Raw genomic sequence first — 115,343 nt, forward strand, 5'->3', positions numbered from 1 at the left:
TACGCCTTGAGGTCTTTCTTGTTGCCCCAGGCGGTGCCGTAGATGCGCTGCAACTGCTCGTTACCGGTGTCGCCACGCCAGTAAGCGCCGGCCACCTTGGTCAGCTTGAACGCCTTGAGCTTACCGGTGTTGGGCACGTGCGGGCCGCGGCACAGGTCGATGAAATCACCCTGCTGATAGAAAGACAGGTCTTCATCACCGGGAATGTCCTCGATGATGCGAACCTTGTACTCCTCACCCATCTCATCGAACAGCTTGACCGCTTCCTCGCGGGACAGAACCGAGCGGGAAACCTTGAAGTCCTGCTTGGACAGCTCTTCCATCCGCTTTTCGATGCGGGCGAGGTCTTCGTTGGTGAACGGGCGGTCGAACTTGAAGTCGTAATAGAAGCCGTTATCGATCACCGGGCCAATCGTCACCTGGGCGGACGGGAACAGGTCCTTGACGGCCATGGCCATCAGGTGCGCCGTGGAGTGGCGGATAATGTCGACGCCCTCTTCGTCGCGGTCGGTCACGATGGCCAGTTCGACGTCCTGGTCGATTTCATAGCTGGTGTCCACGAGCTTGCCATTGACCCGACCGGCAAGCGCGGCCTTGGCCAGGCCCGCACCGATATCGGCGGCGACGTCGTGCACGGAAACGGATTGGGAAAAACTACGGTGACTGCCGTCAGGCAGAGTGATAACAGGCATGGAAAACTCCCATCAGCGGTGATCCTTACGAGAGACCACATGGTTGAATTGAACCGCGTTACGAGTCGCGGTTCGTTATTGCGCCGCATTCTATCAGCCGCTTTTGCAACATGTCATGCAAAACGCGACGTTGCGGTGCACAATGGTGGCCATTTAGCGGATCAATCAACTGGCCACGGAGAGACCCTCTTGCGCATCATCGCCTTTCACAATCTCAAAGGCGGCGTCGGCAAAACCGCAGCTGCGGTCAACATTGCTTATCTGGCCGCCGGGCACGGTATCCCCACCCTGCTCTGGGACCTGGACGCGCAGGGCGCGGCCAGCTGGTATCTGGGCGAAACGCCCGATCTGGTGGGCGAAAAAGCCGCCAAGCTGGTCAAGGGCAAGACGCCGGTGGGCCGGATGATCCGCCCAACCGCCTACGACAAGCTGGACCTGATCCCGGCGCACCCGAGCTTCCGCAACCTGGACCTGCGCCTGGAGAAAGACGGCAACGACCATATGCTCAAGGACTGGCTCAAGCCGCTGTCGGAAGACTATGGCCTGGTGGTCCTCGACTGCCCGCCGTCCCTGTCGAAACTGGCCGAGCAGGTACTGGCGACCGCGGACCAGGTGTTCGTACCGATCATTCCCTCCTGGCTGTCGATGAACAGCTGGGAGCAACTCCTGCACTTCGCCCGGGAAAAGAAGATCAAGACAGCCAAACTGCATCCATTCCTGTCGCTGGTCGACCGCCGCAAGAAAGTGCACCTGGAGATGCTGAACGCTCCGCCCCAGGCACTCAAGAACCGAATGCGCTCGTTTATACCCTACGCCAGCGACGTCGAGAAGATGGGCGAAAACCGCTGCCCGGTGGCCCGTATTCGCAGTCGCTCACCGGCGGCACTGGCTTACGAAATGCTCTGGAAGGAAATTCGCAAGATCAGTCGTCTCTAGTGTTCCGTCTGGTTGATCCGTTAACCAGACCGGACTCGAGCCATCAATAAAAAAGCCCCGCATTCGCGGGGCTTTTTTATTGGCCGGTCGGGCGCGTCAGACCTCAACGCCTTCGCGGTTACGTCGCCGGATCTGGACCCAGGCGATGAAGGCCAGCACCAGAAGCGCCGGAATGAACATCAGCTCCTTCGGCGGACGCTCAAGGTGCGCCTGCACCGCATCGATGGTCCAGTCGAAGGACAGCCCTGCGTTCTCCGCCGCACTGCCGAAGGTGACGAAATCCACCACCATCCTGTCGCCATCGGGACGCAGCTCCAGGCCCGCTTCCATCAGGCGCTCCTCGGGGGTATCGCCCTCCGGCAAGTTCAGGTTGATGAACGTCGACTTTTCGGTGCCGTCGATGGTCATGCCCGACGCCTTGATCACCATGTTCTCACCCGGCGGAATCTCATCGACGTGGTCCATGATTTCCACACCCGGGCGCAGTTCGGTGGGCGGATAGACCATATCCCACCAGAACCCGGGCCGGAACAGGGTAAAGGTAATCAGCAGCAGCGCCAGGGTTTCCCAGATCCGGCTCTTGGTGAACCAGAAGCCCTGGGTGGCCGCCGAGAACACCAGCATCGCCGTTACCGCACTGGCAATGGTCACCAGCAGGCCAAACCAGCCGGTCAGCCCGATCAGCAGCAGCTGGGTATTGAAGATGAACATGAACGGCAGGATGGCCGTGCGGATATCGTAGGTGAAACCCTGGATACCGGTCTTGATCGGGTCGGCGCCGGATATGGCCGCCGCCGCGTAGGCCGCCAGCCCCACCGGCGGCGTGTCGTCCGCCAGGATGCCGAAATAGAACACGAACAGGTGCACCGCAATCAGCGGTACGATCAGCCCGTTCTGGGCCCCCAGAGTCACGATCACCGGCGCCATCAGCGTGGACACCACGATGTAGTTGGCGGTGGTGGGCAGGCCCATGCCCAGGATCAGGCTGATCAGCGCGGTGAAGATCAGCATCAGCAGCAGGTTGCCGCCTGAGATGAACTCCACGAACTCGGTCATCACCAGGCCGATCCCGGTCAGGGTCACCGTACCGACCACGATGCCCGCGGTCGCCGTGGCCACGCCGATGCCCACCATGTTGCGGCCGCCGGTCGCCAGGGAGTGCAGCAGGTCGCCGAAGCCCTCCTTGACTGATTCCACCAGACTACCCGCCTGATGGCGGAAGAAGTGCAACAGCGGGCGCTGGGTGATCACGATAAAGATCATGAACAGCGTCGCCCAGAACGCGGACAACTGCGGTGACAGACGCTCAACGGTCAGACACCAGACCAGCACCACCACCGGCAGCAGGAAGTAGAGACCGGTTTTTACGGTCGGCCCCACCGGCGGCAAGGTGTCCATGGCCGAGTTGCCGTCATCTTCTTCCAGCGACGGGAAGCGCGCCGAATAGGCCACCAGCAGGACATAGATCACCGCCAGCAGGACCGACAGCACCCAGCCGGCGTAGTCGCCCACATAGCCCTTGATCCAGCCCACACCGTAGTAGACCGCAAACGTCAGCACGCACAGGCCGATCAGCAGGACCACCCAGTTCAACATGCGCTGGGCCAGGGTCGGGCGATCGACGCGCTCAATGCCTTTCATCTTCAGCTTGCAGGCTTCCAGGTGCACGATGTAGATCAGGGCCACGTAGGAAATCAGCGCCGGCAGGATCGCGTGCTTGATCACTTCCAGATAGGAGATGCCCACATACTCCACCATCAGGAAGGCTGCGGCGCCCATGATCGGCGGCGTCAGCTGACCGTTGGTGGAGGCTGCCACTTCAACGGCACCGGACTTGCTGGCCGGGAAACCGACACGCTTCATCAGCGGAATGGTGAAGGTACCGGTGGTCACCACGTTGGCAATGGACGAGCCGGAAATCACCCCGCTCAGGCCACTGGAAACCACCGCTGCCTTCGCCGGACCGCCACGCATGTGGCCCAGCAGCGCATACGACACCTTGATGAAATAGTTACCCGCGCCAGCACGCTCGAGAAGCGCACCAAACAGCACGAACAGGAACACGAAACTCGTCGAAACACCCAGCGCGACACCGAAGACACCCTCGGTACCCAGCCACTGATGCGAAGCCAGCTTTTCGAGGCTCGCGCCCTTGTGAGAGATCACGTCCGGCATGTAGGGGCCGGCCAGGGAATAGACGATGAACACCGCGGCAACGATGGTCAGCGGCAGGCCCAGCGCGCGACGCGTGGCTTCCAGAAGCAGAACCAGGCCACCCAGGGCGACGATCATGTCCTGCAGATTGGGCGCACCGGGGCGCGACGCCAGCTGATCGTAGAACAGATAGATATAGGCGGCCGCAAACGCAGCCAGCGCGGCCAGGACCCAGTCATATACCGGGACATAATTGAGCGTCCGCCCCTTGATCATGGGGAAGGCCGCAAACGCGAGGAAAATGGCGAACGCCAGGTGTATAGAGCGGGCTTCGGTGGAGTTGAAAATGCCCGTTTCAAGGATAAAGGGCAGCGGCGAGGCGATCCATAACTGGAACAGCGCCCAGGCCACCGGCACCAGGAACAGAATGGCGCCTGACACGCCAGTGGCGGCGCGACCGCCGGTTTCAGTCTGCATAACCGCTTCGGTATCAGACAGCTGCATCGGGCTGTCCGTCGAGGACTTCTTCTCTTGATTCGCCATTAAAAACGACCTTTCAGGAGGGATGTACCAAAACGGCTGCCCCCTCAGTTGCTGACAAAAGGGGCAGCCGCAATCCAACCAGTAGGAATAATCGGGGGCAGGAACACGCCCTGCCCGACCGGTGTTACTCCATCAGGCCCGCTTCTTTGTAGTACTTGACCGCGCCCGGATGCAGAGGCGCACTCAGGGCGTCAGACACCATTTCTTCCTTCTTCAGGTTTTCGAAGGCCGGATGCAGGCGTTTGAAGCTGTCAAAGTTCTCGAAGACGGCCTTAACCACTTCGTAGACCACATCTTCCGGAACGTCCGCGGAGGTAACGAAAGTCGCCGCCACACCGAAGGTGGTGGTGTCTTCCGGGTTACCGCGGTACATGCCGCCCGGGATGTCGGCTACGCGGTAGTACGGGTTTTCTTCAACCAGCTTGGCGGTGGCGTCGTTGTCTACGTTGACCAGCACGCTGTCACAGGAAGTAGTGGCTTCCTTGATGGCGCCGGACGGGTGACCCACGGTGTAGAAGAAGGCATCGATCTTGTTGTCGCACAGCGCCTGGGACTGCTCGGCCGCTTTCAGCTCGGCGGCCAGGGAATAGGCGTCCATGTCCCAGCCCATCTCTTCCATCAGAACTTCCGCGGTGGCGCGCTGGCCGGAACCGGGGTTGCCTACGCTCACGCGCTTGCCCTTAAGGTCCGCGAAGTTCTCGATGCCGGCGTCCTTGCGAGCCACGACGGTGAACGGCTCAGGGTGCAGGGAGAAGACAGCGCGCAGCTTCTTGTTGGGGCCGTCTTTCTCGAATTCGCTGGTGCCGTTATAGGCGTGATACTGCCAATCGGATTGGGCGACGGCCAGGTCCAGCTCGCCCTGGCGAATGGCGTTGAGGTTGTAGATGGACCCGCCAGTACTCTCCACCGAACAACGGATGCCGTGTTCCTTGCGATCCTTGTTCACCAGTCGGCAGATCGCACCGCCGGCCGGGTAGTACACGCCGGTCACGCCACCGGTGCCGATGGTTACAAACTGCTGCTCTGCGGCGGAAACCTGTGCAGAGGCGGCGCCCAGCCCGACTGCGGTTGCCAGCGCAAAAGTGGATAGCTTGTGTCGAAGTGCCATTGTCATCGTTCCCTTCTTTTTTATGTCACTCGTTCCGGGACTGCGAACATTGCATGTCCCGCGTTTACTTACTCATTTTAGAACATAGACCAAGGTGCCTATGAAATAAAGCGAAGCATTCTAGCTAAATACATGACCCAAAAACAAAAAAAGCCCGCAAAGCGGGCTTTTGATCGGACACACCAGCCTACCTGGCGGCTTCTGCCCTGGCCCGCATCTTCTCCGGACGCAACAGGAAGCGCGCCAGCGCCGGCAGCAGCCAGATGGCGCCCACCATATTCCACAGGAACATGAAGAACAGCAGCAGGCCCATATCCGCCTGGAACTTGATGGGCGAGAAGATCCAGGTGACCACACCCAGGCCCAGGGTTACACCGGTGAAGATCACCGCCTTGCCGGTGGAGCGCAGGGTTTCGTAATAGGCCTCCTGCAGCGACTTGCCTTCAAGGATGAACTTCTCAAGCTTGGTGTAGATATAGATGCCGTAGTCCACACCAATCCCCACACCCAGCGCGATGACCGGCAGCGTGGCCACCTTGATACCGATGCCCGAGGCCGCCATGATCGCCTCGCACAGCACCGACGTCAGGCCCAGCGGCACAACGATACAGAGCACCGCGCGGATCGAGCGGAAGGTCAGGAAGCACAGCACGCTGACCACGCCGTAGACGAACAGCAGCATCAGATTCTTGGCCTTGGAGATCACCTCGTTGGTGGCCGCCTCGACACCGGCGTTCCCGGCGGCCAGCTTGAAGTTGTGCACCTCGTTGCTGTGTTCGGCGGCGAAGTCCTCCACCACGCTGACGGCCGTGCGCAGGGTCTCGGCCTTATGATCCTCCAGGAACACCAGCACCGGTGTCAGGCTGCAGTCGGTGTTGATCAGGCCGCTCGGCGCCTCACGAATCGACGCGTTGATGATGGTCTGGTTGCGGGAGATCTCGTACCACTTCCAGTTGCCTTCGTTGAGCGCCTTGGTGACCACCTTGGAGACGTCCGCCAGGGACACCGATGACTGCACGCCCGGCGTGTTCTGCAGCTCCCACTGCAGACGGTCCATGGCACTGAGCACTTCATACTGGGTGCACTGCTCCTTCTGGGTTTCAACCATCACCACCAGGATATCGGCGCTGGTGGAGTAGTTGTCGATGATGTACTTGTTGTCCAGGTTATAGCGGGAATCGGCCCGCAGCTCCGGCGCGCCCTGATCCAGGTCGCCGACTTTCAGGTCCTGCTTGAAGTAGAAACCCACGCCCAGGCCCAGCACCGCGATCAGCAGCGAGATGGGCGCCACGCCGGGATGGGAGAAGTACGACATCAGGCGCCACTTGCGGTCTTCCTTCTCGCCATGACGCTGGACGTGATTGACGCCCCCCTTGGTGATGCCGATGTAGGACATGATCAGCGGGTGCAGGACCAGGTTGGTAACGATGATGATCGCCACACCGATACCGGCCGCCACCGCCAGGTCGCGGATCACGTCCACCTGGATGAACAGCAGCGTCAGGAAGCCGAAGGCGTCGGACACCAACGCCAGCATGCCGGGGATGTACAGCGCCCGGAAAGCCAGGCGCGCCGAGGTCAGCGGATCGAAGCCCTTGGCCGCCTCGATGGCCATGGCGTTGACCACCTGCACCCCGTGACTGATGCCGATGGCGAACACCAGGAATGGCACCAGCACCGAGTAAGGATCCAGGCCGTAACCTAGCAGGCGCAACAGGCCCAACTGCCAGAACACCGCCACGATCGAGGCGAACACCGGAACCAGGGTGCCTGCGATGCAGCGCGAGTACCAGAACAGCAACAGCGTGGTCAGGGCAATGGTGATGCCGGCAAACCAGGCAATCGCACCGATACCCTCGATCAGGTCACCGACTTTCTTAGCGAAGCCGACAATGTGGATCTCGATGTTGGGGTTCTGCTCTTCGTATTTCTGCCGGATCTTCTCTTCCAGCTGACGGGAAAACGCCGCATAGTCCAGCGCCTCGCCGGTGTCCGGGTTGGTCTCGTAAAGCGGCGCGTACACGATGGTGGACTTGAAGTTATCGGAAATCAGGCGCCCTACTTCGTTGGAGCGCAGGATGTTCTGACGCAGCTGTTCCAGACTGGCGCGGGTGCCGTCGTAGTTGTCCGGGATCACCGTGCCACCCTGGAAGCCCTGCTCGGTCACCTCGACCCAGCGCACATTGGGCGTCCATACGGACTTGAGACCGGAACGGTCCACGCCCGGCAGGAAGAACACCTCGTCGGTGATCTGCTTGAGCGTGTCCATGTAGGATTCGGTAAAGATGTCGCCATCCTTCACCTCTACCGCAATCCGCACGAAGTTGCCCAGGTTTTCCAGGTCATCCCGGTGTTCGAGCATGTTGACGATGTAGGGATGCTCCAGGGGAATCATCCGCTCGAAGCTGGCGTCCGGCTCGATCTTGACGGCGTTGTAGCCCAGGAAGAGCGTCAGGAACAGGAAGGCAATCAGGATGATCGCCCGGTTATTGAAAATCAGCCGCTCCAGGAACGGTTCGGCGTTCGGCGAGGTGAAGTAGTGATCGCCTCGGTCGTGTTTGGGGTTGGACATTCAATGACCCTCTTGGAAATCTTGTCTTTCTTGTCGCGGCGGAATCAGCGGTTCAGGCCATTGATGTCGGTGTGCAGAACGCCACCTTCACCAAACAGCACCAGCGCATCGTCAGAAACGGGCAGGATGGACAGCAGTCCCTGACGGTCGGACCGGAACTGGGTCCGGAAGCTTTCCGCATTGTTGGCGCTGACCAGCACCGTGCCGCCGTTTCCGACCAGGGTGATCCGGCCGTCGTCGGCGACCGCGCCGCTATTGAGGGTGTTCGGGGAATCGTTGGGGACCGTGGTCCAGCTCCGACCCAGATCGGTGGAGAGAAACACGTTGCCGCGCAGCCCGAAAGCCAGGATTTCGTTGACGTCGCCGGTGCCCATGACGCCGAAGAAGGAGCCGGTGTAGGGACTCTCGATGCTTTCCCAGGTTTCGCCGCGATCCGTCGACAGGAAAAGCGTGCCCGCCTCACCGGCGATCACCAGCGCACCGCCAGTCACCTCGGCAATCCCGTTGAGGTGGAAGCGATCCGGATTGGGCACGTTGGCCGCCCAGTCCTGCCAGGTCTCACCGCCGTCATCCGTGCGGAAAATAAAACCGTAGGAACCCACCGCAAAGCCGGTGTTCTCATCGGCGAACCAGACATCCAGAAGCGGCTTCCAGGGGCCCACCTCCTTGTCCGCCTGGGCGTCCTCGAGGGCGAAAATCATCCCGTCGAGCGCCCACTCCAGATCCCCTTTCTCGTCTTCCGGCGCGTTCTCGACTTTTTCCTCCATGGCGGCGATCTGCTCCTCCATGGTGGCGATCACAAGGCCTGACGCGCTGGTACCGTCCAGCTGCTTCTCCCAGGTTTCGCCCCCGTCACTGGAATGCAGGATCACGGCACCGTGCCCGACCGCCCAGCCTTCGGTGGGCGTGGGGAAGGTCACGCCGGTCAGCGTCGTGGCCACGGGGACCTCGCCCTGCTGCCAGGTCTGGCCGCGGTCGTCGGAATAGATGATGTGCCCCCGTTCGCCCACCGCCACCATGCGGTCGCCGGCGAAGGTGCTGTCGGTCAGCAGGTTGTCGTCGGCCAGATCCGTCGGCCGGGCCGGCGTTTCGAGAACATCACTGACCGCCGATGCCCCGGGGCTGGCAAGCGCCAGCGACAGCCCGAGCAACGCCGCAAACGTCTTGCGCGAGAAAGGTGTAGCCATTCGATGTGCCTTTTATTCTGTGTTGTTTAGTGTCTGTGCTGTCCGGAACGCCCGCCGGCGGCCGGTTTTCCCGATCGTATCCATCTCCGTCCGACGCGACCGGACGCCGCTAGCTACAGCGTAGACCAGCTCGCGCCGGTTAGCGCACGCTGCGACGGCGCAGGGAGGCCGGCGAGAAGTAACGGCGGCTGGGAACGTCGTCGCTGAACACCCGGGTGTTGGGTTCTTCCGTGTCCAGCCCCTGGACGTGGTAGCGCCGCGCCTGGAGATCGTTGAATACCTCCAGCGTCGACCAGACCCCGGGCAATTCATAGAAGTTCTTCACCATCGCCATGGATACCCGCCAGAGCTGATCCCGACCGTCGTACTGGTCCAGCAGCAGCGTGTTCCAGCTGTCTTCATCGACGTAGAAGCGACGCTTAGCGTAGATATGGCGCTCGCCCTCTTTCAGCGTTGCCAGCACCACGTGCACCCGGTGCAGCTCCCAACGCGTCAGCTCGGGATTGATGTGGGACAGCCCCAGGATCTCGTCATACGACAGGCCTTCCTGGGCAATCCGGTAGTTGTTGTAGGGCACGTAAATCTCGCGCATGCCCTCGTAGGTCCAGTTATAGCGGTCCAGGGCACCGTTGAAGATGTCGGTATCGTCGGCGGTGCGCAGGTTGTCGGCAGCGGCGATGGGCGAGTCATACCCCAGGTTGGGCGCCCGGCGCACGCGCCGCTGTCCGGCGTTGTAGCCCCAGCCGTTACGCGGGTTCTTGATCTGGTTCAGCGTCTCGTGGACCAGGATCGCCCCACCGGCCAGGCGCGGCGGTGACTGAGTGAAGGACAGGTAGTAGAAGATCACGTTGTCCAGCGTGGACTCGTCGCCTTCCGGGTTGTAGTAGTTGAAGAAGGCTTCCTGCTGGCTGGTCACCAGGGTGTAATCGCCATTCTGCTGGACCGCCACTTCACTGGCCTTGCGGGTAATGTTGACGCCCCGCCAGCGGGTCAGGTGATTCCAGATGACCTGGTAGGCTTTCTGCTCGCTGTCGCCGCTGAGGATCGGGAACGGATAACCGCCGTAGGCCCCCTGGATACCGGCGCCCTCCCCCACGACCGTGGCACTGATCGCGTTTTCCTTTGTGTTCCGGGCCACCCAGTCCGGCACGGCGTGGGAACGACGGCTCTGGTAGACCGGGATCTGGAACGAGGCGGGATAGGTCTCGATCATGGCGATCACGCCGTCGCTCAGGTGCTCGCGATACTGATCAACGTTCCGGGCGTTGATGGTGAACAACACCGTGTCGTCCGGGAACGGGTCGGGATGGAAGTCACCGCTCTCCTGGTAATCCGCTCCCGCCGGAGGCTGGGAAATACCGCCGGTCCAGGCCGGGATGGTACCGGCCTCGTTGCCCGCTTTCTGCGAGCCGAAGGGTGTCAGATCCTGACCCAGCCGGCTCGCCTCGGCGGAGGAGACCGCAGCCAGTGCCTGGCCGGACATAACGGAGAACGCCAACATACTGCCCAGAAGCCATTTCTTGTTATGGATCATGGTTCGGACCTTCTTGAGTCTGGAAGCCTGAGGCTCTTGTTATTTTTTATCCGCCAACGACGTTAACGCCGCCAGCGCTTCGCACAGCGATCGGTCCGACGGACGCCCGCGCCCGGCCGGACCTGGCCGCAAAGGGGCAGGTTAGACCATCCCACCGGGTTCGCCATCGACCGAAAGTGCGATTTTGCGCAAATTTTTCATTTGCCCCCGTCACGCCGGGGGCGGATACAAAAACGCCCCGCAGCGTGGCGGGGCGTTGGTACGATCCCATGGATCCTTGCTGGACCCTTGCGGGGCTTAGCCCTTGAGGGACTTGTGGACCACCTCGTAAACGTCCTTGGACAGGTCCGGCTTCGCGTGGATCTGCTCCAGGGCCGCGCGCATGCCGTCGCGATAGGCCTGGCTGTAGTTGCGCCAGCGGGTCAGCGGTGACACCAGGCGTGCCGCAATCTGCGGATTGGAGCTGTCCAGCGACAGGATGTGCTGCGCCAGGAAACGGTAGCCGGAGCCATCGGTGGCGTGGAAGTTGGCCAGGTTCTGGCCGGCGAACGCACCGATCACCGAGCGGATCTTGTTCGGGTTCTTCCAGTCAAACGCCTCGTGAGTGAGAAGCGCCTCGACGGCCGGCAGGGTTCCGGCGCGCACGCTGCTGGCCTGGATGGCAAACCACTGCTCCACAACCTGCGGATCCTCGCGGAACCGGTCGTAAAAGCTGGCCAGCGCGGTGTCGCGGTCCTCCTCGAACTCGGAGTTGACCAGGGCCCGCAGGGCACCGGACTGATCGGTCATGTTGCCCGCATTTTCGAACTGCTGGCGGGCCAGCATGCGTCCTTCCTCGTCATTGATGTGCAGCAACCACGCCAGCGCCGTGTTCTTCAGCGAGCGGCGGGCAATCGCCTGGGGCGTCGGCTCGTAGGGGCCATCCTCACGATTGCGCAGGTAGCAGGCCACCAGTTCGTCGCGCAGCTCCAGCGCCAGCTGGTTGAGCACGCGGGTGCGCGCCTTGTGGATCGCCTGCACGTCGGCCTCGTCCGCCAGCTCGATCAGGTAGGCTTCGCTGGGCAGCTGCAGCATCTTGGCCACCAGGGCCTGGTCCAGGTCGGTGTCGGACAGCAATTGACGGAAGGCGGTCACCAGACGCGGGTCCACCGTGCGCTCCTGGGGCTCGTCCACCATCGACTGGATCACGTCCACCGCCAGACGCTGGCCGGCGTCCCAGCGGTTGAAACCGTCGCTGTCGTGGCTCATCAGGAACAGCAGCTGGTCGCGGGTCCAGGGATAGTGAACCTTCACCGGCGCGGAGAAACCACGCAGCAGGGACGGCACCGGCTGGGCCGCCACGTCGTGGAACACGAACGTCTGCTGTTCGTCGGTCAGGTCCAGGACACGCTGGGCCGGCGCGTCGTCCTCGCCCTGCAGCTTCAGCGGCAGATCCTCGCCGTGCTCGCCGACCAGGCCGAGAGCGAACGGGATGTGTTGCGGCTGCTTGGTCTCCTGCCCCGGTGTGGCGGGAATGCGCTGGCGCAGGGTCAGGGTATAGGTCTTCGCGTCCGGATCGTAGGCGTCGCTGACGTCGACGATAGGCGTACCGGCCTGCTGGTACCAGCGGCGGAACTGGGTCAGGTCGCGGCCGCTGGCGTCTTCCATCGCCTTGACGAAATCGTCGGTGGTCACCGCCTGGCCGTCGTGCCGTTCGAAGTAGAGATCACTGCCCTTGCGGAAGTCCTCTTCGCCCAGCAGCGTGTGGATCATGCGCACCACTTCCGCGCCCTTCTCGTACACGGTCAGGGTGTAGAAGTTGGAAATCTCGATGTAGGAATCCGGGCGCACCGGATGGGCCATGGGCCCCGAATCCTCGGCAAACTGGGCCGTACGCAGCAGGGTGGCGTCCTCGATGCGCTTGACCGTGGGCGAGCCCATGTCCGAGGAGAACTGGGAATCCCGGAAGACGGTGAAGCCTTCCTTCAGGCTCAGCTGGAACCAGTCGCGGCAGGTCACACGGTTGCCCGACCAGTTGTGGAAATACTCGTGGGCGACGATGGCTTCGATGCGCTGGAACGCCAGGTCCGTAGCGGTATCCGGCGTCGCCAGCACGCACGACGAGTTGAAGATGTTAAGCCCCTTGTTCTCCATGGCGCCCATGTTGAAATCATCCACGGCGACGATCATGAAGATGTCCAGATCGTACTCCCGGCCGTAGATCTGCTCGTCCCAGCGCATGGAACGTTTGAGGGAGTCCAGCGCATGATCGCACTTGGCGGCGTTGCGCGGCTCGACGTACATGCGCAGGTCGATCTCGCGGCCCGACTGGGTGGTGAAGGTGTCTTTCTTCTCGGCCAGGTCTCCGGCCACCAGCGCGAACAGATAGCAGGGCTTGGGGAACGGGTCTTCCCAGGTGACGAAGTGACGACCGTCTTCCAGGTCGCCCTTCTCCACATCGTTCCCGTTGGACAGCAGCACCGGATAGCGCGCCTTGTCCGCCTCAACGCGGGTGCGGAAACGGGCCATCACGTCCGGGCGATCTGGGAAATAGGTGATCCAGCGGAAGCCTTCCGCCTCGCACTGGGTACAGAACATACCGGAGGATTTGTACAGGCCTTCCAGACGGGTATTGTCCTGGGGCAGGATCCAGGTCACCACGCCCAGCGTGAACTTGTCGGAGACCTTGTCCACGCGCAGGCCGCCGGAGGTGACCTCGAAGTCGTCGTCGGCCAGCGGCAAACCATTGAGCGTCAGCCCTTCCAGTTCCAGCCCCTCGCCATCCAGCTCCAGGGACTGGCCGGACTCGGCGTCGGGGTTGCGTCGAATCTCCATGGAGTTGTAGACCCGGGCGCCCTCCTCGAACAGCTCGAATCGCAGATCGACATGGTCCACCAGGAACGGCGGCACCTTGTAGTCCTTGAGGTAGATGGTCTGTGGCTGACTGGTTCGCATTGCACTCTCTCCAGTTATTGCGTAGCGGCCCTTGTGAGGCCGGGCTTCGTGGCAGGCGTGATGAACCCGCCGCGAGCGATCAGTTTGAAAACAGGTCCGGTGCCTGTTGCGGGCTCGGCTCGAACACCTGAAGGCGAACGTGGTACGCGGTGAACTTGCGCACATTGATCACGCCGGTATCCAGCATCAGGTACTGCCCCTTGACGCCCTCCAGGCGACCGGTCACCTGCGGTGTCTTGTCGAGATTGTGGGTCTTCACCTTACTCGGCCAGACCTCCACCGGATAGGCCAGCTCGAGGCCCGACTCGTCCACAACCCTGATGGCGTCTTCGCCATGCTCGGCCCGCAGTGCGTCCAACCCGTCGGCAATGGTCTCCAGCATGCGCTCGCGCTCGGCCATCAGGTCCACCTCGGGCACATCGCCCTTGAGCATGGCGCGCCAGTTGGTGCGGTCGGCGACGTGCTGCTTGCAAAGCACTTCCACCAGACCGGACAGGCGACGCGTGTCCACTTCCAGCATGGGCACGGCGGCCACGGCCCCCTGGTCGATCCAGCGGGTCGGCACCTGGGTCTTGCGCGTGATCCCGACTTTCAGGCCGGACGAATTGGCCAGGTAGACGATGTGAGGCACCATGCAATGGGTTTCGCCCCACTCCGGCTCGCGGCACGTTCCCTCATGGTAATGGCATTTTTCCGGGCTGACGATGCAACTGTCGCAGGCGGCCAGTTTGCGGAAGCAGGGGTAGCAGAAGCCCTGGCTGAAGCTCTTTTTCGTGAGCCGGTCGCAGTGGATGCAGCGGATCTCACCTTCGAAATCGATCTGCAATTCACGACCGATCAGGTCATTCAGGGGAATCAGGGTATCCCCCACCTTCATCCGGTAATGCACCGGAGCTCCCGGCTCGGCCGGCATCTTGCGCAGCGGCCCCTGGACATCGATAACGGCTGACATCAAACCACCGTTACGAGTTCAGGATGCGGATCGTCGCGGTGCCGTCCGCGGCCATGTCGCGCTTGTCCTTGCGCTCCCGATCGATAAAGCCCACACGCTCACCCTCGGGAACGCCGTGCTCTTTCTCGTAATACAGAACCGCTTCCATGCAGATCGAACGCTGCTCGTCCGAAATGGCACGGCCATCCGGCCACTTGCCCAGCTCAACCGCCCGCCGCAGGCTCTTGTAAACCGTGGGGTCCAGGCGCTTGATCAGCTCGTCGTATGTCATTTCAACACCTTATCAATCATCGGGGGACCATCGCCGGAAACCGGGCGGCGTCCAATCCTGAAAGCTTAACACAGCGGCCAGGGCCGCCGCCGTAACGGCCATTGCAATTAGGCTATGACCCTTATCGCCATCGTCGAAAACAGCGCCTCGAAAAAAATCAGAAAAAAGTTGGGCGAAATCTTTGACAGGCGATAATGATAATGATTATCATTAATCCCGTACCAAGTGAGAACGGTCGTTTCATTTGGTCTCTCTCATCAGGAGCTATATTAGGCTCATTTATGCCCCGCACTGCGGGGCTTTTTTTTGCCTGCTCGATAGCCCTGACCGGACGAGCCTCCAGGTGACGGCGGACCCGACGCGCTCAGTCCCTCTTGCGCGCCGGCGGCGGCAATACGGCCAGCAGAAGCCCGGTCAACAGACCGCCCAGATGCGCCTCGTTCGCCATCTCCCCCAGCCCCAGCATGCGCGTGAATGGCGTGAAGCCAATCACGATCCACACCAGCGACACCACGATCAGCGCCGGCGGGAACTGGAACCGGGGCCGGCGCTGCTGACTCAGCCAGCAGTAACCGAGGATGCCGTAGACCACACCGGACAGACCGCCGAACAGCGGCCCGGTGACCAGGTACTGCAGGGTGTTGGCGGCCAGACTGATCACCAGCACCAGCAGGATCAGCCGGCGGCGGCCGTCGAACCATTCCACCTGGCTGCCCAGGAACCACATCATCACCGCGTTGAAAATCAGGTGCGGCCAGCTGAAATGGAGCAGGTCCGGCGTCAGCCAGCGCCACCATTGCCCCTGGGCCAGCGTGGCGGTAAGGGCGTCGAGCCGGTCGGCAAACGTGTCGAAGAAAAACGCGCGTGGGTCGGCATACATCAGGCCGGTGGCGAGCGGATCGCGCCCGAGACCGGTGAACAGGGTCACCAGGGCCGCAGCGATGATGATGCCCAGCACGACAGGCGCGTGACGCGGTGACGGCTGCCAGCGACCGTTGACGAACACCGGCGAGTGATTGGTTTCGTGGATCGCCTGGCGGACTTCCGGGCGGGTGATGAACTGTTCAAGGGCCTCCAGTACCGGTTCGGCGTGGTCCTGGTTCGCCAGCCACAGCACCTGCTGATCGCCCTCTTCCGTGATGCGGTGCTCCACGCCCTGCTCGCGCAGCCACTGGCTGAACTCGGCCAGGTTGGTGTCGGCCGATAGCTGTTTGATTCGGTACAAAGGGTTACCTCGTCACACTGTCTTCGGATTGCGGATCACTGGGCAGCTCGGGACGCTGCACTTCCACCCAGACAAATTTGTCGGCGGAAAGTTGCCGCTCGTCGTCCATGCGATAGGCGACCAGGCGCCCGTATTTCACCGCGGAATAGTCGATACAGGCGACGTTGGGCTTGAGCGGCGCCGGCCGTCCCTCGCGCCAGTAGTGGCCGACAAACACCGGCGGCTCCGACGGGGAATAGGTCAGGATATTCTTCTTTTCAGCCTCGGACAGCGGACGATTGGCAATGTGCTCGGGCAGCGGGTCAGGCTGGAACACCACGTCGTTGTAGGTCTGCGGATCCTCAGCCCAGAACTTGGTGCGGAAGAAGCGGCGCACGAACCCGTCCCGTCCTTCGATGGACAGGCCATCCGGCAGGCGCAGATCGGTGCCGCGCAGCAGGCGGTCCATCACCCGGCCGGCAAAGGAGTCCAGCGCCGAGGAGGCGTGCAGGAAATCCTCGTCGATGCAGTTGCCGCCCTGGATCTGCTTGAACTGGTCGATCAGGTGGTGGTCCCAGCAGGCGTGCACCACGCGGAAATGCGCCACTTCCAGAAACAGCGGCAGCGTATAGAACCATTCCAGGAACTCGTTCCACTCGTGGGGATGGTGCTCGAACTGCTCCAGGGTTTCCCGGATCAGCCGGTCATGCCGCGCGTTGTGTTCACGCAGGAACTTGCGCTCGCTGCCCGCCCGGGCGCGGGTGCAATAGCCCAGGGCGTTGTACTCGTGGTTGCCCATGGTGATCTGGGCCGAGCCGCGTTCGACCATATCCCGCACCAGATGCAGGGACTCGCGGATGCGCGGGCCGCGATCGATGATGTCGCCAATGAAGATGGCCTGCCGGCGCTTGTGTTCGTAGACGCCGTTCACCTTCCGGTACCCCATCTGTTCCAGCAGGCGCTGGAGTGTCAACGCGCAACCGTGGATATCGCCGATGATGTCATAGCCCCGGCTGCCTGACCGCATTACAGACATAGTTAACTCGCTGCGATGTTGCTGGCCCAGCCGAGTTTTTCCCGGCAGGTCGCATAGAAGTTGTGATCCGTCGGATGAATCAGGCGAATCTTGAAGGGTTTCTTGGTGATACGAATGATGTCGCCGGGCGCGCAGGAAATATCCATCTGCCCGTCGCAACTCATCTGCGGGTAGGTTTCGTTATCCTCGCCGATCACCAGTTTGATCTCACTCTTGCCGTCCACCACGATCGGCCGGCTGCTGAGGGTATGCGGGAACATGGGCACCAGCACCACCGCATCCAGCTTGGGATGCATGATGGGCCCCCCGGCGGACAGCGAATAGGCCGTGGAGCCAGTGGGGGTGGATACGATCAGTCCGTCCGAGCGCTGGCTGTAGACGAAGTGGCCGTCGATGTAGAGATCGAACCCGATCATGCGGGTCGACTTGCCCGGATGCAGCACCACATCGTTCAGTGCGGTGCCATAGCCCACCGGGTTCTCGTTGCGGGTCACGTGGGCGTCGAGCAGGAAGCGGTGCTCTTCGATGTACTCGCCCTGCAGCACCCGGCCCACGCGTTCTTCCAGGTCGTCCGGGGAAATGTCGGTAAGGAAGCCCAGACGACCGCGGTTGACCCCGAGGATGGGGATCTTGGACTTGGCCAGTTCCCGCGCCGCGCCCAGCAGGCTACCGTCACCGCCGACCACGATCACCAGGTCGCAGATTTCCCCCAGGAGCTTCTTGCTGGCCACCTGCAGGCCGTGCCCGGGCAACATGGTGGCGGTGTCGGATTCGAGGATGACCTGATAGTTCTCGTTCACCAGATAGGTTCGCAGGTGTCGCAGCGTCTCCACCACTTTCACGCTGTTCATCCGGCCAATCACGCCGATGTTTCTGAAATGCTCCATTCGATATCCTGTGCCAGCCCAGTGATGCGATGCGGTCACTCGGGGTATATAGTGAGCGGACGATCCGTCGGCGGCGCCCGGCCACGCGACCACGCCAATACTATCGAAACTCGCGACAATTCTGAAAATTTATAGGAGTACGCCGATTCCCGACCGCCCTCATGACACGTCCCGATTCTGGCAAACGCCGGCGGTCCGGCACCTGGCGTGGCTGTGTCGCGCCCCCACCCTCACCGATAACCGCCTGCGCTTTGCGCTTGAGAACGACCTGCCAGCGGACCTGGACCGGCGCCTGGCGATCCTGGACCACTCACCCGGCCGCTTGCTGGCCGCTCTCGACGGTGGCACCAACCGCCGCCTGGGTTTCTATTTCGAGCGGCTCTACCGCTTCCTGCTCAGCGACATCCTGGAGTGGCCGGTGCTGCTCAGTAATCACCCGGTTCGCGAGAACGGCCGCACCCTGGGCGAGCTGGACTTTGTCGTGCACAACCGGCGGGAAGACACCATCGAGCATCACGAGATCGCCGTAAAGTTCTATCTCGGCTATCCCCGCGACCACAACTCCACCCTCTGGCTGGGCCCCAACGCCCACGACCGCCTCGACCGCAAGCTGTCGCGACTGCTCGACCACCAGTGCCGCATGAGCCGCCATCCCATGGCCCTGGCCCACCTCTCGGAGCTCGGCATCCAGCATCCGCCGCGCCCACGACTGTTCATGCCAGGTTACCTGTTCTATCCATCGGAGCGCCTTTTGGAAGGTCCGGCCACGACGCCGCCGACGCACGAGCGTGGCCGCTGGTGCCGGGCGGAATCGCTGGACCCGGCCGAATGCAGCCACTGGCAGCGACTGAACAAACCTCATTGGCTGGGCCGCTTCCAGTCACGGGAAGCACCGGACCGGGAAGACCTGCTGGAAGCACTGGACGGGATTCGGGCAGGAGGACCACCCCGGCTGTTTGCAGAGATGGCACCGCGCCGGGACGGACAAGGCTGGGAAGAGCGGCATCGCGTGTTCGTGGTGCCACCGCAATGGCCGGGAGACGGGTTCGATCAGCCTTCCTGATGCGCCGGGCAGCGGTCGTCAACGCCGGGACGGAAGTCCGCCGGCTGACCGACCCGGATCAGCGGCTCGCCGCAGACATGACCGTCCACGTCCGCCTGACAGCTGGGGCTGTCATGATGCGCCAGCCACTGCCGATAGGCCGGTTCATTGAGGCCACACTTCTCGGCGACGTAGGCCGTGGGGTTCTCGAAATAGCGGGCAATGTCTTCGTAGGGGAGCGTGGTGTGCCCCAAGCCGGCGTGATAGGCCACCAGGAATACCGTCTGCTGCTTGAGCTCCGCCATCAGAGACTGCTCCGCCGGCTCCTGCCGTGACAGATCCTCGCATTCCTGTTCCAGGGCAATGATGCGCTCATTGCGCAGGGCCAGCTCCCGCTGCTTGCGGTCGAGCTGCTCCCGCAACAACACCACTTCGGCATCGCTGGCTTCGCTGCCGGCGCTTTCCTGCTCGCCCGCCTCGCTCAGCTCCTGCTGCAGGTTCAGGTATTGCTCGTTGCGCTCGGTCAGGCGCGCCTTGAGCTGCTCGTTGGCCAGACGCTGGCGCTCCAGCTTCTCTTCGAACGTCCGCAGCTCGTTGCGCAGGCCCTGGACTTCGTGGCGATGCTCGCGCTGCATGTCCGACATGGCATCCCGGTGCACGCTCTGCAGGGTCTTGATGCGCAGCCGCTGCTCGCGGATGGTGCGGGCCAGCCGGACACGCTGCTGGGCCGCTTTCCGCTCTTCGGCCGATTTACCCCCACGCTGCGCCGGCGTCAGGACCGGGATGTCTTCATCCGCAACCGCCGGCGCCCGCTTCTGAAACTTCAGGCGATTTTCCTGCACCGCCCGGCGAATGGCCTGGAAGTGGTTACTGCCCGGCGTCATATCCGGGTCCCAGAGCTCATCGGCATAGCGTGGCTCAGGACATCGGCTGCGGCACACCAGGTGAATCGGGCCGGCTCCCAGATCGGGCCCGTGCGGCCCCTGCACGGCAAAGCGCTCCACCGGAATGTTCCAGTGGCTGTCGGCCCGGCCTTCCTCGTCGAAATAGATACGGAAGAACACCAGCCCCAGAATGCCCAGGTCCGGTGCCAGATTGATGTAGACCGCGCGCACGTCCGTGTCGGCCAGGTCGGAAAGGCCCACATAACCGTCCAGGAAGGCACCGAACTCGGATCCGCGCATCTGACGTGACACCGCCGGCCCATCCATCAGGAATACCGCCGAGTAGCCCTCGTCCGCCGCAGCGGGTTTTGCCATGCCTAGCCTCCGGTTATGCCGTAATACGTCAGAAACCAACGAAATGGGTCCTTAATTCAACGCCTATTGTAGACGTCCGGATTCAGACGGTAAGTACAAAACTGCAAAGATTTGAAACGGGAAGGACAGCAAAGGCCGGCAGCGGCAGCCGGGACGGCGCGAAAGGTAACCACGACCACCGTCGGAAGCGGTGGTCGTGGCGCTGGCAGGCAGGGGCGATCAGATCTCGGCGGCCAGGCGGCTGCCCTGGTCGATGGCGCGCTTGGCGTCCAGTTCCGCGGCCACGTCGGCCCCGCCGATCAGGTGGACACGCTGGCCGGCGTCCAGCAACGACTGCTGCAGTTCGCGCAGCGGCTCCTGGCCGGCGCAGACAACGATGTTGTCCACTTCCAGGATGTGGTCCTGGCCCTGCTCCTCGCCTTTCTGGGTGACGGTGATGTGCAGGCCCTGGTCGTCGATCCTGCGGTACGCCACACCGGGGATCATCTGCACATTGCGCATCTTCAGGGACGAACGATGAATCCAGCCGGTGGTCTTGCCCAGGTTCTTGCCCACTTTGGACGCCTTGCGCTGCAGCAGGAACACTTGCCGCGCCGGTTCCGGCACATCGGCCTCGACGCCCTGGATACCGCCGCGGTGATTCACGCTCAGATCCACGCCCCATTCTTTCATGAAGTGCTCGGTGTTCAGTGAGGCGGATTCGCCCCGGTGCACCAGGAACTCGGACACGTCGAAGCCAATGCCGCCGGCGCCGATAACGGCCACCCGACGTCCCACCTCGCGGCGCTGCAGCAGCGCGTCGAGATAGCCCATCACCATCGGGTGATCGATGCCGTCGATGGCCGGCAGGCGCGGCTCGATGCCGGTGGCGAGCACGATGTCGTCGAACCCGTCCCGGGCCAGGTCGTCGGCGGTGACGCGGGTATTGAGCTTCACCTCAACGCCGTGCTTGTCCAGCATCACCCGGAAGTAGCGCAGGGTTTCGTAGAACTCTTCCTTGCCGGGAATGCGCTTGGCCACGTTGAACTGGCCGCCCACCTCGCTGCCGGCATCGAACAGGGTAACGTGATGGCCGCGTTCGGCCGCCACGGTGGCAAAGGCCAGACCCGCTGGGCCGGCACCGATCACCGCGATCTGCTTCGGCGCGGCGGTCTTCACGTAGGTCAGCTCGGTCTCGTGGCAGGCGCGTGGGTTGACCAGGCAGGACGTCAGTTTGCCGCCGAAGGTGTGATCCAGACAGGCCTGGTTACAGCCGATGCAGGTGTTGATCTCGTCGGCCCGACCTTCCTCGGCCTTGCGCACCAGGTCGGCATCCGCCAGGAACGGGCGCGCCATGGACACCATGTCGGCGTCGCCATCCGCCAGCACCTGCTCGGCCACATCCGGCATGTTGATGCGGTTGGTGGTCACCAGGGGAATGCTCACCTCGCCTTTCAGGCGCGCAGTGACCTTGGTGAAGGCGCCGCGCGGCACGGACGTGGCGATGGTGGGCACACGGGCCTCGTGCCAGCCGATGCCGGTATTGATGATGGTGGCCCCGGCCTTCTCGATTTCCCTGGCCAGATGCACCACTTCCTCCCAGGTACTGCCGTCCTCGATCAGATCGATCATCGACAGACGGTAGACGATGATGAAATCATCCCCCACCCGCTCGCGCACGCGGCGCACCACTTCGATAGGCAGCCGGATACGGTTTTCGTAGGCGCCACCCCAGCCATCGGTACGGTGATTGGTGTGGGCCACGATGAACTGGTTGATGAAGTAGCCTTCCGAGCCCATGATCTCGACGCCGTCGTAGCCGGCCTTGCGGGCCAGCTCGGCGCAGCGGGCGTAGTCCTCGATCTGCTTCTCGATGCCCGCCTCGTCCAGCGCTTTGGGCGACATGGGGTTGATCGGCGCCTGGATCGCCGACGGCGCCACCAGGTCGGGATGATAGGCGTAGCGGCCGGCGTGGAGGATCTGCATGCAGATCTTGCCCCCCGCTTCGTGGACCGCCCGCGTCACCACCTGGTGCTGGACCGCCTCTTCCTCGGTGTCCATCTTGGCGGCGTGCTGACGCACCGCACCTTCCGGATTGGGCGCGATGCCGCCGGTGACGATCAGGCCCACACCGCCGCGGGCCCGTTCGGCAAAGAAAGCCGCCATGCGCTCGAAGCCGTTGGGCATTTCTTCCAGGCCGGTGTGCATGGAGCCCATGAGGGTCCGGTTGCGCAGCGTGGTGAAACCGAGGTCCAGCGGTTCCAGGAGTCGGGGGTAAAGTGAATGGCCCGCAGCGGTGGTCTGGGCGGTCATGACGGTCTCCTCATCGGTTATTCGAGTCGGCTCTGTGGCCGTTGGCGCTTAAATTACTGGCCGCCGTTGCACCGGACAATATCCTCAAATAACATTTGATTATCTTCAGACAACATTTCAAAAATAACGGAAGCCGCCATGCCCGCTCGCCGCCGCCACGCCCTGGGTGATATCAGCGTGCTCTACCTTCACGTAATGGCGCGCGCCGTCGCCGACCTGGGACACGACATCGCTCCGGACTTCGAGCAGTTCGGCATCGGCGAGACGCTCCTGCAGACCCCCGAAGCCCGAATCAGCATCCCCCGCTTCATGCGGCTGGGCCACGCGGCCATCCGGCGCACCGGTCACCCCAACCTGGGGCTGTCCATGGGCGCACTGAACCGCCCGGTGGATGCCGGGCTGTCGGGCCTGGCCGGCATGAGCGCGGCAACCGCCGGCGAAGGCCTGGCGACGATCATCGCCTACTCCCTACTGAACAGCCGCAACAGCCGCGGGCACCCCCATTACGATGCAGTGCGGCACCGGGCGTGTTTCTATTCCATCCGCCCCTACAACCGCTACAACTTTTTCGTGGTGGATTCGGTGATGGCCGGCTGGACCCAGTTCCTGCGGCGCATGACGGCTCAGGACGCGGTATTGGAGCATGTCTGCATTGAATACCCGGACCAGGGCGAGCGGGCCGCATTCGAGGCATGGTTTCAATGCCCGGTCACTTTCGGGGCGAGGGAGAACCACCTGCAGATCCGCCCGGAGATCGCCGCCACGCCGTCGCTGGAGGCGCATCCGGCCATGCACCGGGCGCTGCGCCAACAATGCGAGGCGCAACTCAAACGGATTCGCGGTGGCTGGACGGTGATGGATCAGGTGCGGGAAAAACTGACACCCATGCTGGACGGGCAATCGCCCTCCCTGGAGGAGGTGGCGGCGGAACTGGGCATGGCGCCCTGGACCCTACAGCGCCAGCTGAACGCGGAACAGACGCGGTTTAAGGACCTGCTGGATGAAACCCGCCGGGACCTGGCGGCGGACTACGTGCTGGAAACGCGGCTTAACGTTGCCGAAATTGCCTGGCTGCTCGGATTCTCCGGCCCGCCGGCCTTCCACAAGGCTTACCGGCGCTGGTTCGGGATGAGTCCGGGTCAACACCGTCGGCCGGCACAGCCCTGACCTGTCGGCGTCGAGCGACCTCACATCTCAACGGCATCGTCGCCGTCGTCCTCATCCTCGAGCTCGTCAAAGTAGCGGTCGAGCAGCTCTTCTTCGTAATCAATCATGGCATTGTCTCCTGTACTGGCCGCCTAGAATGGAGGCGTGCGAAAACCAGAATACCGGGGAGAGTATGACCGGCGGATGACAACCAGATGACAGAACGGACTGGAACTGAAGAAGATCGTGAAAAAGAGAAAAGGGAAATCAGAGAAAAGCAGGGGAAGGAAAAATGGCGGAGCGGACGGGACTCGAACCCGCGACCCCCGGCGTGACAGGCCGGTATTCTAACCAGCTGAACTACCGCTCCGCGCTATTCGTTGACGCCGTTCAGTAGCGACAACGAGGGCGCATTATATAGAGGTCCTGTTTCATGTCAACGCTTTTGACCAAGGTTTCTGAAAATTTTTTGAAACGCCTTAAAAAAGACTGATTTTTAAACGATTTTTCGGGCATTGAGGGAAACGAACCGGCCCCACCCGACAGGCGGAGCCATACGGACTAGCCGGCCTGGGCGTCCAGGTAGACTTCCCGCCCCTGGGCGGTCTTGCGGTATTCGATCGGCGTCATCCCCGACCAGCGCTTGAATGCCCGGTAGAAGGTGGACGGTTCGGAAAAGCCGGTGAGGTAGACAATCTCATCGATGGACTCGTCGGTGGTGGCGAGCAACTGACGGGCCAGCCGGTAGCGGAAATCCGCCAGCACCTGGTTGAAGCTGGTTTCCGCCTCGGTAAGACGGGTGCGCAGCGTGCGCGGTTTGATATCCAGCCGTTCGGCCACCGAATCCAGGGTAACCTCGCCGCTGTCCAGCAGTTCGGCGATGATGCGCTCCACCTGCCCCACGATGTCCTTCTTCTCCAGACGCGCCACCTGCTCGCTGGCGAAACGTTCGTGCAACGCCAGCAGCTCGGGCTCGGCGTGGGGAGAGGCGTGTGCCAGCAGGCGCGCCGGAAAATACATCCGGTTCTCCTCGGCACCGAAGACCACCTCACAGCCAAGTACCTCGGCCACGTGATCCTCGCCGGCGTCACGCTGATGTTCGAATTCCACCCGGGAACACTCGAATCGGTCCTCGGTAATGGACTTGAAGAAGATGATCAGCCCCAGCACAAAGCATTCATTGAAGTGTTTGAGACGGCGCACCTCATCGGAGGCGGCGTCCAGAACCAGGCAGGCCTGCTCGCCGTCGATAAAGAACTCGTTGTTGGCGGCATCACTGAGCAGGCGCTGGTAGTTGAGAGCCCGGCGCAGGCCTTCGCCGAATGTAGGGCTGCTGAGGAAGAGATATTCCAGCACCTGGCCCTTGTAGGTGGGCAGGTTCTGGCCGAGGTGGAGACCGATATCCGGGTCGCCGGAGACCTCCTCGACGATCTGCCAGAAGAAGAGCTGTGCGTTGTGGGGCGTCCGGAGCTGGGCCGAATTCAGGTAGCTCTCATCGACCCCGAGGCGTCGGAGGATTTCGTCCGTGTCGACCCCTTTGCGTTTCATGGCCTGATAGATCAGACGCAACATCACACCCGCATCACGAAGTTCCTGCATGTTGATCCCGCTTATTGTTGTGGGAGCTCTTCATGGGCTCCTTTATTGTGGTACTGCGTTGGCCAGCTCGCCCCGGCGATTTGACGGGTGAGTCAATGTCCGCCGGGAACCGGTCTGAGACACTCAGCCACTCAGGGCGTGTCGCCTCCAGACCATCGCCGTCGCATCGACGGCCGGCCAACCCCCTCGAACTCTGGACAGTTGTACCAGATTTTAAGCCGAACCAGTAGCGCCGAACCGGGCGCCATGTGACGGGCGCCGGTCGGCCGGAGACGCCGGAAATTCCCCATCCTTTGGGGTCGGGATCAGACCGTCGCTCCGGACTGTGGCCCAATATGACTCATAATAGACCGAATACGCCCCACCACAAGGACGAACCAGCACACCGACGAGGTCGATCACCATGCCGGATGTCATTTCCTACACCCACCAGCCTCCCAACCTGTGGTCACTCTACGGCAAGGCGTTGCGCGCCGGTGGCTCTGGCGAGTCCGCGCCGGTCATTCCGCCGCTGCAGGCCGAACTGCTGGGGGTCACCAGCGACACCCACCGCCTCGAACGCTACGCCGCGGTGTGCGGTTTTCGCGGCGGCTCGCGCATGCCCCTGACCTGGCCGCACATACTGGCGTTCCCACTGCACCTGCGGTTGCTGACGGACCCGTCGTTTCCCCTGCCGCTGCTGGGACTGGTGCACCTGCGCAATCGCATCGAGCAGGTGCGCCCCATCGCTTGCGGTGAGCGCCTCGACATCCGCGTGCATCTCGACAACCAGGTGGCCACGGACAAGGGCATCGAGTTCGATCTGGTCACAGAAGCCAGCAGCGCGGGCCGCCGGATCTGGCGGGAAACCAGCACCAACCTGTACCGTCAGGCCAGGGGCGGGAACGAGGCAGCGGGCACCAAACCGAAACCGCCGGCGCCGGAAAGCTATCCCAACCATGCCACGATCACCGCCGGGGCGTCGCTGGGACGTCGCTATGGCCGGCTCTCCGGCGACCTCAACCCGATCCATATGCACGCGCTGTCCGCCAGGCTGTTCGGTTTCCCCAGGGCAATCGCCCATGGCATGTGGAGCAAGGCGCACTGCCTGGCGCTGCTGGAACGACAGCACGGCTGGCAGGACGGCCCTGTAACCGTCACAGCCAGCTTCAAGAAGCCGCTATTCCTGCCGGGCAAGGCGCAGCTCAACTGGGACGAAAAGAAGGATCACTGGGCCTACCAGCTATTGAACGAAAAAGGCGACGCGCCGCATCTGACGGGCGAGATTGTCTGGGGATAGAAAGAGAGGATCCGGGGGCGGACGATCTCATGCCGCAGAAGCTTGAGAAGGGGTTGCAAAACACCCGTATCCCCAAAGCACCGCGATAATCTCCCTCTCCCCTCGCGGGAGAGGGCCGGAGAAGACTACGCAGAGGGTCAGGCGCTCATGGTTGCCAGATGCCCCCTGGATCGGGGAAGGCCTCGGCCGTCCCATGGACGGCTCGGAAGCTGAAGCGTCCGCTACATGGCGAACGCCAGTACCCATGGGCTCAAAGCGGCCATTAGACCGCCGCCTTACTCAGACGCTTCTTCGACCGGCTGCTCCGCCGTCACCGGCGCCACCGGCAGCGTGAAGTAGAAGCGCGCACCGCCCTCTTCGGGACGCTCGAAGCCGATTTCGCCGCCCTGGGACTGGATCAGGCTGCGGCACAGCGCCAGTCCGATCCCCATGCCTTCCTGCTTGGTGGTGAAGAACGGGTGGAACAGCTTGTCCTCGGCGTCCTCCGGAAGCCCCACGCCACGGTCCAGCACTTCGATACGGACGTGCGACGCGTCGATCATCGACGCCCTGACATGAACCGGATCGGTGCTCCTGGCGCTGCGGGTGGCCTCCAACGCGTTGCGGATCAGGTTGAGCGCGACCTGCTGCACCTGGATGGGATCGGCCAGCACATCGGGAACATCGTCGTCGATGTCCAGCTCCACCGCCACCTGGTTGGTGCGGGCGTCGACCTCAGCGAACTGGCGGGTTTCCTCCAGCAGCGACGCCACGTTGATCACTTCCTTGCCGGTGGCCGGCTTCTTCACGAAGCTGCGAATACGCCGGATCACTTCGCTGGCGCGGTGCGCCTGGGCCTCGATTTTCTGCAGCGTCTGCTGGGCGAGATCCCGGTTGAGGTCGTCCGCAGCCAGAATACGGGCGGACACCCGCACGTAATTGGAAATCGCCGTCAGCGGCTGGTTCACCTCGTGGGCAAACCCCGCCGCCATCTCACCCATGGTGGACAGGCGCGAAGCATGGGCCAACTGGTCGCGCTGGGCGTCCACGGTTTCGCGGGCCTCGTCCAGGGCGCGCTCGTTTTCCAGCTCGGCGGAAATGTCGCGGAACACCACCACGGCACCCAGCACGTCGTCTTCCTCAAGCTTGGGGCTGGAGCGGTACTCCGCCGGGAAGGTATCGCCGTCGGGTCGATGCAGGGTGATGCCGCGCTGGTGTTCGGCCACACCCTCGCGGCAGGTGCCCATCACCGGCAGGGACCCGGCGTCGGCGACATCGCCGAAATGCAGTTCGAAGAAGTTGCGCCCCACCAGCTCCTGGGGCTCGACGCCCAACATGGCACCGGCGGCCGGGTTGGCAAAGATGATTTCGCCATCGCGGGTCAGGCCGTAGATGCCTTCGCTGATGGCATTGAGGATGCGGGCCTGGTCGCTTTCCAGCTGCCGGTTGCGTTCCTGCAGCTGGCGTTCGAGCTGGATGACACGGGCATGCGTGGCGACACGGGCAATGACTTCCTGAGCCTGGAAAGGTTTGGAGATGTAATCCGCACCGCCCAGGGAGAAACCCTTGACCTTGGCGTCAACGTCATCGAGCGCCGACAGGAAAACCACCGCACCATCGGCGGTGTCGGGATTGCCCTTGAGCCGCTGGCAGACTTCGTAGCCGTCCATACCGGGCATCATGATGTCCAGCAGGATCACTTCCGGCTGGTGGCGCTCGGCGAGGGCCAGGGCCTTTTCCCCCTCGTTGGCGATCAGCAGCCGATAACCGCGATCCTTCAGGGTCTCGTAGAGCACCTTGAGGTTCTGCGCATTGTCATCGACCAGCAGGATCGTGGCCTCGTCGCGCTCGCTCACAATGTCTGTCATATAGTCCGTGCCGACTCAGAATGAATGGCCATCTTGGCGTGGCTTTCAGGAAGCGTCGATACGGTCCTTTACGGACATGACCATACGTACCAGGTGCGCCAGGGAATGGGTGCCCATCTTGTGCATGACCCGGGAACGGTGGATCTCGACGGTGCGCTGGCTGATGTCCAGCTCGATGGCGATCACCTTGTTGGCCTGGCCGGCGATCATGCGATCCATGATCTCGGTCTCGCGCGGGGTGAGCATGTTGATGCGACGCATGATCTCCTGCTTCTGACCCAGGGTCTTGCGCTGTTCGCGGTCCTGTTCCAGGGCCTGTTCGATCTTCTTGAGCAGGTCCTCTTCACGGTACGGTTTCTGGATGAAATCCACCGCGCCCTGCTTCATGGCATCCACGGCCATGGGCACATCGCCGTGGCCGGTGACGAAGATGATGGGCAGGATCGAATTCTTTTCGTTGAGATGGCGCTGCAGTTCCATGCCGTCCATGCCGGGCATGCGGATATCCAGAACGATACAGCCGGCCATGTCCTCGTTGTAACTGCTGAGGAAGGCGTTGGCCGTGGCAAAGGTCTCCACTGCCTTGTCGGAGGACTTGAGCAACAGCTCAAGGGAGTCACGTACCGCTTCGTCGTCTTCGACTACAAAAACCGTCTCTGTATTCTCAGTCATGGATCCACCTTTGTCCCATCTCGTTGTTCTGCATCGTCCTCGTCGCGCTGGCTCAGAGCGGTCGCCGGCGGCGTGTGGCCGTCCACCAGGGGCGGCGCCACACTCACCGGGTCAACGCGAACATCGTACCAATTCATGCGCCAGTCGAGGTGTGGCCCGGTCGCCCGACCGGTGCGGCCCACCTCGCCGATTTTCTCGCCCTGCTCCACCGGCTGGCCCAGTCGGACCGACAGCCGGCTCATGTGCAGGAACGTCGAACTCACGCCGTAGCCGTGATCGATAATCACCGTGCCGCCGGAGAAAAACAGGTCCGGCTCGGCCAGGGTAACCGTGCCCGCCGCCGGTGCAAGGACCGGAGCGCCCTCGGGCGCCGCCACGTCCACCCCGAAATGCGGGCTCCGGGGCTTGCCGTTGTAGACGCGCTGGCTGCCGTAAACACCGGTGATCGGCCCCGATGCCGGCCAGATAAACGGCCCCAGGAAGTCCTGCCGATCGCTGTCCGCCTTGCGGGCACGGCGAACTTCCACCGCCTCGATGCGAATCCGCCCGGCCTTCAATGGCGACGGCGTCACCGTGCGCTGAGGGACACCGTCGACCCGCTGCACGCGATAGTCCCGACGGGTCAGGCTCAGGGCGCGCGAGCTTTGCGTGCCGGCTGGGCTCACGACTTTCAGCGCCTGCTCCAGCGCCGCGTCCCGGCCGAACCCGATCACAAAGTGGCCGTCGGCGGTGACACGCACAGGGCGCTCATTCAACCAGACCTGGCTGCCCGGTTCGACCTGGCCGTAAACCAGGCTGCCCTGGGTCAGCGGCCCGCTGAGGGTCACGGCTTCGTCTGCCCCGGCCAGAGCCGACCATGCAATGAGCGCCGCAACGAGCAACGTCATACTGTATCGTATAACCATAGCCTTTCCTGACCTGAATGTCCTCATAACGACAGGAATTTCGATGCGCTTGGCCCTTGAAAAAGAAGCTTTTTTCGACCTGCCCCCGTTCCAGGTCCGCCTCGTCCACGACGCCCTGCCCCGCGATCTGGCCCAGCGTCTGTGTCACGCCCTGCCCAAGACGCTGCCCTGGTACCAGGCGCGCCTGCAACTGTTTGGGCAGTGGCACTGGTCGCCACGGCTACAGGCCTGGATCGGTGACGATGACGCGCATTACCGCTATTCCGGTCACGACATGGCGCCGGAACCCTGGACGCCAGAGCTGGATCAGGTGCGTGAGCGTGTTGGCGACCTGGCCGGGCATCGCTTCAACAGCGTGCTGTGCAACTGGTACCGCGGTGGTCGCGACAGCATGGGCTGGCACAGCGACGACGAGCCGGAACTGGGGGCAGCGCCTGTGATCGCCTCGCTGTCGCTGGGTGAGGAGCGCCGCTTCCAGTTCCGCCGCAGCGGTGAACGCCGGCTGTTCACCAGCATCGACCTGCCCCACAATAGCTTGCTGATCATGCCGCCAGGCCTGCAATCGGCCTATCAGCACCAGATTCCCAAGACCCGGCGCGGCGGCGCCGACCGCTTCAACCTGACCTTCCGGCTGATTCAGCCCGCCTGATGCACGTGGGGGCCCGACTCGTGGCCCGCTTTCTTGTCGCCGCCTGACTCCTGGCGTTCGTGCTCGCGCATGTCGTCCAGCCGCTTCTGGATCACACCGAAGACCGACCTGGCCGGATAGCGCCCCTTGGCGTTGGCCTTGCCCGCGGGCATGCCCAGCAGCAGGCCAATCGCCTCTTCCGCACTACTAACAGCATAGATGGCAAATTCGCCGCGGCGTACCGCATCGAGGATTTCACTGTCGAGCATCAGGTTCTGGACGTTGGACGCCGGCAGGATCACGCCCTGGCTGCCGCTCAGCCCCTGGATCCGGCAGGTCTCGAAGAAGCCCTCGACTTTCTCGTTGGCGCCGCCAATGGGCTGAACCTCGCCAAACTGGTTCATCGAGCCGGTGATAGCCAGATCCTGGCGCACCGCCACGCCGGACAGGCTGGAGAGCAATGCGCAGAGTTCCGCCACCGAGGCGCTGTCGCCGTCCACTTCGCCGTAGTTCTGCTCGAAAGTCAGGCTGGCGGAGAGGTGCATCGGATCGTTCACGGCGAAGCGCGAAGCCAGCCATGAAGTGAGGATCATGACGCCCTTGGAGTGGATGTTGCCGCCCAGTTTGACGTCGCGCTCGATGTCGATGATGTCGCCGTCGCCGTAGTAGGAGGTCGCGGTGATCCGGTTGGGCATGCCGAACTCGAAACCACCGGTGGACAGCACCGACAGTGCGTTGACCTGCCCCACCCGGCTTCCGGCGGTCGACACCAGCGTGGTGCCGTCACGGATCGAGTCGAAATACTGATCGCGAATGCGGCTGCTGCGGTAACGCGCGCTGGCCAGGGCCTGCTCGATGTGAGTGGCGTGGATCATGCGGGCGCCGGCTTCCCGAGCCCAGTAGTCGGACTCGCGCAGCAGGTTGGCCACGTCCGCGGCGTGGAGGGACAGGCGCTGCTGATGATCGGCAATGCGCGAGCTGTATTCGATCACCCGCGCCACCGCCTTGTGGTCGCAGTGCAGCAGTTTTTTGTCCACCACCACGCTGGCGATGAACTTGGCGTACTGCAGTTCGGTCTCCGGCGTGCGGTGCATCTCGTTCTCGAAGTCCGCGGTGATGCGGAACAGCTCGGAGAACTCGGGATCGTACTCCTGCAGCAGCATCCAGGTTTCCCGGTCACCCAGCAGCACGATCTTCACGTCCAGGGGAATTGGCTCCGGTTCCAGGGAAATGGTGCCGGACAGGGTCAGTTCCCGCTCCAGGGAATTGATGTGCAGCGCCTTGGAGCGCAGCGCCCGCTTGAGGCCATCCCACACGAACGGCTGCTCCAGCACCTTGATGGCGTCCATCAGCAGATAGCCGCCGTTGGCCTTGTGCAGGCTGCCCGGGCGGATCAACGAGAAGTCGGTGAACACCGTTCCTTTATAGGTGACGTTCTCCACGTAGCCGAACAGGTTGTGGTAGGTGGGGTTGTCCTCTACCACCACCGGCGCCTCCTGGTCCTTGTGGTGAACCATCAGGTTGACCTGGTAGCGCCGGGGCATTTTCCGGTCGAGGGAGGCGTAGGCCATGGCCGCCTGGTCTTCGCTGTCCTCCAGGAAGATCTCCAGGTTGTCGGCCAGATCCTTACGCACACTCTCCAGGTAACTGACGATGTCCGGGTAGGTCTTGTACTTGGCCGCCAGCGCGTCGAGCTGGTGGCCGGTAATGCTTTCCAGGGTTTCCTCGTTCAGCGCCTGCTGCTTGTCCGTGTACTCCTGCTCCAGGTCCGCCACCTTGCGCAGGGCCGCCCGCAGCTTCTTCTCCAGCTTGTTGATGATGTCTTCGAATTCAGTGCGCTCGTCTTCAGTCAGCTCGGCGAAGCTTTCCTGGGTATGGGGTTCCTCACCGTTCATGGCGATCAGGCGATAGCCACCCGGCGTGCTGACCGTCAGGCTGACTTTCTTGCGCTTGGCCTGCTTGGCGACTTTTTCCAGCTCCTCTTCCTGGCGCTGGCCATAGTCGTTCTTCAGCTTTTCGGCGCGCTCCAGAAAGCTGTCTCCCTCGAAGGTCTGGGGAATCACCTGGGTCAGGCGCTGCATCAGGCGCTCCATGTCCTGCTTGAGCACCTGTCCTTCGCCCGCCGGCAAACGCAGTACCCGCGGCGAGCGGGGCTCCTCGAAGTTGGCCACGTAGCACCAGTCGTAGCTGTGGCCATCCTTGTCAGCGTGGTGCTGCAGATAGCGCAGCATCATGGTCAGCTTACCCAGACCGTTACGGCCCACCGCATAGACGTTATAGCCGCCATGGGGCATGGCCAGGGCAAAACGCACCGCTTCCTGGGCCCGGTTCTGGCCAACGATTTCCTCGAGGGGTTCAAGCTCGCGGGTGGTCCTGAAGGGGAAATGTTTGGAATCGCAGGTCTTGTACAGCTGTTTCAGAGGCAGTGACTTCAAGGCGCCGTCCTGTTCCGGGAAATAGAATCCTTTGCCGGGAACATGTTGCGACACATTCCCTGTTCGTTGTGGTTCCGAGCATTGTAGAAGGAGACCACCGCCCTGTCGCCACCTGCGGACGCAACTGTGAAATCTTGTTCAAGATTTACACAACCCGGCCGTTAAACCCTAAACTAGATGTATAGATGAAGTACTTCGCGAAGTGCTTGTCAGAGAGATTGGACGACATGGAAATCCACCGCAATTCACCGTACGGGCTCAGCACCCTCGACCGGGTGAAACGAACGAACCAGCAACGGACCGAAGCGTCCCATGAGGCGCCCACCGTACCGCTGAAAAAACCCGCCGACCGGCGCACGCAGCCGGACCGGCGGCGACAGCAGGAAGCCTTCGACGGCCCCGAGCGCCGACGACGGCGCAGTGGTCGACGGAGCCCATCGCTGCTCGACGCCAGGACCCGCCAGCCCGTCAACCCCGAAGACCGGCGCGGCGCACGGCTCGACACCAGCGTCTGAGGCCAGAACCAACAACAAGCAACGGATGTCAGGGCTATGCGCAGTACCACAACGAATCGCCGGATCAAGGCGCGCTTTGCGGCGCCCAGCCTGAGGGTGCACCTGATCGAGAAAGGGTTCCTGGGCCGCGAGAAAACCGCCCTGGACGTTCACTGCCTGGACATCAACCGCTACGGCCTGGCGGTGATTTCCGCACGCCCGTTGTCGCCCGGCACCCGCCTGTCCCTGGATTTTGCGGGCAAGTACATCAACGAATCCGGCGTCCCCGCGCAAATCACCAGCTGCCTGCCCTATCAGGCCGGCTACCGTCTCGGCATCCAGTTCCGCTACTGCTGCAGCCAGCAGGATTACACTCGCGCCATGGACAACGCCCTGTCCCGCATCGAGGGCTTCTATAACCGCCTGGCAGGCTGAATCAGATCAACCCGGCGTCCAGGCTGGCCGCGACGTACAGCCCCAACTCTTCACAGCGGGCCTCGAACGCCGCCTGGTATTCCCCCCGGCACAGCACCGGATCACAGACCTGGCGCCAGCGCAGGCCCGTGGTGATGGACTCGATAGCCCGATGCGTGCCGGTGCCGTCGTGCCCGGCGCGGATATAGAAGGCAAACGGGAGACCCTGGGTCTTTTCCAGGCAGGGGTAGTAGCTTCGGTCGAAGAAGTCCTTGAGCGCGCCGCTCATGTAGCCCAGGTTTTCGGTGGTGCCTAGAATAATGGCGTCACAGGCCAGCACATCGTCCGGCCCGGCTTCCAGCGGCGCCATCACGGTCACGGCCACGTTCTCGACATCCTCATGGCCGGCGCCCCGGGCAACGGCATCCCGCAGGGTGCGGGTGTTGGATGATGGCGCGTGGGCGACGATCAGCAGGCGTTTCATGAAGGCTCCCGGCATGGACGTAACTGGATTTCCGAGCCTGATACTGTGCCCCGGCACCGTTCTCGGTACAAGCCGGCCAAGACATCCTGTCGGTCGATGTTTGACCTTGTTTTACAGGCGATTCCCAGCGCCTGGGCTAGACTGATTCTTTTGCGCTGGGCGACCGCACAGTGCGGGGCAGACGATGGAAGCGTACCCCACGATGAACAATTCACCCCCTCTGGAAGAGCACGACCAACCCCATCGCCGCGCGGTTCTGGTGGCGCTGCTGTGGATCACGGCCGTCTCCGGCATTATTTTCGCCACCCTGAACGTCGGCGCCGGGAACGTCGCTGTGGCCGTCGCGGAAATCGTGATGGCGGTCTACTCCCTGTTCCTGCTGTGGGCCATCCGCGACACGGATCATCTGAACCGCTGGATGCTCGCCTACACCCTGCCCTTCTTCAGCACGATGATGTTCGCCCTGTTTGCCCCGCGCTCCACCGTCAGCGTCTTTGGCTGGGTGCTGCTGATCCCGATCCTGGCGCATCTGCTGCACGGCCGCCGTCTGGGGCTGGCGCTGTCGGTGATGTTTACCGCGATTGCCGGTGCGCTGTTCTTTCTCAAGTTCCGCCACTCGTCGGAGCTGATGCAGCCCATTCCGATCCTCAATATGGCGATCCTGACCCTCTGCGTCCTGACGTTTTCACACGTGTACGAGGTCAGCCGCGAGCGCTCGGAAAAACAGCTCCTGCGGCTGGCGCGCACCGATCCGCTGACCGGGCTGGCCAACCGTGCCATGTTCAGGGAGTACTTCGAACGGGAGAATCGACGCTCCCAACGCCGACTCACACCGCTGTCGCTGATTCTGTTCGACCTGGACTTCTTCAAGTCGGTCAACGATCGTTACGGCCATGAGGTGGGCGACCGCACCCTGGTGCAGATCGCCGCGCTGATCCGCAAACGGCTACGCCTGAGCGACCTGGCCTGCCGCCTGGGCGGGGAGGAATTCGGCATCCTGATGCCTGACACCACCGCGGCCCAGGCGCTGCAGGTGGCCGAGATGCTGCGCCAGACCCTGGCGGAGCGCCCGCTGGTGTTCGGCGACGTCACGCTGAGCCAGACGCTGAGTGCCGGTATCGCCGAAATCGGGCTGGACGGATCGACGGTGGAAGACCTGCTGGGCAAGGCCGACGAGCGGTTGTATGCGGCCAAAGGCCAGGGCCGCAACTGCGTGGTGGGGCCGGAATGGCTGGATGCGGAGCTGGCCTCCAGCACCGGTTGATGGCGACCGGCCGACACCCCAGGCGCTCGGCACCATACTTGGCCCGCGCAGGTAACCGCTACAGCGCAAGCGGCTCGCTTAGCATGGACGTCGCGCCATCGGGCGTTGTCGCGGTGGCGGTGACATTACGAACACCCTCCAACTGCTCCGCCGCCAGCGGGAAGCGGAACGTCGCCTTCCCATCATCGTTCAGTGCCACTCGGATAAAGCCCAGGTATGCCTCTGCCTCGGTCTCACCCGGCGTCCGGTTGGCAAACAGTTCCACGCGGTACAGGCTGTCAGACAGCCCAGCCAGTTCCCCCTCAATCTCTGCGGGTCCCTCATCGGGGACGTTCACCGCAAGCAATTCAGGCGCCTTCTGCCCCCGGTTTGGCGTTTCCTGGCAGCCTTCGGCCGGGCCATCCAGTGCGCAGATCCGATCGAGCTTGTCTGAATCGGTTTCGACACCTCCGCCGCGATTGCCCTCGAACTGGCCGTGCTCCAGCCCCGGGACGTTGAACACGATGGCCCCTTTCATCTGCGGCAGGCAGGAACCGCCAGCGTAGCAGCGCCGGATATCCTGCCCATTGTCGATCATGCGATTGGCACTGATGGTATTGATCGACGCGCCCAGCACGCGATGCGCGCCCATCTCACCCTCGGCCGGCGGCACTGGCTGGGGCCGAACCGCCACCGCCACCCGATTGCCGCGCAGGGTATTGCCGGCAACGATGTTTCCGGTACCGCTGAGGGTGACGCCCGACGACAACGCCGTGAAGGTGTTACCGGAGATGTAGTTGCGATTGCCCCAGTTAAGCTGCACACCATCGGACAGATGTTCGAAGTGGTTATTCACGACGATGTTGTCGTTGCCCCAGAGGATTTCCAGCCCCTGGGAAGGTTCGTTATTACGCTGATCCGAACTCGTCACCCGGTTGCCGGCAATCAGGTTGAACGCGGCTCCGCGAGTAGCTTCCATCGCATCGCCGTTATCGACGAAGGTGTTGTTGAGGATCTTGTTGTGAACGGTCGTGGTCGCGGTACTGTTGCCCTGGCCGTCGTCTCCGGTCAGCATCACCCCGGAACCGCCGATGTTATGGACAATGCGATTGTCGTGGATGAGGTTACCCGAGGCCCGGTTCACCAGCACGCCGATGCAGAAATTGCGAATCTCCAGCCCGTGTATTTCAACCGCGCGGGTATCCCGAAGGACGAGACCGGGCTTGCTGGTCGTGCGCACGTTCGTTCCGAACTGGCCGTCAACGGCCCCGGGGCAGTCCTGCGGATCGGTGCCTCCGATATAGTCGGCACCGTCAACCACGACATAGCGGCCGTCGCGATCATGGCTGACGTTATCGATAACAACCGGCCCCTTGATCGGCGGCAAGGCGGACTGCACCCGGATGACGTGGGGCCCGTCGCCAGTCACCGCCAACTCAATCCGGTACTGACCGGGATCGGCGTTGTTCTTCTGCAGGGCCCAGCGCAAGGTGCCCGGGCTTCCGTCGTCGGTGTAATTCGTTACCTTGAGAACCTCACCCGGCGCCGTTCCCGGCACAGCCACACCAGCCAGATCCGTCCCCGCCTGTGCCGGCAAGGCCAGTAAGGCCATCAGTGTCAGGCTGCCCAGCCGGGCGGCCCAATCCCGTGTCACACAACTCGCTGTCATCATCCAGTGAATCCTCCAATTCTTGCGGATACAGGGCCCGCCAGGCAGACCCCGCCGTTCACGACGTCACCAAACTACGGCAACCGTGTCGGGATTCCCATGAGACAGAGGTGGAAGCGCATCGATACAGCCCCGGCACGCCAGGAACGGACGGCGACTGGAATATCCGCCCTGAAACAAAAACACCCACCACAGCGTTGCCGCCATGGTGGGTGTTCCGGATTCCGCCAATCAGCTTGGGGAATTAAAGCAGTTCGCCGTTGGTGGTTTCGGCTTCGGCGCTTTCTTTTGCCGCTTTCTCTTTCTCTTCCTTGCTCTCCGGCTTGGGCATCAGCTTGTCGCGTACCTTGCCTTCGATCTCGGCGGCGATTTCAGCGTTCTCTTCCAGGAACTTGCAGGCGTTGGCCTTGCCCTGGCCAATCTTGTCGCCGTTGTAGCTGTACCAGGCGCCGGACTTGTCGACGAAGCCTTCCTTCACGCCCAGGTCCACGACCTCGGCCAGACGGTTGATGCCGCGACCGTACATGATCTGGAACTCGGCCTGCTTGAACGGCGGCGAGACCTTGTTCTTGACGACTTTGACGCGGGTCTCGTTGCCCACCACTTCGTCGCCTTCCTTGACCGAGCCGATACGGCGAATGTCCAGACGCACGGAAGAGTAGAACTTCAGCGCGTTGCCGCCGGTGGTGGTTTCCGGGCTGCCGAACATGACGCCGATCTTCATCCGGATCTGGTTGATGAAGACCATCATACAGTTGGCGTGCTTGACGTTGGCGGTCAGCTTGCGCAGAGCCTGGGACATCAGGCGCGCCTGCAGGCCAACGTGGGAGTCGCCCATTTCGCCTTCGATTTCCGCTTTCGGCGTCAGTGCGGCAACGGAGTCGACGATGATCACGTCGATGGCATTGGAGCGCACCAGCATGTCGGCGATTTCCAGCGCCTGCTCACCGGTGTCAGGCTGGGAGACCAGCAGCTCGTCCACGTCCACGCCCAGCTTCTCGGCGTAGACCGGGTCCAGCGCGTGCTCGGCATCGACGAAGGCGCAGGTCTTGCCCTGCTTCTGGGCCTCGGCGATGACCTGCAGGGTCAGCGTGGTTTTACCGGAGCTTTCCGGCCCGTAGATCTCGACAATCCGGCCATAAGGCAGACCGCCAATCCCCAGTGCCACATCCAGGCCCAGGGAGCCGGTGGAGACGGAGGGAATGGCTTCCCGGGGCTGGTCGCCCATTTTCATGACCGCGCCCTTGCCAAACTGGCGTTCAATCTGGCTCAGAGCCGCGCCCAACGCCTTCTTACGGTTATCTTCCATCGCTGCGAAAACCTCTATTTCCTGTGCCGCCTGACGGCGTGAACGAAATGATTCGGCCTGAGGCCCGCTGAGCCTCCGCTGTATATATGAACAGTATTAAAACACAACAGATAGACCGGGCCAAGTGTCGTATTTCCCGTAGTATCGGAGCGGTTCCGGAACTCAGGCCAAGTGCCCGTGAACCCGCTCCAGGGCGAACAGCACCGCCTGCCGGCGCACGGCGTCGCGGTCACCGTCGAAATGGCGGACCTCGCTGTGGGTGTCAGCGGCCGAACGCCCCCAGGCAAACCAGACCGTGCCCACCGGCTTGTCATCGGAACCGCCGCCCGGCCCGGCCACGCCGCTGATGGCGACCGCCACGCCGGCGCCGGTGGCCGCCAGGGCGCCGCTGACCATCTCCCGCACCACCGGATCACTGACCGCGCCATGCTCGGCCAGGGTGCTCTCGCGTACCCCCAGCAGCCCGGTCTTGGCAGCGTTGGAGTAGGTCACCAGCCCGCTGTCGACGTAGTCCGAGCTGCCGGCGCGGTCGGTCAGGCACTTGGCGACCCAGCCACCGGTGCAGCTCTCGGCCGTGGTCATCATCAAGCCCTGCGCGCGCAGGGTGTCCCCCAGCGCTGCGGCGGCAGTGGCCAGCGCATCGTCCGTTACGCTCATCGGGAAAACCTCCGGCGTGTGAAAGCCCTCATTCTTTCGATTGTGAGGGCCAACGTCTACCCCATCACGACGATCGATTTGGCATATCGAGGCGGATCAGGAGGTTGCACTGCGAGTCTCACGGCCGGCCAGGGGCATCACGTCCACTTCCACGTGGAGATCATGACGACCACCGCCACTCATCAGGCCCTTCAGCGGCACCACGTCGGCATAATCGCGGCCGTAGGCGACGGTGATGTGACGCTCGTCCGGCATCAGGTCGTTGGTCGGATCGAAATCCACCCAGCCCAGGGACGGGTCGAACACGCTGAACCAGGCGTGGGAGGCGTCCGCACCCACCAGACGCTGCTTCCCCGGCGGCGGCAGGGTTTCCAGATAGCCGCTAACGTAACCGGCCGGAATGCCCAGCGAGCGCAACGCGCTGATCGCCAGGTGGGCGAAGTCCTGGCAGACACCGCGACGCTCTTCCAGCACAGTCCGCACAGGCGTGGTCAGGGTGGTGAATTCCGGGTCGTAGGTGAACTCACTGAAGATCCGGTGGGTCAGCCGCCGCGCCCCTTCCAGCAACGGCAGGCCCCGCTCGAAGAGGTCCCGGGCAAAGGCCGCCAGCTCCGGATCGGTCGGCGCCATGCGCGTGCCCACCCGCAGCATCCGCGCCTGCAGCAGACGCGGGGAGTGGTCCTTTTCAAGCTGGTTCAGCGCGTCTTCCCAGGGCATCGAATGGCCCGGAGTGCCTTCCAGCCCGCGCGGCATCACCTCCACCTGACTGGTGACCTTCACGTCCATGCGATGGTGGATACTGTTGACGTGGAAGAAGGTATAGAGGTTGCCGAAATAATCCGGGTGACTGTAGAGGCTGCTGGGGGTGGGCGTGACCTCCAGAGAGCTGGACTCAACCTTCTGGTACAGCAGGCTGCGCGGCAGCAGACAGCCGCGATTGTAGCTGTTGGCGATGTCCTGCTCGTAGGTGTAGCGCGTCAGGTGCGTGATGCGGTATTTCATGGACTCGGCGCCTCAGACGTCATCGATGGGGCGCGGGATATCCGCGTGGTTGAAATAGGCCAGCGTGATCGCTTCCGACAGCTTGGTGAGCAGGTTGTTGATCCGCGTGAGCAGCTCATCCAGCTGTGACGAAGGCTCACCCTGCTCGCTGACCAGCGCTTCCAGATCCACCAGTTGCAGCAGCGACACCAGCTCCACCATGAGCCGCTGTTCGGCATTCAGCCCGGTCAGCGTGGAGTCCCGCTCGGGCAGCAGGCTGACCTGCCGTTTGAGCCGGGCGCACTGGTAACCCACCGAGCGCGGCGTACCCTCGTCCAGCAGCAACAGGTCGATGATCGCCACCGGGTGCAGCTCGGTGCGGTAGCGGCGGCGGTAGGTCATCAACGTATCCGCCATGCGCAGCACCGCTTCCATCAGGTTGCTGCCTGGCTGCGGGTATTTCACGAACACCTTGTGCAACAGCGCGGTGGTCTGCTGCGCGCGTTCGATGTGCTGGCCGATGTCCATGAAGCGCAGGGTCTGGGTGCGGCTCATGGTCTCGTTGTTGAGGCCATAGATGGCCGACTGCAGCAGGATGATCTCGTCCAGGGCGCGGTCCATGCGCGACACCGAGCCCCGCGCCGGGAACTGGTTGAGCGCATTTTGCAGCCGCTCCAGCACGTACCAGGTGTCCTCGCTGAAAAACTCCCGCACGGACTGGGCGTTCATGATCAGGGCCTGCAACACCGACAGTAACCCGTCCTTGCGCTCATACAGGAACAGGCTGGTGAGCTGGTGGGTCAGCTCGTCTTCCTGCTCGGTGGGCATGAACACGCCACCGTTGATGGTACAGGCGAACTCCACCAGAGGCGTCAGGGTGCGTACCTGCTCGTCCCGCGTCAGGGTCGAGATCAGCGGCAGCGCCGCGCGCATGGCGCGGCACGCTAGGTTAAGGCGTTCGCTGTAGCGGCCCAGCCAGAACAGGTGATCCGCCACCCGGCTGGGCAGCAGGCCGCTCTTGCGGGACAACCGCACCTTGGTCAGCGCGCTGTGCAGCAGACTCACCGAATCGCCGTCGGGACTCTGCAGCCAGACATCCTTGGCGGTGAAACGGGAGGTCAGTCCCAGTTGCAGTTGCAGCGCCTGTTCGTGACAGCGGGCCAGACCACCGGGCAGCACCTGGTCGTGCTTCGCCTGATGCAGAACAAAAGTCCGCAGAGACGCAAAACGACACTGCACCGACTGCTTCTGCCACACCGGCACGGTGCTCAGCGGCAGTATCCGGCGTGCCACGAAGCGCTGCGGATCGGCTTTGATGCGCTCTGCCAACGCGGCCCGCTCGCGCCGGCTGGCGTTGGCGAAACTGATGCGCTGGTCGGGCACCGCCAGGTCGTGGACGACCATGTCGATCAGCTCGTCGAGCACGATCTCGCAATGTTCCGGATCGCCGCACCAGTAGGCGGGCACCGACGGCAGCAACAGGTCTTCATCGAGTAAATGGCGGCAGAGCTTCTCCATAAAGGGCAGCAAGGCGCCGCTGTCCACCAGCCCGGCGCCGGGCGGATTGGCGCAGACCAGGTTGCCCTGGCGGATGGCCTGCAACAGACCGGGGCTACCGGCAATGTCGCTGTCCAGCTCCAGCGGGTCGCTGAGGTGGTCGGGCATATAGCGGATCAGGGCGTCGACGGGCTGCAAGCCGCTCAGGGTCTTGAGCCAGATGCGCCCCTCCCGGAACATCAGGTCGGCGCCGTGGACCAGCGCCAGGTCCAGGTAGTTGGCCAGGAACGCGTGTTCGAAATACTGGCTGTCGCGGTAGTTGCGGGTCAGCAGGCCAATCAGGGGTTCGCTGGCGTAGGGCGTCTGCGGCACCAGGGCGCGCTGAAAATCCTTGAAGAAGGCCGCCAGGTGGCGCTTGTCGAAATGCTGGGTCAGCTCCGGCACCACCTGGTTGATGGCCAGCCGGTTCTCCAGCACGTAGCCCATGCCGCCGGGAGATTGTGAACAGTCGCCGAACACGGTCATGCGGCCGTCCGCGTCCCGCCCCAGGTCGCAACCGAGGGTCACCAGCCAGTCCATGGCCTCCGGCAGCAGATCGTGACACGGCAGCAGGAAGCCGGCGTTGCGATAGATCAGCTCCGGCGGCAGGATGCCGTCGCGCAGCAATGTCTGCGGGCCGTACAGGTCCTTCAACACCCGCGACAGCAGCTCCCGGCGCTGGATCAGACCGGCTTCGATCGTGTGCCATTCCTGGAGATCGAACAGCCAGGGGAACAGGTCGAGCGTCCGGTTCTGCTGATGCTGGGGATCGAAGGTGGCGCCGTGTTCCCGCAGTTGATGCTGCAGGTCCGAGGACAACGCCCCCAATGCATCGCCGCCCTGCCCCATGAGCCACCCCAGCACGTCCGACCAGCCGGGCTGATCCCAGCGCGGCAGCCACTCGTCCCGCTCGGGCGAGGGACACGCATAGATTTGCCTCAGGGCGTCCAGAGACAGGGGCGCATCAAGTCGGGTCATGGTCGAACCTTGCAATGGTTAATGGCTCCGGCAACAACTGAGGCTGAACGCGCCTGCCATGGCCGGGGGCTCCCGCTGCGGTGGCCAACCGTCACGTCATCCCCGCGAATCAGGCGGCCGGAGCGTACAACGCCTCGTTGACCAGGGCCGCATGCAATGTGATCAGACCGGCCTGGACGTTGTCGATCAACTCGTGCATCTGCAGCGTCGAGAGCGTGTGCAGCGGTTCAGAGTCTAGCGCTTTGCGCAGACTTGCCAAGGCTTTCAGCACGGCATCGGCGTGCGGCAGCGTCTGCACCTCCCACTCGATCTTGTTCAGGCAGTAGGCCACCGAGCGGGGGAAAGCGCCGAACGTCAGCAGGAATTCGCTGACATCGGTCGTGCCCTCCTCCTCGGCATAGTAACGCCGGTAGGACTCGGAAGCCCCCAGCGCGTTGAGCAGCGAGCTCCACTGGAAATGCCGGCGCCCCTGGAGATCGTCGCTCGGCGTCAGTTGCTGCAGCACGAGGACGTCCATGATACGCGTCGTCATGTCCGCCCGCTCCAGGTGACGGCCGATATTGAACAGGCGGTAGGTGTCGTCCCGCAGCATGGTGCCGTCGGTCACCCCCACCACCGTCTGGCAACGCCGGATCACCTGCGCCATCATGCGGTAACGCTGGGCGCGGCTGGACGCCACCTTGCACTCGGATTGCACGAACAGGTGCAGGGAATTGATCTCCTCCCAGAAATCCCGGGGGATCACCTCCCGCACGCAGCGGGCGTTGGTGCGCATCTGGGCGCAGGAATGGCGCAGGGACGCGCTGCTGTCTTCCGCCGCGATCAGGTAGTGCATGACGCCCAGCTCGCTGGAGCTGCCCTCCTGGATAAAGCCCTTGGCGTCTTCTCCCAGCACGTCGATCAGCACCGGCCAACTGAAGCGGGTGTCCTCCGGCGAATCGATGAGCATGTGCGTGGTGGCGTTAAGCAGGCGCGCCGTATCGTCGATCCGCTCCAGGTAGCGCCCCATCCAGTATACGTTTTCGGCGACTCGTGCCAGCATGGTTCAGCTCCCGTGGTTGATGATCCAGGTGTCCTTGCTGCCGCCCCCCTGGGAGGAATTCACCACCAGGGAGCCCCGACGCAGCGCCACTCGGCTCAGGCCGCCATTGGTGCAGTAGACATCCTCGCCCTGCAAAATGAACGGGCGCAGATCCAGATGGCGCGGTTCCAGCCCCTCCTCGCACAGCGTGGGTGCCGTGGACAGGTTGAGCGTGGGCTGGGCGATGAAGTTGCGCGGGTTCTCGCGGATCAACGCGGCGCAACGGGCGCGTTCCTCCTCCGACGCGCGCGGGCCGATGAGAATGCCGTAGCCGCCGGACTCGTTGGCGGGTTTGACCACCAGCTTGTCGAGGTTGGCCAGCACGTGCTCGCGCTCCTTCTCGTCCATGCACAGATAGGTGGGCACGTTGTCGATCAGCGGCTCCTGCTTGAGGTAATAGCGGATGATCTCGGGCACGAAGGCGTAGACCACCTTGTCGTCCGCTACACCGGAACCGGGCGCGTTGGCGATGGCCACATTACCGGCACGCCAGGCCCCGATCAGACCGGGAATACCCAGTGCCGAGTCCTTGCGGAACACCTGCGGGTCGATGAAGGTGTCGTCGATGCGGCGGTAGATCACATCCACCCGCTGCGGCCCCCGCAAAGTGCGCAGGTAAACCACGTCGTTATCGACATAGAGATCGTTGTTCTGGGCCAGCGGGCAACCCATCTGCTGGGCCAGGTAGCTGTGTTCGAAATAGGCGGAATTATAGATACCCGGCGTCAGCACCACGATGCAGGGCGTCACGTCGTCCCGCGGCGAAAGCGACGCCAGCATGTTCCAGAGCTCCACCGGGTAGTCGTCCACCGGACCGATGGTGGATTCGGCAAACAGTTCCGGGAACACGCGCTTCATCACCGTGCGGTTCTCCAGCATGTACGAGACGCCGGACGGCACGCGCAGATTGTCCTCCAGTACCAGGAAGTTACCCTCGCCATCGCGCACCAGGTCGGTGCCACAGATGTTCGCCCAGACCTTGTAGGCCGGTTCGAAGCCCTGACATGGCGCAAGAAAGTTCTTGGATTTCAGCACCAGATCCGACGGCACCACCTTGTCTTTAAGAATCTTCTGCCCGTTATAGAGGTCGTTGATGAACAGGTTGAGCGCCTGCAACCGCTGTTTCAGGCCGTCGCTGGTGCGCTGCCAGTCGCTGGCGGAAATGGTGCGCGGCACCACGTCCAGGGGCCAGGCCCGGTCGATGTTCTCGCTGTCCGAATAGACGGTAAAGGAGATCCCCATGGCGGCAATGGTCCGGTCCAGCTCCGCCTGGCGGCGCACCAGCTCGTCCGGGCCGTTCTGCATGATGAACCGGGTGATGGCCAGTGCCTGGGGACGGGCGTAGCCGGAGGACTCCACCAGTTCGTCAAAACATTCCGGATAGGGCCGGTAAGGATCGAGTGCGATGGCTTCTGACATAACGGTCAGGCTCCCTGCTTGGGTCTGAGTGGTCTGGCATCGGGACAACGCTCCGTGCGTCTGTATCAACCCGAAAACCCAAGCAATCCAGCAAGGCCAGTGCCACTTCGCGACGCCGTTTACTTTTTGTCCGCTGACTTAAGATTAGCCCCGGATACAGATCCTGTGAACTAGCACCTGTCGCCCGGCCAGACAGAACCGCCGACAGGCACATTTCATCGCCTCCCGGTTTTTCTTACAATGGCCCGCTTCAGCTCACCGCCAGGAAATGGATGCCGAATGTCAGTCGCCCCCACTGAACTCACCAAGCACACCCCGATGATGCAGCAGTACCTCAAGATCAAGGTGGAACACCCCAACGAGCTGGTGTTCTATCGCATGGGGGACTTCTACGAGCTGTTCTATGAGGACGCCAAGAAGGCGGCGGAGTTTCTCGACATCACCCTCACGGCCCGCGGCCAGTCCGGCGGCCAGCCGATTCCCATGGCCGGCGTGCCCTATCATTCGGCAGAAGGTTACATCGCGCGCCTGGTCCGGGCGGGTCAGTCCATTGCCATCTGCGAGCAGATCGGCGATCCGGCCACCAGCAAGGGGCCGGTGGAACGCAAAGTGGTGCGCATCGTCACACCGGGGACGCTGAGTGACGAGGCCTTCCTGGAAGATCGCCGCGACAACCTGCTGGTGGCCCTGTTCAGTCACCGCGAGGAATTCGGCCTGGCGACGCTGGATATTTCCAGTGGCCGCTTCTCCGTGGCGGAATTCAGCGGCACTGAATCCCTGCAGGGCGAACTGCAGCGTCTGCGTCCGGCGGAAATCCTGATCAGCGAGGATTTCCCGTTCGAAGACCTGCTGGAGGGCTTCACCGGCATCCGCCGCCAGGGGCCCTGGCTGTTCGAGCGTGACACCGCCCACCGCCTGCTGACCCAGCAGCTGCAGGTGCGCGATCTCACCGGTTTCGGCTGCGACGACCTGTCCCTGGCCATTTCCGCCGCGGGCTGCCTGTTGCAATACGCCCGCGAGACCCAGCGCACGGCCCTGCCGCACATCCGCAAGCTGTCCCGGGAGCGGCGCGAGGATTCAATCATCCTGGACGCCGCCAGTCGCCGGAACCTGGAAATCGACACCAACCTCACCGGCGGCACCCAGTACACCCTGGCCTGGGTCATGGACCGCACCGCCACCGCCATGGGCGGGCGCCAGATCCGGCGCTGGCTCAACCGGCCGCTGCGCGACGTGGCCACCGTGCGCGAGCGCCAGGCCGCGGTGTCCGCCCTGCTCGACGGTTTCCATTACGAGCCGCTGCACGACCTGCTCAAATCGGTCGGTGACATTGAGCGCATCCTGTCCCGCGTCGCCCTGCGCTCGGCCCGACCACGCGACCTGGCGCGCCTGCGCGACGCCTTCAAGCTGCTGCCGGAACTGCAGGACGTGCTCGGGGACGTCGCCTCCGACCGCATCGCCAGCCTGCGCGAGACCGCCGGCACCTACCCGGAGCTGGCCGACCTGCTGACCCGCGCGGTCATCGACAATCCGCCGGTGGTGATCCGTGACGGCGGCGTGATCGCCGAAGGCTACGACGAGGAACTGGACGACCTGCGCAACATCAGCGAGAACGCCGGCCAGTTCCTGCTGGACGTGGAAACCCGCGAGAAGGAACGCACCGGCATCAGCACGCTCAAGGTGGGCTACAACCGGGTCCACGGCTACTACATCGAGATCAGCCGCGCCCAGTCCGACCAGGCGCCGGTGGATTACATCCGCCGCCAGACCCTGAAGAACGCCGAGCGTTTCATCACACCCGAGCTGAAGGAATTCGAGGACAAGGCGCTGAGCGCCAAGAGCCGCGCCCTGGCCCGGGAAAAAGGCCTCTACGACGAGCTGCTGGAAACCCTGGCCGAACAGCTGGCGCCGCTGCAGGACACCGCCCAGGCCCTGGCCGAGCTGGACGTGCTGAGCAACTTCGCCGAACGCGCCACCACGCTGCGTTTGAACCCGCCGGAATTCTCCGGCGAGCCGGGGCTGGACGTGCAGGCCGGGCGTCACCCGGTGGTGGAACAGCTGCTGGATGAGCCGTTCGTACCCAACGACCTGCTGATCGACAACGAGCGCCGCATGCTGGTCATCACCGGCCCCAACATGGGCGGTAAGTCCACCTACATGCGCCAGGCGGCACTGATCGCCCTGCTGGCCTACACCGGCAGCTTCGTCCCGGCGGATCGGGCAGTGGTCGGCCCGGTGGATCGCATCTTCACCCGCATGGGCTCCTCCGACGACATCGCCGGCGGCCGCTCCACCTTCATGGTGGAGATGACCGAGACCGCCAATATCCTGCACAACGCCACCGAAAGCAGCCTGGTGCTGATGGACGAGATCGGTCGCGGCACCAGCACCTTCGACGGTCTGTCCCTGGCCTGGGCCACTGCCGAACAGCTGGCCCAGAAGGTACGCTGCTACACCCTGTTCGCCACCCACTATTTCGAGCTCACGCAGCTGGCCGACCAGCTCAAGCACGCGGTGAACGTGCACCTGACGGCGACCGAGCACGACGACAGCATCGTCTTCCTGCACACCGTCCACGACGGTCCCGCCAGCCAGAGCTATGGTCTGCAGGTGGCCCAACTGGCCGGCGTGCCGGGCGACGTGATCAGCAACGCCAAGCAACAGCTGCAGCGACTCGAAGGCACCGCAACCCCCGCCGCGTCCAGCCCGGCGCCAGTCCAGCCCCGACCAGCGGCACGGGAGCCGGAGGCGGGCAGCTTCCAGGGCGACATGTTTTCCGGCTTTGCGCCCAGCGAAGTCGAGCAGGCGTTGGAGGAACTTGATCTGGATGATCTCACGCCGCGGGAAGCGCTCAATCGCCTTTATGAACTCAAGACCTTAATGCAACGCAACTGAGCAACATAAGGTTATAATAAATGAGCCTTTCGGGAGCCCGCCCACGCGCTTGCTACTTCGCGGGGCGCTCCCTACAATACCGCCCTCGCAAGATAAATAACGGTCAGCAGCCTGGTGTTCTGGACGCCGGAGCGAGAAACTGACCTATGGCGCGCGTCACGCTTCGCCAACTGATGAGATAGATCAAGAAACCAGGGATACCAACATGGCATTTGTCGTTACCGATAACTGCATCAAGTGCAAATACACCGACTGCGTGGAAGTCTGCCCGGTAGACTGCTTCTACGAAGGCCCGAACTTCCTGGTCATCGACCCGGACGAGTGCATCGACTGCGCCCTGTGTGAGCCCGAGTGCCCGGCGGAAGCGATTTTCTCGGAAGACGAGCTGCCGGCAGGCCAGGAAAAGTACATCGAAATCAATGCCGAGCTCGCCGGCAAGTGGGAAAATATCACGGAAAAGAAAGATCCCCTCCCCGATGCGGCCGAGTGGGATGGCAAGCCGGACAAGTTCCAGTACCTGGAAAAATAAGGCGCCTGCCGGGTTCGACCCGCGCTCGAACAAAAAAGGGAAGCTGTCTGGCAGCTTCCCTTTTTTGCGTCTGACGCCTTTGAAAATTGGGCGCTCAACGGGCCATTGTGACCAGTCTACGGATAAGGCGGCGGTCGCCCCTGGGGCGACTCGGAAACTGAAGTTTCCGCTACATCGACTCCCCGGAAACGAGAGTCGGATAGACAACGCTTGGCTCTCCCTTCGAGTACCGGCGAACGCCAGACCCTGTACCCGAAGCTTTTAGCTTCGGAGGGCCCTCCAGGGCCCCGGACAATGCCCCAATACGCCAAGATTCACATCAAGGCTGCGTCACCGCCAGCTTCGCCCCCAGCGCCACAAACACACCGCCCGTCAGCCCATGCAGCAACCGCTTGAGCCGGGGCTTCGCGCCCCAGCGGCGTGAACGCACAATCATCACCGCCACCAACGTCTGCCACACCATGGCAATCACGAAATGCACCGCCGCCAGCAGGATCGACTGGGTAAACGCGGCACCGGCCGGATCGATGAACTGCGGCAGGAAGGCCATGTAGAACAGGGCGGTCTTGGGGTTGAGCACGTTGGACAGCACGCCCTCGCGCAGCGAACGCATGGGCCGGTAGCCGCCCTCGCCCACGGATTCGACCCGCGGCATGGGCGATCCGGAACCGGAGGCCCGCCAGGCCTGGCGCAGGCTCATCAGCCCCAGCCAGACGAGATACAGGGCACCCAGCCATTTGAGCCCGGTAAACGCCCAGGCGGTCTGCAACAGGATCAGGGAGATGCCGACCGCCGACAGGGTGGCGTGTACGAACAGCCCGCTACAGATGCCCAGACTGCTCACCACGCCATCGCGCAGGCCGCCGCGGGCGGTGTTACGCATCACCACCAGGGTGTCGACCCCGGGTGTCACGGTCAGCAGGGAAATGGCCACCAGGTAGGCCCAGAAGAGATCGGCGCTTGGCATTGCAACATCCTCGGCAGCACGCCGGGACCCGGCGGCTTCAGCTTTCCAACAGTTTCTTCGCCGCCGCCGAGCGGTAGAACGGAGCCAGGCGGCGACGCAACAGCCCCTCAAGATAACCGGACTGGCGCAACAGATCGAGTGTCGGCTGGGCAAAGGCGTCCACTTCGGCCATGACCACCGCCGGCGTCACCCCCACGTCGCCCAGCAACGTCGCCAGGGGTTCGTCGCCGTACTTGGCGAACAGGTGCGCGACCACCGCCTGGTAACACCCTTCAAAATAAGTCGTCTTGCGGAAACTCAACCAGAATTCGTAGCCCAGCACCACGAATTCCTGCAGCTCCAGGTCGCCCAGGCCGTTCTGCAGCTCCGACAGGGAACGGTCTTCGACGCCGTTCCAGGCGGCCATGATGGTGTCGCGCAGCTCGTCGTCGGACAACGCCCGCAGCAGGAACTGCTCGGAGCGCTGCAACAGGCCCGGCAGGCTGTCGCTGAGCCAGGACTTGATGCGCTTCTCGAAGGTCTCGTCGATACCCGGCACGGCGCGGGTCGCCACGCGCTTGCCGAATTTCATCATCGAGCCCACGCCCGGCACATTGCGGGAAATCAGATTGTCTTCGTACAGGTAATTGACCAGGCCGTGATAGACGAGGTTCGACACCAGCTCCTGATACACCGGGTGCGCCATGATCTCGCCGATCAGCCGTTCGCGATGCTCGCGCAGCTGCAGGAACTCCTCGACGAAGGCGGCCGCCTGGTCGCGGCTCAGGATTTCGCGCAGTTCGGTCTCGGACTGGACCGGCGCCGACAGCACCTGGCTGGCCATTTCCCCCGCCAGTTCCGGGATACCGGCGTCCAGCTCCATGTTCACCACCAGCCGCTGGATCACGCCCAGGATCTGGTCCTCGCTGACGGCCTCGTTCAGCGTCACCGAGTCGGCCAGCTCGAACAGCCGGTCCACCTCGCCGGCGACGAACTTACGCAATTTCGCGCCTTTCAGGGCGGACAGTTCGTGTTTGATATGGGCTTCCAGCAGTTGGTCGGCCAGGCTGTTCGGTTGATCTGCCATGATGGTGTGCGTCCGCGGTCGGGAAATGGAGTCAGGCGAGCGTAACACGACGGAGGCCCCGGCGGGTTTGCCCCGCCGGCTCCGGGAAGCAGCCAATCCGGTCAGTCAGACGCCGGCCCGGGCGGGCGACTACTGGTGATCGAAGAAGTTGTGGTCCTCGGCCGCCAGCGACAGGCACAGGCTGCCCGGCCCGAGGTAAATGCTGCTGGTGATGCCCATCTGCGAGATGAGCAGCTCGACCTTGTGCTCGGCACAGGTCTCACGCAGGCGATCCAGTCCCGGCAGCGCCTCGATCTCTTCCCAGGAAAAACCGCAGGACAGCACCACGTATGGCGTCAGCAGGCCGGCCTTGACGCGGCTGTCGGCGTAGTTGATCACCTTCTCCGCGGCGCTGTTGAAGTTGAGCGTCTTGGCCACCGGCGCCGGTTCCGAATTGCGGCTCATCAGCACCGGGGTGACGTTCAACGCCTTGCCCAGGAAGGCCACCACCGCCGAGATGCTCTTATCACCGCGGCGACGGGCGCGTTCGCGGAGGTAATGCAGGTCACGGGGAATCGCGCAGGTGTAGATCCGGTCGGTGAAGGCTTCCACCTGCTGGCGCAGCTCGTTCTTGCCCAGTCCCTCCCGGATCAACCGCAGGGTGTGGGCGGCCAGCAGCCCCTGGCCAGAGAACAGCTGCTTGCTGTCGATCACGCGCATGGAGAACTTGCCGTCCCGCCCGGCCGCTTCGCGCACCGGCTGGTAGTGGGACATGACGCTGTTCATGGCCTCGGTGGCATTCTGGTAAACCAGACTGCGCGAACGGGTGACCGTCTCGCAGATGGCCACGTCGTACTCGGTCACGATGCGCTCGAGGAACAGATCGTGGATCTGTTGGGGGCTGTAGGCCTCGGTCTCGGCGTGATGCCCTTTCTGCAGCAGGCCGCTGTCGTAGAAACGGGCGGTGGTTTCCGGGCTGTGGTCATCGACGTAGGTTTGTCCGTCGATCTTCGCCGTGACCGGCAGGATGAAAATATCGTTGTTGCGGGAAAAGTCGTACGGCAGATCACAGGCCGAATCGACAATCAGACCAACTCGCATGTTGCTTCTCCACTTGCCCCCTGCGTCGACATCGCCGGCGGAGAGGGCTTGTTATGTTTTTTTGTGGGACACCCTGGCAGGCGTCTCAGGCGCCATGAATGGATCACGACGCTGCTATGAGACCTATATCACAGTTTGCCTCGGGCAACTGTAAACTCCTGCAAAGTCAGGCAGTTCGGCTGGTTTCCGGGGTGGCGGCGGCGTAGGACGCTTCCAGCTCCTGCAGGTTCTCCCGCAGCAGCGCCCGGTTGTCCTGCTGCCACGGCTGAAAACCGGTACGGAAATAGGCCAGAAAATCCGGCAGGCAGCGACGTATCACGCCGGGCCGCCCCCACAGGAAATTCAGGCCATCGAGCCAGGTGCGCAGGCTCCACAGCTTGCCTTCACTGCGCAGCATGCTGCAGGTGTTGAGGAAGGTGTACTTGAAGAAGTTGTAGGTGACGAACAGGAACACCACCTTGCGCAGCCGTTCGTTGCCGACGCAGTGGCGATACACGTCAAAGGCAACGGCCTTGTGCTCGGTTTCCTCAATGGCGTGCCAGCGCCACAGCGCGCGCATCGTCGGTGACGCGCCGGCCATCCACTGCGGATGCGCCAGGATCGCATTCGCCAGCACGGCGGTATAGTGCTCCGCACCGCAGGTACCGGCCAGTTGCCGGGAAGGCGATAGCTTCTTCACCCACGCCATGTGGCGGCGGAAGCGGGTATCGAGGCGGTCGATGTCGTAGCCGCGCACCTTGAGCCCTTCGTTATAGGCCCGATGCTCGCGGCCGTGCAGCGCTTCCTGGCCAATGAAACCGCGCACTTCGCGCTGGAGCTTGGGATCGTCGATGCGGTCCCGGTAGAGGCGCACCGAGTCGATGAACTGCTGCTCGCCGTCCGGAAACTGGAGCGACAGCGCATTGAAGAAAGCGGTGCGGAACAGGTTGTTGCCGTGCCAGAGTTGCCGGAGCTCACCGCTCACGTCGAAGCTGACGTGGCGCGGCGCGACATCGATATCGGCCGGGGTGGAGCTGGCTGACGTCGTGCTGACGGTCATGTGACCTCCTTCCGGCGCATCTTGTTGTTTTGGGCGCCTGGTTGATGAGGATGATCCGATTAAAGCAACTGCTTCAATACTGCTTAATAATACGGCAACGTCCGTCGGATTGCCCAGCATCACGGGCCCGATCACCGGTCCGATCGGGCCAATTCACTCGCCACCGCATCTTGCGGCGGCGATTGCCATTTACCAAATACCAGTACAAACTCAAGAACTTAATAAGCAACAACATGTTTTATCAGGTGGCCGACCAGCGCCACACCGGACAACGGAAGAGGCGTGACAATGGAGATTGACCAGTCGGTCATTGTGGTTACCGGCGGCTCATCGGGCCTGGGCGCGGCCACCGTCCGCCACCTGGCGTACCTCGGGGCGCGGGTGGCCATCCTGGCGCGAGGGGAAGAGCGCGCCCGGCAGCTGGCCAGCGACGTCGGCGGCATCGCCGTTCCCTGCGACGTGCGCGATCCCCGGCAGACCGAGAGGGCCTACCACCGGGTCCGGGACGAACTCGGGCCCATGGCGGCAGTCATCAACTGCGCCGGCGTCGGCACGGCGGAGAAAATCCTGCGCAAGGGCGAAGCGATGGCCCTGGAGCGTTTCAGCGGTGTCGTGGAAACCAACCTGATCGGCACCTTCAACAGCCTGCGCCTGGCGGCCGCCATCATGAAAGATCGCGAACACAACGCCGACAGCGAGCGCGGGGTGATCATCAATACCGCGTCCATCGCCGCCTTCGACGGCCAGTCCAGCCAGGCCGCCTACGCCGCATCCAAGGGCGGCATCGTGGCGCTGACCCTGCCCGCCGCCCGTGAGCTGGGCGCATACGGCATTCGCGTCAACACCATCGCCCCGGGCCTGTTCGCCACACCCATGACCGAACGCCTGCCCCAGACGGTGAAAGACGGAATTGCCGGGCAATCGGCGTTTCCGGCGCGTTTCGGCCGGCCACTGGAATTTGCCCGGCTGGTCCAGCAGGTCATCGAGAATCCCATGATCAATGGCGAGACCATCCGTCTGGATGGCGGCCTGCGCATGCCGAACTGAGGAGGCCGGTCCATGCACCCGCTGCTGACAATTCCACTGCTGCCCGTACTGCTGCTGGAAGGCCGTTACGTGCGGGCGCGAACGCCCCGGCTTCCGGAAGCGGACGGGCCCCGCCAGGGCGTCGCCGGCGAGGGACCGCCGCTGAACCTGCTGATCCTGGGCGACTCGGCCGCCGCCGGCGTGGGGGCGGACACCCAGGAGCAGGCGCTGGCCGGCCAGGTTGTCCACCGCCTGGCCCGTCGCTACCGGGTGACATGGCATCTGGAAGCGAGAAACGGCAGGCGGGTTCAAGACTATCTGGGTGACGACGCGCCGCTCCCGGACGTCCGGCCGGACGTTATTGTCACCTCCCTGGGGGTCAACGACGTGGTGTCGTCGATTCCACCGCGACGCTGGCTGGGGCAGGTGGAACGCCTGATCCGCGAACTGCATGAGCGCTACCAGCCGGCCCTGATCCTGTTTACCGACGTGCCGCCGATGGATTATTTCCCCGCCCTGCCCCAGCCACTACGCCGCTATCTCGGCGATCGGGCGCGGCGGTTCAATAACGGCCTGGGAAGGCGGCTGCCGACACTGGAGCGGACCGAGCAGATCAGCGTGCTGTTCGAGAACGATCCGGACCTGATGGCCGCCGACGGCTTTCATCCCGGACCGGCCGGCTATCGGGTATGGGCCAACGAAGTGGCGGCGCGGGTGTTCGCGCATTTTCCGGTCCAGGCCCCGGCGACCGAAGCCTGACAGCGACTGCCCTGTGGTCCGGCACTACCCGCCCCGCTGGGCCACCAGCGCTCCCAGGGTGCGAATGGCCTCGTCGATCCGCTCGCTCCAGGGGTTGGCGCCATTGAGGCGGATGCAATCCTCGTACTTGTCGGTGGTGGAGAACATACGCCCCGGGGCAATGTTGATGCCCCGCTCACGCGCCGCCTGGAAGACGGCCGTCCCGGACACCCGGTTGGGCAACTGCACCCAGAGCACAAAGCCGCCCATGGGCCGACTGACCGCCGTACCTTCGGGAAAGTCGCGGATGATCGCCGAACGCAGCCGCTCGGTGGCCTCCCGGTAGCGCTGTCGCGCGGAGCGCAGATAACGGTCGTAGCCGCCCTGCTCCAGGAAATGCGCCACCGCCATTTGCGGAATCGAGCCCGTCGCCAGGTTGTTGAAGTATTTCTGCTGGCTGAGCGCGGCGAAATGCTGACCCGGTACGATCCAGCCCAGGCGCAGTCCCGGAGAGATGGTTTTGGAGAAGGAGCTGCAGTAGATGACGTTGCCGGTCTCGTCGAACGACTTGGCCGGGCGCGGCCGCTCCCCTTCAAACGGCAGGTCGCCGTAGATGTCGTCTTCGATCAGCGGCACACCGGCGTCATCCAGCAACCGCACCAGGCGCCGTTTCTGCTCGTCCGGCATGCGCACACCCAACGGGTTGCTGTGATTGGGCACCACCACGCAGGCCTTGATCGGCCATTGGTCCAGGGCCAGTTCCAGCCCTTCCAGACTCAGCCCTTCCACCGGATGGGTGGGGATTTCCAGCGCCCGCAGGCCGACCACTTCCAGCGCCTGCAGGATGCCGGGGAACGAGGGCGATTCCACTGCGACAATGTCACCGGGCCTGGTGACCGCCCGCAGCGCCAGGATGATGGCTTCCTGGGCACCGTTGGTGGCGATGATGTCCTCATGGGTGGTGACCACGCCCAGATTGGTCATACGCTGGGCGATCTGACGGCGAAACGCGTCCTTGCCCGGGAAGGCGTAGTCGAGGGTTTCCAGCCCCTGGCGCGCCGCCCAGATGGTGGCGTGCTGGATCTGGCGCATGGGCAGGAAGTCGGCGTGGGGCACCGCCGCGCCCATGGCCACCATGTTCTTGCGTTCCACCGAGCACAGGTCCAGCGCCATGTCCCGGGCCGTCACCGGGGCGGGCCGGGTTCGCGGGCGCGGCATCACCGGGATGGGTGCCTCCTGGCGCGGGACCCGGGCGTAGTAACCGCTGCGTTCACGCGCTTCGAGATAACCGCGGCTTTCCAGGGTCTGGTGAGCCTGGAGCACGGTGGAGATGCTCACCCCGAACTGGCGGCTGAGCACCCGGACGCCGGGCAATCGATCGCCCGATCGGTAGACACCATCCTTGATCAGTTGCTGGATCTGATCCGCCAGCTGTGCATAGAGAACGGACATGGCTGTGCTCCTTCCTTTCCTGAACGCCTGCCCGGCGAGGCCGCCGTTGGGGCAGTTTCCCTAACATCTTCCCAGAAGAACGGGGTGCGGGGACGGTACAGATAAGCCTTCAAGCAACCGGAACAGTTTGCCTCGCCACTACCCTGTACCGGTTCAACTTCTCAATTCCTGGATCTGTTATGGTCTCTTGGGTCTGGGGAGAATGCAAGACGGGTTCATCGGAAGAGGACAACGTCATGCGCAACGACCTGTTAGGGCTTTATGTTCACTGGGCCAGGCCCCACACCATGACGGTGGCGAACGCCTGTGATCGCCTCACCGAAGCCGGCTACATCGGCTGCATGCCGGAGGCGAATCACCGGATCCTGTGCCGCAGCGGTCAACGCATCCACCTCTACGGCGATGCGGAGCTGCTATCGTTTGCCCAGCACCCGAACGTGCGACGTCCGCTCTCCGAACCACACGCCCGATCTTTCACCATGGAGCAGGAACTTCAGACATGATTTCACTACCGCTGTACCAGGTCGACGCCTTCGCCCACCAGCCGTTTAGCGGCAATCCGGCGGCCGTCATGCCGCTCGATCACTGGCTGCCGGACGCGCAGATGCAGGCGATCGCCGGTGAGAACAACCTGTCGGAAACCGCCTTCCTCGTGCGCGAGCCGGCCGGCAGCGAGGCCGACTTCCATATCCGCTGGTTCACCCCCGGCACCGAAGTGCCCCTGTGCGGCCACGCCACCCTGGCCTCCGCCTGGGTGCTGTTCCATCGGCTGGGCTGGACGGACGAGGTCGTCCGCTTTCGCTCTTTGAGCGGCCCTCTGGCCGTCCGCCAGCTCGACAACGACTGGCTGGAACTGGATTTCCCCAGCCTGCCGTTCGATGCGATGGCGACGCCCAACCTCATCCGCGAAGCCATCCCCGGTGCGCCGGACGAGGTCTACCGGGTCAATGTCGACGCCAACTATCTGGTGGTTCTGGAGAGCGAGGCGGCGGTACGCGCGCTGAATCCGGACCTGCGTCGGCTGAAGCAGCTTGAGCGCGGCGGCGTGATCGTTACCGCGCCCGGTGACGCCGAGTCACGCGATTTCATCAGCCGTTACTTTTGCCCCGCCGACGGCATCGACGAAGACCCAGTCACCGGCTCCATCCACAGCGTGCTGACGCCGTTCTGGGCCGAGCGCCTGGGAAAAACCGAGTTGCGGGCACAACAGGTGTCCACCCGGGGCGGCGAACTGCGCTGTCGGCTGGCCGGCGATCGCGTGCGAATCGCCGGCCAGGCGGTGCCTTTCCTGGAGGGGCAGGTGAATTTCTGAGCAGGATTTGAGCCAGAACAGGCGTCCTGCAGGATCAGGCAATGATCCTGCAGGATCGTCGGTGTTCGCCGTCGGGCACGACAGGCACAGTCGAGGGGTTTCTTATTCACTCCCGTCCAGGAGGACAACCCGTTATGGCGAATACCAAGGCTTATGCCGCCCAGTCCGAAACATCGGGCGTTGCCCCATTTGGCATTGATCGCCGCGAACCCCGCCCGGACGACGTGTCCATCGAAATCGATTATTGCGGCGTCTGCCACACCGATATCCACTTCGCCGAGAACGATTGGGGCATGACCCAGTACCCGGTGGTTCCGGGCCACGAGATCGTCGGCCGCGTGACCGCCGTTGGCAGCGACGTCACCGGATTCCAGGTAGGCGACGTGGTCGGTGTCGGCTGCATGGTGGATTCCTGCCGCCAGTGTTCCGCTTGCGAAGCCGGTCTGGAGCAGTACTGCCTGGAAGGCAACACCCCCACCTACAACGGCGAGGATCGTCACGATCATTCCGTCACTTACGGCGGTTACTCCGAGCAGGTCGTGGTGAGCGAGCGTTTTGTCGTCAAGGTGCCGGAAAAACTGGATCCGGCCGCAGCGGCACCGCTGCTGTGCGCGGGCATCACCACCTATTCACCGCTGCGTCACTACGGCGTGAAAGCCGGCGACCGGGTCGGCGTCATCGGCATGGGCGGTCTGGGCCATATGGGCGTGAAGTTCGCGAAGGCCCTGGGCGCGGAAGTAACCATCTTCACCCGCTCCGATAGCAAGGTGGCCGAAGCCAAGAAGCAGGGCGCGGACCACGTCATCATCTCCACCGACGAGGAGCAGATGGCCGCTGCCGCCGAGACGTTCGATGTCATGCTCGATACCGTACCGGTCCAGCACGACCTGAACCCATACCTGAACAGCCTCAAGTTCGATGGCAAGCACATCATCGTGGGCCTGCTCGAGCCGGTGGATCCCGCACTGGAAGCGGCAGCCCTGGTCATGAAGCGCCGTGTCCTGGCGGGCTCGCTGATCGGCGGCATGCCGGAAACCCAGGAGGTGCTGGATTTCTGCGCCGAGCACGACATCACCTGCGATATCGAAATGCTCGACATCCAGAACATCAACGCCGCCTACGAGCGCATGAAGAAGGGTGACGTGAAGTACCGTTTCGTCATCGACATGCAAACACTGAAGGCGGCCTGATTCCGCCTGTCTCCGGTCGGGCGCTGCCCGACCGGAAACCTTCGCCCCGCCGTTATCCCGGTATCTTCCAGGGAATCGGCGGCGGCATCAGTTTCTCGCCGTTGTATCCCGGCACCTCCCCGAAACGCTCGCTACCGGTTTCCCACTTCAACTGGGCCCGGGCGATCTCCTCTTTCGAATAGCCCACAAAATTCCACCACATAAGAATCTCGTCTTCGACGGGTTCGCCACCGAGAAAGATCGCGCGGCCGCCGGCCGGGGCCTCGATATCGATGCGGTTACGCCCTGTGCCCAGGTACGCCAGCTGGTCGGCGCCAAAGGTTTCGCCATCCACCCGGAAGTCGCCCTCAAGCGGTAGCAGTCCGTATTCGTAATCAGGCCGGAGCGGGAGGTGGAAGGCGCCGCCCGCCGGATGATGGATGTCCATGCCAAGCAACGGCGCAAACAGCAGCGTCGGCGCGTTGTGATCCCGGAAGTGGCCGGCCAGGAGGGTCATGTCAGCGCCCTGCTCTTCCCAGCGCGGCAGGTAGGGATAGTGATCGAAGCGCGGATCGGTTTCGCGGTCGGCGTAAGGCAGGGCGATCCAGAGCTGGACGGCATGCAGCGCGCCCGAGGCCTCCACCGATTCCTCGGTGTGGGCGATGCCCCGACCGGCGGTCATCAGGTTAACCTCACCCGGGCGGATCACCTGCCTTGAGCCCAGGCTGTCCCGGTGCAGGATCTCGCCCTCGATCATCCAGGTGAAGGTCTGCAGACCGATATGAGGATGCGGTCCTACACGCATGCCGGCCTCACCAGGCTGAAGCGTTACCGGGCCGATGTGATCCAGGAAACACCAGGCGCCGATCATTCGTCGCTCCCGGGTGGGCACGGATCGGGCCACGGGAATGCCGCCCACCTCGCTGGTTCGGGCAGCCACCCGCTGGATGTCGCGGCGCCCGTCGACAGTGGGGCAGTCCCTCGACGAGGACAGCGAAGGCGTCTTCTCGATGTTGCTCATCACCGCTCCTGGGCCACGCGGGCATTTTAGCTTTTGGGCATTGATCCTGTTTTTATTATAGCCAAAGGTGGCATCGCAAGACGGGCGCGGTCGAAAACCGTATAATCCCCGGCCAGTCATTCACCCGCCAGTGTCCCGATCATGCCCGCAAACTACGATGTCATCATTATCGGCGCCGGGGCCGCTGGCCTGATGTGCGCCGCCACGGCCGGCTATCGCGGACGCCGCGTGCTGGTCATCGACCACGCCAGCAAGGCGGGCAAGAAGATCCTCATGTCCGGAGGCGGACGCTGTAACTTCACCAACCTCAACAGCACGCCGTCCAACTTTCTCTCCGCCAACCCGCACTTCTGCATTTCGGCGCTCAAACGCTACACGCCACAGCATTTCCTCGACCTGGTGGAGCGCCACGGCATCGAACACGAAGAAAAGGCGGCGGGGCAGCTGTTCTGCCGGGATTCCAGCAAGGACATCGTCAACCTGCTGCTGACCGAGTGCGAGTGGGCTGGCGCCGAGGTGCGACTGAAGACGACGGTGAACAAGGTGGAACCTCTGGCGGAAGGCTTCCGACTGAGAACCGGCAGCGGCCCGCTGGAATGCGCGTCATTGGTGATTGCATGCGGCGGGCTGTCGATCCCGACCCTCGGCGCGACCGGCTTCGGCTACGACATCGCTCGCCAGTTCGGACTGGAAGTCCTGCCCACCCGCGCCGGCCTGGTGCCCTTCACCCTGCATCCGGAACTCAAGGAACAGCTGGCGCCGCTGTCCGGCATCAGTTGCCCGGTGGACGTGCACTGCAACGGCGAACACTTCCGCGAACCCATGCTGGTGACGCATCGTGGCCTCAGTGGCCCGTCCATGCTACAAATCTCCAGTTTCTGGGAGCCCGGCGATGCGCTGGCCGTCGACCTCCTGCCCGGCGAGAATGCCGCCGAAGCGTTGATGGCACAACGCAAGGCCAGGCCCCAATCGACAGTGGCCCACTACCTGAACCAGCACCTGCCCAAGCGCTTCGCCCAGGCGTTCAACGACCTGAACGGGTGGCAGGGCCCGTTGCAGGGCTACAAGAACAGCGGCATCGAGCAGGTGGCCCAGACGCTCAATCGCTGGCACATCAAACCCGCCGGCACGGAAGGCTACCGCACTGCCGAGGTGACCCTGGGCGGCGTGGACACGCGGCAGCTGTCATCGCGCACCATGGCGGTCAACGATCGCCCCGATCTCTTCTTTATCGGCGAAGTGGTCGACGTCACCGGCCACCTGGGCGGCCACAATTTCCAATGGGCCTGGGCCTCCGGCGTCGCGGCCGGGAACGAAGCCTGACGCTGAGTCAGACCGCCGCCGGCGCCAGGTTGTCGACCCGCCGTTCACGGATTCCGGCGTGCAAGGCGACCGCCACAAGGCTCAGGGCTACACCGGCCCACCAGACTGCGTCGTAGTTGCCTGTCCGCTCGTAGATCCAGCCGCCCAGCCATACGCCGGTAAAACTGCCCAACTGGTGGCCCAGGAACACCACGCCGTAGAGCGTCGCCATGTAGCGCGTGCCGAACATGGTCGCCACCAGGCCGGTGGTGGGCGGCACCGTCGCCAGCCACAGGAACCCGGTCAGACAGCTGAACGTCAGCACCGATGCCAGCGACAGCGGCAGTACCAGAAGGGCAACGGTCACGACGCCGCGAGTGATGTAGATGAACATCAACACCCGCTTCATGGAGACGCGACCGGAAATATAGCCGGACACCATGGCCCCCACCACGTTGCATAGCCCGATCAAACCGATGGACCAGGCCGCCACATCCGGATCGAAACCGTTGTCCGTCAGGTAGCCCGGAAAATGTACGGTGATGAAAGCAAGATGGAAACCGCACACGAAGAAGCCGAGGGTTAACAGCCAGTAGGACAGATGCCCGCGAGCCAACCCGATGGTCCGCGCCATGCTGTCTTCGCCCGTGGCGCTGACGCCGGCGGAGCCGGGCTTGACCCAACGCGCCAGGGGCATGGCCAGGGCGATCATTCCCAGCGCCATCAGACCCATGACGTGCAGCGCACCGGTCCAGCCCAGCCAGTCAATGAACTGCTGCGCCAGCGGCACGATCAGGAACTGTCCCATGGAGCCGGCCGCCGTACCCACGCCCAGCACCCACTGCCGGTCGTCTTCGCTGACCGCCTTGGCCATCAGCGGTAGCACGATCCCGAAACCGGTTCCGGCGATGCCAGCGCCTACCAGAAGCCCGGCGCCCATGTGCAGCCCCCAGGGCGTCTGCACGCCCCCGGTGACCCAGAGCCCGGCGGCGTAGAGCAAAGCGCCCACCACCAACACCCGCACGTTACCGAAACGATCCGCCAGACCGCCCGCCAGGACCGCGATGAGCCCCCAGGCCAGGTTCTGGATCGCCAGTGCCAGACCGATCAGGTCCCGCCCCCAGTCGTTGGCGGCCGACATGGGTTGCACGAACAGGCCGAAACTGGCGCGAAACCCGAACGCCAGCATCAGCAGGCAGGAGCCGGCGGCAATGATAAACCAGGCCGAAGCCGGCAGGCGGGGAAAGGTCATAGGATCATCCTGGTTGTCTGGTAGGGGCGCCGCTCATCCGCAGGTGGCCAAGCCCGTAACCGTTCTTTTTTGCGGCATTCACGCGATGATAAACCGAAACGGCGATGGCCGCCTCGCTACCGGACCGCTAACCGCCGAAGGCGGACGCCCGTTCCAGCTCCTCGCCCAGTCGCACCACCAGTTCGCCCGCCGGCAACGCGCGGGCCAGGGCCGCACCCTGCCCTGCCCAGCAAGCGTCGAAGCCGGACTCGCCGTTCGCCCGCGCGGCGGCCTTGAGCGCCTTGCCGGCGGTGTAGGTGATCGGATAGTCAGGCAGCTCCGGGCCGCCGGGGCCGTCCACCTCTTTCCACCAGCGATCGACGAAGCCCCGCGCCGGGCGACCGGATATGACCGACGTGATGGCGGTACGGATGGCGGCACCCGCCTGGAAGCGGGCGCGGTAGGCGTCGTCGGCGGCCGATTCCGGCGCCAGGATAAAGGCGGTGCCCATCTGCACGCCCACGGCGCCCAGGTCCAGGGCAGCGCGAATGCCGCGCCCGTCCATGATGCCACCGGCGGCGATCACGGGCAGGCGGCATTGGGCCGCAATCAGCCGCACCAGAGGCAAGGTACCCAGATCCGGATCGCCGCGCTGGGGATCGAACACGCCGCTGTGGCCGCCGGCTTCCCGCCCCTGGGCGATGATGCCATGCAGGCCAGCGCTATGGATTTCCTGGGCCTCGAACAGACTGGTGGCCGTCGCCAGCAGAGTGATGCCGGCATCCCGCAGGGCGTCGATCCAGTCCTGCCGCGGTAGGCCGAAGTGAAAGCTGACCACCGCCGGCTGGGTCTGCAGCAGCAGATCCAGCATGGCGCGGTTTTCCAGAAAGCTGGGGTAGGGTGTTTCGAGGGACTTCGGCGGCTCCGCGCCGACGGCGTTGAACCTGGGTGCCAGGTAATCGAGCCAGGCCGACTCGCGTTCCCCATCGGGTTTGGCCGGCGCATGGCAAAACACGTTCACGTTGAAGGGGCGGCGGGTCAGACCCTCGGTCTTTTCGATCATCGCCCGCGCCTGCTCCACCGAACTGCCGCCGATGCCAATCGAACCCAGGCCGCCGGCGTTGGACACCGCAGCGGCCAGATCCGGCGTCGACACACCGACCATGGGCGCCTGGATCACCGGTTGCGAGAGACGAATACGGCCCAGGGCCATGCTGAAATCAACCACGATCAAACCTCCTGTTATCCACCGTCGGCGTACTGAAGGTCTGAAAATAACACCTGTATGCCCCCATGCGGGAGTGCGCGGTGGTTATTACGAAAATCAACGGGGTGAATGCCAGGGTAGGCCGCGGTCCGGTCAGACACTGTGGCCGCTGCGGTGGGGAGAGCAACGCGGGGAAGCCAGCATCAGGCAGCCCGGCTGATCAGGCCGGGCTGCCTGGCGGAATTCAGACCTCGAATTCCATGATCCGCTGGTTGATGAAATCGAAGGTGAAACTCTTGGAACGCATGCGGCGCTCCAGAATGTCCGCCAGTTTGTCCAGACGCTTGGGCACGGCCATCATCTTGTCCTGGGCTTCGCGGCCCGCCGCGTCCACCGGCGTCAGGTCGGCGATGCCCCAGCTGTCCAGGCACTCCTGGACGACTTTGCGGTAATCGCGCGGGCCATAGATGTTGGCGCGGTGCACCACGTCGGCCATGTCGTCGTAGCCGGCGATGTTGTGACCCGGCATGGCCAGGCGCGGCATGACTTTCAGCGCCGACTGCATGGCCTTTGTGCTGTCCACTTCCAGCAGCCCGCGGAAGGCGTCGCGATAGAAACGGAAGTGGCGGGATTCGTCTGCGGCGATGTGGCCCAGCAGACGCTGGATCACCGGATCGTACTTGGCCGCGATCTTGGCGGTGTTGGCGTGGGCGGACTGGGTGGCGCGTTCCTGCAGGCTGGTGTAGGCCAGCAGCTGGTAAGGGTCGTCGTGCCAGTCCGGGTCGAAGCCCGCTTCCAGATAGAGGTACTGGAGCTTTTCAAAGGCTTCCATATTGAACACACGGGAGTCGCGCACGTAGTCGTGCAGAGCGCAGCCATGGCGGTCTTCCTCGGCGGTCCACAGGAAGTTCCAGCGCTCCCAGGCGTTGCCGGTACCCAGATGTACCGCAATCAGGCGATGGAAATGCGGCAGCCCTTCTTCGGTCAGCAGGTTCAGGGCCAGGGAAACACGCACCGAATCCGGCAGACCGCGGGCCCGCTCCTGCAGATCCTGGATGTACTTGATCTGTTCAGCGGTCATGCCCTCACTGGCGGGCAGGAATTCGCTGGGCATCCACAGGCGCCGCTCGTCGATATGGCGCTGCATCAGTTCCTCGACCAGAGGCTCCAGCGACGCCAGGACCTCTCTCTTTTCTTGCACTTCAATCGCCGTAGCCATGTAGCTCTCCTCTCATCGAACCTTTATGTGCACATCGAATCGTACCGTGCCGCCTGCGCTGCACCTTGGCGCGTCCATATGCCGCGCAAACCGTTCGGCGTACACATGTCAGCTAAACCCTAAAATAGCACTGTGGAATTGGCCCGAACAATCCCTTTATAGCATCTATTCATTATGGTAATCACCTTAATGCCCTGGCGGTTTAAAAGGCGCCGTCCAAGCGTACGCCTGTGTTCTTAAATTCGTGTGACACCCGCAACCCTGGCGGCTGATGCGCTCGCCGTGATTCTGATCATGACGGTTTCATTAAAATGTCACTCAAATGTCATCTTGCTGACATAGGATGCCGTGCTTTATCGATCTGGAGTGTCCTCTATGCAGACAGTATTCTCCGGCCCACTGGCCCGACTGATCGGCGGCGGGCTACTTGGCCTCCTGGCCGCGTGCGCCCACGCCAATGACCTGGAAATCCACGGCTCCAACACCATCGGCGCGGAGCTGGCTCCGGCCCTGGTCGCCGGCTACCTGAAAGAACGCAATGCCGCTTCGATCCGTATCCAGGAAACCCGTCGGGAGAACGAGAAAAGAGTGACCGCCAGCCTCTCGGGCAAGCCGTTCGAGGCCCGGATCGAGGCTCACGGTTCCAGCACCGGTTTCACGGGGCTCAACGGCGGTTCGGCGCAGATAGCCGCCGCCTCTCGCCCGGCCAAGGACAAAGAAGTGGCACTGCTCGCTTCCCGGGCGGATCTACGCAGCCCGCAGAGCGAGCATGTGGTGGCGATCGACGGCCTGGCGATCCTGGTCCATCCGGACAACGCCCTGTCGCAGCTCGACAAGACCACGCTGGCGCAGATCTTCGCCGGACAGATCAGCAACTGGCAGGTTCTGGGCGGCCCCGATCGGCCCATCCACGTCTATGCGCGGGACGACCGCTCAGGCACCTGGGACACGTTCCGCCATCTGGTACTGGGCAGTGATTACTCGCTGACCGACAGCGCGCGACGCTACGAATCCAACGACCAGCTGTCCGACGACGTCAGCCAGGACCCTGCCGGCATCGGGTTCGCCGGGCTGGCCTCGGTACGCGACAGCAAGGTCCTGGCGATTGCCGATGGCGGCTCGGCCGCCCTGCTCCCCTCACGGCTGAACGTGGCCACCGAGGATTACCCGCTGTCCCGCCGCCTGTTCATGTATTCCCTGGGCGCGGACGACACTCCGGTCACCGCCGACTTCCTCGACTTCGTGCAAAGCCGCAAGGGTCAGGAAATCGTGCAGCAGACCGGCTACATCTCCCAGAACATCCAGGCGGTCGAGGACGACCGGGGCGACAGCGTGCCGGCCACTCTCAACAGCCTCACCCGGGACTACCAGCGCCTGAGCGTCAACTTCCGCTTCGCCGAGGGGCGCACCAAGCTGGACAACAAGGCGCAACGGGACCTGGACCGGCTCAAGCGGTTCCTGCAGTCCCACCACGCCGACGGCCGCGACCTGATGCTGATCGGCTATGCCGACAAACAGTCCAACGAGCTGCGCGCCCAGATGATTTCCGAACTGCGGGCGCTGTCGGTCAAGAAAGCCTTGCGCAAGGAGCAGGACATCAACGTGGAGGCCTACACCGGCTACGGGCACTACGCGCCGGTCGGCAGCAGCGGCGGGGAAGCGGGTGCCAACCGCAACGGCCGCGTCGAGGTCTGGTTCCGCCAGCGCTGAAGCGGCCACGTGCCGGGTGCGGTTGCCGTCGCCGCCCCGGCCTTTTCGCCTGCCCATCAGGGCGCGTTCGAAAACAATCGCTTACAAAAATTCAAAAAGTTCCTATATGACCTGCCCGGGCCAGCCTCTAGACTCCGCGAAGGCGTTTTACATCTTTTCACGGAGTGCACGTCATTCGCTTTCTGTTTTCCCATATGTTCAGCTTGCGTTTGGTCGTGGTCGCGCTCGCTCTTTGGGTCGCCTTCAGCGCTGACCGGATGCCTCTGGTCCACACCATCGACCACGCCATTTTCAACGCCGTGTGGGACATTCCGGCCAACGCCGCCGAGACCGCCATTCCCGACAACGGCCCCGCCCTCACCGCCTTTATGGATCAGCACTCGTTGAACCGCCCTGCCTGGACGCCCTATCTGCAACTGGGGCTGACCGGAGGCGCGACCGCCCTGCTGGTCATGGGCATGCCGGGGCTGGGCACGGCGCTCACAACACTACTGGTCGCCCTGGCGGTGATCGCGCTGGCCGTCACCCAGGCGTCCCTGCTGCTGTACCGCCAGACGTGGCTGCCGCTGGGGGCGGTCAACGCCGTGCTTCTGCCCGGCTACCTGATCATGCTGTTCTGGATGCAGCCGTACCGCGAGATCCACACGCTCCAGCGCAACGTGCGGCAGGCGCGCCTGCAACTGGGCCGGCTGCTGCTTCAACAGGGAAAGCCGGAAGACGCCCTGGCCGCCCTGGCGCACTGTCCGCCCGGGCAGCGCACCCTGGCCCTGCAGTACGACATCGCCATCCAGCAGGAACGCAAGCGCCAGTATGAGGCTGCCGCGGCCACGTATCGCCAGATCATGGATCAGCGGCGCGGTTTCCGCGATGTCGCCAAGCGCCTGGAAACACTCGAGAAATTCAGCCAGACCACGACCGTCACCCCGACGGGAAGCGGCTATGACGTCACCAGCACCCTGGTGCTGCCCGACCAGGCCGTGAGCAAGCCCACGCTGGGCCGCTACGAAGTCGAACGGGAACTTGGCCGCGGCGCCATGGGCGTGGTGTACCTGGGTCAGGATCCCAAGATCGCCCGGCAGGTGGCAATCAAGACCTTCAGCTACGCACAGTTCGACGGCACCGAGCTGAAAGAGCTCAAGGACCGGTTCTTCCGCGAGGCCGAAGCCGCCGGACGCCTGAACCACCCGGCCATCGTCACGGTCTATGATGTAGGCGAGGAAGCGGACCTGGCATTTATCGCCATGGACTACGCCGAAGGCCGGCCGCTGAGCGTGTATGGCAAGGCCGGCCAACTGCTGCGCCTGCCGGTGGTACTGGAAGTACTGGCCCAGGTGGCCGAAGCGCTGGACTACGCCCACAGGCAGAAGATCGTCCATCGCGACATCAAGCCGGGCAACATCATCTACGACGCCAGGAGCGGAGACGTGAAAATCACCGACTTCGGCATCGCCAAGATTGCGGACGATTCCCGCACCAAGACGGGCAATGTCATGGGCAGCCCGCTCTATATGTCCCCCGAGCAGCTCAAGGGCCAGAAAGTCACCGGCCGATCGGACATCTACAGCCTGGGCGTGACCCTCTACCGGCTGGTCTCCGGCGCCACACCGTTCAACGCCGACACTCTGGCCAACCTGACCTACCAGATTCTCAACAAGCGCCCGCGCAGCGTGCGCGAATACAACGCGGATCTGCCCGACGGCGTGGTCCGGCTGATCAACAAAGCAATCCAGCGGGACCCGGCCAAGCGTTTCGCCAGTGCGGGCGCGATGGCCGATGCCCTGCGCCGGGCCGCTGTGCGTGAAGGCAGCAAGGAGGCTTCCTGATGACGCTCACCGCCACCGGAGTCACGGATATCGGCACCCGCCGCATCAGCAACCAGGACGCCATCGCCTGGCACGTCAGCCCCGACGGCAGCCGGGTGCTGGGCATCGTGGCGGACGGCATGGGCGGCTATAAAGGCGGTGAAATCGCCAGCCAGGTGGCGGTCAACGCCATCGTGCAGCGTCTCGCCCCGCTCGTCAGCCAGGGCCTGATCGGCGATGAGGCGCAGGTGGCGGCGGTACACGACGCCATTCGCGACGCCAACGAGCAGATCCAGGCCCTGCGTGAGGAGGACCCGGCGCTGGGCAACATGGGCACCACCGTCGTCGCCACCTGGGTCCAGGGAGACGACGCGCTGATCGCCCACATCGGCGACTCGCGCTGCTACCTGATCAGCAACGATACACTCAGCCGCCGCACCCGCGACGACACCGTGGTCCAGAACATGATTGACGACGGCAGCATCCGCGAGTCCGATGCGCCGAACATACCTTTTCGCAACGTCCTGACCCAGGCCCTGGGTTCTTCGGAGCAGCCTGCCCCCAGCCTGAGCCGGCTGAAGCTGGCCGCGGGCGAGCGCCTGCTGCTGTGCTCCGACGGTCTGCCCGAGGCGATTCCCGAAGCCGAATGGACCGGCCTGCTGGCGCGCCGGTCAACGGCCCGGGATCAGGTCCGCACCCTGATCGACACCAGCCTCGACAATGGGGCCAAGGACAATGTGTCCGTAGTAATGATTCTCAAGGAGTCCTGACATGGCAGCGCTTTCCCAATTGGTCGACAACCTGGTGGTGACGAACTTCGACCTGACCGGCTCCCGGGTGAACATCGGCCGGCACCCGAACAACGACATCCAGATCGACGAGATTTCCGTCAGCGGTCATCACGCGGTGGTCGATATCGAGTCCAACGCCTACCTGGAAGGCACCACCGACCACTACATCACCGACGCCAACAGCACCAACGGCACCTACGTTAACGACATCCGGATCGACAGCCGCCAGCGGCTCAACAACGGGGACGTGGTCCGCATCGGCTGGAACCTGTTCCGCTTTGTCGACGACGACGAAAACACGCTGGAAAAGACGGCCTTTATCCTGGAAGAGTGATGACGAGGGCGACAACCCGGCAGCGCTCAACGGGGCTTTAGCAGACCGGATACGGGCGGTTCGATTGCAACGCGCCACCGAAATCCGCCCGGGCTGACGACACTGGAAAGATTCCTGACGCCGATCGGCGCCCCCGCGGACACCCCATACGACCTAACCCTCTGATTGGAAAGACCCAGTAAAGCAAACAGAAATCGCTCTCAAGCGGCGCAGTCAGCTTGCTTTACAACCGCCGCGACGACGCCCGCCAACTCATTGATTTTGGCCATACCGATAATAGGCCCGCATTATGCACTGCATCCGATGGGACTACATCGAGGACCGATATCATGGCTAAGCTCTACGTTCTTGCGGTAACACTGCTGGCTTCAGGAAGTGCACTGGCAACCCGTTACGAGGATCCCGTGGTCAGCGTACCGGAGCCCAGCACACTGGGCCTGATGGCCACCGCCGGTGTTGCCATCTATCTGATCAACCGTTTCAAGAAGTGAAAGCGCTGAAATAATCGAAGGGATTTTCGTCGGACACCGGGCCGCCCGCCGGCTGCCAGGAAGCCATGCCGAAGCGACATCAGTCAATCGGTGTCCGACGAACAGATAACAAATTACCGGCTTGCCTCGCGGAATCGCTCCAGACGCTCGTCGGTGAGCGGGTGGGACGACACCAGCGCGCCCAGTTGGCCCAGCCACCCCTCGGATTCCTCCTCGTGGCTGCCCTGTTCACCCGTCTCGTCAGAGCCTGGCTCCCCGCCACCATGGGCGGATTCCATGCGCTGCATCACGATCACGAAATAGTTGGGATCCAGGCCCCGCGCCTGCATGGTGTCCAGGGCGAACTGGTCCGCTTCGCGCTCCATGTCCCGGGAATAGGCCAGGTTGAGCAACACGGCCGGGCCGGCCACCGTCGAATCCGCGAAGGACGACAGGTCACCGGTCATCATGACGATCAGCCAAGCCGTCAGCGACGAGTGCACCAGCCCCTCCATGCCGTGGTTGTGAGCCACGTGCCCCAGTTCATGGGCCAGCACGGCAACAAGCTCGCGATCGTCTTCGGCCAGGTTCACCAACTGATCCGTGAACACCACCGTGCCGTCGGGCAGCGCCATGGCGTTGGGACCGATGCCCTCGGCGTCACGGAACAGCACGGTGACCGGGCGTCCGGCCACATCGAGGTAGGGCGAGAACGTTGACTGCAACGCCGCCTGGCGTTCGGCCGACAGGGTGGACGGGGCCATCCAGGTGGCGTCGAGCGCCTGCAGCGTGCTGGTACTGGCCTGCTCCACCACCGACTCGGGCATCCAGCCGGCCACCACCCGGGAGGTCCAGGGCAGGCCGTAGAGGAAGGTTCCCAGCGTCACCAGGACCGTCACTACGGCGGCCACCAGGATCAGCCCCAGATGGTTCTCCAGGCGATGCACCCAGCGTGCGACCAGGCCTGAGCGGAACTGGCGCGACAGGGCATCGACGCCGTCGTTGTCGGACGTCTCGAACACGCCGTCTTCGGGCAGGTGCAGGTAACGCGGGGTGTTGCCGACCCGCGGCGACACCTGGACCGCGGCCCAGTCCAGGGACCGGGCCTCGTCATCCAGTTCGAGTGTGAGGGCGCCCTCCTCCAGGCGCAGGCGAGCGGATCGCCGGCGGGAGGTGGCACCACTGTAGAAATCGCCTTCGAGGATCATCAGAACGCGGCGATGCCCACGTCGAAGGCGTCACCCAGTTCCTGACCCAGGGCACTGGTGCGCTTGCCTTCGGCGGCCACGAAGCCATCCAGGTCACCGGCCACCACCATTTCCGTGCAGGCCGCGCGATAGCGGGCCATACGCACCTGCGCCCAGGGCGTGCCCAGGCCCAGGGTCAGCAGCACCAGCAGACTGTTGCTGAAGTAGATCCACACCAGCTGCTTGGGCTCCAGGGCGGAATGGAAACTGTGGGACTTGAGCGTCGAGCTGTTGAGGAAGAGGTTCGCCAGGCCCGCCTTGAAGTAGCCGAACACCGCCAGATAGCCCACCATCGCCACCAGCATCCCGAGCATCGGGTGGATCAGCGAACTGGCCACCATGGAGCCGACGCCGAAGCCGATACCGATCAGCAGCCCCTTGCCGAAGAAACCGTAGTATTCGCCGTTGGTGTTCTCGAAATCGAACGCACTGGTGCCGTAGCGCATGCCGGTGGCGATAAAGCGATGATTCTTGAGCGTCGCGAACGGGGTCAGCAACAGCAGGGTCAACAGGTTCAGGAAGGGCCACACCACCATCACCATCAAGGCATCGGCGTAGCTCGCCTGGAAGTCAAAGCGCACGTTGCGGTAAGCGCTGTTCACCGCGCGGAAGCGCAGGGAGCGGATAATGATCCAGGGCATGGCAAAGATAAAGCAGATACCCAGCACGATCCCGGCCAGCGGAAACATCTCCGACACGAAGCCGTACAGGACAAACGCGAAGAAGGCGATCAGCCGCCCCTTGAGGATGGTGATGGGCTCGGCCAAGTACTGGAAGCTGGCGTTATCCAGCCGGGTGTTGCCGTAAAAGTACTGATTATTGCGCACCGTCGCCCAGGCAGAGTAGATCCCCAGGGTGACGATGGTCAGCAGGATGTTGACGATCCAGATGCCAAAATATTCCTTGCCGTTGCCGACGAACTCGAAACGTGCCTCGCGGAAATCTTCCGGTTCCGGCTCCTTGCGGATGGGGCGCTTGATGGGCGTTGAGCCCACGGGCCTGGCCTCGAAACGGGCCGGACCGCCCGCCTCGGAGGCTTCCCCAGCCGTCGGTTGTTCGTCCGCCATGGACAGGGCGGCGGCCTGCGGCGCCTGAGCATCGCCTTCGCTTTCCGCAGATTCCGGGTCTTCGCCCTCGATGGGCACCATGGACAACTCCGCTGCCGAGGTGGCGTGGCGCGGCGGTTGCGCAGGCTTCGGTGTCGACGGCGCAACGGCGGCTTCGGCGTCCGGCATGGGCTCGATGAACACCAGGGCGCCGGCCTTTTTCAGTTGCTCGCGATAGTGTTCCGCCTGGGCCTCGGAGAGATCTTTCTTGAGGTAGCGTGCGGTGCCGTCGAACAGTCGCTCGATGCGCTCGTCCGGCGCCTTGAAGATAGCCTGCAGGTTCTTCCTGACCTGCGCGGACGAAACCCCTTCGACAACCTGACCGTCAAATCGGATGCGGTAGCGTGCGGATGGCATAAATCACCTTGATCCTGATCCCTGAAAACGTGCGCGAGGAGGTGCACACGACAACGTCGGCTTCCCTGCTTTCCAAACCTTTTTGCAACGACGCCTATCGCGGAAGTTAACAGAAATTCATCTGATATCTGTGACGTTTGGAAACAACGGTGTGAAATTATTTAAAATCTGAATCTTTTGTGATCAACTCCCGACAATTCCCGGTTCCAGGGCTGAAAACCTGTCGATTTATATGGCGCAAAATCGCAAAGCTGTGTATTTTTGCGCGCTTCACGGAAGACGCATCACAGGAATATCGACATGGATCAAGCAGTCAAAAGCCGGCTGTCGTCGGCCTCCGGTTCGCTGTTGGCGAACCTGAAAAAGTACTCCGCCGGTATTGCCGGCGGCATCGTGGCCATCGTTCTGGCCATGTCCTCGTTTTTCACCACCGAACTGGGCTATACCTACGTCGTGCAGGACACCCTGTTCGGCACCATCCGCGTGTTCAGCGAGCCGGGCGTGCACTTCAAGGTGCCCTTGTTTTCCAACGTCTACACCTACAACCAGGCGATGACGCTGAACTTCGGCAACCAGGAAAACGGCGAGGTCATCAAGGCCACGCGTCAGCTCAACGAGGTGGAAGTCCAGTTTGCCGACACCTACACCGCGCGCATCCCGGCCACCTTCCGCTTCAAGCTCTCGGCCGACCCGAAGCGGATCGTCGCCATGCACCGGGAATTCCGCAGCTACGACAACCTGATTGATTCCCTGCTGCTCAAGAACGCCAAGAACGTCACGGTGGTGACCGCCACCCAGTACACCGGCGAAGAGTTCTTCCAGGGCGGGCTGAACAAGTTCAAGGTGCAGTTGGAAGACCAGCTGCAGAACGGCCTCTACCAGACCGAACGCCGCCAGGTGGAAGTCGAGCAGACCGACCTGGCGGCGGTATCGTCGGAGAATTCGGACGCCGACCGGCTGGAGCACAAGAACCAGCTGGTCTGGAAGAACATCATCCTCCAGGACGATGCCGGGCAGGCGAAGCGACTGGCCAATCCGCTGGAGGCCTATGGCATCCAGGTGCGCCAGGTCACCATTGGCCGACCGATTCCGGAACACCGCCTGGACGAGCTGCTGGTCAAGAAGAAGGACCTGGTCGCCAAACGCATCACCGCCATCCAGGCCCAGGAAACTGCCCGCGCCGAAGCCAAGACCGCCCAGCTGGAGAAGGAAATCGTGAAGGCCCGGGCCATCCAGGACGCCCAGCGCGCCAAGGAGCTGGCCATCATTTCCAAGCAGAAGGAAGTGGAAATGGAGCGTCAGCAGGCGGAACTGGAGCGCGTGCGTAAGGAGAAGGAAAAGGCCGTCGCGCTGCTGCAGAAAGAGAAGGAACTGGACGTGGCCACAGCGGAACGCAACATCCAGAAAGCCAACGCCGAAGCCGCCAAATTCGCCGCCCAGGCCATCCGCGAGAAAGGCCTGGCCGAGGCGGAAGTGGCCAAGGCGAACCTGCTGGCCAAACAGGCCGCGCGCGACATCTACCTGGCGGAAATCCAGCGCGACATCGCCCAGGTGATGTACCCGGCGCTGAAAGACACCCAGATCAACATGCCCGAATACTACGTCGGAGACGGCAGTGCCACACCAGTCTCCAGTCTCGACGTGTTCACCAGCCTTGGTGCCATGGATCACCTGCGCAAGTCCATGGACCCGCCCCGCCAGAACTGATGCCCCTGCCCCGCCGCTGCGCGGGGCACTCTCCCGCCTCTCTTGTTACCGGCCTGATTGCCTGTGCCTGATTGCCCCTTTCTGATCGTCCCTTGCTGACGGCCTCTATCCGATCGCCAGCGCGCCTGTCTGTCCGGATCGTCACATCCGGGGCATTGAACCGGGCGTATGCTGTCCCCAGAGCGTTTATAGGCCAACGGCGATCCGGTTAAGCCCGTAAGCTATGCTGGTGTCTGGCCACCCGATTCAAGCCTCGCTCGATACCGGACGCTGTTTTCAAACACGACTTCCCATGAGAACACCGCAGCCTCAACCAAACACCACGCCTCAACAACAGGAGGAGCCATGAAAACCAGGACGTTAGGCAGTACCGACATCGAAGTCACTCCGATAGGTCTGGGCACCTGGGCCATCGGCGGCTGGATGTGGGGCGGCACCGATGAAAAGGCCTCCATCGACACGATTCATGCGGCCATCGACAAGGGCATCAACCTGATCGACACCGCACCGGTCTACGGCTTTGGCCGTTCCGAGGAAATCGTCGGCAAGGCGCTCGCCGGCGGTCGGCGCGACCAGGTGGTACTGGCGACCAAGGTGGCCCTGAACTGGGATGAGGACGCCGGCAAGATCTGGCGTGACGCCAGTGCCAAACGCATCCAGCAGGAAGTGGAAGACTCGCTGCGCCGCCTGCAGACCGATCACATCGATCTCTACCAGGTGCACTGGCCCGACCCGGCCACGCCGGTGGAGGAAACCGCCCAGGCCCTGGAAAAACTGCTGCGGGACGGCAAGATCCGCTCGATCGGGGTCAGTAACTTCTCGCCGGACCAGATGGACGCGTTCCGTGAGTTCGCCCCGCTGCACAGCGACCAGCCACCCTACAACCTGTTCGAGCGGGAGGTTGAATCCGACATCCTGCCCTACTGTCGCGACAACGACATCGCCACCGTCACCTATGGCGGCCTGTGTCGCGGCCTGCTGAGCGGCAAGATGAACCCGAATTCCGAGTTCGAGGGCGACGACCTGCGCAACAAGGATCCCAAGTTCCAGGGCGAGCGTTTTACCCAGTACCTCAACGCCGTCAGCGCGCTGGACGCCTACGCCCGCGATCACTTCGGCAAGGACGTGCTGGCCCTGGCGCTGCGCTGGCTGATTGATCAACCGGGCGTCACCACGGCCCTGTGGGGCGCACGGCGGCCGGATCAGCTGGACCCTGTGACCAATGTGGAAGGCTGGTCCCTGGCCAAGGAAGACATGCAGGCCATCGACGCCATCCTCAGCGAGCACATCACCGACCCGGTAGGTCCCGAGTTCATGGCACCGCCCAGTCGGGAGGGCTGACGGTCACACGTTGTCCGGTCACACGTTGTCGCCCGCTTCCGCCATGGCGGAGGCGGGTTATACTGGCCGCATCCCCAAGTCCCGGAGAACACCATCCCGTCCCGACGTCGCTCCATCCTGCGTATCGCTGCCGAATCAGCCGTACCGCTGGTCCTGGTGGCCGGACTGTCCTGGCTGATCGGTGGCTACCGGGTACTGGTGCCCTCGCCACCGACCAATCCGGACAACCTCTGCGACGTGTTCGAGCAGCACCCGCAATGGTACGACTACGCCGCCGCCTCAGAGGAACGCTGGGGCACGCCCATCGCCACCCAGATGGCCTTCGTGCGCCAGGAGTCCGCCTTCCAGAGCCACATCCGACCGCCCCGTACGCATCTTTTCGGGGTGATCCCCTGGGCCCGTCCATCGACGGCGTTCGGTTACGCGCAGGCCGTGGATCCCACCTGGGAGGAATACATGGCCGACGCCGGCAGCCTGTTCGCCGAGCGTTCGCAGATGAAGCACGCCCTGGATTTCATCGGTTGGTACAACGCCCGGGTCCGGCGCCAACTGGGCCTGTCCCTGGACAACACCCGCGACCTGTACCTGGCCTATCACGAAGGCCCCACCGGCTTTGCGCGCCAGAGTTACCGCCAGCGGCCCTGGGTGCAGCGGGTCGCCAACCGGGTAACGGCTCACGCGAACACCTACAGCGGCCAACTGCAGCACTGCGAAACGGCCTTGCGATGCCGTCATTTCTATTCGATCCGACCGTTCTGCGAGTAGCACGGGCGCGTGACAGGTCGCCGTGTGGATCGAGAAGAGAATGATTGATCGGCGGGAAGATCGGGGAGGCGGCGAGATGGGAAGGTGCGAGCTGAAAAGAGAATCGACGGGGTCCGTCCCGTCCGGAATCCGTTCAACGCGGATGCGCAAAAACCTGCGTCCAGTAATTGGCGTAATCGGTGCCATCGCCGGCTACTCGTGCGGTACCGAACTCGCTGAAGCTGTCCCGCATGATGTTGGCGCAGTGCCCGGGGCTGTCCAGCCAACCGGCCATGACGGCGGACGGCGAGCTGTACCCGGCCGCGATGTTCTCACCCACGATGCTCCACGGATAACCCGTGGCAGTGACCCGGTCGCCGACGGACAGGCCGTCCGACCCGGTATGACTGAAGAAGTTATAGGTGGCCATATCACTGCTGTGTGCCTGGGCCGCTTCCTCCAGGGTGCAACTGTAGGTCAGCGGTGCGGCTGCGGCGTAATGGGTATCACCGCACATGCGTGCCTCTGAGCGCGCCGCATTGACCAATTCCAGCAGATCCGCCTGGTACGTCTCCACTTCACAGCCGGACAGTGTCGTGGTGCTTCCCGTGGACGACGATGACCCCGCCGATGACTCGCTGGCCGAGACGGCCGTGCCGGAATCGCTGCCGCCGGAACCGCCCCCGCCGCACGCTGTCAGCGCGACCGCCCCAAACAAGACAAATGTTATTTTTGAGCCACGATTCATAGCCACCTCCTATTAGATTCAGGCGCTAACTATACCTGCAATTTCGGCGGCTGCACGTAGGTAATTCGCGAAATAACAACAAGTTACGAAACTTTACAGCGGAAAGAAAAGGCGAGATAAAACAAAGACCTGTTTATTTATCGAACACTTTTTTGTTGAAAACACGGCCGTGCGGACGTCGAACGGTCATCGTCGAATAGTCATAAATGCGGACATCGCATAGCCATAAAAAAAGTGCCGGACAGACAAACCATCCGGCACTTCTCCGACCGTCACTCACAAGCGCTATCCTGGCGTTGATGACTGAGTGCGGTCTTCCCTTCCTGAATCAGCTCACACGGTGCATCAGAACATGTAGCTCAAACCCACCCGGGCCGTATCGAACTCGGGCCCATCGTTGGTGACCTGACCGTTGAAATCGTCTTCATCCACTTCGACGTTATACCGGTCGTATTCAGCGAACGCGGTCAGACTCTGGGTGACACGGAAATCGACACCCGCACCCACGAAGGGACTGACCTCGTCATAGGTCTCGCTGTCGTCAAAGGCGTCCACATCGTAGGAGTAGACAAAGGCACCGGCCTTACCGTAAATGCCAAAGCTCTCGGTAAGCGGCAGGCGACCCTTGGCGGACAGGGCCAGACCTTTCAGGTCGCTGTTGACGTCATCGTCCTCGCCGAATTCACCGAAATCGAGGTAATCGCCTTCCAGGGCGAAGTACCGGTTGAACTGGTAGCCGACGGTACCGGCAAACAGGTCATTTTCGTCTTCGAACTCACCACCGTGGGATTTGAACCCGCCGTAACTACCGCCAATGTACAAACCAGATTCGTCACGCTTGTCCTGCGCCAAGACCGCCGGTGCGGTGAATACGGCAGCGCCCAGGAGCGTGATGCAAGCAAGATTTGTCTTGTAGTTCATAACGTAAGAGTCCCCGTTGGTTACTTCTTTTGGGTTACCCGGACGATGACGGGTCAGCGATCTCCCGTGGCGCCCGAAACACCCAATCACCCTAACGGAACTTTTCAGGAAACGGGGTTAACCTGGGAATACGTTTTATTAATCAATTAGTTATATTACGAGCTTTTCACCCGCGCAGACCCTGTGAGCCGGGCCTCCGGCCACTTTCACCGGGTCCGCCGAATTACGGCTAAACTGTGAGGGTCTGGACTGGAAAATAATGGAGAACGACATGCTCCGCCTGTTTGTCGGCCTGGAACTTCCGGACGCCATCAAGCACTCGCTGGTCGCAATCAGGAGCAACCTCAAGGGCGCACGCTGGCAGACCACGGATCAACTGCACCTGACCCTGTGTTTTATTGGCAACCTGGACGACGATCACCTGCCGGCGATCTACGATGCGCTGCACGGACTGACGGTGACGCCCTTCAACTTGACCGTCGAAGGCATCGGCCTGTTCGGGTCGAGTCAGCACCCCAAGAATCTGTGGGTCGGCGTACGCGAGGAGGCGGCGGTGGCGACACTCCATGACGAACTGCACCGGCGCCTGGCACCGCTGGACATTGAGCCGCAGGGCCGCGCCTACCACCCGCACATCACCCTGGCCCGTTTTCGGGGTCGGCGGACCCGTCAGTACGCTGCCCGACAGGACAAACGCGAACCGCCATCCGGCCTGCGCGAGTTACTGCAACAGCACCAAGGCCTGAGCCTGCCGCCGTTCGGGGTGGACCACGTCAGCCTGTTCAGCAGCACACGAAGACCGGAAGGCTCGCACTATCAGGTCATCGGGCGCTTTCCGGCGGACTGAGAGCGCTGACCCGGACGCTCCCTGAATAATGGACGTGCAGGAAGGACCTCAGAGCGTCCATGCCGGCGCCCGCCTGCCCGGCCTGCGGCCAGGTGCCGCGCCGGAATCCAGGCAGGACCGTATCCGCATCCTCGTCCAGAAACGGCTGCAGCAGCTCGGGCCGGCGACTGATCACATGCACCGGCACATCCCGGCTGGCGCCGTCGCCGGTCACCAGCGGCGCCGGCTGGTGGTCTCCCAGCAGGATCAGCAGATCGTTGTCCTGCAGATAGCGGGTGGCGTAGTCCGTGGCCACGGCCAGCGAGTAATCCAGAGCCCGCGCATAGTGCTGACGCACCCGCTCCGGGTCCTGCCACAGGCTTGACGGCGCCTCCCCGGCTCCCTGCCAGGGTTCGAACACGCGGCCGGCACCGATGGTCCGCCAGTCGTCCAGCACCGGCAGGATCGGTACCCAGGGCGCATGGCTGCTGATCAGCGCCAGCTCGGCAAACACCGGCGTCGCGCCGGGCTGCCGGACACGGCGTTCGAAGAACGACCAGGTGTACTGGTCCGGCATGGTGACCCAGTTCAGCGGCGGCCCCTCGTACCCCATACTGTCGGCGTCGTAGATTCGGTTGTAGCGCAGCCGTTCACCTTCCGGCCAGGCACGGGTAATCGCCGGCATCACCGCCACCGTGTCGTGGCCGGTGTGGCGAAAGTCGTCGATCAGGGTCGGGTAACCGCTGGCCAGCAGAATGTCGTAGTCCAGTTGGCTGTCCACCCACAGGCCGCTGAGCAAGGTGGCGTGGGCCAACCAGGACTCTCCGCCCTGCACCGGCGAGCGCAGGCGGCCGCTGACCACCGCCAGGCCGGCCTGCTCCAGCGCCTGCGCCATGCTATCCAGACGAGGCCCGATACGTTCCCGATAGCGGGGATCATTGAGCGCCGCCATACCGTAGGATTCGACGAAGCCGAGCATCACGTTGCTGGAAGCCAGGGCGCCCAGCGGCTTGGCACCATCCGTGCCCATCGGCGCCGACAGCCGCTGCTCGAACGCCCGGCTGGCCTGCCGGGTTTCCAGCGCCAACGACCACTGCTCCGCCAGCAGCCCAGCGCCACTAATAACGACCGGCGACTGACGCACAGGCACCAGCAGAACACTCAACAGGCCGACACCCAACAGCCCCCAGGCCAACGGCGGCGCTACCCGGGGTCGCTGCAGGCGCATTAACAGCGTCCTTACCAACCAGGTCACACCGACAAACCAGAGCAGCAGAACCAGGACCGCAACCAACGCCGCCGCCCCGCCCAGGTTCGCCGCCACCAGCTCCAGCCCCTTGCCGGCCAGCCCACCATCCAATATCAGGTTGAGCGACCGCCCCAGCGCCTGGTGGATCGCCAGGTCCGCCAGCGCCAGCAGGCTCATCAGGGCGTACCCGGCGCCCAGCAGCCAGGCCAACAGCAGGCTGAAGCGGGAGGCAGGCAGCAGGTTGAACAGCCCGGCCAGCAGCAGGGTCTCAACCGCCAGCCAGGGCAACACCGCAGCACCAGGCCACTGCAGTAACACGAAGCAGGCATTGAGTAGCAACAGAGGGATCAGGAGCGGGATCGGCGGCATGAATGACGTCCGTAATGTGGGTTTCTTCTGATTCCTACGTCCATGACACCCAAAAGGACGCCTCGCTCCGGTTGCATCAGCCCAGCATGGGTGCAATCCGGAACTCGATCACCGCCTCCGTGATTTCCAGGGTCTCGGCCAGACGGGCCGCGCTGCTGTCGTCGGTCGAGCACAGCACCATCTTGTGCCGGCGCACCTGGCGCTCGGCGTGGACCCGGTAGCTGAAGTGGGCGATGCTGAAGCCGTGGCGCTCGATCAGGTCACGCACGAACTGCTCGTTCATGTCCGCCGAGGGGGTGAGCTGCACATCGAAATGATAGAACCCCTGGGTGGGCACCTTACTCTCGACCCAGCGGAACAGGGCCAGCACCACCACGACGATCAGCAACGACACTGTCAGCGGCAGGTAGAAGCCAACGCCTGCGAGAATACCGATAGCCGCCGTCACCCAGATCGACGCCGCCGTAGTGAGACCGCGCACGGTCAGGCCTTCCTTGACGATCACCCCCGCCCCGAGGAAACCGATGCCGGTCATGATGCCCTGGGCCATCCGGGTCGGGTCCAGCCGGACGTTCGCCATGGTCTCCGGGATCCAGTGGGACTCGTAGACCGTGACCAGCATCAGCAGACTGGACGCCAGGCACACCAGCGAGTGGGTGCGAAAGCCCGCGGGACGACCGTGGAACGAACGCTCGTAGCCGATGATTGCCCCGGCGCCCAATGCGGCAAGCAGCCGCCATGTCATTTCCAGCTCGTCGCCGCTCAATCCGGATGCTCCCTGCTCACGCCTCTTATTGGGAGATTAGCAGAAGCACGGACAAACGCTGGTCCGCCCCGCCCGGCTAGCGTTAGGCTGAAGTCACAGAACCACGGCCAGAGGAGATTGAACCATGTATCTATCCGTGCAGATCAGCCACTACCCGCTGCAGGATGACTATAAACCCTGCATCAAGCAGGTCATCGAACGGTTGAAAAGCAGCGAGCTGGAAGTACACCCAAATCGCATGAGCACCCAGGTGTTCGGCGAGTTCGACGCCGTGATGCGGGTTCTGTCCGAGACCATGAAATGGTCGTTCGAGACCCACGGCAAGGCGGTGTTTACCGCCAATTTCCTGGAGGGAGACCGGCGGCCAGCAGACTGATCGCCTAGCGAAACAGCCAGGGCGCCACCAGCCGAACCACTCGGGGCATGACCAGGTACACCACCAGGGCCACGATGGTACCCGCAATCAACCCGTGCCGAATGCCCCAGGTGGAAAGCGTCGGGAGAGCTTCAAAAACGGGCTGCCAAAGAAGTGGGACAACCATAGTGAGCGGCCAGATCACCGCGGTGGTGACAAGCCACTGTTTCCAGCGCGTCGGCTGTTTGGCCCCGGATGCCGGCGGCGTGAACCAGAACTCAATGCCCGTTCGGATCTCCACCTGCTCATCCTGCTCCAGTGCGGGCAGGATGTCGGCGACCAGTTCCCGGCGGATATCGGAGTCCAGCCAGGCTTCCGCTTGCTGGGCGCCGGAGAACCGGACCGCGATCTCGAAAGCCTGACTTCCCTCGGGTGGTCGCAGCACATGAACGCCCTGATGCCCGGGAAACCGGGCCGCCGCCTCAATGATCTGCCTGAGCCAGGTTTCGTACCGTGCCCGTTCGCGCGGCCGTACCGTGTGGCGAATGAAAATGGTTCGCCCGGATTCATAGTGCGCCCCAGACTCACGGGGCGCTCCGGGTTCCGTTCTTTCTTGTGGGTCGTTCATGGCATCACTCATCGTCCGTCGCCGTGCCGATCAGGCCCACGTTCCGTGTGGGCCTGATGCCCAGAACCGTTACTTCTGCTGGGAAGCAAAGCTCTGCATCAGGTTGGAATAATGCGGCAGGTGGCTGGCCAGAATACCGCCAAAGCCTTCGATGTCGTTACGCCAGTCCCGGTGCAATTCGCCAGCCACGCTGAACCAGTTCATCAACTGGGCACCGGCCGCCTCCATGCGACGCCAGGCGGCATCCCGGGTGACGGCGTTAAAGGTACCCGAGGCATCGGTAACGACAAACACCTCATACCCTTCCTCTATGGCGGACAGAGTGGGGAAAGCCACGCAAACGTCCGTCACGACGCCCGCAATCAGCAGCTGTTTCTTGCCGGTCGCCTTCACCGCCTTTACGAAATCCTCGTTGTCCCAGGCATTGATCTGGCCCGGGCGCGGAAAATACGGCGCGTCGGGGAACGCGTCCTTGAGCTCCGGCACCATAGGCCCGTTGGGGCCATCCTCGAAGCTGGTGGTCAGAATGGTCGGAATATTGAAGAACTTGGCAATGTCCGCCAGAGCCAGCACGTTATTCTTGAAGTCGTCCGGGGAAAAATCCCGGACCAGGGACAACAACCCCGATTGATGGTCAACCAGCAGCAGCGCCACGTCGTCTTTGTCCAGTCGCTTGTATTGAAAAGCCATGAGCCATCTCCTTGTGTCTTTGATTTTGCGTCTTTGATTGCTTGGTTCTCCGGCCTGTCGACCGGACACTCACCTCACCAGACCGGATGGTCTAGCGCTCAAGCAGGCCGAAACGCCCCTCCCGGAAGTCGCTGATCGCCTGCTGAATCTCTTGACGGGTGTTCATGACGAAGGGCCCCTGCCCCACCACCGGCTCATCAATGGGTTCGCCGGTGAGGATCAGGAGACGGGCCCGGTTGTTAGCTTCCAGCTCAATCGTTGTGCCGCTGCGTTCCAGGGAAGCCAGGCCGGCGTCACGCAGGATGTCCGAGCCATTGAGCAGGACCGTTCCGCTCAGCACCACCACAAACGTCGTGTGCCCTTCGGGCAGGTCAAGGGCAATCCGACCGCCCGGTTCCGCCTGGATATCCCAGACGTTGATGGGCGTGAAGGTCCTGGCCGGGCCACGCCGCCCTCGATATTCGCCAGCAATAATGCGCAGCTCGCCACTCTGGTCACTCAACGGGATTGTGGGAATCCGGTTGCTGAGGAGGGTCTGGTAAGCGGCAGGCGCGCTTTTGTCCCGTGCTGGCAGGTTGATCCACAGCTGGACCATCTCCAGTACACCGCCCTGTTCCGTAAACGCCGGAGAGTGAAACTCCTCATGGACAATGCCGGCACCCGCCGTCATCCATTGCACATCGCCCGCCCCGATCACACCGCCGTTGCCGGCCGAGTCGCGATGCGCCAACTCGCCCTGGAAGACAAGCGTGACGGTTTCGAAGCCGCGATGGGGATGCGGGCCGACACCTCGCCGGCTCGTAGCCGGTGGAAAGGACGCGGGCCCGGCGTAGTCAATGAGCAGGAACGGCGACGTATTCCTCGCGCCCATTCGCTCATGGGACAGGAGTGTTCGAACCGGAAACCCATCGCCAACCCAGTGGCCACGGGGAGGGCTGTATGTCGTTGCTATCTTTTTCATCACGACCGTCTCCCGATGCATCGTTCGCTGTGCAATCATCTGGCACGTCATCACCCAGCGATCAACCATCACGATAGAGCAGCCCGGACGCCGCGAGTAGGCACCAATTTTCATACTCTGAGTTCCAGTAATAGGACGCCGACATATGCAGGACCTGAATGATCTCTACTACTTCGTCAAGGTGGTCGATCACGGTGGCTTCGCCCCCGCCGGCCGCGCCCTGGGACTGCCCAAATCCCGTCTGAGCCGCCGGATTGCAGAACTCGAGCATCGCCTGGATACGCGCCTGATCAATCGGTCCACGCGGGGATTCACCGTGACGGAACTGGGTAAGGAGTACTACCGGCACTGCCTGGCCATGCTGGTGGAAGCGGAGGCCGCGCAGGAAGTCATTGACCGGTCACAGTCCGAACCCAAGGGCTGCATCCGGTTGAGTTGCCCGCCGGGGCTGATCTACTTTCTGATCGCCCCTCTGGTGGTGCGTTTTATGGAACGCTATCCGGAAGTAAAGATTGAAATGAACGCGACGAGTCGCCGCGTCGACGTGGTCCGGGAAGGCTATGATCTCGCCCTGAGAGTCCGCTATCCACCGCTGGAGGACAGCGGCCTGACCATGAAGGTGCTTTCGAAAAGCCCACAGTGCCTGATGGCTGCGCCGGATCTGGTAGCGGCGCAAGCGTCCCCCGCCACGCCGGACGATCTGGCCCACTGGCCCAGCATCGATTTCGAACAGTGGGACGGCCAACACGTCTGGTGCCTGGATGGCCCTGAAGGTGCCTCCGTCCAGATCCACCACCAGCCGCGCCTGGTCACCGACGATGTGTTCACCTTGCGAGAGGCGGCGCTGGCCGGGCTGGGCGTCATAAAGATGCCCCTGATCGTGGGCGGGAGGGACCTGCTGGAAGGGCGGCTGGTCAGCGTGTTGCCGGAATGGCGACCGCGTGGCGGCATCTTCCACGCGGTCTTTCCTTCCCGGAGAGGCCTGTTACCGGCCGTCAGGGCTTTCCTGGATTTCGTTGCCGAGGCCCTGGACGAGGTGGATTTCCGGCTGCCGGGTGATGGATAACGCGGGATTCCTACGGTCAGGTGCCGGGCAACGGAATGAACTCGTCCTCGTCCCCGGGCACCTTCGGAAAACGGCCCGCCTGCCAATCCGCTTTTGCCTGGTCCAGTCGTTCCTGGCGGCTGGACACGAAATTCCACTCCATGAAACGGGGCGGAAACGCCTCGCCTCCAACCACGGCGATGCGCGCTTCTTCCGTGGCGACAATCTCGATACCGGCCTTGCGCTCAAAGACCGCCATGGCGTACTGCGGAATAATGGACTCTCGGGCCCGGATCGCTCCATCGGCCACATAGAGAGCCCTTTCGGGCGCATCCGGCAACACCAGAGACTGTCCTTGCTGGAGGTGGGCTTCGACGTACAGAGTCTCCGAATGGGTCTTGACCGGCGAGGTCACGCCGTAGGCCGTCCCCATGATGACCCGGGCGGGAACACCGTCCACGTCCAGGGCCGGAATATCGGCGCTGGGGTAATGATAAAAAGCCGGTTCGGTCTCTTCCTGGTCTTCCGGCAAGGCAAGCCACAGTTGGAGGCCGTGCAGGCGGTGATCGGTGGCCGTTACTACGGGCCGCTCCCGCTCGGAATGCACAATGCCCTTACCGGCCACCATCAGGTTGATATCGCCGGGCCGTATCGGCTGTACGCTCCCCAGGGAGTCCCGGTGCAGGATCTCGCCTTCAAAGAGGTAGGTGACCGTCGCCAGATTGACGTGAGGATGCGGGCGGACATTGATGCCCTCACCGGCCGGGAAATCCGCCGGCCCCATGTGGTCGAAGAAGATCCAGGGCCCCACCATCTGGCGCTCGCGGGTGGGCAGGACACGCCTCACGGAGAACCCACCCAGGTCCTTTTCGCGGGGCTGGATGATCATTTCAATGGCGCTGCAGGAGCAGTCAACATCACAGTCGCCCGCCAGCGCTTCACTCAGGTTGCTCATGATCCACCTCACAATGTCCGGCGGCCGGGGAATCCCGTGCCTGTTGCCTGCGTTTAAACATAGCGGACTGTCGACAGAATCAGTAGACAGGCAACTGGAACTCAGCGTTCCATGACAGCACCCGGAGCCATTGGACCCACGCGCGGCGATACACCTGCGTCACTCACCAGTCCACGTCGCGCGCCAGCGCCAGGAACGCCGACAGGTAATCCACCTCGAGTTCGGCTTCACGGACACCGAGGAAGATCTGCTTGGCGATGCCGGTCGGACCCAGACGAACCGGAACCAGCGGCATCCGATGCGCGTATTCCTCCACCAGCCAGCGGGGCAGCGCGGCGACGCCCCGGTTGGCTGCCACCATCTGCAGCAGGATGTCGGTGGTTTCCAGAGTCTTGTGTTTGCGCGGCATGGTCTGCGCCGGCAGCAGAAACTGGTTGAAGATGTCGAGCCGCTCCACTTCCACGGGATAGGTGATCAGCACCTCGTCTTCCAGGTCCGCCGGCTCCACCCACTCACGCCCCGCCAGGCGGTGGGAACGGCTGACCACCAGCACCTGCTCGTAATCATGGACGGGCGTGAAGATCAGCCCCGGGCGCTGGATCGGGTCGGGGGTGACCAGCATGTCGATGTCGTAGCCCAGCAAGGCGCCCAACCCGCCGAACTGGAACTTCTGCTTGACGTCCACATCCACCTGCTGCCAGCGTTCCAGGTAGGGTGCCACCACCTTCAACAACCACTGGTAGCAGGGATGACACTCCATGCCGATGCGCAGGGTCCCGCGCTGGCCCTGCGCCATCTGCCCCACCACAGTCTCCGCGTGTTCCAGTTGCGGCAACAGCCGGTTGGCCACCGACAGCAGGTAATAGCCGGCCTGCGTCAGGTGCATGCTGCGTCCCTCGCGCGTCCACAACGGCGTGCCCAACTGGTGCTCCAGCTTCTTCACGGTGTGGCTCAACGCCGATTGGGTCAGGAACAGCTTGTCCGCGGCGGCGGTCATCGACCCCTGGCGGTCGATCTCCCGCAGAATGGCAAGGTGATTGCGGTCCAGCACGGCCGGCCTCCATGAGCGTATCTAATCGGTTTGCGCAAACTTAGCATTTTTAGTCATCCAGATCCCGGTCCAGCCTGAACGGGAACCCCTTCAGGAAAGGCGGAAGCACAGTCGGCGGCCTGGCAGCCGTGCGTGCCGCCCGGCCCGAGCGCTTCATGGCCGTCAACGATGAGGTGGATGCGCGCAGGGCGCTTAGTGGGCCGGTGTCACAGACCGGTAACGCCGCTCCGGGCGTCCCACGGTGCCGTAGCTGACTTCCGCGGTCAGCTCGCCGGCGGTGACCAGGTACTCCAGATAGCGTCGCGCGGTGGTGCGTGAGGCCCCGATCTGCTGGCCCACGGCGTCGGCGCTCCAGTCGCCCGGTGCGCGCACCACGTCGCGGATCTTGTCCAGGGTGAGCGGATCGATGCCTTTGGGAAGTCGCGGGGCCGACGCGGCTGGTGCGTCCGTCTCCGGTGTGTTGCGCGGCAACAGGGCATCGACTTCGCGCTGGGCCAGGTCGCCGAGGCTGTCGAGGGTGTCCAAGTGCTGCTGATAGCGCTGCAGCGCCGCTTGCAGGCGCTCGAACACCAGCGGCTTGAGGATGTAGTCAAACACGCCGCCACGCAGGGCGCTGCGCAACGTCTCCACCTCCCGCGCCGCAGTGATCAGAATGACGTCCGACGGACTGTCGCCGGCACGCAGTTCACGCAGTAACTCCAGGCCGTTGCCGTCGGGGAAATAGACGTCCAGCAGCACCAGGTCAGGCTGCAGCACATCCAGTTGGTCGCGGGCGTCCGCCAGAGAATGGGCAATGCCGCACAACTCCACGAAATCAATGCGCTCGATGAAACGCCGCTGGATTTCCGCAATCTGCCGGTCGTCTTCCACAATCAGCAGTCGAATCGTCTTCACTCGCTGGTCTCTCTCGTTCTTGTTGGATGGTCCGTGTCGTTCAGGTTGTGCCCGAGCGCCGCATCCGGTATGCCCGCCATCACACCAGTCCCGCGCCACGGCCGCAACGCCGGCCGGTGCTCCCGCTCATTCAGTGGGCGGACGCTGCCTTGGCCTGATCCTGCCCTGTCGCCGCTGGCACTTTGGGCAGATAGAGCGTGAAACGGCTGCCCGAGGGCTGCAGGGTCTCTACCGTCACCGAACCGCCCCAGCGCTCGACGAACTGCCGCACCAGGAAAAGGCCGATGCCGTGATCGCCATCCGGCTTATTGGTCACGCCCCGCTCGAAGATGCGCTCGTGCTGGTCTTCGGGAACGCCTGGCCCCTGGTCTTCCACTTCAAAGATCAGGTCGTGTCCCAGATCGGTCATGCTCAGGTGGACCAGGCCGCCCTCCCCCGTCTGCTGCCGGGTGGCTTCCAGCGCGTTGTCGATCAGGTTGCCCAGAGCGCTGACCAGTTGGTCCTTGGGCAGGTTGTCCGGCAGGTCCGCCATCTGGCTGTCCGGATCGATCACCAGGCGCAGGCCCATTTCCCGCGCCCGGTTGTACTTGCCCAGCAGACAGCCGGCCAGTACAGAGTCCGGCACCGCTTCCAGCAGCAGGTGAATCAGCGCCTGGTGGTCGTCCACTTCGCTGCCGATCAGGCTCAGGGCTTCGTCGTTGGCGCCGATCTGGATCAGCCCGGCGATGGTGTGCAGCTTGTTGGAATACTCGTGGGTCTGGCTGCGCAGGGTGTCGGCGTACTGCTGGATGCGGGTCAACTGGCGGCTGACCTGGTCCAGCTCGTCGCGCAGCCGGAAACTGGCCACCACGCCGATGATGCGACCGCCTTGCCGCACCGGCAGGCGGTTGACGATCATCTGCCGGCCGCGCATCCAGACTTCCTGGTCGAAGGCGGATTCGCCGGTCTCGATCACTCGGGTCAGGTTGTTCTCGGGCAGCACCTCGTCGATGGGACGGCCCGCCAGACGGGTGTCCGCCTCCAGGTTCAGGGTATCCACGGCGGTGCGGTTGAACGTGGTGATCACGCCGTCCCGGTTGATCGCGATGATGCCCTCGCGCACGGACTGCAGGGTGGCATCTCGTTCCTGGAACATGGCGGCGATCTGCTCCGGCTCCAGGCCGAAGATGGCGCGCTTGAAGCGCCCAGCGATGACGATGGCCGCCAGCACGCTGCCCAGCAGCATCAGGCCCATAACCGTGTAGAGCACCATGTTGTAGCGGGCGATGGTTGAGAGCACCTGATCCAGCGAGTAGCCCACCGAGACGATGCCGATGATGGCGCCGGTCTCGGGCACCACGATGGGCGCCTTGCCGCGCATGGACAGCCCCAAACTGCCCTCTGCCCGCGCTACGTAGCCCTCGCCGTGGACCAGCGCGCGGGTGCCGTAGTCGCCGTCGTCGTCGGCCATGGAATGCCCCAGGCGCGACGGGTCGGGATGGGCCAGGCGGATGGCGTTGTGGTCACCGATGACGATGAACAGCGCCTGGTTGGTCTGCGCCACCCGCTCGCTCAGCGCCATCAGCTCGTCGGAGTCGCGCCGCTGCACGCCGTCGATCACTGCCGGCATGGCCGCCACGGTCTTGGCGACCATCAGCGCGCGCTGGCCGATCTCGTCGTACAGGGATTCGCTCAGGTAGTAGCCGGCAAACCCGCCGATCAGGCCGGTCTGCAGGGCGCTGACCAGGCCCAGTACGAGGATCATCCGGGTTTTGAGTTTGGGCTTTCGGTACGTCCAGCGCATGGTCGGGAACGGGCTTCAGTATTGGGAGCGTCTGCATCACGCCTTTGTTATAGCCCTTCAGGTTACTGCACTCGGTGGCGTTTTGCCTGTGAACTTTATGAACAAAACGCGCTTTAAATTCTTTAAAGGCTTTACGCCCACAAACTTCTGCTGTTCCTGTTCACTCCTTAACCTGCCCGTCATGTTCCGGGTAGGTCTTACTACTTACAAAACCGCAAGCGCCACCCGGGACCCGAACGATGTTTCCACACGCGAGCGCCGGCCTCCGACCGGTTCCGGCTTGCGCTGATAGCGAGACAACAACAAACCGAGGTGACAACGATGCTTATCAAACGATGCCTGTCCTTCGTGGCCATGGCCACGTTCAGTGTTTCCGCCCTGGCCTGGGAGCCTTCCGGAAAAGTCGAATGTATCGCCCCGTCCGATCCCGGCGGCGGCTGGGATTTCACCTGCCGCAGCGTCGGTAACGTGCTGCAGGATCTTGAGCTGGTTCCGGGCAGCGTCCAGACCACCAACATGGCCGGCGCCGGCGGTGGCGTGGCCTATGCCCACACCATCAGCAAGCGTAACGACGACGATACCCTGCTGGTGGCCGGCTCCACCGCCACCATCACCCGTCTGGCCCAGAACCAGTTCCCGGGCATGAACGCCGACATGGTGCAATGGGTCGGCGCGCTGGGCGCTGACTACGGAATCATTGCCGTGGGCAAGGATTCCAAGTACCAGAACCTGAACCAGTTGATGGACGCCATGAAGGCCAACCCGCGCTCGGTCAAGTTCGCCGGCGGCAGCGCCCGCGGCGGCTGGGATCACCTCAAGGTGCTGATGACGGCCAAGGAAGCCGGCGTCGATAAGCTGCCTTCCGTGCCCTACCTGTCCTACAACAACGGTGGCGAAGCCCTGACCCAGGTGGTCGGTGGCCAGGTGGACGCCTTCACCGGCGACGTCACCGAGACCACCGGCTTTATGGAATCCGGCGATATCCGCATCCTCGCGGTGCTGGCCGATGAGCGCCTGCCCGGCAAGCTGAGCGACATTCCCACCGCCAAGGAACAGGGCATCGACGCCGTCGGCCCGAACTGGCGCGGCTTCTACATGCCCAAGGGCGCTTCCGACGAGGCCAAGGCCTACTGGACCGACGCCATCAACACCGTCTACGCCAGCGACGAGTGGAAGAAGGTCATGAAGCGGAACGGCCTGATCCCGTTCCACCCGGACTCCGACCAGTTCGACAGCTTCATCCACAAGCAGGTGGACGACATCCAGCAACTGTCCCGTGAAATAGGGCTGCTGAAATGACAGCCCGCGGCGACCGTATCCTCGGTCTGGGGCTGTTCGTCCTCGCCGCCGCCTATGGCTGGGCCGCCCAACAGTGGCCCGAGCCTTTCGGCGGCACGGAGACCGTCGGCCCCGAGACCTTTCCCACGCTGCTGGCCATCGTCCTGGCCCTGTCCAGCGTCTACCTGATCGTCAAGCCGGACCCGGATGCCCAGTGGCCAATGGGCCGCACCGCCGCCGAGATCCTGCTGTCGATCGCCATCCTGGTGGCCTACGCCTTCCTGCTGGAGCCGCTGGGCTTTGTCATCGCCACCACCCTGGCGGTGGGCACCCTGTGCTGGCGCATGGGCGCGCGGCTGCGGTCGGCCTTCGTCATCGGCCTGATCGGCGCCGTCGTGGTGTTCGTGCTGTTTAACTACGGTCTGGAACTGAGTCTGCCCGGCGGACTCCTGGAGTTCGAATAATGGAGACGGTTCAGTTTCTGATGGACGGCTTTGCCGTCGCCCTGACCCCGACCAACCTGATGTTCGCGCTGTTCGGCGCCTTCATCGGCACCCTGATCGGCGCCCTGCCCGGCCTGGGGCCGGCCAACGGCGTGGCGATCCTGATTCCGCTGGCGTTCACCCTGGGGCTGCCGCCGGAAACGGCGATGATCCTGCTGACGTCCGTCTACGCGGGCGCCATGTACGGCGGCCGGATTTCCTCGATCCTGCTGAATATTCCCGGTGACGAACCGGCGATGATGACCTGCCTGGACGGCTATCCCATGGCCCAGAAAGGCAAGGCGGCCGAGGCCCTGGCCATGTCCGCCATCGCCTCGTTCGCTGGCAGCCTGGTGGGCACCATCGGCCTGATCCTGCTGGCCCCGGCCCTGGCCAAGTTCGCCCTGACCTTTGGCCCGGCGGAGTACTTCGCGCTGTTCATGCTGGCGTTCGCCACCCTCGGCGGCATCACCGGCAAGAACCCGATGAAAACCGTCGTCGCGGCCACCCTGGGCCTGATGATTTCCACCGTGGGCATCGACATCGCCACCGGCACCCAGCGCTACACCTTCGGCGTGCTGGAGCTGTTTGAGGGCATTGACTTCATCCTCGCCATCGTCGGCCTGTTCGCCATCTCCGAACTGCTGTTCTTCATCGAGCAGCGCGCCGGAGCCGGCCGCAAGCTGATCAAGGTGGGTAAGCTCATGCTGCGCCCGAAAGAGATCCTGCAGGCGGTGCCCACCATGTTCCGCGGCGGCATCCTCGGCTTCATCGCCGGCGTCCTGCCCGGCGCGGGGGCGTCCCTGGGCAGCTTCATCAGCTACACCCTGGAGAAGCAGTACCTGGGCAAACGCAGCCAGTTCGGCGAAGGGGATCCGCGCGGTGTGGCGGCGCCCGAGGCCGGTAACAACGGCGCGTCTTCCGGCGCGCTGGTGCCCATGCTGACGCTGGGGGTTCCGGGCAGCGGCACCACCGCCGTGCTGCTGGCGATGCTGATCTCCCTCAACATCACGCCGGGCCCGCTGATGTTCACCCAGAACGCGGACATCGTCTGGGGCGTGATCGCGGCACTGCTGATCGGCAACGTGATCCTGCTGCTGCTCAACATCCCGCTGGTCGGGTTCTTCGTGAAGCTGCTGTCGGTGCCGCCGATGTACCTGCTGCCCATCGTCACCATGGTGGCGTTCGTGGGCATCTACTCGATCAGCCACAGCACCTTCGATCTGTACTTCATGATCGCTTTCGGCATCGCCGGCTTCATCCTTCGCAAGCTGGAGATTCCCATGGTGCCGATCATTCTGGGTCTGCTGCTGGGGCCGGAAATGGAGAAGAACCTGGGCCACGCCCTGGTCATCTCCGACGGCGACTGGAGCATTCTGTGGGCCAGCCCGCTGGCACTGAGCCTGTGGATCGTGGCCGGCCTGGGACTGATCCTGCCGTACATCATCGGCCCCCTCCTGCGCCGTCGGATGAACGCGGCCATGAAAGAGGACCCGGTTTCCGACTGATTGCTCTTCAATCTGCTGATGATCTGTCATCGGTGCTTTGGGGCGTCCGGCCTGGCTGGACGCCCCCTTTTTTTGGGTTTATCGCTCTTTAACGGCCCGAACCGCCCGACTCCCCATCCAGAAAGCGACACTTCCCCTCGTCTCCTCGACGCTCACCAAATAACCCGATTGCATAAGAAAGACTCCTTTTCGACGATTATCCCGCCGTTTACTTACCGTTTTACGAGTTACCTATGTCATCGTGTAAAAAATTGTACAAATGTTCATTTTCATCTGTCGCTTGAGCGGCGCCACCGCTAGAGTCTCTCCAGGGATCGACACAATAAACGGAGGGGGCCCCGATGTTCGGGATCAAGTTGCTCGAGAAACATAACGACATGGAAGAGCGCCTCGGCTGGCAGGACAGCTACATTGAGGCCATAAAAAGCTGTAACGCCGTCATCGAATTCACCACCGACGGCATCATCGTAGACGCCAACGAGCGTTTCCTGGACGTGGTTGGCTACAGCCGGGAGGAAGTCCTGGGCCGGCACCACTCGATGTTCTGCGATGGTGATTACGTCAAGAGCCAGGAATACCGGAGCTTCTGGGACGAACTGCGCCGGGGCGTCCCGCAGAATGGCGAATTCTCGCGCCTGGGCAAGAACGGTCAGCGGATCTGGCTGCAGGCCAACTATTTCCCGGTCACCCAGCACGGGCAGACCGTCCGCGTGGTGAAATTTGCGTCGGACATCAGCGAATCGACCAACAAGTGACGCGCGGATGCCGCCGTGTTCGAAGCCCTCAACCGTTCCATGGCGGTGATCGAGTTCACCCCGGACGGACACATCCTGACCGCCAACGACAACTTCCTGGCCACGACCGGCTACGCCCTCGACGACATCCGGGGCCAGCATCACCGGATGTTCTGCGACGACCAGTTCTACCGGGACAATCCGGATTTCTGGGCCCGGCTGGCCGCCGGCAACTTCCGTTCGGGGCAGTTCCAGCGCAAGAACCGGGCCGGCCAGGATCTGTGGCTGGAAGCCACCTACAACCCGGTGTTCGATGCTGACGGCCGGGTCATCAAGGTGATCAAGTTCGCCAGCGACATTACCGAAAAAGTGCAGCAGACCGAATCCCTGCAGTCGATCACCGAGGCCGTCAATGTGGCGGCGGAACAAACCATCAGCCGCGCCGACAATGGCTCGGAGACCCTGCAGTCGGCGGTGGACGCCACGCATCGGATCTCGTCGGCGGTAGGGGAATCGTCACAACTGGCGGATCAACTGCTGGCCCAGTCACGCAAGATCACCGACATCGTCAGCAGCATCAGCGGCATTTCGGAGCAGACCAACCTCCTGGCGCTGAACGCAGCCATCGAAGCCGCCCGGGCCGGCGAGTACGGGCGCGGTTTTGCCGTGGTGGCCGATGAGGTGCGGCAACTGGCCGCACGGGCCCAGCAGGCGACGGTGGAAATTACGGCGCTGGTGGACACCAACCGTGACCTGACGGAGAAGATGAACCAGCAGATGGCGGCGGCCAATGACCACGCCGGCGCCGGTGCCGAACGGGTGCAGGAAGCCTCGCACGCTTTCGATGAGGTGCGCGAGGGCGCCCGCTCGCTGGCCCGGATCATCAACCACAGCCAGCACTGAGCCGGCCCGCCCACATCCCGCAGCGCTATCGGGGCTTCAGGGACGGGGCTGGCCGTATGGCGGCCGGCCTGTTAGCGGTTGCCTTCCAGCCACGCGGCCACCTCCGCAGCGTGCTCGCCGGGCGGGAAGACCGGGTAGAACACCTTGGTAATCACACCCTTCTCCACAACCAGCGTCAGCCGCTGGATATAGGTCTGCCCCTTGAACTCGAACGTGGGCAGTTCCAGCGCCGTGGCAAACGCCAGATCGCTGTCGTTGAGCAGATCAAAGGTCAGGCCCAGTCGCTCGTGCGCCTCGTGCTGCTCGGCCAGCGGCTGCGCGCTCAGCCCGAACACGCGAACACCGAGCGCACGCCATTCCAGATTATGGTCGCGGAATCCGCAAGCCTCCGGCGTGCAGCCCTTGGCTCCGGGAATGTCAGCCCACTCGGGCCCTGGTGGCTGGTCCGGATGACCAATGCGCGGGTAGACGTAGACCACCGAGGTGCCTTTCAGAGCCGACAGGTCGACCTTCTCTCCCGCGGTACTGGCCAGCGACATCGCCGGCACGCGCCGTCTACGCAGGTGATTGCAGGCGCCGTCGTCAATGGGCACCGGCAGTTCTTCCCCGCCCTTGTCTGCTTCCGCCATAAACCGTCTACCTCCACCTGTAAAACCTGTCATTCCCCACATAAAAGAAAACCCGGCCAGGGCCGGGTTTTCCATATGCCTGGGCGTTGCCACCCAGTGTAGGCGAATTTACCGCTTCAGTTTATACGCCACCACGTAATCGCCAATCGTGGTGCCGATCGAGCCGTGACCACCGGCCACCTGGACGACCATCTGCTCGCCCTGGCTGTTCAGGTAAGTCATCGGCGTGGCCTGGCCACCCGCCGGCAGACGGGATTCCCAGATCTGCTCGCCGGTCTTCAGGTTGTAGCCGCGGATGTAATCGTCCACGGACGCAGCCATGAACACCACGCCACTGTCGGTGATCACCGGACCACCGATACCCGGCACGCCCATCTTGAGCGGCAGCGGCAGCGCGGTCATGTCCTCAACGGTACCGTTCTTGTGCTTCCAGGTGATCTCACCGGTCTGCAGATCCGCGCCCGCGACATAGCCCCAGGGCGGCTGCTGGCAGGGAACACCCAGCGGTGACAGGAACGGCTTCATTTCAACGGCGTAGGGAGCGCCGGCGTTCTCGTTCAGGCCCTGCTCGCCCTGGTTGGTTTCACCCAGCTCGGCCCCGTCTTTGGGAACCAGCTTGGAGGTGAAGGCCAGGTAAAGCGGCATGCCGAACATGACCTGACGCTTGGGATCGACCGCAATGCTGCCCCAGTTGAAGACGCCGAAGTTGCCCGGGAACACGATGGTGCCCTGCTCGGACGGCGGCGTGTACTGGCCCTCGTAGTTGAGGGAGTTGAAGTCGATGCGACACAGCATCTGGTCGATCGGTGTCGCGCCCCACATATCCGACTCGGTCAGCGTGGGCGGACGGAACGTCAGGCCGGAGATCGGCTGGGTCGGCGACGCCTGATCACCCTCGATGGTGCCCTGGGGCGCCTCTTTCTCGGTGATCGGGAAGATCGGCTCGCCGGTCTCGCGGTTCAGCACATACACGTCGCCCTGCTTGGTCGGCACCGCCAGCGCCGGCTCGGTGCCGCCGTCTTCGGTCTTGCGATCAAACAGCACGGGCTGCGCCGGGGTATCCATGTCCCACAGATCGTGGTGCACGAACTGCTGGACCCACTGCACCTGGCCGGTTTCCAGACTCAGGGCGACGACGGACGTGGCGTACTTCTCTTCTTCCGGAGAGCGGTACATGCCCAGCTGGTCCGGCGTGCGGTTGCCCATCGGCAGATAGATCATGCCCAGCTCTTCATCGGCACTGGCCACGGACCACATATTCGGGGAGCTGGTGGTGTAGACCTCATCCTCACCCAGGGGCGCGGTGTCTTCCGGGTTGCCGGAATCCCAGTTCCACTGGAGTTCGCCGGTTTTCACGTCGTAGGCGCGAATCACGCCGGACGGTGACTTGACCGCGTAGTTGTCGTTGACGGAGCCGCCCACCACAACAACGCCGTTGGCCACCACGGGGGGCGACGTGGAGTAGTAGAAGCCGGACTGCTTGTACGGCATGTTGTGCATCAGGTCCAGCGAGCCATCGTCGGCAAAGTTGCTGCAACGGGCGCCGGTGGCCGGATCGATGGCCAGCAGGCGGGCGTCGGAGGTGGGCAGGAACAGCTGCGCGTCACACTGGACGCTGGCCAGTTCTTCCGCCGGGCGCTGGGCCGGTTGCACGTCGATGGCATCCGGGTCGCCACTGGCCGGAGGCAGGTAGGACACACCACGGCAGGTCTGGTGCTGGCGCATGCTTTCGGCCGGCACCTTGGCGTCGTAGACCCACTGCTCCTCGCCGGTATCGGCGTTCAGCGCGATCAACCAGTTGTGAGGGGTGCACACGTACAGGGTGTTGCCGACTTTCAGCGGCGTGACTTCGTAGGTGGTCTCGCCCACATCCTGGGGGCCCTTCTTGTCACCGGTCTGGTACTGCCAGGCGACTTCAAGCTGGTCGATGTTGTCCGGCGTGATCTGCTTGAGCGGTGAGAAGCGCTGGCCCATGTTGCTGCGGCCATAGGCGTGCCAGCTGCCTTCAGGGACGTTTCCGGTGTTGGCGTCGTCCACCACCACATCGGTGTTCAACTCACCGTCGATGCGATGCGGGTTAGAGGCCAGGCTGCCGACAGTCACCAGCCCTACGATGACCCAAACCGGCACCAGGACCATGGCACCGCTGGGTGCGCCTTTGCGGGCCGGGAACAACAGCGGGATAGCCAGCACCAGGAACAGCCCCAGACGGGTCGCCAGCGGCCACCAGTCGTATCCGGACTCAGACAGCGCCCAGATGGCGGTGCCGGCGAGAAACAGCGCGTAAAGCATCTGGGCCGTGCGCCGGCGCCCTTTCGTTGTCACCCCGACAACGATCAGGGCGAGGCCGGCAATGGCGTAATACCAGCTTCCTCCCAGCGCGATAAGCCAGATACCGCCTCCCAGCAGTACCAGCCCCAGCAGCAGGAATATCAATGAAAGAATCAGCATTCGTAGCGTCCCTATTCACAATAAGATTCACTTTTAGCGTAGGTCCATGACTCCAGAATGAAAGTCGGGCCCGATACAAAATCGGGGGCCGTCATCAGGATTGGAGTCCGGTTGCCAAAAGACATAAGGGATTTGACCAGGCCGCGATGGTGCATCGACGACTCGGTCGGCACGGACCGCATGGGCGGACGTGCGCGAGAGGTTGTTGCAAAGCGACGGTGCTTGATCGTGACGCTTTGCAGCACCCTCCTGGGTGTCGGTACGGGTCCTTCAGGAAGCCGCGCACCTTTCATAGCAAGCTAAACAATTATCCCGTAACGGAGGGATTTACGCCATTACGGCGACTACGGATTGCAGGGTAGTTTACACGATTCAGCAACGTAACGGGGCGATCAGGCCGGGAGCGACCGGCAGGGATTGAAATGCACCTGATTGCGCCCCTGATCCTTGGCCACGTAGAGGGCGGAGTCCGCCTGCATGAGCAACTCATTGAACGTGCGATGGTTGCCGCAGCGATGCACACCACCGAAGCTGGCTGACAGCTGGATCGGGTTGCCGGCGATCTCCGCGCCGCGCTCGAACACCTTCTCGCGCAGGCGTTCGGAGATCAGGCGGGCCTGGTCTTCAGTGGTGTCCGGCAGTGCCACCGCAAACTCCTCGCCGCCAATACGGCCGATGATGTCCGTCTCGCGCAGCTCTTCCCGCAACAACCGGGCAATGAAACAGAGCACCTCGTCTCCGACCGGATGCCCCCAACGATCGTTAATCGTCTTGAAGTGATCCAGATCAACCATCAGCACCGTCAGCGGACGCTGGCGGCGCACCGCGTCCGCAAACATCGCCTGCCCCCGCTTATGGAAGGACCGGCGATTGCAAAGGCCGGTCAGGTCATCGCTTTCGGCCAGGCTGCGCAGGTGCTGTTCGGAGCGCACGAAAGCCAGCAACGGAAACGTCAGTGCCGTGGCATTGGCCAACAGGATGTGGCTGATCAGGATCGAGTCCAGAACCGGGTCGGCATCGACTGAGGCACCCAGCTGCCAGGCGCGGGTCAAGGTCACGACCTGCAACAGCATCATCCCACAATGGATCAGGAAAAAGAGCTGGAGAGCCCGGACCGGCAGCGCGTTGCCCGGCCGAATCCGTCGGGTGAGATAAAAGGCGCAGACAAATATGGCCGCGGTGTAAGCCGCCGTGAACAGCCGCGGTGCATAGGGGCTTTCCCGGAATACAGCGATCAGCAGCAGACAGGCCGCCACGCCGTAGAACAGACCGCGCACGGTTCGTGTGTGGGTGCGCCCGTCAACAAAACGCACCAGGCCACAGAGTACGAAAAGCGGAGCCAGAACCAGCAGGCCGTACGCCATCACCACGGTCAGCCAGGGCGCCTCGACAAAGGCCCGGGCACCGGCGGCCACGCAGCCGGCGGCGAACAACAGACAGGACAACCCCCAGTACCAGAAACAGAGCTGCTCACGGCGCAACCGGTAAATCGCCCACATGAAACTGCCGATCAGCACGTTAATGCCAACGGTCAGTATCATCAGCGTTGCCAAGTCCAGTTTGACCACGGCCAGCCCTGCATCCGTTAGTGGGGATTGCAAAATCAGTTCAGTGGAGCGCGGCGAAAGATCACCGGCCAGCTTCCGCAACCGCCCCGTTAGCTATGGGGAAACCTTCCAATGTAGCCTAACACTACGCGCCGACAACGGTTTTGGGTTTTGTGGTGACTGGGTAAGGAAATGTTTCAGCGCAGGGCCAACTGACCCGCAGCGGTAATAGCCCGCTCGACTTGATCAATGTCATCCGCCTGGTGACGCTTCCAGGGGCGCGATTTCCGTTTCCATTTCAAATCTTTAAGCGTAAGTAAAAGCCCTGATACGTAGTACCACCTACCCCTGCCCCTATTGAAATCCATTGCCACGCATCGGAGTATGGCCAGCCTCTCAAAAGGACCGTCCGGCGTTCCCGTCGGCATCCGCCAACACCCGAGCTGACCGACCGCTCTTCGCCAGCGATTGTCGGATAACACCTTCAACAATTCAGGAACCTACGATGAGTGCCATCTTGCTGCTGGTCCTGGGTCTGGGGGGAATGGCCTTTGGCTATTTCGTCTATTCCCGGTTTATTGCCAAAGTCATCTACAAGGTCGACGAGAAATTCCGCACCCCGTCGGAAGAATATGAGGATGGTGTGGACTTCGTTCCCACCAACAAGTTCGTCCTCTGGGGCCACCACTTCACCTCCGTCGCGGGGGCGGCTCCCATCGTCGGACCGGCCATCGCCGTCATCTGGGGCTGGCTGCCGGCCTTCCTGTGGGTCACCATCGGCACCATCTTCTTTGCGGGCATCCATGATTTCGGGGCCATCTGGGCCAGTGTCCGCAACAAGGCCAAGTCCATCGGCACCCTGACCGGCGAAGTGGTCGGCACTCGCGCGCGCTCGATCTTCACCATCGTAATCTTCCTGGTGCTGCTGATGGTCAACGCCGTGTTCGGCGTGGTCATCGCCAAGCTGCTGATCAACAATCCCGGTTCGGTCGTGCCCGTCTGGGGTGCGATCGCCGTGGCGCTGGTCATCGGCCAGCTGATCTACCGCGCCAAGCTGAGCCTGCCACTGGTGTCCCTGCTGGGTGTGGGCGCACTCTACTTCCTGATCTACATCGGCCCGTCCGTCCCGGTGTCTCTGCCAGAAACCATCGGCCCGGTTTCCGACAACGCCGCCTGGATCCTGATCCTGTTCGGCTACGCCGCCATCGCCTCCCTGCTGCCGGTGTGGGTGCTGTTGCAGCCGCGTGACTACATCAACGGCCTGCAGCTGTTCGTCGGCCTGATCGCGCTCTACGCGGCCGTGCTGATCGGCAACCCGACGGTGGTGGCGCCGATGATCAACTTCGGGGTGCCGGAGGGCACGCCGTCGATGATTCCGCTGCTGTTCGTCACCATCGCCTGTGGCGCCATCTCCGGCTTCCACGGCCTGGTCGCCTCCGGCACCACTTCCAAGCAGCTGCGTCGTGAAACCGATGCCCGCTTCGTCGGCTACTTCGGCGCCACCGGTGAAGGCGCGCTGGCCCTGGCCGCGATTATCGCCGCCACCGCCGGCTTTGCGTCACTGTCCGACTGGCAGGCGGTCTACAGCTCCTTCGGCCAGGGCGGCGTGCTGGCGTTCGTTAACGGCGGCGCCGCCATCCTCAGCCAGGGCACCGGCCTGGACGCGGAAGTCGCCGGCACCATGCTGACCGTGATGGCGGCCCTGTTCGCCGGTACCACCATGGACACCGGCCTGCGCCTGCAGCGCTACATCTTCCAGGAATGGGGCGAGATCTACAGCGTCAAATGGATGGCCAAGCCGGCTCCGGCGACTCTGCTGTCGGTCGGCACCTGCCTGCTGCTGGCCTTTGGCGCCGGCGGTGCGGACGGTTCCGGCGGCCTGCTGATCTGGCCGCTATTCGGCACCACCAACCAGCTGCTGGCCGGCCTGACCCTGCTGGTCGTCACGGTGATGCTGGTGCGTCGCGGTTCACCGACCCGCTACACCCTGATCCCGCTGGTGTTCCTGCTGGCCATGACGCTGTTTGCCCTGCTGCTCCAGCTCAAGGGCTTCTACGAGACCGGTGACTGGTTCCTGCTGGGCCTCGACCTGGTGGTGCTGGTGGCCGCCATACTGGTTACACTGGAATGCGTGTCGTCCCTGCGTCGCGTGAAACAGGAGCAGGCGCAGACCGACGCCGCCTGACTCTGACCGTCCCCGCCCGTCACGGTGCGGGGACGGATTCTCCCGCCCCTTCCAACCCCCGGAGGGTTCCATGAAAGAGACCCTGTCCCGTCTGAAATACTGGTACCAGCGCGCCAGCGCCGCCGGCGCCGAATACTACAACGCTCCCTACCGGGCCGCCATCGCCCGCGCCCAGCGTGACGAAGACGACCTGTTCATGCTGCTGGTGTTTGGCGAGATGATGGGCCTGCCCAACCCGGCAAGCTGGTACACCCTGGAGCTGCAGCCCCTGCTGCTGGAACGGTTCCACGACTGGCACACACGCATGGGCATGGAACGTTCGCCCCTCGATGGCGTGCGCTGCTGCTGAGGTTTCGATGCTGAATATTCCCGAATTGATTGAAAACCGGCGCCTGCTGATGGTGGGCGGTAAAGGCGGCGTGGGTAAAACCACGGTGTCTGCCGCCCTCGCCGTGGCGGCCGCCGACGCCGGCAAGCGGGTCCTGCTGATTTCCACGGACCCGGCCCACAGCCTGGCCGATGCCTTCGATCGCCCCATCGGCGACCGTCCGGTCATGCTGCAGCCCAACCTGAGCGCGCTGGAGATCGACCCGGACAGCGAGGTTGACGCCTATCTGGAGCGGGTCTTCGCCCAGATGCGCCGCTACGTCGGACCGGACCAGGTCAACGAGCTGCAGCGCCAGCTGCGCCTGAGCAGTCAGTCTCCCGGCGCCCAGGAAGCGGCCCTGCTGGAGCGGATTGCCCGGCTGATCGAAGACAGCCAGAAAGACTACGACCTGCTGATCTTCGACACCGCGCCGACCGGCCACACCCTGCGTCTGCTGAGCCTGCCGGAAGTGATGGCGGCCTGGACCGACGGCCTGCTCAAGCACAACAAGCGCTCCGAGAAACTGGGCAAGGCCCTGGCGCACCTGACACCCGGACGCAGCGTCGACAACCCGCTGAAAGACCCCAGCGAGAACGCCACCGAAGGCATGGACAACCGCAGTCGCGAGCTGACCGAAACCCTGCTGGCCCGCCAGCGGCTGTTCCAGCGCACCCGGCGCGTACTGCACGACGCGGAACAGACCGCGTTCCTGTTCGTGCTGACGCCGGAGCGCCTGCCTATCCTGGAAACCGAGCGCGCCGTGCGGTCGCTGACCGAAGCCTCCGTCCCCGTAGCCGGCCTGGTGGTCAACCGGCTGCTACCAGACCTCGCCGACAACGGCTTCTGGGCCACCCGCCGTGCACGACAGCAGCGTCACCTGGAGGAAATCGACCAGCGGCTGGCCGGCCTGGCGCAGCATCGCGTTCCGCTGTTCGATGACGATATCCAGGGCGCCGACAACCTGCGCCAGCTCGCCGACACGCTGCAACGGCAGGGCTAGTGCCCCTCTACCAGGAGGCACCGGCCTGAATGTAGACGGCGGTGTCCTCCGGCCCACGGGCCACGTCCAGCCCCATGCGCAGGCCGTAGCGGCGGGCGATCAGGTAGCGAAAGCCGCCCCCCACGCTGTTGCCGGACTCGGCGTCGTCGTGCAGGTCACCGAAGCTGCTGGCGGCCCGGCCGCCGCCGGTAAAGCCGTTGACGCTCCAGCGCGGCGTCATCTTCCACGTCAGTTCCAACTCCCCCACCAGCACGGCCCGGCCCTGATAGCGATTCTTGGCGATACCGCGCAGGTCGATGAACGGCTCAACGTAGGTCGGCAGACGCTCCGAGTCGGACGCCTGAATGCCGTCGTACTGCACCCGGAATCCCAGGTTGAAACGGTCGGATAACTGCCAGTAATTGAGCCCTTCCAACTGATAGCTGGCGTAGTCCGCATCGCTGCCGATGGCATCGTCGAACACGAGGTAGTTTGCCGAATACTGGACACCGCTTTCCGGGTACAGCGGGTTGTCGCGACTGTCGTATTCCAGCAACAGACCCAGGCCGGACGTGGTCTGCCGGTCACCCAGGGTCTGATCCAGGAAGTCGTTCACCCGTTCCTCCAGCGCCGGATTCGGCAATGCAATCTCACTCTCGAGGTTCGTTTTCACTACTCGGTAAAGCTGGCGCGCGCCCACCAGCCAGTGGCTGTCCCCGACCCGGAACTTAAGATCCTGGAGCACCACTGGGCCTTTCAGATTGAGTTTGACCGGCCGCTCAAGGTTGCGCTGCGCCAGCGAGTAGAAATCGAGATTCAGGTCGCCATAGAGCAGGAACCCGCGGTAGCGGATGCTGTCCTGCTTCCAGAATCCCAGATGCCCTAGCCCAAGGCCGCGCGTGCCGTTTTCGGTAGCGCCAAGCCCGACAATCGAGATGTTCTCCGGCAGCAGCGGGCGCGTGCTGGCGTCCTGCTTCTTCTGGGCCTCGGATTCGTGGAAGAAGACGCCGGCGACGGCGAGGCCCGTTCCCACCGCCGGCTCAGTGATGATGGTTGGCACGGGCAGGAAGCCCGAACGGAGGGTGGACAGGTAGCGGCTGACGTCAAACATGCCGTCCTCCTCATCCACCATGTAGGTTTCAAAAAAAGAGGCGTGGGCAAACAGAGGAAACAGCAGGGCAAGGCCGGTGCCGATGAACCGGACTCGTCCCCTGGACCGGCATCGTCCGTCGGTCATGATCAGCGCGCTCCGTGCAGCAAATGGGCAATACGGGCCCGAACAGACCCTGGGTGCATCGTCTAAGCCTAGCTCAAACCCGCCCAGGCAGGGCCGAAATCACTCGGGCGCACCCAGCATGCGCAGGTACTGACGCAGAACCACGGCGTTGTTGCGCTCGGCATGAGACGCGCTGTAGACCAGTGTGATGGTTTGCTGGCGGGATCGTTCAGCCAGCGGGCGGAGGGTCTCGCGGTGCGCTGTCAGTTCCGACAGATAAGCACGCCGGAAGGCCGCCCAGTCGAGATCGCCCTGGTGGAAGGCTTTGCGCAGATCGTCGCTGGGCGCGACCGATTTGAGCCAGTCATCCAGTTGCAGCCGGTCCTTGCTCACACCGCGCGGCCAGAGCCGATCCACCAGGATGCGTACCCCGTCCTCCAGGGCCGGGGCATCGTAGGCGCGCTTCAGGTGAATCGGCATATGGCCATCTCGCTACTCGGGAAGGTGGACCACCTTCCGTTCGGCGGAGGATCGCTGGGCGGCGGCGATGATTTCCAGGCCGTCCGCGGCATCGGCGGCGTTGACCGGCGGACGCGTGCCATTCTGGACCGCAACGGCAACCGCCTCATAATAGCGGCGATAGGCACCGGGATCGTTGTGGACCGGCCGTTCCTCGGAGCCGGCGGTCAAATAGCCCTGCCCGTCTTCCACCACTTCGCGCCAATCCGGCTGGTCGGGCCGGGCGCCGGCCTTGAGCGCATTTTCCTGTCCGTCCATGCCGAAGCTGGTATACGCCGCGCGGCTGCCCAGGACCCGGAAGCGCGGTCCGGACTGGGCCGCAACGCTGCTCATCCAAAGGTGCGAGCGCACACCGTTGCGGTGAGTCAGCGCCACGAAGGTGTCGTCATCCACCTCGGCGTCCGGATAGCGGTGTTCCAGCTCCGCATACACCGAGGCCACCGGCCCGAACAGCACCAGCGCCTGGTCGATCAGGTGTGCGCCCAGATCGTAAAGCACGCCACCGGCCTCGCCCGGTGCGCCGGACTGGCGCCAGCCCCCCTTGGGCTCCGGCCGCCAACGCTCGAAGCGGGATTCGAAGCGACGGATGTCACCCAGTTCGCCCTCTTCACGCAGGCGCTCGATGGTCATGAAGTCGCCGTCCCAGCGGCGGTTCTGGAACACGCTGAGGAACTGGCCGCGCTTTTCGGCTTCGGCAATCACTTCCCGGGCGTCTTCCGCGGAGGCCGCCAGCGGCTTGTCCACCACCACCCCCAGGCCAGCCTGCAAGGCCGCCATGGCAAGATGCTTGTGGGTCCGGTTCGGAGAGGCGACCACCACCAGATCAAACTGATCGGCGTTTTGCCAGAGCTGGGCCGGGGTGGCATGGACGGTAACACCTGGGTAGGCCCGGCGGGCCTCCTCTGCCCGTTCCTCGTTGGAGGTAACCACGGCGTGCAGGGCCATACCCCGGGCCGCGTCGATCAGAGGCGCGTGGAATACGGAACCCGCCATGCCATAGCCGATCAGGGCAACCCGGACGTCAGGTGATTCGGACATCAATCGCTTTCCTTGTTGGTCAGTATTCTGGTAACGGTTCAGCCGGGATCAGAGACCGGCGACGGCCTCTGCCACGGGGATCTCGCCGGACAGCACATCGAACGTCCGGTTCTCGGTGTTGGCCGCGTCGAGGGTCGCGAGCAGAACGGCGGCAACATCCTCGCGCGGGATCTTCCCGGTACGTTCGAGCTTGTCACCAACCTCAATACGTCCAGTAGCCGGATCTTCAGTCAGCGGGCCCGGCCGCACGACGGTGTAATCCATACCGCTGGCGCGAAGGTGGTCATCCGCCTTCTGTTTGGCGAGCAGGTAGTGGCGGATCTTTTCCGGCCCCTTGTCGGGCTCGTCCGCCCGCATCGCGCTGACCATGACAAAACGGCGGATACCGGCCGCGGCCGCGGCGTCCACGATTCGCATGGCACCGTTCTGGTCCACGTCAACGGTCTTGTCCGGACCGGTGTGAGGGCCGGACCCGGCGGTGAAGACGACCGCGTCGCAACTGCGCAGCGCCTCGCCGCAATCCCCTTCCAGGTCAGCCACGACCGCTTCGGTGGCGCCGAGCTTTTCCATCAGGGGAATCTGGTCCGCATCCCGCACCATGGCCCGGGCCTCGTGCGGGCTTTCCGCCATCAACTCTAACAGGTGGCGCCCGATTTTGCCGTTGGCACCGACGATCAATACGCGCATGGCCGCTCTCCTTACCGGTCCTGAGTGAGTCCTATAGAACTGCGCCCGCATGCTCCCGGATTCAACCCCTGACGATAGTTACACGGTTTTACACAGTTTTTAGATTGTCAGTGAGCGCTCGCCCCACTCCACACGTATGATCAGCTTTGACTCAATTGATCATTTTCCCACCACCGGTATTCAGCCCCATGATCTTCAACCGCCACAAGCAGTCCGTTGAACGACTTACCGCCGAGAAACAGAATCTGGCCGCCACCCTCGACGCCATCGACGACGCCGTTGCGGTTATCGAATTCACGCCTGAAGGCATTATCCAGCGGGCCAACGATCATTTCCTGGGCACTGTCGGCTACAGCCGGGCGGAAGTCGAGGGTCAGCATCACCGCCTCTTCTGCGATAGCGAGTATCACCAGAGCGAGGCATACAAGCGATTCTGGCGTGAACTGCAGAACGGGCAGAGTCACAGCGGTCATTTCCCTCGTCTGACAAAAGACGGCCGGAAAATCTGGCTGGAGGCCACCTACTTCCCGGTCAGGGACCAGGCCGGGCGGGTTCACAAGATTCTCAAAATGGCGGCGGACGTATCCGAGCAGCACGACACGGTCCAGGACCAGCAAGCGGTCTTCAACGCCATCGACCGGTCCATGGCCGTTATCGAATTCCAACCGGACGGAACCATCCTGAACGCCAACCGGAATTTCCTGGATACGGTGGGCTACAGTCTTGCCCAACTGCAGGGCCAGCATCACCGCATGCTCTGCCCCGACAGCTTCCTTGAGGCCCAGCCGGATTTCTGGGGCGAGCTGGCGCAGGGCGAGTTCAAATCAGGGAAATTCGAGCGTATCGACGCTCATGGCCGCACCATCTGGCTGGAAGCGTCCTACAACCCGATTCTCGACGACCAGGGCCGGGTGGCCAAAGTGATCAAGTTTGCCAGCGACATCACCGAGCGCATTCGTTTCAGCGAGCGCACGATTGAAGCCGCTGACCTGGCCTATCGGATTGCGCGGGAGACGTCGGACACATCCAATGAGGCAAAAGCCTCCCTGCAACGCTCGCTGACGACGTCGGAGCAGATCCGGGCGCGGTCAGAGGACGCCCAGCAGGTCATCCGCCAGCTCACCGAACAGTCCCGCAGCATCGAACGCATTCTGGGGACCATTGCCGAGATCGCCGACCAGACCAACCTGCTGGCCCTGAACGCGGCCATCGAAGCGGCGCGCGCCGGCGACCAGGGGCGGGGCTTTGCCGTCGTGGCCGACGAGGTGCGACAGCTGGCCCGGCGTTCCGGCGAGGCGACATCGGAGATTGAGGCGGTGATCCAGAAGAACCTGGGCCTGACCGGCGACGTGCTGGCACGGGTCGAAGAGGTCTCGTCCGTCGCCCAGGAGGGTCAGCGACAGGTCCAGTCCGTCGACGAACTGATGAGTACCATCCAGTCAGCCTCCCGGCAGGTGGTGGAGGCTGTGGGCGCGATTCAGGCGGATACCTGATTTCAAAACGAAGGACCGGACGATAAAAAACCCCGCCGCCCAACGGACGACGGGGTTTTCTTTATTGGAAACCGGGCGGTCAAGCCACCCGGCGCGCGGGGCCGTTTAGGCCGCCGCACCCTCTTCATCAGGAACAGAGTTGCGGATGAGGAAGTCGAAGGCGCTCAGAGCCGCCTTGGAGCCTTCGCCCATGGAAATCACAATCTGCTTGTACGGCACGGTGGTGGCATCGCCCGCCGCGAAGACCCCCGGGATGGACGTCTCGCCGCGGTCATTGACGATGATCTCGCCGTGCTGGCTCAGCTCGATGTCGCCCTTGAGCCACTCGGTGTTCGGCACCAGACCGATCTGGACGAACACGCCTTCCAGCGACACGTGGTGGCTCTCGCCGGACTCACGGTCGGTGTAGCTGAGCCCACTGACCTTTCCGTTCTCACCGGTGATCTCGGTGGTTTGGGCGGACAGCAGGATCTCGACGTTGGGCAGGCTGCGCAGCTTCTTCTGCAGTACGTCGTCAGCGCGCATCTCGGCGCCGAACTCGATCAGGGTCACGTGACCGACGATGCCCGCCAGGTCGATGGCCGCTTCCACGCCGGAGTTACCGCCGCCGATGACGGCCACGCGCTTGCCTTTGAACAACGGACCGTCGCAGTGCGGGCAGTAGGCCACGCCCTTGTTACGGTACTCGTCTTCGCCTGGCACGCCCAGCTGGCGCCAGCGGGCACCGGTGGACAGCACCAGAGTGCGGGACTTCAACGACGCGCCATTAGCCAGGCGCACTTCGTGCATTCCGCCTTTGCTGGCGGCCGGAATCAGCTTCTCGGCGCGCTGGAGGTTCATGATGTCCACGTCGTATTCCTTGACGTGTTGCTCCATCGCCGCCACCAGTTTGGGGCCTTCGGTGTAAGGCACGGAGATCAGGTTCTCGATGCCCATGGTGTCCCCCACCTGACCGCCGAAACGCTCGGCCGCGACACCGGTGGAAATGCCTTTACGCGCGGCGTAGATCGCGGCGGAAGCGCCTGCCGGACCGCCGCCGATGACCAGCACTTCGAACGGGTCTTTCTGGTTCAGCTTCTCGGCTTCGCGGGCGTCGGAATTGGTATCCAGCTTGGCGGCGATTTCTTCCAGGTTCATCCGGCCCTGGCCGAACGACTCGCCATTAAGGTAGACACTCGGCACCGCCATGACTTCGCGCTGCTCGACTTCATCCTGGAACAGGGCGCCGTCGATGGACGTGTGCTTGATCTTCGGGTTCAGCACGCTCATCAGGTTCAGCGCCTGGACCACGTCCGGGCAGTTCTGGCAGGACAGGGAAAAGTAGGTCTCGAACACGTAGTCGCCGTCGAGTGACTGCACCTGCTCGATCACTTCCTGGGAGGCCTTGGACGGGTGACCGCCCACCTGCAGCAGCGCCAGCACCAGTGACGTGAACTCGTGCCCCATGGGGATGCCGGCGAAACGAACGCCGATGTCGCTGCCCACACGGTTAATGGCGAACGACGGGCGACGCACGTCGGCGGCGCCGTCTTCACGCAGAGAGATCTTGTCGGACAGCGCCTCGATTTCTTCCAGAAGCTCCTTCAGCTCTTTGGACTTGGCACTGTCATCCAGAGAAGGAACCAGCTCGATCGGCTGGCGCAGGTTCTCCATGTAGGCTTTCAGTTGATCCTTCAGATTGGCATCCAACATAGGCTGTTCCCCTTAAGTGTGTCGATTCGGGACTGGCGATTCCCTGAACAACAAAATGTATTGAATTCGAGAATTCGATAGGCGCTAACGATAAGATCGCCAGGGATAACGCTCAAATTAATTGAGCTTAAACATCCGATAGCAAGTTGCTATATGACGATCGTTCGCTTTTCCTGCCGGGAACCTCTGAGAAAACCTGTCGCTGAACGGCCACGGAATGGACCGCAAACCGACCAATTTCGGGGCGGAGCACCCCAATATGGGGCGTTTCCGGCGTCAGACTTTGTCAAAGGCACCCGTTATACAAAGAAGGCCCGCAGTGCGGGCCTTCCTTTAGAGCTTCACCGGAAGGCGAAACTTAGATCTTGCCAACCAGGTCCAGGGAAGGAGCCAGCGTTTCTTCGCCTTCCTTCCACTTGGCCGGGCAGACTTCGCCCGGGTTGTTGCGAACGTACTGAGCGGCTTTAACCTTGCGCAGCAGGTCGTCAGCGTCACGGCCGATGCCTTCGGCGGTGATTTCAACGGCCTGGATAACGCCGTCCGGATCGATCAGGAAGGTAGCGCGGTCGGCCAGGCCCTGGCCTTCACGCATCACACCGAAGTTGTTGGTGATGGTGCCGGTCTGGTCGCCAACCATGTAGTAGCTGATCTTGCCGATGGTTTCGGAGCTGTCGTGCCACGCCTTGTGAGTGAAGTGGGTGTCGGTGGACACGGAGAAGACTTCCACGCCCAGCTTCTGCAGCTCGTCGTACTTGTCGGCCACGTCGCCCAGCTCAGTCGGGCAAACGAAAGTGAAGTCAGCCGGGTAGAAGAAGAAGACCGCCCACTTACCTTTCACGTCGGCTTCGGAAATCTCAACGAACTCGCCCTGTTTGAAGGCGGTGGCGTTAAACGGCTTGATCTCGCTGTTAACAATGCCCATTTGGAATATCTCCTCAAAAGTTGATTCGGATGCGTAAGGTAACGGGAAGCCCGAGACCCTTTAAATTGATAATTCTTAAATGACCCATAGGGGTGATCTATAGAGTGGGTATAAAAACCTGCTTTTCAATCGCTTATACGTATTTACCCTGACACCCTGCTATCACAGGCATGGCACGATTTAAGCATGCAAAAGCTCCCCCTTCCGCAGGGCCTAGCCCTCCGGATGAGTTTCTTGTAACGCAACGGCATTACACTGGTGTTTCCAGTCACTTCTGGGACTATTGCCATGCAAGAAGCAATCCTGATCATCGGCGGCGCTTCCCTCGACACCATCGTCCAGCTCGACGCTCTCCCGCAGCCGGTTCCGCAAACCATCTGGCCCCGCCGGAGCTATCGAGCCCTGGGCAGTACCGGTGCGGGCAAGGCACTTAACCTTGTCGGACTGGAGCAACGGGTGACGCTTCACACGCTGCTGGGACGGGATGAGGCCGGCCGCACGATTCGAGATGCCCTGGAAGCGACGGGCCTGACGCTGCTGGTGGAGGAAACCGACGCGCCCACCGAGCAGCACGTCAACCTCATGGACCCACACGGCCACCGGATATCGCTGTTCATACAGCCGCCGGCAACCCCGGACCGGGTCGACTGGGCAGCGGTCCGCGCCGCGATGACCCGCTGCCCGCTGGTGGTGGTGAACATCCTCGATTACGCCCGACCGGCGCTGGAGCTGGCCCGGAACAGCGGCACGCCCATCTGGACGGACCTGCACGACTACGACGGCCGCAACCCGCATCACCAGGCCTTTATCGACGCCGCCGATGTGATCTTTCTGTCCAGTGACAACCTGCCCGACTACAGGGCGTTCATGCGGGCACAGATGGATCAGGGCAAGTCGATGGTCGTGTGCACCCATGGCAGCCAGGGCGCAACGCTGCTGGATCGTGACGGTCGATGGCTTGAGCAGCCGGCGTTCGCGGTTCCACAGGTCGTCGATACCAACGGTGCCGGCGACGCCTTTTTCAGCGGCTTCCTTTATGGACACCTGCGCGGCGACTCCCCGGCCCGCTGCCTGCAGCTTGCGGCCGCGTGCGGCGCCCTGACGGTGCAATCCACCGGCCTGGCCGGCGAGACTCTGTCACCGGCGACGCTGGATGCGGTCATTGCCGGCCATCGATGACGAGCGCCCCTACCAAAAGGCATACGTCCAATTGCGTATGCCGCCTGACAAGATCTGACATTGTCCACCCACCATGGCCGCTATACTGTATGCCGCTTCAACGCCCCGACTTGTCATTCACTCAGCCGCCATTCATACACTCCCTCGAATCCGACAATACCCATGCGCCTTCTGCTGACGATCTGTCTGATCCTGACGTCACTGACCGCCCAGGCGGACAGGCAACGCGTGGTGGTGGGCGTCAATCACGCGCCGCCCTATCGGATCATCGAAGATGGGCACATCGGCGGCTTCTATATCGACGTGTTCAACGAGATCGGACGTCAGTTGGACTGGGAAATTGTCTATCGGGAAGCGCCCTTCCGCCGGCTGCTGAAACTGATGGAGGACGGCCAGGTGGACGTGATGCTCGGGCCGGTCCGGACGCCCGAGCGGGAAACCTACATGGCCTACGTGGCTCAGGCTTTTCCGGCGGAGCAGCGGCTGTTCTTCTATCAACAACCGGAAAACCGCATCACTGAATACAGTGACCTGGCCGGCAAGACGATCGGCATGCTGCGCGGCAGCGCCTACTTTCCCCGGTTCGACCGTGATGACACCCTGGACAAGGCCCCCGCCACGCGCTATCGGAACCTGATGCAGATGCTGGCCATGGACCATGTGGATGTGGTCATCGCGCCGGAGCTGATGGGCCTGCAACTCATCGACCGGGAAGGACTGGATGTCCACGTCTCGCCCTACACGGTACCCGGCAAACCCGCCTGGATCGCCGTATCCCGGCGCTCTCCAATGCTCCAGCAACAGCAAGCCCTGCGCACCACCCTCGACCGCTTCCGTCAGACGCCGCGCTATCACAATCTGCTGCAGCGCTATCGCTCCGGTATCACTGGCGAACCAGCCACGCTGCAAGTGCATACCGACTAGGTTGATGCGCTGAGCTACGGTAATTCCCTATCCCGCTTTTGATCCCCGGAAGGCTGGATTCGGGTTTCTACGAATGGCGATTTATCGTCCAAAAATTGGATAATAGCAAACTTCGACCTCCCGCTTTACCTCCGTAAGTCTTTAAATTCATTGACGAATACGGGTTTCCTTGTATTCCCCGAAAACAGTTCGGGACCTATCATATTGTCATCATCAATTAACCCCTCTACTGGAGATGACGTTATGAAATCCGTATTCAGCGTATTCAACAAATGGAAGAAAAAGCGCGACTTCGCTTACATGGTCGGCCGTATGGACGAGCGCCTGTTGCTGGACGTGGGCTACTCCCGCGCCGAAGCCGAAGAGCGCCTGAGCACACCGTTCTGGAAGTTCCACTAAGCACCCCCGGAACGCGGCCTCACGGCCGACACCGTCCCCACGTCGGTAGATCGCAGCTCGCCGCATAAGCGACTGGATTCCGGGGACACTTCAAGCCCACGCTCATGATTCACCACCGGGCTTGTACCCATACCGACACCGCGCTAGAAGAAGACGGGGCGAGCCAGGCGACCATCGCCCAGCCCGCCCCGGAATAACCTTTCCTCCCGCCGACGGCGGCACGCCCTGTCCCCTGCATCACCTGACACGAGTTCCGGAAACCGAACCCGCTTCAGGCCGGCGATTGCAGGCCCGCCAGCACGCGCTTGTCCGGCATGCCATCCTCGTCATAGAGCGACGCCAGCCCGAACTGTTCGAGAATGGACAGCCCCTCGTCAATCAGCCGCGGCTCGATATCGTCCTTCCACGACGTCACCGGTGAGGACCCGGACGCCAGGCTGGTTTCATTACGCACCACCCGGCTGGGTCGGTTAATCAGCGCCTGGTCGAGTTCGACGCGGTAGTCCGGCTGCCCCTGCAGGAAACCGAATAGCCGGGACACTTCCCGGTTGGGCTCGGCGTAGATGCTCTCATAGAAACTGACGTGGATATCCTGCGGTGCGAACTGGCGCAGGGGCACCGTGTTGATGATCGCCCAGATGAGGATGTGGTTGAGCAACAGGTCGCTCCGCGCACTGGTGCGGCGAATCAGGTCTTCGTAGGGTGCCAGGAAATCCTCGTACAGCGCCGGCTGCTTGAGCAAATCCATAGGTTCGGACGCCCAGTACCAGTCCTTCTTACGTGCCTTGGACTGGGCCACGGCAAAGGGATTACGGATCAGCAGCACCGGTTTGACCCAGTCCAGCTCCCGGCACACCGCATGGCACATCAGATTGGCGAAGATGTCCTTAACCAGCAGGCCACGGTAGAAGAACGCTTTGTTGGCAACATCCACCCGCTGGTCGCACAGCCGGCCGCTGAGTATGGTCCGGGCCAGATTCCGGAGTTCGTCGTTCATCTCCCCGCCGCGCACGTACAGGTGCGGCGTAAAGGTGCCGGCACCCTGCGCCAGCTGCGGATGGAACGGCTCGAACATTTCCCGATAGCCACGATTGTGGTTGATCAGGTCGGACACCCAGGTGGTGCCGCTGCGCCCATCGCCAATCAGCCAGACCGCATCGCGGTAATTGCCCAGCGCATGGTTGGCGCGCAGGACCAGACGTTTACCCAGGGTCCGGGCCCTCGAAGTGATGCCGGTAGCTCTATCCATCGTTCACGCGTTCCCTCACAGTGAATGGTGTATCGCCGAGTGTTCTGCTCTTGTTGTTATCGAGAGTCGTTATCGAGTGTCTTTATCTAGAGTCGTTATCCAGAGTGGGTATCAGGCATTGATATCAAGTGTTGCGATCAAATCATAGCGGGCACCCATCGCGATCAAAGACCTGTCTACCCTGGCGCCACACCGACCTGATTTATACCAGATCCATGCCAGTTTTTTGTTTCAGCGGCGAGTCACCTTCTATGTGATGTGCCGGAGCGCAGCGATGCCCCGCCCCTCTCCACCAAATAATCTGGCAAACGCCCAATCGAAGACGTATGATCGCCATCCAAATTCACGCACGTGCCGTGCAGCGGCGCCCCGGGCGCCCACAGAAAAGGAGCTCACCATGAAACAACGGACACAGGTATCCAGTTACTGATATCGCCTTCCTCCTTTTGTGGCTGGAAGGCATAAGGTCTTCCGGCGCGGTGCGTGCAAGCACGACGAAACCCTGGTGGACCCTGTTCACCAGGGTTTTTTTATGGTCGCTCCGGCGACCCGCCGGCTACTCCGGCAACATCCACAGCAAGGAGAAAAAACATGGCCAAAGGCCCCAAACCCATGCGCAACTGGGCGGCCACGAACCCGCTGATGCGCAAGGGCGGCCCGCACCGGGACGCCAAACTCAAGCAGCGTCCACGCCAGGATACACGCCAGGCGCTGGACGCCTTCGAAGACTGGCTGGACGAGGAAACGACCACCTCGTCACAGCACCACAACGAAGGGCCTCAGGGCCCTTCTTTTTTTCGTGCGCCCTTTCTTGCGCGCGCCACCGCCATCTGACCTGCCGCAAACCAACGTCCCTTTCCTACCCGGCCATCCGTATCCCAGCCCCGTTGACCCGGCCCGTACTCGCCGAGCGCCCACAAAAAAGGGCGCGCTGGCCCAGGCCAGACACGCCCCGAAAGCGGTTCGCGAACGAACCGGGGACAGGAAGGAATCAGCTCAGTCGTCGCGGGTCCAGACGGCCCTCGTACATGGGCAGCTCCAGCACCGGATCGTCCGCGCGGAACTGAGACCAGACGCGGTTGAGGCCGGCGGTGCCGAAGGTCCTGACCCGCTCCACCTCGTCCAGATTGAGCACGTCGGTAAGGATGCCGGCGGACGCGCCACTCATGGCGGCCCGCTCCCGGCCCTCCGGATCCACGATCAGGCTTTGGCCAACGCCGGTGGGCTCGGCCACATTGGCGCTGACCACGAACACCTGGTTGAAGATGGCGTTGGCCTTGACCAGCACCTGTTCCTGGGCCCGGTCGCAGGTGGTGGTCGCGGCCTGGTTGATGATCACCTCGGCCCCCATCCACGCCAACTGGCGCGAGACTTCCGGGAACCAGATGTCGTAGCAGACCGCCAGCCCCACCCGGCCCACGCCGGGCACCTCGAACACTTCGAAACGCTTGCCCGGCCGGTAGGGTTCGAACGGGCGCCA

General features: G+C 63.1%; 100 protein-coding genes and 1 tRNA gene (2 of these 101 cut by a window edge). 40 read left to right on the plus strand and 61 right to left on the minus strand.

Annotated features, from left to right (window positions below):
- On the minus strand, positions 1–692 hold the beginning of the coding sequence (gene thrS, locus GQB00_RS13885) for a threonine--tRNA ligase (protein WP_111497799.1). 1,234 nt of this gene lie to the left of the window's left edge; the window shows 692 of its 1,926 coding nt (coding positions 1–692); the start codon lies at positions 690–692; the stop codon falls past the left edge of the window.
- A 189-nt stretch (positions 693–881) separates the two neighbouring features.
- Here thrS and GQB00_RS13890 point away from each other — a divergent pair, with 189 nt between their 5' ends.
- A complete protein-coding gene (locus GQB00_RS13890) occupies positions 882–1,628 on the plus strand; it encodes a ParA family protein (RefSeq protein ID WP_165856780.1) in 747 nt (248 codons plus the stop codon).
- Positions 1,629–1,724: 96 nt separating this feature from the next.
- Here GQB00_RS13890 and GQB00_RS13895 read toward each other — a convergent pair whose 3' ends face one another.
- From GQB00_RS13895 to GQB00_RS13945, 11 genes are all read right to left on the minus strand, one after another.
- Positions 1,725–4,286, minus strand: coding sequence for a TRAP transporter permease (locus tag GQB00_RS13895; RefSeq protein WP_228276813.1), 2,562 nt, complete (start codon positions 4,284–4,286; stop codon positions 1,725–1,727).
- A 163-nt stretch (positions 4,287–4,449) separates the two neighbouring features.
- Positions 4,450–5,433: a TAXI family TRAP transporter solute-binding subunit gene (locus GQB00_RS13900; RefSeq protein ID WP_111497802.1), complete on the minus strand. Its 984-nt coding sequence runs from the start codon at positions 5,431–5,433 to the stop codon at positions 4,450–4,452.
- 187 nt (positions 5,434–5,620) lie between these two features.
- Positions 5,621–8,005 carry an efflux RND transporter permease subunit gene (locus tag GQB00_RS13905; protein WP_111497803.1) on the minus strand — a complete coding sequence of 795 codons (2,385 nt, stop codon included), beginning with the start codon at positions 8,003–8,005 and terminating at the stop codon, positions 5,621–5,623.
- Between the two features lie 44 nt (positions 8,006–8,049).
- Complete coding sequence (locus tag GQB00_RS13910; RefSeq protein WP_165856782.1) at positions 8,050–9,192, minus strand: WD40/YVTN/BNR-like repeat-containing protein; 1,143 nt, start codon at positions 9,190–9,192, stop codon at positions 8,050–8,052.
- 139 nt (positions 9,193–9,331) lie between these two features.
- Positions 9,332–10,726, minus strand: coding sequence for a DUF1329 domain-containing protein (locus GQB00_RS13915; protein WP_165856783.1), 1,395 nt, complete (start codon positions 10,724–10,726; stop codon positions 9,332–9,334).
- Positions 10,727–11,023: 297 nt separating this feature from the next.
- Complete coding sequence (gene pepN, locus GQB00_RS13920) at positions 11,024–13,660, minus strand: aminopeptidase N (protein WP_165856784.1); 2,637 nt, start codon at positions 13,658–13,660, stop codon at positions 11,024–11,026.
- Positions 13,661–13,739: 79 nt separating this feature from the next.
- Positions 13,740–14,612 carry a DUF2797 domain-containing protein gene (locus GQB00_RS13925; RefSeq protein ID WP_165856785.1) on the minus strand — a complete coding sequence of 291 codons (873 nt, stop codon included), beginning with the start codon at positions 14,610–14,612 and terminating at the stop codon, positions 13,740–13,742.
- 10 nt (positions 14,613–14,622) lie between these two features.
- On the minus strand, positions 14,623–14,883 hold the full coding sequence (locus GQB00_RS13930) for a YeaC family protein (RefSeq protein WP_111497808.1): 261 nt from the start codon (positions 14,881–14,883) through the stop codon (positions 14,623–14,625).
- Positions 14,884–15,247: 364 nt separating this feature from the next.
- Entirely contained in the window at positions 15,248–16,108 is an 861-nt protein-coding gene (locus GQB00_RS13935) for a rhomboid family intramembrane serine protease (RefSeq protein ID WP_111497809.1), read from the minus strand.
- 4 nt (positions 16,109–16,112) lie between these two features.
- Complete coding sequence (locus GQB00_RS13940) at positions 16,113–17,123, minus strand: metallophosphoesterase (RefSeq protein WP_165856786.1); 1,011 nt, start codon at positions 17,121–17,123, stop codon at positions 16,113–16,115.
- 2 nt (positions 17,124–17,125) lie between these two features.
- Entirely contained in the window at positions 17,126–18,010 is an 885-nt protein-coding gene (locus GQB00_RS13945; RefSeq protein ID WP_111497811.1) for an NAD(+) kinase, read from the minus strand.
- A 202-nt stretch (positions 18,011–18,212) separates the two neighbouring features.
- Between GQB00_RS13945 and GQB00_RS13950 the strand changes: the two genes are divergently transcribed.
- Entirely contained in the window at positions 18,213–19,073 is an 861-nt protein-coding gene (locus tag GQB00_RS13950; RefSeq protein ID WP_266096060.1) for a DUF1853 family protein, read from the plus strand.
- Here GQB00_RS13950 and GQB00_RS13955 read toward each other — a convergent pair.
- Together GQB00_RS13955 and GQB00_RS13960 are read right to left on the minus strand one after the other, a co-directional pair.
- The gene (locus GQB00_RS13955; protein ID WP_165856787.1) at positions 19,061–20,311 is read right to left on the minus strand and encodes a DNA repair protein; all 1,251 of its coding nucleotides are present in this window, start codon (positions 20,309–20,311) and stop codon (positions 19,061–19,063) included. The genes GQB00_RS13950 and GQB00_RS13955 overlap by 13 nt on opposite strands.
- A gap of 219 nt (positions 20,312–20,530) precedes the next feature.
- Positions 20,531–22,603, minus strand: coding sequence for an NADPH-dependent 2,4-dienoyl-CoA reductase (locus tag GQB00_RS13960; protein ID WP_165856788.1), 2,073 nt, complete (start codon positions 22,601–22,603; stop codon positions 20,531–20,533).
- 138 nt (positions 22,604–22,741) lie between these two features.
- Between GQB00_RS13960 and GQB00_RS13965 the strand changes: the two genes are divergently transcribed.
- The gene (locus tag GQB00_RS13965) at positions 22,742–23,770 is read left to right on the plus strand and encodes an AraC family transcriptional regulator (protein ID WP_165856789.1); all 1,029 of its coding nucleotides are present in this window, start codon (positions 22,742–22,744) and stop codon (positions 23,768–23,770) included.
- A 272-nt stretch (positions 23,771–24,042) separates the two neighbouring features.
- Here the strand turns inward: GQB00_RS13965 and GQB00_RS13970 are convergent.
- Positions 24,043–24,119: transfer RNA gene (locus tag GQB00_RS13970), tRNA-Asp, on the minus strand.
- Positions 24,120–24,310: 191 nt separating this feature from the next.
- Positions 24,311–25,348, minus strand: coding sequence for an AraC family transcriptional regulator (locus tag GQB00_RS13975; protein WP_111497816.1), 1,038 nt, complete (start codon positions 25,346–25,348; stop codon positions 24,311–24,313).
- Positions 25,349–25,751: 403 nt separating this feature from the next.
- Here GQB00_RS13975 and GQB00_RS13980 point away from each other — a divergent pair, with 403 nt between their 5' ends.
- Entirely contained in the window at positions 25,752–26,627 is an 876-nt protein-coding gene (locus GQB00_RS13980; protein WP_165856790.1) for a MaoC/PaaZ C-terminal domain-containing protein, read from the plus strand.
- Positions 26,628–26,902: 275 nt separating this feature from the next.
- On the opposite strand, the gene GQB00_RS13985 is transcribed toward GQB00_RS13980, so the two are convergent.
- Genes GQB00_RS13985 through GQB00_RS13995 form a run of 3 tightly spaced genes read right to left on the minus strand, consistent with a single transcriptional unit; the run spans position 26,903 to position 30,033 of the window.
- Positions 26,903–28,474, minus strand: coding sequence for a response regulator (locus GQB00_RS13985; protein ID WP_165856791.1), 1,572 nt, complete (start codon positions 28,472–28,474; stop codon positions 26,903–26,905).
- 45 nt (positions 28,475–28,519) lie between these two features.
- Positions 28,520–29,146: a response regulator FixJ gene (gene fixJ / locus GQB00_RS13990; protein WP_165856792.1), complete on the minus strand. Its 627-nt coding sequence runs from the start codon at positions 29,144–29,146 to the stop codon at positions 28,520–28,522.
- The gene (locus GQB00_RS13995; protein WP_228276814.1) at positions 29,143–30,033 is read right to left on the minus strand and encodes a M23 family metallopeptidase; all 891 of its coding nucleotides are present in this window, start codon (positions 30,031–30,033) and stop codon (positions 29,143–29,145) included. The genes fixJ and GQB00_RS13995 overlap by 4 nt, the downstream gene beginning before the upstream one ends.
- A gap of 61 nt (positions 30,034–30,094) precedes the next feature.
- On the opposite strand from GQB00_RS13995, the gene GQB00_RS14000 reads away from it, so the two are divergent.
- Positions 30,095–30,700, plus strand: coding sequence for an alpha-ketoglutarate-dependent dioxygenase AlkB family protein (locus GQB00_RS14000; RefSeq protein WP_165856794.1), 606 nt, complete (start codon positions 30,095–30,097; stop codon positions 30,698–30,700).
- On the opposite strand, the gene GQB00_RS14005 is transcribed toward GQB00_RS14000, so the two are convergent.
- Complete coding sequence (locus GQB00_RS14005) at positions 30,688–33,114, minus strand: Lon protease family protein (RefSeq protein ID WP_111497822.1); 2,427 nt, start codon at positions 33,112–33,114, stop codon at positions 30,688–30,690. The genes GQB00_RS14000 and GQB00_RS14005 overlap by 13 nt on opposite strands.
- Before the next feature lie 206 nt (positions 33,115–33,320).
- On the opposite strand from GQB00_RS14005, the gene GQB00_RS14010 reads away from it, so the two are divergent.
- Both GQB00_RS14010 and GQB00_RS14015 read left to right on the plus strand, forming a co-directional pair.
- Positions 33,321–33,629, plus strand: coding sequence for a hypothetical protein (locus tag GQB00_RS14010; RefSeq protein WP_165856795.1), 309 nt, complete (start codon positions 33,321–33,323; stop codon positions 33,627–33,629).
- A gap of 36 nt (positions 33,630–33,665) precedes the next feature.
- Complete coding sequence (locus GQB00_RS14015) at positions 33,666–34,043, plus strand: PilZ domain-containing protein (RefSeq protein ID WP_165856796.1); 378 nt, start codon at positions 33,666–33,668, stop codon at positions 34,041–34,043.
- 1 nt (position 34,044) lies between these two features.
- Here the strand turns inward: GQB00_RS14015 and GQB00_RS14020 are convergent, their stop codons facing one another.
- A complete protein-coding gene (locus GQB00_RS14020) occupies positions 34,045–34,506 on the minus strand; it encodes a flavodoxin family protein (protein ID WP_165856797.1) in 462 nt (153 codons plus the stop codon).
- Positions 34,507–34,708: 202 nt separating this feature from the next.
- Between GQB00_RS14020 and GQB00_RS14025 the strand changes: the two genes are divergently transcribed.
- Complete coding sequence (locus GQB00_RS14025; protein WP_111497826.1) at positions 34,709–35,770, plus strand: GGDEF domain-containing protein; 1,062 nt, start codon at positions 34,709–34,711, stop codon at positions 35,768–35,770.
- Between the two features lie 58 nt (positions 35,771–35,828).
- On the opposite strand, the gene GQB00_RS14030 is transcribed toward GQB00_RS14025, so the two are convergent.
- The 7 genes from GQB00_RS14030 to GQB00_RS14060 form a co-directional block, all read right to left on the minus strand.
- Positions 35,829–37,421 (minus strand): NosD domain-containing protein, encoded by a 1,593-nt coding sequence (locus GQB00_RS14030; protein ID WP_207950796.1) that lies wholly within the window; start codon positions 37,419–37,421, stop codon positions 35,829–35,831.
- 241 nt (positions 37,422–37,662) lie between these two features.
- Positions 37,663–38,727, minus strand: a complete 1,065-nt coding sequence (recA, locus tag GQB00_RS14035) for a recombinase RecA (RefSeq protein WP_111497827.1) — start codon at positions 38,725–38,727, stop codon at positions 37,663–37,665.
- 162 nt (positions 38,728–38,889) lie between these two features.
- A complete protein-coding gene (gene pncC / locus GQB00_RS14040; RefSeq protein ID WP_165856798.1) occupies positions 38,890–39,384 on the minus strand; it encodes a nicotinamide-nucleotide amidase in 495 nt (164 codons plus the stop codon).
- Positions 39,385–39,480: 96 nt separating this feature from the next.
- Positions 39,481–40,386, minus strand: a complete 906-nt coding sequence (locus GQB00_RS14045; protein ID WP_165856799.1) for a transglutaminase family protein — start codon at positions 40,384–40,386, stop codon at positions 39,481–39,483.
- Positions 40,387–40,398: 12 nt separating this feature from the next.
- Positions 40,399–42,879 carry a circularly permuted type 2 ATP-grasp protein gene (locus GQB00_RS14050; RefSeq protein WP_165856800.1) on the minus strand — a complete coding sequence of 827 codons (2,481 nt, stop codon included), beginning with the start codon at positions 42,877–42,879 and terminating at the stop codon, positions 40,399–40,401.
- Between the two features lie 109 nt (positions 42,880–42,988).
- Positions 42,989–43,921 carry an alpha-E domain-containing protein gene (locus tag GQB00_RS14055; protein ID WP_165856801.1) on the minus strand — a complete coding sequence of 311 codons (933 nt, stop codon included), beginning with the start codon at positions 43,919–43,921 and terminating at the stop codon, positions 42,989–42,991.
- A 3-nt stretch (positions 43,922–43,924) separates the two neighbouring features.
- Entirely contained in the window at positions 43,925–45,379 is a 1,455-nt protein-coding gene (locus GQB00_RS14060) for a circularly permuted type 2 ATP-grasp protein (RefSeq protein ID WP_165856802.1), read from the minus strand.
- A gap of 279 nt (positions 45,380–45,658) precedes the next feature.
- On the opposite strand from GQB00_RS14060, the gene mutS reads away from it, so the two are divergent.
- Together mutS and fdxA are read left to right on the plus strand one after the other, a co-directional pair.
- Entirely contained in the window at positions 45,659–48,274 is a 2,616-nt protein-coding gene (gene mutS, locus GQB00_RS14065) for a DNA mismatch repair protein MutS (RefSeq protein WP_165856803.1), read from the plus strand.
- Between the two features lie 205 nt (positions 48,275–48,479).
- Positions 48,480–48,803: a ferredoxin FdxA gene (fdxA, locus tag GQB00_RS14070; protein ID WP_111497833.1), complete on the plus strand. Its 324-nt coding sequence runs from the start codon at positions 48,480–48,482 to the stop codon at positions 48,801–48,803.
- Positions 48,804–49,122: 319 nt separating this feature from the next.
- Here fdxA and GQB00_RS14075 read toward each other — a convergent pair whose 3' ends face one another.
- The 4 genes from GQB00_RS14075 to GQB00_RS14090 form a co-directional block, all read right to left on the minus strand.
- A complete protein-coding gene (locus tag GQB00_RS14075; protein ID WP_111497834.1) occupies positions 49,123–49,770 on the minus strand; it encodes a LysE family translocator in 648 nt (215 codons plus the stop codon).
- Between the two features lie 37 nt (positions 49,771–49,807).
- Entirely contained in the window at positions 49,808–50,836 is a 1,029-nt protein-coding gene (locus tag GQB00_RS14080) for a hypothetical protein (protein WP_165856804.1), read from the minus strand.
- Positions 50,837–50,965: 129 nt separating this feature from the next.
- The gene (locus tag GQB00_RS14085) at positions 50,966–51,916 is read right to left on the minus strand and encodes a DegV family protein (protein ID WP_165856805.1); all 951 of its coding nucleotides are present in this window, start codon (positions 51,914–51,916) and stop codon (positions 50,966–50,968) included.
- A gap of 166 nt (positions 51,917–52,082) precedes the next feature.
- Positions 52,083–52,955, minus strand: coding sequence for a metal-dependent hydrolase (locus GQB00_RS14090; RefSeq protein ID WP_165856806.1), 873 nt, complete (start codon positions 52,953–52,955; stop codon positions 52,083–52,085).
- A 288-nt stretch (positions 52,956–53,243) separates the two neighbouring features.
- Here GQB00_RS14090 and GQB00_RS14095 point away from each other — a divergent pair, with 288 nt between their 5' ends.
- Together GQB00_RS14095 and GQB00_RS14100 are read left to right on the plus strand one after the other, a co-directional pair.
- Positions 53,244–54,002 carry an SDR family NAD(P)-dependent oxidoreductase gene (locus tag GQB00_RS14095; RefSeq protein ID WP_111497838.1) on the plus strand — a complete coding sequence of 253 codons (759 nt, stop codon included), beginning with the start codon at positions 53,244–53,246 and terminating at the stop codon, positions 54,000–54,002.
- A gap of 12 nt (positions 54,003–54,014) precedes the next feature.
- Positions 54,015–54,740, plus strand: coding sequence for an SGNH/GDSL hydrolase family protein (locus GQB00_RS14100; RefSeq protein ID WP_165856807.1), 726 nt, complete (start codon positions 54,015–54,017; stop codon positions 54,738–54,740).
- Between the two features lie 24 nt (positions 54,741–54,764).
- Here the strand turns inward: GQB00_RS14100 and GQB00_RS14105 are convergent, their stop codons facing one another.
- A complete protein-coding gene (locus GQB00_RS14105; protein WP_111497840.1) occupies positions 54,765–56,171 on the minus strand; it encodes a PLP-dependent aminotransferase family protein in 1,407 nt (468 codons plus the stop codon).
- Positions 56,172–56,407: 236 nt separating this feature from the next.
- On the opposite strand from GQB00_RS14105, the gene GQB00_RS14110 reads away from it, so the two are divergent.
- The 3 genes from GQB00_RS14110 (at position 56,408) to GQB00_RS14120 (ending at position 58,673) form a co-directional block, all read left to right on the plus strand.
- Positions 56,408–56,674 carry a hypothetical protein gene (locus GQB00_RS14110; protein WP_162628867.1) on the plus strand — a complete coding sequence of 89 codons (267 nt, stop codon included), beginning with the start codon at positions 56,408–56,410 and terminating at the stop codon, positions 56,672–56,674.
- On the plus strand, positions 56,671–57,483 hold the full coding sequence (locus GQB00_RS14115) for a PhzF family phenazine biosynthesis protein (protein WP_111497842.1): 813 nt from the start codon (positions 56,671–56,673) through the stop codon (positions 57,481–57,483). Before GQB00_RS14110 ends, GQB00_RS14115 begins: the two co-directional genes overlap by 4 nt.
- A 134-nt stretch (positions 57,484–57,617) precedes the next feature.
- The gene (locus GQB00_RS14120; protein WP_165856808.1) at positions 57,618–58,673 is read left to right on the plus strand and encodes an NAD(P)-dependent alcohol dehydrogenase; all 1,056 of its coding nucleotides are present in this window, start codon (positions 57,618–57,620) and stop codon (positions 58,671–58,673) included.
- Between the two features lie 52 nt (positions 58,674–58,725).
- Here GQB00_RS14120 and GQB00_RS14125 read toward each other — a convergent pair whose 3' ends face one another.
- Complete coding sequence (locus GQB00_RS14125; RefSeq protein ID WP_111497844.1) at positions 58,726–59,673, minus strand: pirin family protein; 948 nt, start codon at positions 59,671–59,673, stop codon at positions 58,726–58,728.
- Positions 59,674–59,814: 141 nt separating this feature from the next.
- Between GQB00_RS14125 and GQB00_RS14130 the strand changes: the two genes are divergently transcribed.
- Positions 59,815–60,996, plus strand: a complete 1,182-nt coding sequence (locus GQB00_RS14130) for an NAD(P)/FAD-dependent oxidoreductase (RefSeq protein ID WP_165856809.1) — start codon at positions 59,815–59,817, stop codon at positions 60,994–60,996.
- A gap of 7 nt (positions 60,997–61,003) precedes the next feature.
- Here the strand turns inward: GQB00_RS14130 and GQB00_RS14135 are convergent, their stop codons facing one another.
- The 3 genes from GQB00_RS14135 to GQB00_RS14145 form a co-directional block, all read right to left on the minus strand.
- Positions 61,004–62,227: an MFS transporter gene (locus GQB00_RS14135; RefSeq protein WP_165856810.1), complete on the minus strand. Its 1,224-nt coding sequence runs from the start codon at positions 62,225–62,227 to the stop codon at positions 61,004–61,006.
- A gap of 127 nt (positions 62,228–62,354) precedes the next feature.
- A complete protein-coding gene (locus GQB00_RS14140) occupies positions 62,355–63,419 on the minus strand; it encodes an NAD(P)H-dependent flavin oxidoreductase (RefSeq protein ID WP_165857100.1) in 1,065 nt (354 codons plus the stop codon).
- A 238-nt stretch (positions 63,420–63,657) separates the two neighbouring features.
- Positions 63,658–64,632 (minus strand): acyl-ACP desaturase, encoded by a 975-nt coding sequence (locus tag GQB00_RS14145; RefSeq protein ID WP_207950797.1) that lies wholly within the window; start codon positions 64,630–64,632, stop codon positions 63,658–63,660.
- A gap of 375 nt (positions 64,633–65,007) precedes the next feature.
- Here GQB00_RS14145 and GQB00_RS14150 point away from each other — a divergent pair, with 375 nt between their 5' ends.
- From GQB00_RS14150 to GQB00_RS14170, 5 genes are all read left to right on the plus strand, one after another.
- The gene (locus GQB00_RS14150; protein ID WP_207950798.1) at positions 65,008–66,342 is read left to right on the plus strand and encodes a substrate-binding domain-containing protein; all 1,335 of its coding nucleotides are present in this window, start codon (positions 65,008–65,010) and stop codon (positions 66,340–66,342) included.
- Between the two features lie 257 nt (positions 66,343–66,599).
- Positions 66,600–68,165 (plus strand): serine/threonine-protein kinase, encoded by a 1,566-nt coding sequence (locus GQB00_RS14155; RefSeq protein ID WP_228276815.1) that lies wholly within the window; start codon positions 66,600–66,602, stop codon positions 68,163–68,165.
- The gene (locus GQB00_RS14160) at positions 68,165–68,914 is read left to right on the plus strand and encodes a PP2C family protein-serine/threonine phosphatase (protein WP_165856812.1); all 750 of its coding nucleotides are present in this window, start codon (positions 68,165–68,167) and stop codon (positions 68,912–68,914) included. Before GQB00_RS14155 ends, GQB00_RS14160 begins: the two co-directional genes overlap by 1 nt.
- Position 68,915: 1 nt before the next feature.
- The gene (locus GQB00_RS14165) at positions 68,916–69,269 is read left to right on the plus strand and encodes an FHA domain-containing protein (RefSeq protein WP_111497849.1); all 354 of its coding nucleotides are present in this window, start codon (positions 68,916–68,918) and stop codon (positions 69,267–69,269) included.
- Between the two features lie 329 nt (positions 69,270–69,598).
- The gene (locus tag GQB00_RS14170; protein ID WP_111497850.1) at positions 69,599–69,760 is read left to right on the plus strand and encodes a PEP-CTERM sorting domain-containing protein; all 162 of its coding nucleotides are present in this window, start codon (positions 69,599–69,601) and stop codon (positions 69,758–69,760) included.
- 113 nt (positions 69,761–69,873) lie between these two features.
- Here GQB00_RS14170 and GQB00_RS14175 read toward each other — a convergent pair whose 3' ends face one another.
- Both GQB00_RS14175 and GQB00_RS14180 read right to left on the minus strand, forming a co-directional pair.
- Complete coding sequence (locus GQB00_RS14175; protein WP_165856813.1) at positions 69,874–70,947, minus strand: M48 family metallopeptidase; 1,074 nt, start codon at positions 70,945–70,947, stop codon at positions 69,874–69,876.
- A complete protein-coding gene (locus GQB00_RS14180) occupies positions 70,947–72,449 on the minus strand; it encodes a DUF898 family protein (protein ID WP_165856814.1) in 1,503 nt (500 codons plus the stop codon). The genes GQB00_RS14175 and GQB00_RS14180 overlap by 1 nt, the downstream gene beginning before the upstream one ends.
- Before the next feature lie 300 nt (positions 72,450–72,749).
- On the opposite strand from GQB00_RS14180, the gene GQB00_RS14185 reads away from it, so the two are divergent.
- The 3 genes from GQB00_RS14185 (at position 72,750) to GQB00_RS14195 (ending at position 76,262) form a co-directional block, all read left to right on the plus strand.
- Positions 72,750–74,156 (plus strand): SPFH domain-containing protein, encoded by a 1,407-nt coding sequence (locus GQB00_RS14185; protein ID WP_165856815.1) that lies wholly within the window; start codon positions 72,750–72,752, stop codon positions 74,154–74,156.
- Between the two features lie 345 nt (positions 74,157–74,501).
- Positions 74,502–75,497, plus strand: a complete 996-nt coding sequence (locus GQB00_RS14190) for an aldo/keto reductase (protein ID WP_165856816.1) — start codon at positions 74,502–74,504, stop codon at positions 75,495–75,497.
- 156 nt (positions 75,498–75,653) lie between these two features.
- Positions 75,654–76,262 carry a lysozyme-like domain containing protein gene (locus GQB00_RS14195; protein WP_323127290.1) on the plus strand — a complete coding sequence of 203 codons (609 nt, stop codon included), beginning with the start codon at positions 75,654–75,656 and terminating at the stop codon, positions 76,260–76,262.
- Between the two features lie 133 nt (positions 76,263–76,395).
- Here GQB00_RS14195 and GQB00_RS14200 read toward each other — a convergent pair whose 3' ends face one another.
- A complete protein-coding gene (locus GQB00_RS14200) occupies positions 76,396–76,959 on the minus strand; it encodes a CAP domain-containing protein (RefSeq protein ID WP_228276816.1) in 564 nt (187 codons plus the stop codon).
- 375 nt (positions 76,960–77,334) lie between these two features.
- Complete coding sequence (locus GQB00_RS14205; RefSeq protein ID WP_165856818.1) at positions 77,335–77,910, minus strand: porin family protein; 576 nt, start codon at positions 77,908–77,910, stop codon at positions 77,335–77,337.
- 271 nt (positions 77,911–78,181) lie between these two features.
- Between GQB00_RS14205 and thpR the strand changes: the two genes are divergently transcribed.
- Positions 78,182–78,757: an RNA 2',3'-cyclic phosphodiesterase gene (gene thpR / locus GQB00_RS14210; protein ID WP_165856819.1), complete on the plus strand. Its 576-nt coding sequence runs from the start codon at positions 78,182–78,184 to the stop codon at positions 78,755–78,757.
- On the opposite strand, the gene GQB00_RS14215 is transcribed toward thpR, so the two are convergent.
- Positions 78,732–80,354: a hypothetical protein gene (locus GQB00_RS14215; RefSeq protein WP_207950799.1), complete on the minus strand. Its 1,623-nt coding sequence runs from the start codon at positions 80,352–80,354 to the stop codon at positions 78,732–78,734. The genes thpR and GQB00_RS14215 overlap by 26 nt on opposite strands.
- A 76-nt stretch (positions 80,355–80,430) precedes the next feature.
- Positions 80,431–81,099, minus strand: coding sequence for an MgtC/SapB family protein (locus GQB00_RS14220; protein WP_228160696.1), 669 nt, complete (start codon positions 81,097–81,099; stop codon positions 80,431–80,433).
- Positions 81,100–81,244: 145 nt separating this feature from the next.
- Here GQB00_RS14220 and GQB00_RS14225 point away from each other — a divergent pair, with 145 nt between their 5' ends.
- Positions 81,245–81,496, plus strand: coding sequence for a YkoF family thiamine/hydroxymethylpyrimidine-binding protein (locus tag GQB00_RS14225; RefSeq protein ID WP_165856820.1), 252 nt, complete (start codon positions 81,245–81,247; stop codon positions 81,494–81,496).
- Positions 81,497–81,500: 4 nt separating this feature from the next.
- On the opposite strand, the gene GQB00_RS14230 is transcribed toward GQB00_RS14225, so the two are convergent.
- From GQB00_RS14230 to GQB00_RS14240, 3 genes are all read right to left on the minus strand, one after another.
- Positions 81,501–82,103, minus strand: a complete 603-nt coding sequence (locus tag GQB00_RS14230; protein ID WP_165856821.1) for an antibiotic biosynthesis monooxygenase — start codon at positions 82,101–82,103, stop codon at positions 81,501–81,503.
- A 69-nt stretch (positions 82,104–82,172) separates the two neighbouring features.
- Positions 82,173–82,793: an isochorismate family cysteine hydrolase YcaC gene (gene ycaC / locus GQB00_RS14235; protein WP_111497861.1), complete on the minus strand. Its 621-nt coding sequence runs from the start codon at positions 82,791–82,793 to the stop codon at positions 82,173–82,175.
- A gap of 91 nt (positions 82,794–82,884) precedes the next feature.
- The gene (locus GQB00_RS14240; RefSeq protein WP_165857104.1) at positions 82,885–83,754 is read right to left on the minus strand and encodes a pirin family protein; all 870 of its coding nucleotides are present in this window, start codon (positions 83,752–83,754) and stop codon (positions 82,885–82,887) included.
- A 145-nt stretch (positions 83,755–83,899) separates the two neighbouring features.
- Between GQB00_RS14240 and GQB00_RS14245 the strand changes: the two genes are divergently transcribed.
- Positions 83,900–84,820: a LysR substrate-binding domain-containing protein gene (locus GQB00_RS14245; protein WP_111497862.1), complete on the plus strand. Its 921-nt coding sequence runs from the start codon at positions 83,900–83,902 to the stop codon at positions 84,818–84,820.
- A 16-nt stretch (positions 84,821–84,836) separates the two neighbouring features.
- On the opposite strand, the gene GQB00_RS14250 is transcribed toward GQB00_RS14245, so the two are convergent.
- The 4 genes from GQB00_RS14250 to GQB00_RS14265 all read right to left on the minus strand — a co-directional run bounded on the left by GQB00_RS14250 (position 84,837) and on the right by GQB00_RS14265 (position 89,482).
- Entirely contained in the window at positions 84,837–85,754 is a 918-nt protein-coding gene (locus GQB00_RS14250) for a pirin family protein (RefSeq protein WP_165856822.1), read from the minus strand.
- 163 nt (positions 85,755–85,917) lie between these two features.
- On the minus strand, positions 85,918–86,805 hold the full coding sequence (locus tag GQB00_RS14255; protein ID WP_111497864.1) for a LysR family transcriptional regulator: 888 nt from the start codon (positions 86,803–86,805) through the stop codon (positions 85,918–85,920).
- 192 nt (positions 86,806–86,997) lie between these two features.
- Positions 86,998–87,699, minus strand: coding sequence for a response regulator (locus GQB00_RS14260; protein ID WP_165856823.1), 702 nt, complete (start codon positions 87,697–87,699; stop codon positions 86,998–87,000).
- A 130-nt stretch (positions 87,700–87,829) separates the two neighbouring features.
- The gene (locus GQB00_RS14265) at positions 87,830–89,482 is read right to left on the minus strand and encodes an ATP-binding protein (RefSeq protein ID WP_228160698.1); all 1,653 of its coding nucleotides are present in this window, start codon (positions 89,480–89,482) and stop codon (positions 87,830–87,832) included.
- Between the two features lie 321 nt (positions 89,483–89,803).
- Between GQB00_RS14265 and GQB00_RS14270 the strand changes: the two genes are divergently transcribed.
- From GQB00_RS14270 to GQB00_RS22095, 5 genes are all read left to right on the plus strand, one after another.
- On the plus strand, positions 89,804–90,781 hold the full coding sequence (locus GQB00_RS14270; protein WP_165856824.1) for a Bug family tripartite tricarboxylate transporter substrate binding protein: 978 nt from the start codon (positions 89,804–89,806) through the stop codon (positions 90,779–90,781).
- Positions 90,778–91,224 carry a tripartite tricarboxylate transporter TctB family protein gene (locus tag GQB00_RS14275; protein WP_165856825.1) on the plus strand — a complete coding sequence of 149 codons (447 nt, stop codon included), beginning with the start codon at positions 90,778–90,780 and terminating at the stop codon, positions 91,222–91,224. Before GQB00_RS14270 ends, GQB00_RS14275 begins: the two co-directional genes overlap by 4 nt.
- Positions 91,224–92,750 (plus strand): tripartite tricarboxylate transporter permease, encoded by a 1,527-nt coding sequence (locus tag GQB00_RS14280; RefSeq protein ID WP_165856826.1) that lies wholly within the window; start codon positions 91,224–91,226, stop codon positions 92,748–92,750. Before GQB00_RS14275 ends, GQB00_RS14280 begins: the two co-directional genes overlap by 1 nt.
- A gap of 341 nt (positions 92,751–93,091) precedes the next feature.
- A complete protein-coding gene (locus GQB00_RS14285; protein WP_165856827.1) occupies positions 93,092–93,505 on the plus strand; it encodes a PAS domain-containing protein in 414 nt (137 codons plus the stop codon).
- A gap of 15 nt (positions 93,506–93,520) precedes the next feature.
- On the plus strand, positions 93,521–94,387 hold the full coding sequence (locus GQB00_RS22095) for a methyl-accepting chemotaxis protein (protein WP_165856828.1): 867 nt from the start codon (positions 93,521–93,523) through the stop codon (positions 94,385–94,387).
- 71 nt (positions 94,388–94,458) lie between these two features.
- Here the strand turns inward: GQB00_RS22095 and GQB00_RS14295 are convergent, their stop codons facing one another.
- From GQB00_RS14295 to GQB00_RS14305, 3 genes are all read right to left on the minus strand, one after another.
- The gene (locus tag GQB00_RS14295) at positions 94,459–95,016 is read right to left on the minus strand and encodes a peroxiredoxin (RefSeq protein WP_165856829.1); all 558 of its coding nucleotides are present in this window, start codon (positions 95,014–95,016) and stop codon (positions 94,459–94,461) included.
- Between the two features lie 108 nt (positions 95,017–95,124).
- Complete coding sequence (locus GQB00_RS14300) at positions 95,125–97,467, minus strand: glucose/quinate/shikimate family membrane-bound PQQ-dependent dehydrogenase (protein WP_165856830.1); 2,343 nt, start codon at positions 97,465–97,467, stop codon at positions 95,125–95,127.
- A gap of 392 nt (positions 97,468–97,859) precedes the next feature.
- Positions 97,860–99,008, minus strand: coding sequence for a sensor domain-containing diguanylate cyclase (locus GQB00_RS14305; RefSeq protein WP_111497946.1), 1,149 nt, complete (start codon positions 99,006–99,008; stop codon positions 97,860–97,862).
- A gap of 511 nt (positions 99,009–99,519) precedes the next feature.
- Here GQB00_RS14305 and GQB00_RS14310 point away from each other — a divergent pair.
- The 3 genes from GQB00_RS14310 to GQB00_RS14320 all read left to right on the plus strand — a co-directional run bounded on the left by GQB00_RS14310 (position 99,520) and on the right by GQB00_RS14320 (position 102,566).
- Entirely contained in the window at positions 99,520–101,199 is a 1,680-nt protein-coding gene (locus GQB00_RS14310; RefSeq protein WP_111497871.1) for a carbon starvation protein A, read from the plus strand.
- 70 nt (positions 101,200–101,269) lie between these two features.
- Positions 101,270–101,548, plus strand: a complete 279-nt coding sequence (locus GQB00_RS14315; RefSeq protein ID WP_165856831.1) for a cory-CC-star protein — start codon at positions 101,270–101,272, stop codon at positions 101,546–101,548.
- A gap of 7 nt (positions 101,549–101,555) precedes the next feature.
- Positions 101,556–102,566 (plus strand): ArsA family ATPase, encoded by a 1,011-nt coding sequence (locus GQB00_RS14320; RefSeq protein WP_165856832.1) that lies wholly within the window; start codon positions 101,556–101,558, stop codon positions 102,564–102,566.
- Between the two features lie 7 nt (positions 102,567–102,573).
- Here the strand turns inward: GQB00_RS14320 and GQB00_RS14325 are convergent, their stop codons facing one another.
- From GQB00_RS14325 to GQB00_RS14340, 4 genes are all read right to left on the minus strand, one after another.
- Positions 102,574–103,782, minus strand: a complete 1,209-nt coding sequence (locus GQB00_RS14325; RefSeq protein WP_165856833.1) for a BamA/TamA family outer membrane protein — start codon at positions 103,780–103,782, stop codon at positions 102,574–102,576.
- Between the two features lie 99 nt (positions 103,783–103,881).
- On the minus strand, positions 103,882–104,241 hold the full coding sequence (locus tag GQB00_RS14330) for a DUF488 domain-containing protein (protein WP_165856834.1): 360 nt from the start codon (positions 104,239–104,241) through the stop codon (positions 103,882–103,884).
- 12 nt (positions 104,242–104,253) lie between these two features.
- Positions 104,254–105,318 carry a Gfo/Idh/MocA family oxidoreductase gene (locus GQB00_RS14335; RefSeq protein ID WP_165856835.1) on the minus strand — a complete coding sequence of 355 codons (1,065 nt, stop codon included), beginning with the start codon at positions 105,316–105,318 and terminating at the stop codon, positions 104,254–104,256.
- Between the two features lie 48 nt (positions 105,319–105,366).
- Positions 105,367–106,005, minus strand: coding sequence for an SDR family oxidoreductase (locus GQB00_RS14340; protein WP_165856836.1), 639 nt, complete (start codon positions 106,003–106,005; stop codon positions 105,367–105,369).
- A gap of 146 nt (positions 106,006–106,151) precedes the next feature.
- Here GQB00_RS14340 and GQB00_RS14345 point away from each other — a divergent pair, with 146 nt between their 5' ends.
- On the plus strand, positions 106,152–107,498 hold the full coding sequence (locus GQB00_RS14345; RefSeq protein WP_228276817.1) for a PAS domain-containing methyl-accepting chemotaxis protein: 1,347 nt from the start codon (positions 106,152–106,154) through the stop codon (positions 107,496–107,498).
- Positions 107,499–107,603: 105 nt separating this feature from the next.
- Here GQB00_RS14345 and ahpF read toward each other — a convergent pair whose 3' ends face one another.
- Both ahpF and ahpC read right to left on the minus strand, forming a co-directional pair.
- Positions 107,604–109,190: an alkyl hydroperoxide reductase subunit F gene (gene ahpF, locus GQB00_RS14350; RefSeq protein ID WP_165856837.1), complete on the minus strand. Its 1,587-nt coding sequence runs from the start codon at positions 109,188–109,190 to the stop codon at positions 107,604–107,606.
- Positions 109,191–109,548: 358 nt separating this feature from the next.
- Positions 109,549–110,112, minus strand: a complete 564-nt coding sequence (gene ahpC, locus GQB00_RS14355; protein WP_111497880.1) for an alkyl hydroperoxide reductase subunit C — start codon at positions 110,110–110,112, stop codon at positions 109,549–109,551.
- A gap of 288 nt (positions 110,113–110,400) precedes the next feature.
- On the opposite strand from ahpC, the gene GQB00_RS14360 reads away from it, so the two are divergent.
- From GQB00_RS14360 to GQB00_RS14370, 3 genes are all read left to right on the plus strand, one after another.
- Positions 110,401–111,291 (plus strand): carbohydrate kinase family protein, encoded by an 891-nt coding sequence (locus tag GQB00_RS14360; protein ID WP_165856838.1) that lies wholly within the window; start codon positions 110,401–110,403, stop codon positions 111,289–111,291.
- A gap of 162 nt (positions 111,292–111,453) precedes the next feature.
- Complete coding sequence (locus tag GQB00_RS14365; RefSeq protein ID WP_165856839.1) at positions 111,454–112,215, plus strand: substrate-binding periplasmic protein; 762 nt, start codon at positions 111,454–111,456, stop codon at positions 112,213–112,215.
- Positions 112,216–112,458: 243 nt separating this feature from the next.
- Positions 112,459–112,614, plus strand: a complete 156-nt coding sequence (locus tag GQB00_RS14370) for a DUF1127 domain-containing protein (RefSeq protein WP_165856840.1) — start codon at positions 112,459–112,461, stop codon at positions 112,612–112,614.
- 271 nt (positions 112,615–112,885) lie between these two features.
- On the opposite strand, the gene GQB00_RS14375 is transcribed toward GQB00_RS14370, so the two are convergent.
- Positions 112,886–113,863, minus strand: a complete 978-nt coding sequence (locus GQB00_RS14375; protein WP_165856841.1) for a sulfotransferase domain-containing protein — start codon at positions 113,861–113,863, stop codon at positions 112,886–112,888.
- Positions 113,864–114,454: 591 nt separating this feature from the next.
- Between GQB00_RS14375 and GQB00_RS14380 the strand changes: the two genes are divergently transcribed.
- Positions 114,455–114,697 carry a hypothetical protein gene (locus tag GQB00_RS14380; protein ID WP_165856842.1) on the plus strand — a complete coding sequence of 81 codons (243 nt, stop codon included), beginning with the start codon at positions 114,455–114,457 and terminating at the stop codon, positions 114,695–114,697.
- Positions 114,698–114,854: 157 nt separating this feature from the next.
- On the opposite strand, the gene GQB00_RS14385 is transcribed toward GQB00_RS14380, so the two are convergent.
- Positions 114,855–115,343 carry the 3' portion of a carbon-nitrogen hydrolase family protein gene (locus GQB00_RS14385; RefSeq protein WP_165856843.1) on the minus strand. It continues 390 nt past the right edge of the window, so the window shows 489 of its 879 coding nt (coding positions 391–879); its start codon lies beyond the right edge, outside the window; its stop codon occupies positions 114,855–114,857.

Source organism: Marinobacter sp. JSM 1782161 (assembly GCF_011421605.1).
GTDB classification, from domain to species: Bacteria; Pseudomonadota; Gammaproteobacteria; order Pseudomonadales; family Oleiphilaceae; genus Marinobacter_A; species Marinobacter_A bohaiensis.

Bases quoted from the DNA above. Each gene is read 5' to 3' on its own strand.
- GQB00_RS13895 (WP_228276813.1), bottom strand. From the start codon at position 4,286: ATGCAGCTGTCTGATACCGAAGCGGTTATGCAGACTGAAACCGGCGGT.
- GQB00_RS13900 (WP_111497802.1), bottom strand. From the start codon at position 5,433: ATGGCACTTCGACACAAGCTATCCACTTTTGCGCTGGCAACCGCAGTC.
- GQB00_RS13905 (WP_111497803.1), bottom strand. From the start codon at position 8,005: ATGTCCAACCCCAAACACGACCGAGGCGATCACTACTTCACCTCGCCG.
- GQB00_RS13910 (WP_165856782.1), bottom strand. From the start codon at position 9,192: ATGGCTACACCTTTCTCGCGCAAGACGTTTGCGGCGTTGCTCGGGCTG.
- GQB00_RS13915 (WP_165856783.1), bottom strand. From the start codon at position 10,726: ATGATCCATAACAAGAAATGGCTTCTGGGCAGTATGTTGGCGTTCTCC.
- pepN (WP_165856784.1), bottom strand. From the start codon at position 13,660: ATGCGAACCAGTCAGCCACAGACCATCTACCTCAAGGACTACAAGGTG.
- GQB00_RS13925 (WP_165856785.1), bottom strand. From the start codon at position 14,612: ATGTCAGCCGTTATCGATGTCCAGGGGCCGCTGCGCAAGATGCCGGCC.
- GQB00_RS13930 (WP_111497808.1), bottom strand. From the start codon at position 14,883: ATGACATACGACGAGCTGATCAAGCGCCTGGACCCCACGGTTTACAAG.
- GQB00_RS13940 (WP_165856786.1), bottom strand. From the start codon at position 17,123: ATGTCTGTAATGCGGTCAGGCAGCCGGGGCTATGACATCATCGGCGAT.
- GQB00_RS13945 (WP_111497811.1), bottom strand. From the start codon at position 18,010: ATGGAGCATTTCAGAAACATCGGCGTGATTGGCCGGATGAACAGCGTG.
- GQB00_RS13955 (WP_165856787.1), bottom strand. From the start codon at position 20,311: ATGGCAAAACCCGCTGCGGCGGACGAGGGCTACTCGGCGGTATTCCTG.
- GQB00_RS13960 (WP_165856788.1), bottom strand. From the start codon at position 22,603: ATGACCGCCCAGACCACCGCTGCGGGCCATTCACTTTACCCCCGACTC.
- GQB00_RS13965 (WP_165856789.1), top strand. From the start codon at position 22,742: ATGCCCGCTCGCCGCCGCCACGCCCTGGGTGATATCAGCGTGCTCTAC.
- GQB00_RS13975 (WP_111497816.1), bottom strand. From the start codon at position 25,348: ATGCAGGAACTTCGTGATGCGGGTGTGATGTTGCGTCTGATCTATCAG.
- GQB00_RS13980 (WP_165856790.1), top strand. From the start codon at position 25,752: ATGCCGGATGTCATTTCCTACACCCACCAGCCTCCCAACCTGTGGTCA.
- GQB00_RS13985 (WP_165856791.1), bottom strand. From the start codon at position 28,474: ATGACAGACATTGTGAGCGAGCGCGACGAGGCCACGATCCTGCTGGTC.
- fixJ (WP_165856792.1), bottom strand. From the start codon at position 29,146: ATGACTGAGAATACAGAGACGGTTTTTGTAGTCGAAGACGACGAAGCG.
- GQB00_RS13995 (WP_228276814.1), bottom strand. From the start codon at position 30,033: ATGACGTTGCTCGTTGCGGCGCTCATTGCATGGTCGGCTCTGGCCGGG.
- GQB00_RS14000 (WP_165856794.1), top strand. From the start codon at position 30,095: ATGCGCTTGGCCCTTGAAAAAGAAGCTTTTTTCGACCTGCCCCCGTTC.
- GQB00_RS14015 (WP_165856796.1), top strand. From the start codon at position 33,666: ATGCGCAGTACCACAACGAATCGCCGGATCAAGGCGCGCTTTGCGGCG.
- GQB00_RS14020 (WP_165856797.1), bottom strand. From the start codon at position 34,506: ATGAAACGCCTGCTGATCGTCGCCCACGCGCCATCATCCAACACCCGC.
- GQB00_RS14025 (WP_111497826.1), top strand. From the start codon at position 34,709: ATGAACAATTCACCCCCTCTGGAAGAGCACGACCAACCCCATCGCCGC.
- GQB00_RS14030 (WP_207950796.1), bottom strand. From the start codon at position 37,421: ATGATGACAGCGAGTTGTGTGACACGGGATTGGGCCGCCCGGCTGGGC.
- recA (WP_111497827.1), bottom strand. From the start codon at position 38,727: ATGGAAGATAACCGTAAGAAGGCGTTGGGCGCGGCTCTGAGCCAGATT.
- pncC (WP_165856798.1), bottom strand. From the start codon at position 39,384: ATGAGCGTAACGGACGATGCGCTGGCCACTGCCGCCGCAGCGCTGGGG.
- GQB00_RS14045 (WP_165856799.1), bottom strand. From the start codon at position 40,386: ATGAAATACCGCATCACGCACCTGACGCGCTACACCTACGAGCAGGAC.
- GQB00_RS14050 (WP_165856800.1), bottom strand. From the start codon at position 42,879: ATGACCCGACTTGATGCGCCCCTGTCTCTGGACGCCCTGAGGCAAATC.
- GQB00_RS14055 (WP_165856801.1), bottom strand. From the start codon at position 43,921: ATGCTGGCACGAGTCGCCGAAAACGTATACTGGATGGGGCGCTACCTG.
- GQB00_RS14060 (WP_165856802.1), bottom strand. From the start codon at position 45,379: ATGTCAGAAGCCATCGCACTCGATCCTTACCGGCCCTATCCGGAATGT.
- mutS (WP_165856803.1), top strand. From the start codon at position 45,659: ATGTCAGTCGCCCCCACTGAACTCACCAAGCACACCCCGATGATGCAG.
- fdxA (WP_111497833.1), top strand. From the start codon at position 48,480: ATGGCATTTGTCGTTACCGATAACTGCATCAAGTGCAAATACACCGAC.
- GQB00_RS14075 (WP_111497834.1), bottom strand. From the start codon at position 49,770: ATGCCAAGCGCCGATCTCTTCTGGGCCTACCTGGTGGCCATTTCCCTG.
- GQB00_RS14080 (WP_165856804.1), bottom strand. From the start codon at position 50,836: ATGGCAGATCAACCGAACAGCCTGGCCGACCAACTGCTGGAAGCCCAT.
- GQB00_RS14085 (WP_165856805.1), bottom strand. From the start codon at position 51,916: ATGCGAGTTGGTCTGATTGTCGATTCGGCCTGTGATCTGCCGTACGAC.
- GQB00_RS14090 (WP_165856806.1), bottom strand. From the start codon at position 52,955: ATGACCGTCAGCACGACGTCAGCCAGCTCCACCCCGGCCGATATCGAT.
- GQB00_RS14095 (WP_111497838.1), top strand. From the start codon at position 53,244: ATGGAGATTGACCAGTCGGTCATTGTGGTTACCGGCGGCTCATCGGGC.
- GQB00_RS14100 (WP_165856807.1), top strand. From the start codon at position 54,015: ATGCACCCGCTGCTGACAATTCCACTGCTGCCCGTACTGCTGCTGGAA.
- GQB00_RS14105 (WP_111497840.1), bottom strand. From the start codon at position 56,171: ATGTCCGTTCTCTATGCACAGCTGGCGGATCAGATCCAGCAACTGATC.
- GQB00_RS14110 (WP_162628867.1), top strand. From the start codon at position 56,408: ATGCGCAACGACCTGTTAGGGCTTTATGTTCACTGGGCCAGGCCCCAC.
- GQB00_RS14115 (WP_111497842.1), top strand. From the start codon at position 56,671: ATGATTTCACTACCGCTGTACCAGGTCGACGCCTTCGCCCACCAGCCG.
- GQB00_RS14120 (WP_165856808.1), top strand. From the start codon at position 57,618: ATGGCGAATACCAAGGCTTATGCCGCCCAGTCCGAAACATCGGGCGTT.
- GQB00_RS14125 (WP_111497844.1), bottom strand. From the start codon at position 59,673: ATGAGCAACATCGAGAAGACGCCTTCGCTGTCCTCGTCGAGGGACTGC.
- GQB00_RS14130 (WP_165856809.1), top strand. From the start codon at position 59,815: ATGCCCGCAAACTACGATGTCATCATTATCGGCGCCGGGGCCGCTGGC.
- GQB00_RS14135 (WP_165856810.1), bottom strand. From the start codon at position 62,227: ATGACCTTTCCCCGCCTGCCGGCTTCGGCCTGGTTTATCATTGCCGCC.
- GQB00_RS14140 (WP_165857100.1), bottom strand. From the start codon at position 63,419: ATGGCCCTGGGCCGTATTCGTCTCTCGCAACCGGTGATCCAGGCGCCC.
- GQB00_RS14145 (WP_207950797.1), bottom strand. From the start codon at position 64,632: ATGGCTACGGCGATTGAAGTGCAAGAAAAGAGAGAGGTCCTGGCGTCG.
- GQB00_RS14150 (WP_207950798.1), top strand. From the start codon at position 65,008: ATGCAGACAGTATTCTCCGGCCCACTGGCCCGACTGATCGGCGGCGGG.
- GQB00_RS14155 (WP_228276815.1), top strand. From the start codon at position 66,600: ATGCCTCTGGTCCACACCATCGACCACGCCATTTTCAACGCCGTGTGG.
- GQB00_RS14160 (WP_165856812.1), top strand. From the start codon at position 68,165: ATGACGCTCACCGCCACCGGAGTCACGGATATCGGCACCCGCCGCATC.
- GQB00_RS14165 (WP_111497849.1), top strand. From the start codon at position 68,916: ATGGCAGCGCTTTCCCAATTGGTCGACAACCTGGTGGTGACGAACTTC.
- GQB00_RS14170 (WP_111497850.1), top strand. From the start codon at position 69,599: ATGGCTAAGCTCTACGTTCTTGCGGTAACACTGCTGGCTTCAGGAAGT.
- GQB00_RS14175 (WP_165856813.1), bottom strand. From the start codon at position 70,947: ATGATCCTCGAAGGCGATTTCTACAGTGGTGCCACCTCCCGCCGGCGA.
- GQB00_RS14180 (WP_165856814.1), bottom strand. From the start codon at position 72,449: ATGCCATCCGCACGCTACCGCATCCGATTTGACGGTCAGGTTGTCGAA.
- GQB00_RS14185 (WP_165856815.1), top strand. From the start codon at position 72,750: ATGGATCAAGCAGTCAAAAGCCGGCTGTCGTCGGCCTCCGGTTCGCTG.
- GQB00_RS14190 (WP_165856816.1), top strand. From the start codon at position 74,502: ATGAAAACCAGGACGTTAGGCAGTACCGACATCGAAGTCACTCCGATA.
- GQB00_RS14205 (WP_165856818.1), bottom strand. From the start codon at position 77,910: ATGAACTACAAGACAAATCTTGCTTGCATCACGCTCCTGGGCGCTGCC.
- thpR (WP_165856819.1), top strand. From the start codon at position 78,182: ATGCTCCGCCTGTTTGTCGGCCTGGAACTTCCGGACGCCATCAAGCAC.
- GQB00_RS14215 (WP_207950799.1), bottom strand. From the start codon at position 80,354: ATGCCGCCGATCCCGCTCCTGATCCCTCTGTTGCTACTCAATGCCTGC.
- GQB00_RS14220 (WP_228160696.1), bottom strand. From the start codon at position 81,099: ATGACATGGCGGCTGCTTGCCGCATTGGGCGCCGGGGCAATCATCGGC.
- GQB00_RS14225 (WP_165856820.1), top strand. From the start codon at position 81,245: ATGTATCTATCCGTGCAGATCAGCCACTACCCGCTGCAGGATGACTAT.
- GQB00_RS14230 (WP_165856821.1), bottom strand. From the start codon at position 82,103: ATGAACGACCCACAAGAAAGAACGGAACCCGGAGCGCCCCGTGAGTCT.
- ycaC (WP_111497861.1), bottom strand. From the start codon at position 82,793: ATGGCTTTTCAATACAAGCGACTGGACAAAGACGACGTGGCGCTGCTG.
- GQB00_RS14240 (WP_165857104.1), bottom strand. From the start codon at position 83,754: ATGAAAAAGATAGCAACGACATACAGCCCTCCCCGTGGCCACTGGGTT.
- GQB00_RS14245 (WP_111497862.1), top strand. From the start codon at position 83,900: ATGCAGGACCTGAATGATCTCTACTACTTCGTCAAGGTGGTCGATCAC.
- GQB00_RS14250 (WP_165856822.1), bottom strand. From the start codon at position 85,754: ATGAGCAACCTGAGTGAAGCGCTGGCGGGCGACTGTGATGTTGACTGC.
- GQB00_RS14265 (WP_228160698.1), bottom strand. From the start codon at position 89,482: ATGCGCTGGACGTACCGAAAGCCCAAACTCAAAACCCGGATGATCCTC.
- GQB00_RS14270 (WP_165856824.1), top strand. From the start codon at position 89,804: ATGCTTATCAAACGATGCCTGTCCTTCGTGGCCATGGCCACGTTCAGT.
- GQB00_RS14275 (WP_165856825.1), top strand. From the start codon at position 90,778: ATGACAGCCCGCGGCGACCGTATCCTCGGTCTGGGGCTGTTCGTCCTC.
- GQB00_RS14280 (WP_165856826.1), top strand. From the start codon at position 91,224: ATGGAGACGGTTCAGTTTCTGATGGACGGCTTTGCCGTCGCCCTGACC.
- GQB00_RS14285 (WP_165856827.1), top strand. From the start codon at position 93,092: ATGTTCGGGATCAAGTTGCTCGAGAAACATAACGACATGGAAGAGCGC.
- GQB00_RS14295 (WP_165856829.1), bottom strand. From the start codon at position 95,016: ATGGCGGAAGCAGACAAGGGCGGGGAAGAACTGCCGGTGCCCATTGAC.
- GQB00_RS14300 (WP_165856830.1), bottom strand. From the start codon at position 97,467: ATGCTGATTCTTTCATTGATATTCCTGCTGCTGGGGCTGGTACTGCTG.
- GQB00_RS14305 (WP_111497946.1), bottom strand. From the start codon at position 99,008: ATGATACTGACCGTTGGCATTAACGTGCTGATCGGCAGTTTCATGTGG.
- GQB00_RS14310 (WP_111497871.1), top strand. From the start codon at position 99,520: ATGAGTGCCATCTTGCTGCTGGTCCTGGGTCTGGGGGGAATGGCCTTT.
- GQB00_RS14315 (WP_165856831.1), top strand. From the start codon at position 101,270: ATGAAAGAGACCCTGTCCCGTCTGAAATACTGGTACCAGCGCGCCAGC.
- GQB00_RS14320 (WP_165856832.1), top strand. From the start codon at position 101,556: ATGCTGAATATTCCCGAATTGATTGAAAACCGGCGCCTGCTGATGGTG.
- GQB00_RS14325 (WP_165856833.1), bottom strand. From the start codon at position 103,782: ATGACCGACGGACGATGCCGGTCCAGGGGACGAGTCCGGTTCATCGGC.
- GQB00_RS14330 (WP_165856834.1), bottom strand. From the start codon at position 104,241: ATGCCGATTCACCTGAAGCGCGCCTACGATGCCCCGGCCCTGGAGGAC.
- GQB00_RS14335 (WP_165856835.1), bottom strand. From the start codon at position 105,318: ATGTCCGAATCACCTGACGTCCGGGTTGCCCTGATCGGCTATGGCATG.
- GQB00_RS14340 (WP_165856836.1), bottom strand. From the start codon at position 106,005: ATGCGCGTATTGATCGTCGGTGCCAACGGCAAAATCGGGCGCCACCTG.
- ahpF (WP_165856837.1), bottom strand. From the start codon at position 109,190: ATGTTGGATGCCAATCTGAAGGATCAACTGAAAGCCTACATGGAGAAC.
- ahpC (WP_111497880.1), bottom strand. From the start codon at position 110,112: ATGGGCATTGTTAACAGCGAGATCAAGCCGTTTAACGCCACCGCCTTC.
- GQB00_RS14360 (WP_165856838.1), top strand. From the start codon at position 110,401: ATGCAAGAAGCAATCCTGATCATCGGCGGCGCTTCCCTCGACACCATC.
- GQB00_RS14365 (WP_165856839.1), top strand. From the start codon at position 111,454: ATGCGCCTTCTGCTGACGATCTGTCTGATCCTGACGTCACTGACCGCC.
- GQB00_RS14370 (WP_165856840.1), top strand. From the start codon at position 112,459: ATGAAATCCGTATTCAGCGTATTCAACAAATGGAAGAAAAAGCGCGAC.
- GQB00_RS14375 (WP_165856841.1), bottom strand. From the start codon at position 113,863: ATGGATAGAGCTACCGGCATCACTTCGAGGGCCCGGACCCTGGGTAAA.
- GQB00_RS14380 (WP_165856842.1), top strand. From the start codon at position 114,455: ATGGCCAAAGGCCCCAAACCCATGCGCAACTGGGCGGCCACGAACCCG.